Here is a 115343-nt window from a genome sequence, read left to right as displayed (position 1 = left end):
CAGCGCGGCCAGCGCGAGGGTCAGCGATGCAAGAAGCATTCTTTTTCTTTTCACTAGATTTTGACCTCCTGGTTGGTGATTTTGGGTTCGGCGCCGTCAGGCGACAGCGCCTCCCTTGTTATAAGCTTATAGAATTGATCCAAGAATCGACATGTGTCTATTTGTCTTGAACTGTTCTGTATTTTTGTTTAGGCGAATACTCGCTTTAAGCTTTATAGTCTTTGGGAGTTTTTCCGGTCATTTTCTTAAACAGCTGGCTGAAATGGGCGGCGTCCTTGAACCCCACCGCATAGGCCACTTCGTAGTGCTTAAGATTGGTCGTCGCAAGCTTCGTTTTCGCTATGTCGATACGATGCTCCCATAATAAATCCCTGAAATTACGGCCCGTTTCTTTCTTAATCAGCCTGCTTAAATACGAATAATTGACGAATAACTCATCCGCTAGCATTTGCAACGTGATGTCCTCCATATAGCGGCTTTCGATGAACTTAATTGCGGCATCAATGTAATTGGCAGACGTACTCTGTCTGGCAGAACCGACGAGAGCTGTGGTTCTCTTCAGAAATTGTTCCATATACGTCATCAAATCCGAAAGAATCGTAAAGGACAGAACGCTTTTGCGCACGGCGATCGTCTCCTCCGGGCTTGGTTGAATACCGAAGGAATGAAGGGTTTGGCCTGCCGTTTCCACCATTTCCATACAGGCTTCCTGAATGCGCGTCTTGCTTATTCCTTCCAGCATGAACGTTCTATTCATGGTTCTTAAATAATCGGAGATTAATGCTTCATCTCCTTTGCGTAACAGATCGGCCAGTTCGGAACGTTTTAATTCTGATTGCTCACGTTTCTGTTCCTGCATCGAGAGCATAGAGGAGTAAGCGACGATCGAATTCCGTCCGATCAGCATCCGGTAATCCAAGCAACTCTTGGCTTCTTCAAGTCCCCTCCGAAGCTCCGCCGCGGAGGACAAGAGCTCGCTGATGCCGATCGAAACGCTGAAACCGAGTGAACCATGGATCGCGTCCAGAATGTGGCGGGCAATCTCCATCGCTTCGTGCGCCAATTGTTCCTTCGGAACGGCCGGGGGGATGAACAAAACCAAATAAACGCCGCTTTGCGACAAGGCTGACCAGTAAGGATGCGGGTACAAAGTCATGACGTCAGCAATTATTTCACGTAAAGCAAGATTTGAAAACGGTTTTCCCGTATCGTCCAGAATACCCGAATTGTCGATTTCAACGAAGAGGAAAACCGCCGGTTGATTCATCGCTTCGGGGTGGCCAAGCGAATCGAGCTTTTCCCGCTCCGGCATCAAGGGAGTCAAAAGGGCTCGTATCCATTCCTCCTGTTGAACCCATTCCGGTCTTCGGCGATCCAGCCGATGGTCTCTTATCCACTTCACTCTATCTACGAGTTCGTTTTCGTGGAAAGGTTTCGTGATGAAATCTGCAGCGCCCAGCTTAACCGCCTGCTTGGCGTATTCGAATTCGCCGTGCGCAGTCAGAAAGATCACTTTCATATCGGGAAAGTCTTCGAGGATGCGTCTGGTCAGTTCGATGCCATCCATATACGGCATGCGAATGTCAGTTATTAACACATCCGGCGCGTCTACCTTCGTTCCGGATATCGTTTCATAGGCTTCCCATCCATCGGCTGCTTGTCCGACGATCTTGCAGCCGAGACTGTTCCAGGCTGTGAGAGAGACGATATAATCTCTGACGGCTTTTTCGTCATCGACGATAAATAGCTTCATGGTGATTCGATCCCCTTTTCTTCTGAAAAATCCGTTGACTCGTTCAATAAGATCGGCAAAAGTAGTCTTACGATCATCCCCTGTTGGCCTTGACGCTTTTCTATCCCATAGCGCTCTCCGAAATGCAGCTTAATACGGGATTCGATCCCCTTCAAGCCCGATCCCATTCCTTTGGATACACGGGGAGGCGGTTGTTCGAAACCGCCGTTGTCCTCGATCTCAATGACGAGGTTGAACTGGCTTTCGTAAGCTCTGATATCGATTCGACCTTTCCCGCGAATATGATCGATTCCATGAATGAACGCATTTTCGATGATGGGTTGAAGAATAAGCTTTGGAACTTCGACACGTTTCAAGTGTTCGGGCAGTTCGATACTGTATTCGAATCGATCTTCGAAACGATATTGATGGATTTGCATATAGATTTTGGCGAATTTCATCTCGACGTCCAGAGAAACGAAAGCTTCCCCCGGCGAAATCGAAAATCGAATAATACTGGATAAGCTTTTCACGACGTAAGGGATCCGTTCGATCTTATCCTTAGATTTGGCCAGAATGCTCACGTATTCAAGCGTGTTATGCAGAAAATGGGGATTGAAATAAGTCCGGATCGCCGCCAATTGGGCTTCCTTTTGCTCGAGTTCTGCTTTATATACCTTCTGGATCAATTCCTTCGTTTCAAGAATCATTCGGTTAAAGCTATGGCAGAGCTGCGCGATTTCGTCGTGGGACCCGAAATTTTCGATCAGCTGGTAATTTTCCTTTTGCGCTTTGCGCATGAGTTTGCTCAATGTAGCCAAAGGACTGGTGATTTTCCGCAGCACGTAATAGGTAATGACGATGACCGCCACCCAGGACGCAAGCGCGACCGCGATAGAGAAGACGGCCAGTCTTCGGATTCCCGCGCTCGCCTCGGATACAGGAATGCGGCTTACATACTTGAATCCCGTCCATTTGGATTTTCTTTCCGTCGTTATTGTGTCGCCTGTTGCCGGTGAGGGAAGGAGTTCCCCGATCGAAGGCAAAAGATCGGTGGACATCACGACGTTGCTTGCATTGGTTATGAAAAAGGAACCCCTTTCGTAGGAGTCGTATAAAGAAGTCACTTTGATCGGATCCAAGAGGATGACCAAATAGCCTAGAATCGTTCCGGCAGCCGGATCGACAAGCTGCAAATTGCAGACCAGCCTGCGATAATCGACGAAAAAAGCCCACTCCGGAACGCCCTGCTTCTCGAATGGCATGATGACGATCGCTTCGTAATATTGAATGTCGGGTCCGGAACCCGCGAAATAATGTTTGCCATGCGCGTCGAAGAGATGAATGGAATCGGCGATATCGCCAATGTTTTTGCCCATGTCCTCCAACCCGATCCACAGCATTTCTTCTATTCTTTCCTCCAATGCCGCTCGTTCGGATGGCACTAGCGGATACTTATCCGGCTCGGAAGCGTTGCGAAGGAGCGCGTTTACGAACTGATTGTCGCCGATGCCGGAAGCTTCCCTGGCGAACGCTTTAAAAACCCCGTCGATTTTATCCGATGTCTCGGCCATCGTTTGCTTAAAAGACTGATCGACGTTATTTTCAAGAATTCTTTTCGATGTCACATAGAAAGTAGCGCTTACAATAATTAGCGGTACCAGCGTTAGCAGAGAATAGATTAACATCATTTTGTAATGCAGTCTCGATCGAATGAACCGAACGATTTTCACGTGACGAACCTCTCCTTGTCATCGACCGTCATCGAATTTTTGTATCAACTTTATTCTCTCAGAAGGCCCCGGCATCAGTCAATGCGTTGATTTTTACTTTACCTGTTCTCTATTTGACAAACACGAAGAGCTCCTTTCCGGGAATTCCGGAAGGAGCTCAATCTTCATGTCGGGGTTCGTCCTTTTATTGCAGCAAGTAGAGCTTTGCAACCTGGTCGCCTGTCAGCGCCCGGTCATACAATCGCAATTCGTCAATGTAGGCTTGCGCGTATTCGATATTGGAGGCTGACTGATACCCAAGGCGAATGGGGCTCGCTACGGTTGACAGCCCTCCGCTCATTTCTCCGCTCATCCCCTCTTCCTCGCCGTCAATGTATACACGCGCATTTTTCCCGTCATAAGTCACGGTAACCTGGTGCCATTGACCGGGCTGCAAAGGCCAATCGAATGCCGCAACCGTACTATACCAGCCCGTTTCCGGCGTACTCATGACGAAATGCCCCGCCCCGCTTGGCAATATCGTCAATCGGAACGCATTTTCCGAATCTCCTCCTTCTTTGCCGATCAAGGAATAATTGAGCTGCGGCAGCCTCAGCAGGTTCACCCATAAGGAGAATGTAAATTGCTCCTTGCCATTCAATGCCGTGCTATCGATTTCCGCGTAACCGTCTACGCCATCCAGCGAAAGCTTATGGCCTGCAACACCTCCGGATACGATCTCCGCTCCGTTCTTCAATTGCGCCGGGGAGCCGGCTCCCGACGATTCCGGCGACGTATTTCCCGTATTTTCGTCGAATTTCCATGTCAATAACGGTGCGGGCATCTCCCCTTCCTCGCCAGGCTGAACGAAGCAGCGCGGTTCGGCCAGCAAGGAGTCCGCGATTGCTTGTTGAATCACCGGATCGAGGACAGCGTTCGGCTTGTTCTTATGGTTCTTCTTCCCTTTCTTTTGCTTTTCAAGCAACAGCACCCAATCCTCTTTGTTTGGCTTGGCGGGAATGCACCAGCTTGAGGAAACGGCTTGCATCTTCTCGGGAATCGAATAGTACAGCCCCGTACGCGGGTCGAACCAGTATGCATCGTATTTTGCGGAATGATCCAATTGTTTCAAGGTTCCGGTAGCCGTATCGTTGTTGTAGAAAAAGACGACATAGGTGTCGTTTCCGTCCGAGGACAACAGCGATCGGGTAGTGTCCTTAAAAGAAGCCCAAGCTCCGTCGTTAAATCGAGGGACGAGCTTCCACCAGTTCAGCGCAGTATAAAACCTTTTGAAGTCAGTCAATTGATCTCCCGTCTGCAAATTCGCGCCGTCAAACCACCAGTAGTATCGGTCAGGCATCTCGGAAGCGGTTCCGAAGTCGTCTTGCTCCCCCTCTTTAGAATAAATATCGTTCCACACGCCTGCAGCCCCGTATCCGTACCCGTACATCCCATATTGGAACGCTTTGTATGCCGCGCTGAGCGCCCCTCTGCTATCGGTCCAAAACTGATCATAACCGCTTTCGTACAACACTGCGGGTTTTGACTGGGAAGCATCCCAGAAGGATTTGGCTACCCTCATGCCGGAGAGATTGCCCTGCCATTGAACCGCCCAGCCGTCATGATACGGTTTGTTCGCCCAGCTGGAACTCTCCGGCAAGGTCGAATTCGTACCCTCCATGTGCGGCATGATCGGGTGCTTGTACGCGTCGTTATCGGCCAAGCTTTGCCCTACGGCATACCACTTGCCCATCGTTTCATCATTGTAGTTTCCGTACATATTTTTGTCGATCTCTTGCGCGATCGTCCAGATCACCGGATACGCGCCGAAGCGGGCCACCCAATATTTCGCGATTCGAGCCATGTAGTCTTCGGTATAAATCGGATACTGCGCCGGGTCCAGCGCCCATGTCACTTGTGCATTCGCGTGAACGAGACCGCTGTCGGCGATATATTTGAATTTGCGATCCAGGTTACGGAAGCCCTCCAGATCGTCTGCGGTAAAGCCGTCGCTTAAATTCGCCGTTTTTTCTTCGTCCGCTCCGGTGTGCGTTCCGCCGTGCGGTTGCCAGATCGGCTCCGATTGGTATACGGTGAACCCTTGGTCCTTTCGTTTGTCGACCATGTACTTGAACTGCGAAGCAACTCCGGGCGCATTGGACGCGGAGAACCGCTCATGCGGCATGATCCAATGCGTATCCCCTAAGTAAAAGAACGGCGTTCCGTCCGCATAACTCAAGTGCTTGCCGCTGTCGCTCACCTTCAGAAATCCGTGCTTGTAAATATCCAGGTCGCCTTTGTATTTTTGGCTCAAGACTTTGCCGACCTGATTGTGAAGTCCTGTATCGGATGGATCGGAAGCGGCTACCCGATAGCTCCACATCCCCGGTTTGGTCGGCGAGAACCGGATTTTCCACGTATTACCGCCATCCCAAAAGCCTGGCCGGGTGATGATCGTATGATCCGGACCAAAGAAGACGGCGGTTACTTCGACATCCTTAAACGGGTCTGCATAGCTTTTTTTACTTGTTAATTTGATTTCCGCGACATTCCACTGTTCAACCTTGATGATCGAAGACGGTTGGTTTGCGTAACTCTCCGGAGCGCTCGCTCCGATCCCTAATCCAAGCACAAGCAAGCAAACCATATATCTAGCTGCCAGTCTCCAATTTCGATTCATTCGTAAGTCCTCCTTTATAAATCAAACCTTTAGTAGATTGCAAATTCGTAGATGATGGGCTGCTCTGCACCGGAAGTAAAATAGAGCCGCGCCTTGTTTCCGGTGACCGCAGGGAAAGTAACGGTCCTTGGCGTGTTCGTATCGCCAATCGTCGTTCCCGTGTATGCCGTCGCCCATGTAGAACCGTTCCAATATTCAATTCGGTAGCCTGCCGTCCGGTTGCCGTATTCCGTTATCACTCCTTTGCTGAAAGTAACCGCTTTCCCAAAATCAACTGAAAGCCATTGCCCTGAGAATAAATGATTGCCAGCTTGCCAGTTGGTCGCGAGCGACCCGTCAAATTTTTCGAGCTATGCAAGGTAATGTCTACAGCTTTCCACAATTCAGTACTATAGGCTGCATGCGCTTTCGGAACTGAAATAGACAATTGGCCCGTAACAATTGAAATAAACATGACAATAGAAGCCATCAACAGTGTTATTCGTTTTTTCATTGCTTGTGTCCTCCCCGCGATTACCCTTGTAGATTTGCTCAAACTTGTTAAGAACTAATTCGAGCCTTCTCCACACTCGACCCTACCTCCTTACATATGTTCTGGCTTATGACCTCCCCTTCAACGGGAATATAAGCGCTTTCACAATGATGTTAATGGAACTTCCGCCGAAATTACATGTGTGTATTTTGCATTACCTATTCTGCATTTTTCTCTATGATGCGGAACTTAGCACAACGCGGCTGCCGATTCGTGCCGGCAGCCGCGTTAGTTTATTATCGTAACCCTTTCCTCCTGCTTGCAGCATCGTTATTGATATATAATTTCAATAAAAACGACGCCGCCCCTGAACGGATTTTCGTGAACGGCAGACTATATCAGCCTTCCTTGCTTCCGCCGTGAATCGCTTCAAGCGCCGCATGATCGGTCGACCAGATCGGCTTCACTTCCTTATCCGGCTCCAAATATGCTTTTGCCCTGTTGATGGCCGCAGGACCTTCCATAAAGCCTCCCGCGATCAGTCCCGGAAGCTTGCCCGGATATTCCACGACATCCCCGGCCGCGAAAATGCCCGGTATATTCGTCTGCATCCATGCATCGACGATAATGCGATTCTGTTCAATTTCCAGCCCCCAGTTCTTGATCCCGCCCAAATCGGGCTTCACGCCATGACTCACGATGATTTCATCAATATCAAGCGCGAAGCTCTCATCCGTGCCCAGATGTTCAATTGCGACTCGCTCGATGCGCTCGCCGTTCCCGTAAATTTCCTTTAAGCGGCATGAGGACATCAAGCGGATGGAGGCGTTTTTCATCTTGCTTACATTCCCTTCATGTGCGCGAAATTCCTCTCTGCGGTGTACAATACCGACGAATCGGGCTATTGGCGCGAGCGCCAGCGCCCAATCCACAGCCGAATCGCCCCCGCCGGATATTAGCACCTTTTTATCGCGGAAATGCGCAACGTTTTCTGCTCTATAATGCAGACAGCACCCTTCGTATTGTTCAGCGCCCGGCAGCTCCAGCTTTTGCGCCACCAACGTTCCGCCCCCGATCGCGATCACAACCGTGCGTGTATAATGCTTTTCTCCGGTATTGCTCGTCAGACAGAAGGTGCCGTCCACACGACGCTCCATCTGTACGATCAACTGGGACAGCACAATGACAGGGTCAAACGTGCGGGCTTGCGCCTCAAGCTCCTTCATTAAATCGCCAGCCGTAATTGCAGCGATCCCGCCAATGTCATACAAAAACTTCTCGCGATAATAGGGCAGCTTTCCTCCCAGAAACGGAGCAGTCTCAATCACTTTCGTTTTCATTTCCCGCATGCCTGCATAAAAAGCGGCAAACAGCCCTGTCGGCCCCCCGCCGATAATGGTCACATCAAATATCATTTCTTCTTTCACCGTTGACTCCTCCTCTTACCCTTGCATTATTTATGATAATGATTATCATTCTAATCGAAAGTAATCTCCACCTGCTGGCGGATTCTTTTCGGCTACGCACGTATTATTTATGCTGGCAAGCTTCCCGCCCTCCGCCAAATCGTCAAGAAAAAAACGCCATCTATCAACGGCGTTTACACTCTCGATTTCAAATATTGCATAGGCTTGCAGCCGTATTTTTTATAAAAGGCCGCCGAGAAATTGCTCGGATTGCTGTAGCCGACAGCCGCCGCAGCCTCACCCACATTCAACTGCTCGATTTGCATTAAAAACAAGCCCTTCTCCAGACGCCGCTCACGAACATATTCAAACACAGTCATGCCAAATAACGCCTTGAAGCCTTTTTTTAGCTTAAATTCATTCAATTCGGCCGCGCGCGCCAGTTCCTTCAGCGATAAAGGATTTTCGAGACGCTCCTCCACGATTTGCTTGGCAGCGTAAAGCCTTTCTTTATCTTGTTTTTTAATCGAAGCCGCTGCATCTGCATCCGTCTCGCCCTCATCCCTTTCAAGAACGTGCAGTAAAACCTCCATGATTTTACTTTCCAAATGCAATCTCCTTAACGGTCCGTTATAAGACGAGTATACGATCTCATTCACGGCTCGATTTAGGAGAACCGAGCTTTGCAAGGGGGTCATTTGTCCATTCTGTTTTTTCAGCCATTTTTCCACACCCGCGCTGTCTTCGTCATATTCAAAAAAACGCAGCAATTGTTCAGGCAGCATCCTAATTTCCAAACTTTTATACCTTTGCTTGGATCTCCTAAACAAATGAATCTCGCCATCCTCCATCGAGTAGATATTGCCGGATTGGACCGGAGTCGAAAAGCGGTTGCCTTGAAAATAACAGTCCGTATCGCCGCTGAAGCAATAGTTGATCTCCAGTATTCGATTCTCATAAATATATTGATGCAAATCTTCCTCTAACGTCATATCGGAAATAACAACTTCAATCCCTGGTCTGATTTTAGTGCGGGACATGCACCCATTGCCCAGATGTGGCGGAAAAACGATCCGCTGCTCATCCCTTTGCCCGGCTTCGTGCGCGATCAAATAATCGGAAAGCCCGTCAAAATATCCATGAATATGATCGGACCGAATGATCTGTTCCATTAAAAACACCCCATCAAGCAAGAACTTATTACCGTTATGGTAACACCGATGAGAATCATTATCAACTCGTATTATCGGGGAGGAATGGAAGAAAGCAAGCAGATAAATTGATTATAATCATTTGTTAAATTGACCGCTTGCGTAGCCGCTGCTACGATCAAGAAAAAAGACTGGAGTGATCGATGATGAAAAACAATCTGAGAGCTGCGAACGGGAATAATCATTTTTTGAAGGAACGACAAACTGGAGGTTTATTCCTTGTACCGATTAAAAAAGTTCCTGAATTACTACAAGCCCTATAAAAAAGCGCTGTTTGCGGATTTGTTTTTTGCCTCGATTGCTTCGCTGACGGTGCTTGCCTACCCTATGCTGGTCAATCAAATTACGGCACACGCCATAAGCGCTTCAGGAATTGACACAGCGCTGCTTATCAAGATGATCGGAATTTTTTTATTTTTGATGGCAGTGGAGTATGTGAGCAACTTTTATACCGATTATTTCGGGCATGTGATGGGAGCAAGGATCGAGTCCGACATGCGCGGCGAGCTTTTTCAACATTTGCAGAAGCTTCCGTTTCAATATTACGACAATACGACAACAGGACAATTGATGTCGCGTACGACAAACGATTTATTCGATATATCCGAGCTTGCCCATCATGGACCGGAGGATACGGTTATTTCCATGGTGCGAATCGTAGGGGCGTTCTGCATTTTGGTCAGTATGAACTGGATTCTCACACTTGCGATGTTTTTGCTTTTGCCTCTCATGTTTATATTTGCCTACTATTCCAGCATCAAAGTGAAAAACGCCCTGATCAAAAATAAAGAACGCATAGCGGACATCAATGCACAAATCGAAGACAGCCTCTCCGGGATCAGAGTCGTGCAATCGTTTGCGAACGAGGAAATCGAAATGACCAAATTCAGAAACAGCAGCAGCCGCTTTCTGGAAAGCAGAAAAAACGGCTATTACGCCGAGGCTCATTTTTCGGGCGGCTTAACCGCATTTATTTCCTTGATGAACATTTCGGTCGTCATCGCAGGCGCCCTGCTGATCAGCTACAATCTGCTGCTGTTAACAGAGCTGATAACCTTTTTGCTATATGTTAATACCTTGATCGACCCGGTAAAAAGATTAGTCAACTTTACCCAAAATCTGCAAAACGGAGTGGCCGGATTTGAGCGGTTTATGGACTTATTGGCGGTAAAGCCGGCGATTGCCGATGCAAAGGACGCAAAGATGCTGCACAACGTGAAAGGCAAGGTGGAATTTGTTGACGTAAGCTTCCAATATGACGGCGACTCGAACCATGTATTCAGCCATATTAATATGACGGTAACTCCCGGCGAATATGTTGCCCTTGTAGGCTCGTCCGGTGTCGGAAAAACGACGCTGTGCAGCTTGATCCCGCGGTTTTATGAAACGAGTGCGGGCTTGATCAAAATCGACGACACAGATATTAAGACCGTCAAGCTGAAGTCGCTGCGCGATCATATTGGCATTGTCCAGCAAGAGGTGTATTTGTTTGGCGGCACGATTAAAGACAATCTGTTATACGGGAAGCCAGAGGCGAGCGAAGAAGAAATGATCGCTGCAGCCAAACAGGCCAATGCGCATGATTTTATTATGGAACTTCCGGAGGGCTACAATTCTTATATCGGGCAGCGCGGAGTAAAGCTTTCGGGCGGCCAGAAACAGCGGCTCAGCATCGCGCGTGTATTTCTGAAAAATCCCGCCATCCTCATATTCGACGAAGCTACCTCCGCACTGGACAATGAAAGCGAGCGGCTCGTTCAGCAAAGCTTGGAAAAGCTAGCCCATAATCGCACGACCTTTGTTATCGCGCACAGACTGTCCACGATCAGAAATGCAGGGCGGATTATTGTGCTTTCAGAGCACGGAATTGCTGAAGAAGGCACGCATGAAGAGCTGATCGACCATGACGGGTTGTACGCCAGGCTATATACAATGCAGTTTGATCCCATTTGCGATCAGGAAAAGTGAATCTATCAAGAAGAAACGGCTGACGCCGTCCTTGAGGCGAAACAAGTTTCTTCCTTACAAATATAAGCTAGGTATTTTGAGAAAGGGGGCTCGAATGGATTGCCCCCTTTTCCTTAGTTAATCTGCAACTCTACCACACACACATTACTTTTTACCCGAATAACGTTCATATGCCGCTTGATAAATGTCCATATACTGCTCGACGCCCATGTCATGGACAGCGGCAACATATTTGTCCCAATCGTCAAAAGAGGCCGTACCGTTGATCAGTTTCGCTTCCGTTTCGGTAATAAACGTTTGAATGTCTGCCCCTTTTGTTTTCATGAACTCCGTTTCCTCTTCCGTGAAGTTGAAGCTGTACCACATGTCCTGGATCAAATGCTTGGCAGCCTTTTCACCCGCATTGAGCGACTCCGGCAAGCTTTCCGATCCTTTGAAATATTTTTCCTGCACATAGCCCGGATAGCTTCCCCCCGGCCATGTAAAATGTCTCGCAGCCGCCTGATCGAGCGTAAGCCCGTCCGGATTATTTTTAATATCGTCCACATATTCGAGCTGGCCGTCCAGCTTCTGCGTGTAGGTGACATCCTTCTGCCCCATAAAATAAAAGGTTGCGCCCTCGTCGCTGTAAAAATGATCAATCCACCTGATAGTCGCTTCCGGATGTTTGTTTTTGTCGGTGATGACGAACGCTCCCGGCCAAGCGATCGGATTTTTGACCGAGACGAATAGCTGATCGCCGTGCGGCCCTTTGAGCGCGCCCAAACCGACGTATCCCTTCTGGTTCATAACCGCTTGCGGATGGGGAACGAAGGCGGCTCCGAGCAGCCCTTTCTCCCCTTTGGCGTAAAGCGCCGTATCCTTTAGTGTAAATATTTCTTGGTCGATCAGCCCTTCTGTATACAGCTTATTCATGTACATGAGCACTTCTTTGTATTTCGGATCAGTATGATAAAAGCGGAGACTGTCCTTGCCCGGCTCCATATCGACAAACGGATGCGCCACCGCTCCGCGATTGCCGAATCCCCAGGCGCCGCCGATGAAGCGTTGAATCGTCTGTATACCGAACATGCCGCTCAGCGGAATTTCGTCTTGCTGCCCGTTGCCGTTCAAATCCGTCTCTTTGACCTTTTTCAAATAAGCGTACAGTTCGTCTGTCGTCTCCGGCTCCTTCAGGTTCAGCTTGTCAAGCCAGGTCTTGTTGATCCACAGCGGCGTGCCGATCAGCATCGGCAGAAACTCCGGACTGTAAAAGGAAGGGAAGGAATAAATGTTGCCGTCCGGCATGGTCAGCCCTTTTTTCAAATCCGGATACTTCTCCAGCAGCTTCTTCAAATTTGGCGCATGTTGGTCAATCAGATCATTCAGCTTCAGAAATATGCCTTGCTCGCCGTATTTCATCAAATCCGCTACCGGCACCCTGGCCGAATAGAAAGCATCAGGATAATCGCCGCTGGCCAGTGCCAGATTGCGCTTCTCCGTCAAGCTCTCAAACGGGACAAGCTGAAATTCCACATCAATCCCCGACTGTTTGGCGTATTCTTTCCATACTAACGTATCTTCAAACTTGTTGCCCGTCTGCGGCGATTTCCCCGTGAAAAATTTAAGCTTGACCGGTTCATTGACGATCGGCATGCCAGTCGGATTAAAATTGCGGGCCGTATCGCCGCTGGCGTTTGCCGCATTTCCGTTTTCCTTCGATCCCGCACAGCCGCTCAGCAGCCCCATTGCCAGCATCGCCGACAACGTCAGAGACGTCATTTTTTTCGCTTTCATCGCTTGCAAGCCTCCCATGAAAAGTAAAATGTATTGCAGCCGGATCTCCTGTATTCCAGCGCGTTATCCTTTGATGGCGCCAACCATCACGCCTTTGGCAAAATATTTTTGCAAGAACGGATATAGCAGCAGCACGGGCAGATTGGCAACAATGACGATGGCATATTTGATCGATTCTACATCAAGCACCGAACCGGACAACGAGCCTTCTGACACGTCAACCATGTCTTTCATTTCTCCCTGCACCAAAATTTCCCTTAAAATAAGCTGCAGCGGGTAAATCTCCCGGTCCGACAAATAAATTAATGCGTTGAAGTAGGCATTCCAGTGGCCCACGCTGTAGAACAGAACCATAACCGCCAAAATCGGCGCGGACAAAGGAAGCACGATGCGCCACAAAATGCGCAGGTTCGTGCACCCGTCGATCGATGCGGCCTCCTGCAGCTCGAACGGCAGCCCGTTTTGAAAAAACGTTCGCATCAAAACAATATTCCATACAGAGACGGCGCCCGGAAGTATCATGGCCCAGAACGTATTCAGCATGCCGAGCTCCTTGATCAGCAAATAGGTCGGAATAAGACCGCCGCTAAAAAACATAGTGAATACCATCATGCCCATGATCCAGTTCCGTCCGATAAAATCCCGGCGGGAGAGCGGGTACGCCGCTGCCACCGTCATAGCCAGATTGACGGCCGTTCCTGCCACAGTATATAAAATCGTGTTGCCATAGCCGCGCATAATCTCCTCGTTCTCGAACAGCTTCTCATAGCCTCTCCACGTAATGTCCCTCGGCCAGAACCAGATATCGCCGCTCAGCACCAGCTGCGGGCTGCTGATCGAGGCGATCAGCACGAAGTACAGCGGGTACAGCACCGCCAGCGTCACCAGTCCCAAAACGATGTAAACGATGGCGATAAAAAGTCTGTCCGGCACGCTTTGTTTCATGCATACCCCCCTCTACCACAAACTAGTTTCGCTTGCCTTCCGGGCAATCGTGTTCACAATCACCAGCACGACAAAATTGACTGCCGCGTTAAACAGGCCGATGGCTGCGGCGAAGTCGTATTCCGCTCCAAGAATGCCGCTGCGATAGACGTGTGTAGCGATAACATCGGAAGCCTGCATGTTGAGCGAATTTTGCATTAAGTAAATTTTTTCAAAACCGACCCCAAGCACCGCGCCCATATTCAAAATGAGCAAAATAATGATCGTCGGCCGAAGACCCGGCAAATTGATATGCCAGATCCGCTTCAGCCGGCTCGCGCCGTCAACCTGAGCCGCTTCGTGCAAATGAGGATCGATAGCTGACAAAGCTGCCAAATAAATAATCGAATTCCACCCCATCTGCTGCCATACGCCAGACAGCACATAGACGCTTTTGAACCATTCCGGTTGCGTCAGGAATGCGATCGGCTGCACACTGAACAAGGCCAGCACATGATTGACCAGACCGTATTGCGGCGACAAAAAGATGAACAGCAGCCCGACTAGAACGACTGTCGACAGAAAATGCGGAGCGTACAAAATCGTTTGCACCCATTGCTTGAACCGTTTATGGCCTGCCTCATGCAGCATAAGCGCCAGCAAAATCGGAATCGGAAATCCGGCTGCGATCTGGTACAAGCCGATGAGCAGCGTATTGCCGATCAGCCGCCAAAAGTAGAAGCTTTCGAAAAACCGCTCGAAATGGTCAAAGCCGGCCCAGGGACTCCCCCAAATTCCTTTCGTAACAAAAAACTGTTTGAACGCGATCTGCACACCGTACATCGGCCCATATTCAAACAGCAGAAAATAAATGATGACCGGGGAGATCAGCAGGTACAGCTCCCAATTTCGCTTGATCCCCTTCCACCGGCGGCCGCGCGTCTTCCCGCCTGATCCGGCCTGACGGGCCAGTGCCATTTGCTTCAACCATTCACCCCTCCTTTGCGTTATAATTCGATCTGATCATAGCCCGATCGGCGGAAAAATAATATTGACACTTTCTTTGGTAATAGACATTTTCTTTGGTTCCATGGAGCGAAAAACCTTCGAAGTCCGCATAGAACGGGCATTTTCGTCTTATTGGCCGCACACTTTAAGCTTTTGTAAATGAGTTGATTAATGCCCAGCTTCTTGCTAGCATCAAATTTAAAAGAAACAAGCTTTGGAGGGAATGTCCGTGGAGCGCACACAACCAAAGCGCAGATCGCTGCTGGTCCGAATTTTTGTCAGCTTCCTTGCGATTATAACGCTGTTATCCGCATTCAACTATGTGCTGTTCTCCTTCTTCCAGCAAAAAATCCAGGAAGAAATTATTCGTTCGAACCGAATGATTTTGGAGCAGGCAGCTGAACGCTATCATACCCATTTCGAACGGCTGAGAACGGTGCTTTTTCAAGCCTATAACGATAGCACCGTCAAACAGTTCAACAATCAGCTGCTCTCGGTGAAAAGCGAAAACGCCAATTATTATCTTGTCGTTGATATCGTGCGGAGATTGCGGGAATCGGCGGCCAATCCGCTGTTTTATTTGGACAATCTGATCGTGCTCTATCGCTCCAACCTGTTCATGGCCGACAAGGAAGGAAGCAGCAGCCAGACAGGGCTTGACGCGCTGCCGGCCTTTCACGCTCCTTATGATTCCTCATACTGGCAGCAGCAGTTTGAACGGACGGACAATTACCGCCTGCATTCAGCGCAATATTATCCGCAAGACCGCTTCGGGGCCGCGGATAAACCGCTGATTCCGCTTTCGTTCAAGCTGCCTGGCAGCAACTATATGCTGATCGCCATGTTGGATGCCGGTGCAATGAACGAAGCCATGCTTGGGGAAGTGCCGTTTCTGATTCAAACCGAGGAGGGCGGCATCCTGTACCGTTCCCCGGCTTCCTCTTCGATTCGGGGGCTCCCCGGCTTTGAAACAGGTGAGTCCTTCAAGCTGTACCAGGATCACTATTTTTTCGTCCATACGGACCCTGATAACCGGCTGCGCTACATTACAGCCGTTCCTTATGCCGAGATTACCGCGCAAATTTCCAAGCTGCGCACGACGCATATTGTCGTTCAGCTTTTGGCAATCGTCCTTGCGCTCGGCCTGTCGTACTGGTTCAGCAGGCGGCTGCAGAGTCCGGTGAAGCGGATCATCGCTTCATTGCAGCAGCGGGATGACAAACAATCAAGCGTAAAAACGGAGATTCATGAGTTCGCTGCCATTAGCGACTATATCGGCAAACTAAAAGAAGAACGTGCCAAAATTCATGACGAGCTGCGAAGCAGCAAATCGTTACTGACCAACTACAGCTATATTGCCAAGCTGAAGTCGCTTGATACCGACATTGCCGAATGGCGCGGCTTCATGCAGGAGGAAGGCCCCTTCTCCCTGGTGCTGTATCAACTGAACAACAGACGCCTGGAGCCATTGAACGAAGCAACGAAGCGTACAATCGGGGAATATATTGACCTCGTGCTATCCGAACACGAGCTGCGTGCCTATACGTTCCAAATCGAGAACGACCAGATCGTTTCTGTGGTGTTTCTGCAGCCTGATGGATCTAGCCGCATGCCGGAGGCGCTGCATCATTTGAAGCAGACGCTGGATTCGGATCGCCGCACCTGCCTCGTGACGATCGCGGTCAGTTCCGCCTATCTGCAATCGGCCGATTTGCACGAGGCTTACGAGCAGGTATCTGCCATACTGGAGCAGGCCCGGCCGCTGGATGAAACACAGATCATTACCGAGCCGGTACAAGCTCCGGCAGCGTTCGTCTTTCCATCCGATGAGGAACAGGAGCTGCATGCCCATCTGGAAGCGGGCAATGTCAAGCTGACCCTTCACGCGATTCAGCTCATGCTGGAGACGATGGCGAGAAAAGGTGCGACGCTGCCCCAGTGCCGGCGGTTTGCCGAAAGCTTCGCTTCACGGATCGTCAGAGCGATGGAGCATCGGCAGCGGGATGCTTCTGTCATTGCGCAAGCCCGGACCGCATTGCAATCGCTGAAAATATGCTGCACCGGCGAAGAATTCAAGCAGTTCTTTCATACCTTTGTTCCCGCGTTTTTGGAAAACGTCCAAACCGGCTATGAGCATAAAAAAGACGTTATTGCATATATCATGCAGACGATTGAGAACCGGTACTCCGACGATATTTCCCTGGATATCATCGCCGCGGAATTGAAGATGTCGAGCGCTTATTTGTCCGTATATATTAAAGAAAAAACCGGCGAAAATTTCATCTGGCATTTAAACCGGATCCGTATTCAAAATGCGAAAAAATTGCTGGCAAGCTCGGATTTGAATATTCAAAGCATTGGGGAGAAAATCGGATACCGCAATGTCACCTCGTTCAACCGGATGTTCAAAAAGCTGACCGGAGCAACGCCCGGCGAATACCGGCGCTGCCAGACTCCGGGATAATGCTGCGAGCTGCACTCGTGATCCTTGGCAGCGATCCTCACTTTAAGCGGAGCCCGCAGCGGCTCCCGCCCCTGCCTTTCTGCCCCTTCCGCCGCTCCTAATTGCAATCATTTCCTAAAATGAAAACGTTGACATATAGGTTCATGCTGTAGTATCTTGTTTTCAGGATAACGTTTGGATATGTTGGGCAAGCTGCCAAACGGACAGTTGGACAACCGCCCTTCAAGCATCCGGTTTGCTTCAAATGCGCCGGTGCTCTATCCGAATTTGAGTTTTTTAGAGGGAGGTGTCCTGGCATTGCCGACCTTGAAGGATGTCGCGCAGCATGTTGGCGTATCCGTTTCCACGGTATCGCGTGTAGTCAACAATGACACGAGCAGGCATATCAATGCAGAAACGAAGACGAAAGTATGGCAAGCGGTGCGCGAGCTCGGCTACCAGCCGAATGAAACCGCTCGCAAGCTGGTACGCAATGAAAAGGATGCACCCAGAAAAGCCACGAGACAGATCGGCTGTATCGTTGCCGGCGCCCATCTGCGGGACGATCATCCCTATTTCTCGCCTATACTTAACGGATTTAACAAAAAAATGATCGAAGCAGGCTATACGATCGCCTTTATTCACACCGCGGGCGAGCTGGCTGATGAAGCGGCGCTTCACCGGATCGGCCAGGAGCAGCGTGTAGACGGCGTCATGATTATCGGCTGGATCGATCAAGCGATCATTGACTATCTGAAGCAGTGTCAGATCGCCGTAATCGGCATCAGCACAACGGGAGACGGTATCGCCGTTATCGATTATGACCGGATATCCGCGGCCAAGGCTGCTGTCGATCATCTGCTTGAACAAGGGCATACGCGCATCGGGTTTATCGGCGGCTTCGGCCATACGCGCAAGCTTGACAGCGAAGAGCGCTATCAGGGCTACAAATTTGCCTTATATGAGGCTGGCATTCCGCTAAGCAGCCAATGGATCATCGATACCAATTGGGTTGTTGACGAAAGCTACAGCCAAATGACAGCGCTGTTAACCAGCTGCAAGGAAGACGAGCTCCCTACCGCCTTTTTTTCGGCCAGCGATATGCTGGCGATTCCCGCCATGCGCGCCGTTATCGAACAAGGCAAGCGTATACCTGAGGATATCGCCTTCATTGCGATGGACAATATTGAGCTTTCGCAATATACGTCTCCGCCTCTTTCGTCGGTGCATGTGCCCAAGCACGAAATTGGCGCCGTTGCCGCCAAAACGCTCTTTGATCAGCTTCAGGGCAATTATCCGTTAACGCCCAAAGTGCTGCTGCCCTATGAGCTGATGATCCGGCAATCATCCGTCTTTGCGAGAAATGAGCAGTATGCCCGTCCGGGCGAGCTGAGTGAGGCAATGGAACGAAGGAGCTAGCAAGCTCCTTGGCGTTCCTAGCGTGAAGAAACCTCTGACGCCGCCCTAGGCACAAAGTAAGTTTCTTCCCCTTTTCCTTTTCAGCAGGATAACGTTTTCCTGATTTGGCGCCAAATTCCACGCCGAATGGGTTGCTATATTTTTTATGGAGGTGGTCTTAATTTTTCATCTCAGGTAAGCTGGGCATAGTTGCTTTCATTACTGATTTCATAATGAAACTTAGGGGGAATTCAAGTGTCCAAAAAATTAGGTGTGATCACGGTACTCGCGATGTCGCTTGTTGTATCTGCTTGCGGTGGCGGCGGAGGCGCCAAAGAAAATACGGCAGGCAATTCTGCAGGAAACGCCTCTGACGGCAATTCTACCGACAAAGTAACCATTACTTATGGCGGCTGGGGATTGAATACGATGGAGCCCGTTGTGAAAGCGTTTAACGACGCTCATCCCAATATCGAAGTCAAGCTGGAGAACACGCCGTACAAGCAATACTGGACGAAGCTAGAAACTTCGGCAACCGGCGGTACGCTGCCCGATGTGTTCTGGATGAACGGCCCTCATATTGTTAAATATGCAGCAAACGGCATGCTGGCGGATTTAAGCGAAAACATTACAGCCGATCAGCTCGATATGAACAATTATCCGAAAGCGCTGGTCGACCTGTACAGCCTTGACGGCAAAAACTACGGCATTCCAAAAGATTATGACACGATTGGCCTCTATTACAACAAAAAGCTGTTTGATGAAAAAGGGATCAAATATCCGGATGCCTCTTGGGATTGGAATACGCTGACCGATGCAGCGAAACAGCTGACTGACAGCTCCAAGGGCATCTACGGCTTTGCAGCTGCACAGGCCGGTCAGGAATATTACTACAATACGATTCTGCAAGCCGGGGGAACGATAATTTCCGATGATAAAAAGACATCCGGCTACGACAAGCCTGAAGCCATCGAGGGCGTCAAGTTCCTTACGGACATGATCCATGTGCACAAAGTCTCGCCTACTTTGGCGCAATTGACGGAAACAAGTGCTGCCGACCTGTTCAAATCGGGCAAGCTGGCGATGTACTATGACGGATCATGGGCAGCGGTCGATATGATGCAAGTAGATGCAATTAAAGACAGTGTCGATGTCGCTCCGCTGCCGAAAGGCAAAAAGCAAGGCGTTGTCCTGCACGGCCTGGGCCACGTCATGTCGGCCAATTCCAAGCATCCGAAGGAAGCGTGGGAATTCATCAAATTCCTCGGCTCCAAGGAAGCTGCTGAAATCGCCGGCAAAGCGGGCGGTGCGATTCCTGCATTCAAAGGCGGGGAATCCAGCTGGCTGGCATTTTATCCGAACATGAACGTTAAAGTGTTTATCGATCAGCTGGAGTATGCCTCCCCCTACCCTGTATCCAAAGATACATCGGTCTGGACAACTTATGAAGACGAAATTTTGAAAAAAGTTTGGACAGGCGAAGCCAAGGCCGAGGATGCCATGAAGGAGCTTGGCAGCAAAATGAATGAGGCGCTTGCCGCCGAGCAATAGACAAAGGCCATCGGGACACGGCCCTCTCCCCTATGGGAGCTGGGCCGGTCTGCTTGGCGGTCTCATCATGAATCATGCGGGAGGGTGATCGCTCATGAGCACAGCAGCACACAAGAAAACAAAGATTGGCCGAATGCGGCGCACCGATATGATGTGGGGCTATATCATGATTGCACCGCTTATGCTGGGCCTGCTTGTTTTCTACGTATGGCCGGTTTTTCAAACCTTCTTCTTTTCCTTCACGGAATGGGGCGCATTTGGCAAATACAAGTGGTCCGGGATCGACAACTATGAGAAGCTGCTGACAGACCCTAACTTGCTCAAAGCTTTTCGTAATACGCTCATCTACATTATTTTCACAGTGCCTGTCGGTATATTCATTTCGATTCTGGTCGCCGTGCTGCTAAATCAGCGCATTCGCGGTCTGACGCTGTACCGGACGCTGTACTTTTTGCCTGTTGTCACGATGCCCGCAGCAGTAGCGATGGTCTGGAAATGGCTGTATAACGCCGACTACGGTCTGCTCAACTTTGGATTATCAAAAATTGGCATCCAAGGCCCGCAGTGGCTGACCGATCCCAAATTTGCACTATACTCTGTTATTATTGTGGCGATCTGGAGTTCAATTGGACATAATATGATCATTTTGCTTTCCGGTCTGCAGGGAATCTCTTCCTCTTATTATGAGGCGGCTTCTATTGACGGAGCTGGTACGATGTATCAATTTTTCCGCATCACATTGCCGCTTTTGACGCCGACGATCTTTTTCGTCTCAGTCATTTCCTTGATCGGCGCTTTTCAGGTATTCGACCTGATCTTTATGATGGTAGGCAATATTGTCATCGACTCCACGCAATCCATCGTGTATCTGTTCTACAAATACGCGTTTATGCAAAATATGAAGGGCTACGCCTCGGCGATCGCTGTCATCTTGTTCCTGATCATTATGGGCGTAACTTATGTACAAATGAAGCTGCAAAAAAGATGGGTTCACTATGAATAGGAGGCGTCCCGATGAAAGCAACTGTGCATAAAATTTCGCCGGCAAGAGCGGCGGCTATTCACATTACGTTGATTATTGGCGCCATCCTCATGGTGGTACCTTTTATATGGATGTTTCTGACCTCTGTCAAAACATTAGGCGAGTCAACGGCGGTGCCGCCGGTTATTTTTCCGGAAACATTCCAATGGTCCAACTACAGCAAAGTGTTTACCAACCTGCCTTTTTATACGTTTTACTGGAACACCATTGTGACAACGATTGTCAAGACGGCCGGCCAGCTCGTCATTTGCTCGCTTGCGGCTTACGCTTTTGCCCGGATCGAGTTTCCGGGACGCAATTTCTTCTTCATGATGGCGCTATCGGTACTGATGGTGCCCGGCCAAGTCTTTCTAATCCCGCAATACATGATCATGAAGGATTTGGGCTGGCTCAACTCGCTGCAAGCACTCATTGCTCCCGGATTGTTCAGTGCATTCGGCACCTTTTTGCTGCGGCAATTTTTTATGACGCTGCCCAAGGAACTGGAGGAGTCGGCCAAGCTGGACGGCTGCAGCACGTTTCGCACCTATTGGCAAATTATGCTGCCGCTGGCAAAGCCGGGGCTGGTCGCACTAGCGATTTTCACAATCCTCTGGTCCTGGAATGATCTGATGTGGCCGCTTATCGTCAATACATCGCCGGACAAAATGGTGCTGTCCGCAGGTCTTGCCTCACTGCAGGGCGAGCACGGCACCAATTATACGATTTTGATGGCAGGTTCGATTTTGGCCATTTGGCCGATGATCGTCATCTTCCTTATATTCCAACGATCCTTTATTGAAGGCATTGCCTTAACTGGATCCAAATAAACCTTCATCCAACAAGATTACAAACCAGCCGGGAGAGAGAGAATCATGGAAAAAATTACAGCCGTACTGCTTGGTGCCGGAGACCGCGGAGCCCGCGCCTACGCGCCCTATGCCGTTCATTATCCGCATGAGCTTGAATTTGTTGCCGTAGCAGAAGCAGACCCGGAGCGCCGGGAAGCGATCGTGCAAGCGCAAGGGTTGCAGCCGGAGCAGACATTTGCAAGCTGGGAGGATATCCTTTCCCAGCCGAAAATGGCCGATATCGCTATTATTTGCACCCAGGACCGGATGCATTATGCCCCTACGATGAAAGCGCTGGAGCTTGGTTACCATGTGCTGCTGGAAAAACCGATGTCGCCGGATCCCAAAGAATGCGTCGAGATGGAACTGGCAGCGAAAAAACATAACCGGATGCTCACCATCTGCCATGTGCTCCGCTACACCACCTACTGGTCCGCGGTCAAACGGGTCATTCAGGAAGGGCGCATCGGCAAAATTGTGTCCATCCAGCTGAATGAAAATGTCGGCAATATGCATATGTCGCACAGCTTCGTACGCGGCAATTGGAACAACTCCGACACATCGAGCCCGATGATTTTGGCGAAATCCTGCCACGATATGGATTTGCTCGCCTACTTGATGGATGAGCCCTGCGTCCGGCTCACCTCGTTCGGCTCCCTGATGCATTTCAATGAGCACAATGCCCCGGAAGGCGCTCCGGCCCGCTGCCTCGACGGCTGTCCGGCCGAAGCTGCCTGCCAATATTACGCCCCGAATTATTATCTGGGCGAAGGTCGCGGCTGGGCGCGCAAATTCACGCTTGACGACAGCCGCGAAGGCGTGCTGGAAGCGCTGCGCACCAACGATTACGGCCGCTGTGTCTACCGCAGCGACAACAACGTCGTTGACCATCAAGTGGTCAATATGGAATTCGCCAGCGGAGCGACGGCTATGTTCAGCATGTGCGGCTTTACGCGCGACAATACGCGGATCATCCAGATCATGGGAACGAAAGGCGAGATTCGCGGCAATATGGAGCATAATGAATTTTCGGTCTACGACCTGATTACGAAGGAAGAATCTACTATTCGCGTCAGCGCCCCAGCGGATGGCCACGGCGGCGGCGATCGCGAAATTGTCCGCAATTTCTTGCGGGATGTGCGGAATTACAATGGACAGGAAGGACTATCCTCCGCGTCTGCTTCGGTCCGCAGCCATCTGATGGCTTTTGCCGCCGAAGAGTCACGCTTGAATCACGGAGAGCCCATCAATCTTGATGACTACTATAATGCCATAGTTGCAGGCCGCGATTAAAAGTAAAGATTAGCGCATAAAAGCCGGGCATAATGATCATGATGATCGTTGTGCCCGGCTTTATCCACTTGACTCTTTATTATGAAAAAGTTATACTGTACACATTTCAATTACAGTTTTGCGATTTATTTTTCAGGAGGCACAAAACAACATGACAACCCAAACAGCTCTACAAGATTTTATGACCGTGGTCCGAAGCCGCCGTTCGGTCCGTTCGTATGAAAATGTAGCCATTTCACAGGAAGAATTGGCTGAAATATTAGAGACAGCCGCACTGGCTCCGTCTTCTTCCAATTTGCAGCCTTGGCGCTTCTTGATCGCGCATGATACAGAGAGCAAAAAGAGACTCGAAGCGGTCGTCTTCGATTTCAACAAGCAGCGCTTGTCCGAAGCCTCTGTCGGCATCGTCGTCCTTGGAGACATGAAAGGCTACGAAAATGCAGACAAAATCTACAGCCAAGCGGTTGAAAAAGGCTATATGTCAGAGGAAATGAAGAATCAGTTTGTAGGAAATCTCCTGGGCATGTACGGCTCGCTTCCGCAAGAGAAGCTGAAGGACATCGTGCTCGTCGATGGCGGGCTTGTCTCCATGCAGCTTATGCTCGCGGCGCGGGCGAAAGGTTACGACACGCTGCCAATGGGCGGCTACGATCCGGTCAAGCTGAAAGAACAGTTCAACATCCCGGAGCAGTACGTGCCGATCATGATCCTCGCTCTTGGCAAAGCAGCGCAGGAAGGACGTCCCTCCACGCGCCTGCCGCTTGAGGACATTACATTTTGGAATAAAATGAACTAAGCACGCCTGGCTGCATCACCACGGGGAGGCAGCGGACCTACGATCCTTTCCCCAAAACTAACTGGATTTTATGCAGGTAAATACCGAGAAAAGATGATTTTTTTCAATCTAACTGGAAATCATCCAGCTAGTTCGGGCCAAATCGAGTCTTTCAATCTCTATCTCCCATTCTAACTGTAGGTTTTCCATCTAGTCCGACTAATTAGCGAGCAAAACAAAAAACGAACTGTAGAAAATCCATTTAGTCGGCCAATATGAATAAATCCCCAGCCAAACGGGGCTATTCTACAAGTTTCTATAATCTTTGACAATCCATATTGTGGTAAATCAACAGACCTGCAACACGTACAACATTTCCGGAAAACACGGCTGAATCATGAGGCAAATGTTGTATTATGTGCAATAATGCGCCTCAGCCCCGCAGAAAATCATCCCTTCTGCTAGCGAGAGTAGGGATGCTTTTTACTACATCTTATTACCCGCGCAAAAACCAGCTCAACTCCCCGCTGTACGTCAAATCCAGCCGATGCATCGCACGGGTACAAGCGATATAAAGCAAACTTCGGTCGAGCTCCGTCCGATAGACAGCTGAGTTGACTGCGGGAACGATGACCTGGTCGAACTCCAGTCCTTTGGACATATGCGCGGTAGTGACGACAATCCCGTCCTTGAAGGCCGTGCTGTTAAAGTCCAGTAGCGTAATGTCCGGGAAGTCGTGTTGAAGCATGCTGCAGAGCTTTGCTGCTTGTGATTGCGACTTGCAGACGATGCCAAGCGTACGATGAGCAGACCCGCGGAATGCATGCAGCAGCTCCTTTATTTTTTCCAGCTCCAGTTCGGGATTCCCACACTGTATGATCTGCGGTGTCTGGCCGTGCCGCTCAATCGGAATGAGCTTGCTGTTCGGCTTTATTTGCTGGGCGAAGCGGACAATTTCAAGCGTGGAACGATAGCTTTTGAGCAGCTCCATTTTTTCAGCTTGCGGGAATACCTTGCTGATCATGTTTATTGTCGAGGAACCATATGGATTCACCGTCTGGCTGCCGTCACCCATTATCGTTTTTTTGCAAGGAAACAGCTTTGCCAGAACCGCATATTGAATGGGCGTATAATCCTGCATCTCATCAACAAGCAAATGCTTCACAATATCGTAGGAAGCTGTTCCTTCAACATATATTTTCAAGTAGATGAGTGGAAAAACATCGCTGTACTCCACCGTCTTCGCTTTGCCCTTGACAAACATGCCCGGCTCGCCGGCAAACGAATAAAACGCCTCATACAATGACAGAACTCCAGGGAAGCGGTACATGTTTTTAATCGCCGATTTCAGCTTTTTCAGCAACGCTGGCGGCAGCTTCTGCCCGTCATCATCGCGCGTCCCCTCCCATAGACTGGCCGCGATTTTATCCAGCCTTTGTGTGACCGGCAGCCTGCGGAGCGCATTATAACTGCTCTGGATCGCCGCTTGCGGGAAGAAGACTCCTTCAATCGTTACATCTGCAGCTGAAAAATAATGCTGATCCGCATATTCGATAAAGCTGTCCAATTGCCCGACAAAAGCGAGAGACGATTTAAAACGAATTCGGGCAATGAGCGCTTCGTCTTCCTGATCAATCAACGCCGCAACCTGCTCATCAAAGGTTTGAAAACGGCAAATGCGCGCAAGCTCTCCTGCCGCCAGTTCCGCCAGGCTGGCTTCTAATATTTTCTCTTCGCCAAGCTCGGGAAGAACGCCGGAAATATAATCAGAAAACACTTTGTTCGGCGATATAATGAGCACATTGCTTGAATTAATCGTTTCTTTAAAACGGTAGAGCAGGAAAGCGACACGGTGCAAAGCGATCGATGTTTTGCCCGACCCAGCCACCCCTTGGATAATAAGTTCTTGGGCAGCAACATTGCGGATAATGACATTTTGCTCCTGCTGAATCGTTGCTACGATATGCTTCATCTTCTCATCGGACGTGCTGCTCAATTCCTTTTGCAAAATATCGTCATTTATGTTGAGCCCGCTTTCGATCATATATTCCAGTGTGCCGTCCACAATCTTGTACTGCCGCTTTAACGAAATTTCACCTCTAACCTCCCCCATTGGCGCCGTATAACTGGCCGCTCCGATCCCAAAATCATAAAACATACTCGCTACAGGCGACCGCCAATCGAATATAATGTTCCCGGCACCGTCGGCTGCCACAAAGGAATGAACGCCGATATAATAGACATCCGGCTCCTTATCGCCGTGGACGAGGAAATCTATCCGGCCAAAGTATGGGGACTGCAGCAATTTGCGAACCTTCCGCTGATCGCTGACAGCCTTCTCTCCCACATCGATCGATAAGGAAACATCGATTCTGCCTGCCGCCCGTTCCGCAGGATCCAGCTGAGCAATATTTTCCCAAATGTACTTTTTCGCTTCAATTACCTCATGATAAGATGAGGCGATCCTCTCATCCAATGCGTTTAACGCACGCTGCAGCTCAGCCGTCACTTCTTGCGCATATCGCCGTTCTTCCGTCTCGCTATAGTTCAACACCATCAAATTCCCTCCTCCCAAAGTATCTTCAAGTATAGAAGAAAAACAAAAAAAGTATAGACTTATACTTTCCTTTGTAGTACTATATTTTTATCGTGGGTCCAAAAAATGGTATGCGATTGTTGATGAAAATAGTTGGGCTGTCCCTGAAGTTATTATTGTTAACCTGGGCAGCCTTTTTGTGTTACTGAAAAAACGATGGAGGCTAGATAGCGCAATGAACATTTTAGAATATAACCGCATTTCGTGGAATAACAAGGTTGATGCTGGTAACGAATGGACGCTGCCCGTCTCCTCTGAGCAGGTTGCCAAAGCGCGCGCAGGAGAATGGGAGCTTGTTTTGACTCCCACCAAGCCGGTTCCGAAAGATTGGTTTCCGCCGCTCGCTGGGCTGGAAGTATTATGTCTCGCTTCAGGAGGCGGGCAACAAGGGCCTATCCTGGCGGCAGCAGGCGCCAATGTTACGGTCTTCGACTACTCAGACAAGCAGTTGGCGCAGGACCGCATGGTCGCCGAGCGCGATGGATTAACGATTAAAACCGTGCAAGGTGATATGGCTGATCTGTCCTGCTTTGCCGATGAATCGTTTGATTTTATTTTTCATCCCGTGTCCAACTGCTTTGCTGCCGATATTAAGCCGGTATGGAAGGAAGCAGCGCGTGTGCTGAAGGAGAGAGGAGCGATCGTGGCCGGGTTCACAAACCCGCTTCTCTATATCTTCGATCTGGAAAAAGAAGAGCAAGGAATCCTTGAGGTCGCGCATAAAATCCCTTATGCCGATGTGACTGACCTGCCAAAAGAGCGGCTGGAGAAGCAATTGCAGGAGCAAATTTCTCTCGAATTTGGGCACTCGCTGGAGGACCAGATTAAAGGACAGCTGGATGCAGGGCTTGTCGTTACGGGGTTTTACGAGGATCATTTTGGCGGGCAATGTGCGCTTGATCCGTATATTAATGTGTTTATCGCCACCAAAGCCGTGAAAATCCGGCTCTAGCCTAAAATATTGAAGGGAGCCCGTTAGCGGACTCCCTTTACTTATGCAGGCTGGCCCCTTCCACCCTATCCTATTTCTGTTTCAATTTCAAACTTCTGGTTAAAACCCCTTCCAATCGATAGCTACCGCAGCTTTGCGCCATGACGATTCCGCCATGGGCAGTTACTATAGGGGATCAGCCCTGCCGTTCTGCCGGAACGACATCCAGCGGCTGTTCGTACAGATTCGTTTTCTTCCACTCTTTTTTGCTGACGATTGCCGCCCCCGCCGGCGCTTGACCATTCTCGTCAAACAGCAGCAGCGTATTATGCGCCTGGAACCAGCACTCGGGCAAATAATAGTCTTGCTGCGGCGGCACGTTCCAGTATCTTCCAACATTATGCCCATTGAAATAGATTTGACCTTTCCAGCTGCTGCTTATTCGCAAATAGACAGGACCGGGTATCGCCAATTCGCCGAAATCGGTGCGATACCATGCGGGAAATCCCTGGCCTGCGTGTCCGAGCGGCAATGCTGCTTGCGGTACACGCCATGGAGAAAACGACCAGCGGGCCTGGGCAGTTATGGCATCACCCAGCACAAAGGCCCGTAATGAATCCAGTGCGCTCTCCTTCACATCTCCCCAGAGCAGCAATTCAATCCGGTTATGATCTTGCAAAAGTTCGGCCGGAATGAGGACATCCCCGAAGCCCCTTCCCGGGTTTTCGTAAAATCCAACGAATGATCCGTTGCATTTAACCAGCACAGGGTGCTCTACGGTAAACAGCAACTGAACAGTCTTAGGCTCGGCTAAAGTAAACGTATATACTGCGGTCATAAGGTTCATCGCTGCCAATTCGGGAGTGCGGTGATTCTGATTCAAATGTCCCGGCAGGCTGGGAATCCAGCCTGGATCGAATTCCGTCTCACGCCACTCCGGTCCGGTCAGCGTTATCGGATCTGATGCAAACAAATGATCGATGATCCCTTTAGGCTCGCCGACTTTCCAACTGTGCGTCATTCTGCCTAAATTGTCCGCCAGCGCCACAATCATGTTTGTTCCTGCCTGAAGATGCACAGGTATCCCTTCCAGCGTCGCCCCTTCTCCATAGCCCCAGACGCCAATCTTCCGCCCATTTACATAGAGCAGCACGCGGTCCTCGCACTGCGGCAGACGAATGTTCAAATCGCGCTCATGCTCGGATTCCAGTTCCATCTTGTACCAGCCATAGCCATACAATGCGCCCAGCTCTGTTAATCCTGTCGGACCGACCAGCGGCGCCCATTCAGCGGCATCGCCGAGCGGCTCAGAACATTGATCGATGCATTTCCAATCGTCTAAGGTCAGCAGCAGCTCAGGCCTATGCGGCTGCTCCCCGGTTTCATGCCGCAGCAAACTGCCATCCGGCTGAATTTCACAGTAGCTTGTTGCGCCAGCGTCCAGATGAATATCGTTGCGGTCTGCTCCGATATAGGCAGGACCGATGATTAAAGTGCCATCCATTTCGAGCTGCCAGGTACGCTCGGCAAGCGCCGTAGACATAATAACTACGATTAAATCTTCGAAATAATGAATCTCCGGTTCACTTCCCGCAGGCACTGGTGCTCGGAGATCCGTACCATTAATGCGGACAACCGCCTCCCATTGTTCAGGCCCATGAAGGACCAGCATGTTCGGGAACCATCCGAACGGCATCAGATTCGTATAGTCGAGAAATGCGGCATCCGTCAGCTGCAAGCCAAAAGGAATGATCGCCGCCCCGTACGGATCCAATGAAACAGGCAGAACGGTACCGTCAGGCAGCGTAACCCCTGCACTTTTCTTCTCTGTATGGTCACCACGGGTCGCCGTAATCCAGCCTCCGTCCCCATTTCTGATCGGCAGGAAAGTAACGCCTCGCTGCTCTGTTATTTCCTCGGGATAAATCCGCTTATCGGCAAAAAAGTTCCCCATAGAGCTGGCAAGCGTCGTAACGAGCTTAGTGCCGTAATACTTGGGCGTCAGCTCACCGCCTTCGGCAAGCGGGGAATCCATATCGTAGCTCGTAATGATATGAAAAAACGGCTCATACTGCAGGCGCCCTCCCCAAAAAGCAAAATTTGTCCCGCCGTGCCACATATAATAAGTATTTTGCGATCCGCACCCGAGAATTTCGATCGATTTACGAACGACATCCTTCACCGGCTTGTTAACATGCCCCCTCCCCCAGCTATCCAATCCCCCGGACCAAAACTCCGTAACCAAGAGAGGAGCCTCCGGCTGATGCTGGCGCATATAAAGAAGATCTCCGACCGGATCGTCCCATGTGTTCACACATTCGATCGTGCCTGTCGATTCCCGGTCTACAAACCGGTTGCAGTTGATGATCGGAATTCGGAATCCCGCTTCGCGGAACGCCTGGTCAATATCGTGAAAATAGTCCAGCCTGCCGGGGATTTCCGGCATATGATGTTCGTTCTCATTCTGGATTAAAATGATATTGCCTCCGCGGGTCGCATCAAGTTCGGCCAAAGGAGGCAAGGCGCGGGCAAAATATCTTTTGTAATAATAGGAGTATGTCGGTTCATTCGTCCGGTAAAGAATGCCTTCCTTGACGGAAAGCCATGCCGGATAGCCGCCGAAATCCCATTCTGAGCAAATATAAGGTCCCGGACGCAAAATAATGAATAAGCCAAGCTCGCCCGCCAAGCGGATAAAGGCTCCAACATCGAGATCGCCGCTGAAATCAAATACGCCTTCTTCGGTTTCGTGCATGTTCCACGGCATATAGGTTGAAATACAGTTCAAGCCGGCTCTCTTTGCCTTCAGCAGCCGGTCTTTCCATAAAGCTGCCGGCGTACGAAAATAATGCATTTCCCCGCACGACAGCCAGATGCGCTTCCCGTCAACGAAATAGCTGGTACCGTCATAAGTCACGGTATGATTGTTCCCCATTGTTTGCTCCTTCCAGCCGCATGGTGACCACGTTCAGTCTTAGACCAAACGCGTTCGCATTTATAACGGCATGATCGTTCTCTGTCTATCAGTTAGTTTCAAAAGTTAGCGTAAAGCGATAATAGGCATCGTCTTCATACCACATCGGGAAATTGGTTCCCCAGACGTTGTTATGCAGCAAGAAATGAAATCCGTTATCCAGGTCTCCGAACCGGTTATCGAAAAGCAGAATTTTGCGCTCTCCCGGTGCAACCACTGCCGCATCCAGCGTCTGAACAGCGAATTTCCCATCCGCTCCATCGTAATAGATTCCGGAATGTACTGCGTGCAAATTCCGGTTTCCGTGTTTGACCACTTCCAATGGCGAGATCCGTTCCCCCAGTTTATCCATTCGCCACTGGTTTGAATTATCGACCTTGGGTGAAAAGGAGAACCAGGTTGCTTCCGGCAGACGATTGGCCTCTTTACCGGACCAATGCAGAGATACATCAATGCGGGAAACTTCCCCCTTCCCGAACCGGTAGAGGATCGTGACCTTTTTAGGGGCCCCGTAACAGTTGACCGGCATCTCCGGCATTTCAAGCATTGCGGTCACTTTGTCTTCTTCATTTGTACCAACGCACACCAAAGATGTCAGAACAGGCTTATAGCCCTGCCGTGCCGGCTGCGGCTTCACATTTTCTATTCCCGGCTTGCCGAAATCAGCATCCGCCCATGCGCAGTGCCTGTCGACATCCTGAACATATTTTTCGAACCAGTCATGATAATCGGCGACCCCTAACGTCTCGTACAGAAAAGCGCCCAGACGGTGGCTGGCGTCCGCCCATTCCTTGCCCTTCTCATCCGTAAGGCCGGCAATAGAACCGTCTTCGCCGAATACAACCTCGAACTTGCCAAGCTTGCAAGGCGTCCACGGGATTATGGCACGTGAGGCGGCCGGCAGTTCTGCTCCCTCCTCCTCTTCTTGTACATGCACACATCGGATCGCCTCTAATGCCGCTATAGCTTCACGCTTCTTGTCCGCACTGAGCGCCTCGAGCGCCTGGCCGACATATCCCCTTTGCTCCAGCCAGGATTGCTCGAACAGCGAATACGATTTCTCCCGCGCGCGGTTCGAATACAAATCCTTCGAAGTCAAGTCGAGCTCATCCATCGCAAAGGCGCCGATATAGCGATACTTGTCGGGAACGGCATCTGCGGAAATGCGATCTCTTTTTCTCGCCGCCGTGAAATCCGCTTTCGCGTAATGTTTAAAATCTGTCAGCCATTTCTTCTCATCCATTCCCCATGTATGCTCAGCGATAAGCATCAAGTTGTCGGAGAAATCCGTGAATTCGCGGCTGTCGGTATCAAATTGGTTCTCTTCCAGCCATTTAGCGCGCAAGCGCAGAAGCTCCCGATATTGGGACACCTTCTGCGGGTCCGTCGCCACGCCATGAATCCAGGAATCGCCGATCTCTTCGGTCACAATCGGCAAGGTATGTTGAATCTTGATAAGCTGCTCCGCAAAAGCGTCCATGGTAGAAGCGATAATTTGAGCATTGGGATAGATCGCGGATAGCCGTTCGAATTCGCTGCGAATTTCTTCCGCTGACGGCGGTCCGCAGTTATCTCCTGTATGGGCGAAAATCATAACTTCCTTAAGTCCCGAAATCTCCAGCGTCTTCCCGTAATTATCCGCATAGTTGACGATCACCTCTGATCCGTCCTTTCCCCTCCATACGAATACAGGAGGAACGGAAGGAACTCTGGAAGCCGGATTTACCCCGATATGCAGATAGCGGATTCCCTTGGCTGCCATCAGCGGAACAATCGCACGGGTATGTCCGGGAACGTCCGTCATCTTCGCGGCAATGGTCTTTCTGCCGTATTTGATGTCGAGCCTTTGAGCCAGCGATAAGCCGTATTCAAACAAGGAAGGATCCATCAGCTCGGTATGAGTCGTGAAAGGAAGGCCATGCCAGACGATGCGGCCTGCGCGGATCGCTTCCTCCATACGGATGCGCCCGGCATCCCCTGCACGTTTGAAATATTCATGAATAAGCCAAGATCCGGTTGTCCAGACAAACCTTGCCGCATCGCCTTCCCGCTCCAACTGCTCCGAGAGCGCAAGCGCGGAAGGGATATACTGCCGGACATATTGATCGGTGACATTAGCGGCCAGATCGGTGAAGCCGATGTCCAAATGTGTTTTGAAAATGACGTGTACCTTTTCGATTTCTGCCATCTTTTGTTCCCTCCACTGCTTAGCTATTAAAAATTCAAATGATCAAGCAATCGTTTCACAACTACGGCCGCTTCCGCCCGGGTCACATCGGCTCCAGGCTGGATCGTCGCCCCCGGACGACCGGTCATCAGTCCCATTTGTACGGACTGTGAAACGGCTGCTCTGGCCCAAGCGGAAATCGCATCTTTATCTTTATATGGGGCTAATATTTGCCCCGCATCCGTGTTGGCGCCAGTGTCATCATTTTCCGCACCCCGAAACGCCAGCGCATTGCGGAGCATAAGTGCCATCTGTTCCCGCGTAATCAATTCATCCGGTTTAAACAGCCCTTGATTTGTACCGGATACAAGTTTTGCCCGGACGGCCGCGTTGACCGCAGCCGTGTACCATGTGCCAGCCGGAACGTCCAAAAACTGTGATGTGTCATCACCCGCAGACAACCCGAGTCCGAGCGTGCGAACGAGCAATGAAGTAAATTCTGCGCGGGTAATCGGCAAATCGGGCGCAAATTTCCGTTCCGTTTGACCTTTAACCAGCAGCTTGGAGGCCAGCAGAGCAATATCACGCTGAGCCCAGTGTCCCTGAATATCTTCAAACTCCTTGGTTCGGGACGGATGAACAATTGCATAGAGACTGTCGTGAGTGACATATACAATGGCCTCGGTCACGCCATCGACCGTTTGGATGGTCGACGGCACGTATGACAACTCGCCCGTCGCCGGATCAATCGTCACCGCCGTTAATTGCCCCTTGTCTCCCTTAGCGGTAACGACTAACCTTTTAGGTACATAGACAGTGCCAAAGTCTTTAATTTCGCGCGGCTTCTTATCCTTTGCCTCGACTGTTACGGAAAAACTTAAGATTGGGCTTTTGACTTCATAACCCTGAGCCTCAACCTTAGCTTTTATTGAAGCCTCCAGATCGCCCTGAATCGGCTGAATGCGCATTCGAACCTGCATATCCGCTGCCGGAACTCCCAATGTTCTAGCTACGTTCGAGTAATCTATGGCCTTTAACGGCAAATCATAGCCTCCAATATCATTATGAATAGCCAGAACGATTGCGGGCATTTCTTGGGCAAAGCGGGCCAACGCTTCGAACGGCAGCTCCACTTGTGTCGCAGTATGGCCCTTCGGTAGTACGATAGACAACAGGTGAGCGCCATCACCCTTCTTCAGGAGTTTATTAAAGCCTTCCTGCAATAATTGAGGTCTCAATCTGACGACAGCAGCATTTTCGCCTTGCGTCTCTTGCAGGAAGTCCTCCGGTTGCGGGTAAATCAGTACACCTGCAGGGCCATCCTTTACACTGCCTTGCAAGTTTTCTTTCACATCGCCGATACCTGCACCATCGTCCACAACGTTTATCGGCGGAGTAACTGGCGGGGTAACCGGCGGCTCATTAAAACCGAACACGCCAATCTCCCGGATGCCGTGGCCGTAATGCGCATTGCCTCCCTCGACGGTCAACACATGGATACGAATATATCTTGCCATTACCGGTTCGAAAGAATAAGTCTTGAGCGTGTCTCCATTGTTGCGGTCTTCTTCGGCGACCGTGGTCCAGTTCGTTCCGTCCGTGCTGGCCTGAACAACATAGCCGGTCGCGGCGGCTGTACCATTGGCGGTCTCGCCCGCGCCACTTGTATCATAAACGGCAAGCTCCTTGATGGCATGATTCGGATTGCTCTGTTCCTTCACATCGATCTTCACATATCTGGCCGATACAGGGACAAAATCATAAGTCTTGGATGTACCGATGCCCTTCGTTTCGGATGCCGCGACCGTCCATTCTTCGCCGTCTGCAGAAACAAGCAAATCATACTTTCTGGCGTATGCATTTTGAACCGGCGTAAAAACAATCTGATTGATCGTCTTCGACTCGCCGAGATCGACCGTCATCCCCCACAGGTCCGTCATCGATTGGGCCCAGGTATTCAAATCTCCGTCTACCGCTTTCCAGCCGTCATTCTCCCAAGCGGATGGAGCGCTCATCGTCACTTGCGCCCCTAACGCAAGATTGGTTCCTTCGCCTTCCCGCGTCGCGGCAGTCGTAACCAGCTTAACCTCATGGACTTTCTTCTCTGCACCTAGATCAGCCGTCAAATCCCAGGGCGCATTGCTGTCTGATTGAGCAAAGCTGTCCCAGTCTCCATCAATAGCCTGATCGGCGCCGTGACCGTTCAAAGCATTGCCGCCCATTGTAGCGGAAACAATCGGATAAGCATAACTCAAGCCTTGCTGACTGCTTAACCGGACAACTTCATAGGGGTAAAGCTTTACAGTATACGTGCCGTCCCCATTATCAATAACCGGCTTGCTCCAGTCCTTTCTCCAGACGCCATCACCATCAAAGGAGCCGCTCTCTGCATAGGACGGCAGCGGGCCTGCAGCCGTAAAGCTGCCTGCTTTGGCACTCAGAAGAACCGTGTCGCCGCTGGCTGACATCGCAACGCCGATCCCCGCCTCTTTCGTCGCGTAGGTCCAGTTCACCCCGTTCAAGCTTTTGCTGCCGGTATAGCTGGTGTCCGTTCGTCCCATTGCATTAAAATATTGGATCTCATTGTCATTGCCGTTCTTCTTCGTCGCCAGAACCGGCATCACCCGGTTCAACATGCCAAACGTGCCTCGAACCTCGTCCGTTTCCGGCCTGGCATCTTTGCCGTCGAAATCCAGCAGAAAATTGTCCGTCCCTTCAACGGCCCTGTCCAGCCGGTACATCTCTGCGCCGACCCCGTTCGCGGCCAGTACGTCCATAATCTTTTGCCTGCTGTCGGCAGCGGCGCCCTCCTGCTCGGCGATATGCGGAACATTGCCCCCGATTGAAAAATCTGTGATCAGCCGGTTATACAGATCCCATTGCTGCTTCCCGTACGTGTCAATTCCGATGAAATCCACGTTTGGCGCAAGGGTTCTCATCTTCGCTACGTCCTCGTCAATCTGGTCATAGGCAGTGATGAAATTAACTCTGGTGTACATCGGTTTGGCCGAGCTCTTAACCCAGCCCGCAACCTTGTTCAAATAAATTGCCAGCCGGTCCTTGCTGAACTCCAGCGGGTCTGTATAGCCCTCCGCTTCGTAAATGGCTGTGGAGTCCGCACTATAATCGCGGTCGATTTCATTTATTTTCGGATTATGCTGCACAATCGACGGTTCATTTTCCACTTGAAAGCCGATCACAACATTTGAACGGTCATTGTCGGCCAAATACGCCATGAGCTGCGTTACCGCAGTTTGCTCGCGGGCCAATGTATCGGGATCTTCTCTGGAAAGCGCGGTCTTTATCCCGTCACCGTTCCCGTAATAATTGCCTTTTTCATCGGTGCCGAGTACAGTGCCGTCACTTTTCAGTACGCGGCTGTACGTATTTGTGTCCTCTACGATATATTTTGGAAGAGACTTCGACCATCCGGTACCGCAAACGTCAAGGCCGAACCATAACACCTCCATTTTCAATCCGGCTTTTTTCGCTTCACTGATTGCCCACTCCACGTTTGTCCAGTCGAAAACGCCCGGCGAAGGTTCGATATCTCCCCAGGAAATCGGAATCTGCACGACATTGGCATTCAACTCACGGGCGCTGCGGAACAGCTCTTTTGCAGAGATTTGCTCATTTGTAAGTCCTGCATGAATGCGCTGTGTATCTACGCGAATCTGAACGCCGTAGGTTTGAAACGGCTTCCCCTCCACGTACAGCACTTTTTTGCCATTCGGCAGCTCCCTGAGTTCAGATACCGGCGCCTTCGTATTGTCATTCGTATTAATGTTCGAAGTGGTTTTTCCTTCGGCATGCAGCGGAGCCGCAAAGCCTGTTGCGACACTGCACCATAACAGCGCGGAACTGAGAGCCAGCTTACTTTTGGACAACATTTCTTTTCCTCCCTCTATTCTTTAACTGAGCCTAAAACAATCCCATGAATAAAGAAACGCTGTAAAAACGGGTAAACAATCAAGATCGGCAGCATCGAAATGACGATCTTGGCGGCATTCAAAGTTTTAGTCGATATTTGCATGATTTGCTTGATTTGTTCCGGGTCCAGCGTACTAGTGGAATTAATTTGGACGACCAACTGCTGAATGTAGGTTTGAAGCGGGTAATGCTCAGGTTTGTTCATTAGGATAAGCCCATCAAAAAAACTGTTCCAATGGCCGACAATGCTGAACAGGGTGATGGTGGCCAGCGCTGGCAGCGATATCGGCAAATAGATTTTCAACAACGTGTATCCGTGTCCCGCCCCGTCGATAAAGGCTGCTTCATCCAGTTCCCGGGGAATGCCTCTGAAAAAATTCATCAGCAAAATGACATTAAATGCCGGAACAGCCCCCGGCAGGACAAGCGCCCAGATTGAATCCAGCAGGTGCAGCTTTTGAATGACGATGTACCACGGAATAAGTCCGGCATTAAATAGCATCGTGAACACGAGAAACCACATATAGATGCTGCGGCTGCGAAAAAAACCGCTATCCCTCGACAAGGGGTACGCCATTATAACCGACAATAAAAAATTGATCGCGCCCCCTAACAGCACCCTCTGAAACGTAACGCCGAACGCTTGAAAAAAATGCTGATCCGACAACAGCTTCCCGTAAGAGGAGAAGTTAAAGCCGACCGGAAGCAGCGTTACGGCGTTGGCAGCCGCAGCAGATTTGTCGCTGAACGATACGGCGATCGTATACCAGATCGGGGCCAGGCATAATAATGACACGATTCCCAAACATGCCAGCAAGCAGCCATATGCGAATCTCGCAGCGAACGATTGAGATTGAACCATATTTTTCTTCCCACTTTTCTAGAAAATTCTGTAGCCTGCGAACCGGTAAGCCAGCCGATAAGAAAGAATTATCAGCAGGAAGCTTACGACAGATTTCATAAGCCCAACCGCAGTCGCCAGGCCATACTGTTGTTCGACAAGCCCTGTCCGATAAACATAGGTATCGATAATATCGCTCGTTTCATAGACCAACGGATTGTACATATTGAATATCTGATCAAAACCGGCGTTGAGCATGTTGCCGATGCTGAGCGTCGCCAGCAGCACAATCGTCGGGGCGATAGCCGGAAGGGTAATGTGAAACAACTGCCGAATCCGCCCCGCCCCATCCAGTGCAGCGGCCTCGTAAAGCGCAGGGCTTGCGGCTGTAAGCGCAGCCAAATAGATAATGGTACTGAACCCGAATTCCTTCCAGACGTCCGTCAGAACCAGAATCCAGCGAAACCAGCGATTGCTTCCCATAAACATTATGGGATCAACTCCGAACATGCCCAGCAGATGGTTGATAATCCCGTTGTAAGAGAGCAGATCCACAACGATGCCGGACAAAATGACCCATGAAAGAAAGTGCGGCATGTAAACGATGGTTTGAACGGAACGTTTAAACACACGGCCTCTCACTTCGTTCAACAATAATGCGAAAGTAAGGGGGACAACCAGTCCGGTAATGATTTTCATCAAGGCGATAATAAGCGTATTGGCGAATACCTGCCTGCTGTCCGGAAGTTCAAACATAAATTTAAAATTGTCCATTCCGATCCAATCGGACTTGAATACGCCGAGCGCCGGATTGAAATCCTGAAAGGCGATAACTGAACCAACCATCGGCAGGATCGAGAAAAGCACCAGCAAAATGATGCCGGGCAGAAGCATCAGGTGAAGGAGACCTGTCCTTCTCATTTGATTCACCACACGATCTAAAAAAATAAGGGCGTAAGAATGTTCTGCTCCAACGCCCTCTTAAAAACTTTTTATTGCTTCGCAGCTTCGTTTACTTCCTGTGTAATCTGGTCTCCGCCGAGCGTTTTCCATTTCGTCACGAAATCATCGAACGCACTGACCGGGGATTCCCCGACAATGATTTTCAGGAAGGTTTGTTTCTCCATTTTTTGCAGAACGGACCATTTGGACTTCATTGTTTTTGTCGTTCCATAGAAGCCTGGAGTAATGACATTGGTTGAATCCTCCTGCAATGGAGCCGGTCCAAGCAGCTTCGCTGTCGCATCTGCCCATGCATCAATGTTTTTCTTCGGATCGGCTTCGTTCGCGAGAATGTTGTTGTATCCGACTACTTCCTCGACGGTGAGGGAGGCCGGGGATTTCGCTTCGAGCGCCGCTCTCAGATGCGTGTTGCTGCGCATGACGGCATCATCATAGTCGACTTGGATGCCGAACGGCCAGTTTGCCCAGTTGACGATTTTATCCTTGTATATATCCTTTGTATCCTGTTCAATCGGATCCGCATGTCGGATGGCGGCGGACTGCACGTTCAACACCTTCATAACCGCCTCTGGATTTTGGTAGCCTTTGCGTACCACCAGAAATTTGGATGCCGGCGCTGTCGCTACTACATTCAACTTGCCGGAATCGTCCAGCGGGGTGTTATACGCGACCCATTCAGCCTTGGGATCATTTTTCACCGAGTCGTTAAGCGGCCAGTATGGAATCCACCAAGGACCGAATACAAGGCCTGTTTTCCCTGCTGCGATCTGAGCATTGGCATCGTCCGCCTTGCGGACAGCGAACTGGCTGTCAATGACGCCTTGTTTGTACATTTCTTGAAGCTTGGCAAGTGCTGTTTTCGTCTCCGGGGCAATGGAACCGTATGAAACGCTGCCATCCCCGCCCTTAACCCAGACGCCCGGATAAGAGTGCATGGAACCGAAAATCGTATCGAATCCGTGAACCGTATTCGCTAGCGGAGCCATATTGGGATCTCCCATAATGCCGAACGTATCGGCTTTGTTATTGCCGTCAGGATCTTTCTCGATGAATGCCTTCGCCACAGCGATCAGATCGTCCAGCGATTTAGGCGGCTGCAGATCAAGCTTATCCAGCCAGTCCTTGCGGAGCCACAGCAAGTTGTGCTGATAGCCGATATCGGTGGACGGCAGTCCCATCAGCTTGCCTCCGTATGTAGACATGCCCAGCAATCTGCCGTTGTAGGAACCGAAAATATCCTTTACGAGAGGAGAGGCATATTGTTCATATACTTCTGTCAGATCGGCAATGGCATCAGCCTTAACCAGCTGATTCATCTGCTCAAGATTGACGATCATCGCATCGGGCAGATCATTGCTGGCAATCGTCACGCCAACTTTCTGGCTGTAAGCATCTCCGGGTTGCGACTCCCAGGCGTGGGTTACTTTCACATTCAGCTTCTTTTCCAGATATCTCGTGTATTCGTTATTCTCGAGTGTATCTCCCTCAGGCAAATTATTATTAGGTATCGTATCCTTGGCAATGGACAAGGCAACTTGCTGCTCATAGGCGCCGTACGGGTCTTTTGACGCCGCTGATGAATCCGGATCGTTCGTCGTCTGGCCTTGGTTTCCTCCGGCACCCGGGCTTCCGTTTTCGGGCGGATTCGCCGAGTTACTGCTGCACGCGCTTAGAACAAGCATTGTCACCAAAACAATACCGGCCGATTTTGTAATCTTTTTCAATGAGTCCCCTTCTTTCTGTACATAAATTAATCTTCTGTCTCATTATAACGAGATTTTCCGACAAACCGGGAGTCATTCCGATGAACTCAAGGGGCTACTTTCGTCCTGACCTAGAACGCTGGATCGGACCAAATGACACCTCTTGATGACAATACTCCTCCCCAATGTGGTGAGAAGAAACGGCTGACGCCGTCCTTGGCGCGAGGCAAGCTCTTCCCTTAGAAATATAAGCTGTATATAAGGCGAAATTTATACTTTCTTGTATTTCAAAAAATCCCCCTTCGGGGAGGGGGATTCCTTATATGTTGGCTTGCGCGTGCTGTTTGCGGTAATCGCTTGGCAGCATGCCCGTCGCTTTCTTGAAGCTTTTACTGAAATATTTCTCATCCTGAAACCCGGTCTGCAAAGAAATCTTCTGAATTGTTTGGTCTGTTTCTCTCAAATACATTTTTGCTTTCTGCAGCCGTTTGAGCCTGACGTAATCGCTGAATGTCGCGTTCATGACATTCTTGAAACAAAGACTGAAATAGCCGCGGCTCATGAAGGCAATTCCGGCGACATCATCCTGTGCCAGCTTGTCGTCCAGATGTTCTTCTATATACCTCAGCGCCTTAGTTACATTCCCTGCAACCTCAAGCGGATTCCGTTCAGCCAGCAGCCGTGACAAGCCTCCCTTCATGGCGCTCAGCCGGAGCTTCCACTGATGCCAAGTTGGACTTATGCCGCAGTCTGCGGGTTTCAGCACGTTATCGAGTGGACCGAACCAGGTTTCCGTCTCCTCCCAAACCCGTTCCAGAAATCGCTGCAGCAAAGGACGGGAGAGCCGCAAACCATGCAGCCTCACCAGTATATGCCGATAATGATCCTCATCAAATACCCAACTAAGCGTACTCCATTCGCCTATAAAAGAATACAGTCCGACCTCATCCCATAATGCCGGCGAGTTATCGACACTGTGCAGTGACAGCTCGTACACGGCAGACTCCGGCGTATAAGCATAGAATAGTTCATGATCTGCGTAGCTTTCCAATTTCGATGCTATCTCCCGAATACTCCGGTTTTCAAGATCACCGACTTTAACAAGCGTCCACGGCACTTCCTGAGCCTGATACAGGAAACGGCTGATCATTTCACTTTCTTCATGCTCAGAAACCAAACGGGGAACAAACCACAAACCGGGACGTATTTCGATTTTGTCCTGCTCCGCCACTGACTTCGAAAAGGATAAGGGGAACTCGCCCGGGAGCGATGAATCGGACAACCGTATGAACAAATAGCCTTTCCCCGATGGACCATTACCCGCCGATTCCGGCCTTGTGAACCCGCGTTCCAATTGGACGCGGTTCGCAATCCGCTCCAGCGCCTCTCTCATCTTGTCCTTGGCGAGCGCCGTTTTGACCAAATAATCGATGACGCCCAGTCGAAGCGCTTCCTGCACGTACTCGAAATCCTGATGGCAAGTGAGCACAACCATCTTCATGTAAGGATCCTGCAGCCGGATTTCCCTCATCAGCTCGAAGCCGCTCATTCCCGGCATCGTCAAATCAACGAACACAAGTTCAAAACGCTGCTGCTGAAGCATCTGCAGCGCCTCTTCCCCGCCGCAGGCTTCGCCGGCAACCCGCATACCGAAATCGGACCATGGCATAAGCGAAATCAAGCCTTGGCGGACAAACCATTCATCATCCACGATCAGTACGTTCATCATGCTCTTCATCCTCTCCCGGTTGACTGATTGGTATTCGTATGGTCACACAGGTCCCCGAATCGACTTCGCTGCGAATGGCCATTTGCAAATGATCCCCGTAGCGGCTTTTCAGCACTTGTTTTACGTAGTTCAATCCGATCCCCATTCCCGATTCGCCTCTTCCGGCCCTGCCATCCTCCCACAGCCGTTCCAGCACCTCGGGCTTCATCCCTTTGCCCTGATCCTTGACCGCAATGACCAGGTACTCCTCATTTTCCGGTTCAATATCCACTTCTATTATATCGTCGTCCCGCATCCCGTGATATAAAGCGTTTTCCACAATCGGCTGCAAAATAAACCGTGGGATTTGCACATTGCGCAATGACTCGTCGAGCCTGATTTTAACATCGAACTTGTAATTGTAGCGAATTCTCTGCAAGGTAACGTAATCTTGCAGCACTTCGGCTTCTTGTCCCAGTGTAACAGACGTGCCTTCCTTGCCAAGGTTATATTGCAGGACATTGGAGAACACCGTGATCAGACGGTCGATTTCTTCCTGCCCATTCATACGGGCGATCCACTGCACAGTGTTCAACGTATTGTAGAGAAAATGCGGATTGATTTGGTGCATCAGTTTCTCCACTTCCAGCCTGCCTCTCAGGCGTTCTTCCCGCTGAACGTCGAGAATTAGCTCCCGGACCTTCTGCCTCATCGTCTGGAAGCGAAGCAGCAAAAAATCGAACTCCTGGATTTTCGTCTGGGTTAGCGGACGATTCATAAACGGATCGGAAAGCTGCTGAACTTCATGATTGATCCGCACAATCGGCCGATAGATCATTTTGAAGATTGCATAACCGAACCATATACTCAAAAGCACTGACAAACTAACGATGAGAATAAACAGCCATAGCCAGTTTCTCATCTCCCGCTTCATTTCCCCGTTCGGAATAGCAACGGCCAGCTTCCAACCTTGCAAATTGTCTTCCATGAAATAAGAATAGCCTGATTTGCCGGAAGCCTCGGAGTAGTCCAAACCGGTAGGAAAAAGCTCTCCGTTGTCCGTATAGACCACTTTGCCTTGATCGTTGATCAGCATATGATAGGCCGTCATGCCGTACTGCTTCGGATTCAATATTTTCTGAAACAGCGTAAAATTTGTTTCCAGATAGACAAACACGGTGTCATATCCTGGCACGTCCACTTGGCGCTGCAAGGAGAACACGATATTTTTCCCATATTTATACGCAGTTTCATGCGGGCCGCTAATAATGAGATTTTTATAGTTCGTAAATACGGGAAGCTCTCTAAAGTGCAAATCCTTTTTCACTTCCATGTTCTCGAAAAAAATCTGATTCGTCACCGGAATTTCGTAAAACATGATGCCGACATTATGATTGGTAAAATTGACCAGCGTCAAGTTGTTAAAAATCTCCTCTTGCAGCTGGACTTTGCCTGAGATCGAAGGTTCCGTCAAATATTGATAGAACTTCTGCCCGATACTGCCTTCATACGTTAATTGCACGGAAGCGTAAGCCATGTTATCCAGCGCACCCTGCAATGCCAGTCCTTCCTGATTCAGCACATTGTGAATCCCGTTATCAATCTTCCTCTCGAATACATAAGTAAGGGTGAAGTAAGACACGAGCCCCAACGTCAAAATGGGAAGCATTGTACACAGGACTAATAAAATCGTTAATCTGTTCTTAATCGAATAGGAGATCCTCTCCATAAATCCAAGCAGCAGCTTCATCATCCACCTCCCCAGGAATTATAACTGTAGAAATTCAATATAAACAAATCACAACAAAAGAACGTCCATCTCCGGGTTTATTTTCCCGCTATACAATCGGCCTCCTCAGCGCGGATTCTATTATTATAGCAATTATAGCAAAAAAAGCCGCGCGGCAAATTTTAATGCCACACAGCTTGCTTTTGATCAGCGCTTATAAACGATCGGATTGAGTGGACTGGCAGCCTGATCTCCCGCCTTCAGCCCCGGGCACCAGCGGGCCAAATCATTTTTGCGGGCGTTGCTGTCCGGTTCCGCCAGCGTCACTCCATCAGCCATATAAATAATTGTCATCACTTCTCGCATATTCGCCGTAGGATTGCCAGCAGCACAATGCAGTGTCCAGCCGGCATGAAAGGTCGCATCTCCTGGTGCCAATGCGCCGTACTGCACCTGCTTCAATCCTTTGCTTTCAATGTAATCCTTGTAGGTACGGTGAGACTCATCGGATATAAATTGCTTGGAAATATATCCGCTGCGATGAGTGCCGGACGCAAATGTCATCGAGCCGACCTCCACGGGAACGGGGACAAGCGGCATCCACAGCGTAATCGTCTTGTCGCTGTCAATCGGCCAATAAATTTGATCCTGATGCCAAGGCGTATGGCCCCCGCCCGGTTCTTTGTAAAGCGCCTGGTCATGATAGATTCTTACCGCAGAAACTCCCATCAAATCAGCCGCTACCTTGGCAAAGCGCCGCGCCATAACAAATTTTTTTACCTCATCGCTCAGTTCCCATAGATTGCCGATCTGGATGAAGGCTTTGCCATACGTGTCCCGTTCCGCCAGCGGTTTGGTATGATTGTTATACAATCTGACTTGCTTGCCAATAACTTCGCGGTACACTGCGGCTTCATCCGCATTCGCCAATCCTCTTACAATGGTATGCCCGTCGCGCTGATATTGGACAATTTGCTCCTCCGGCAGCTCGATCGCCTCTTCTAAATCAGGCAAATGATTCATAGCATTCATTCCAAATACGCCTCCCCAGCACATTGTCATTGCATGTTTATTGTAAGTCATTTTGACAGTAAATTCGTTGTATGGCATGATGATCTTACTTGTAAAAAATGACTGACTACCTAAGGGGGCTGCTATGAATCTGCTTTCATTTATACAAAATCGTCCCATTGTTCCTTACATAAGAGAGAGCGACTTCGCTGTGCGGACAGCCTACTATTTTCCAACGCGGAAATTACTGGACTATTTGATTATCTATATCCAAAAAGGCCGCTTGCAAATCGTCGCTGACGGAGAAACCTATATATTGCAGGAAGGCCAGTTTTGCTTGCTTCAGCCGGGAACTGTACATGACCTGCGGGCCTTTGCCAATCAAGAGACGCCATTTGCGCATTTGGATTTTTTCTATCATCCGGAACGGGAGCAGAGTTTCCCGACAAAGCCGGGACAGACCGAGATCCAGGCATTCCAGCATTTGATGCAGCCGCGGCTTAATGATTTTGAAGATCTTGATATCCCCGTTCAGCTGGAACCAGAGAAGCCTTATCTTTATCGAAATCTGATGCTGGAGATGGTAGAAAGCTGGCTGGAGCCTGACCCGTTATCCAAAATAAAAGCCCAGGCAGCCGCTACGCAGCTGTTCCATGCGATCGTCCAGGATCATGCCAAACCGAAAAAACATGCTGCCGACCACGAGCACGATCTGGAATGGATCCCGTCCTACTGCTCCTTTCACTTGGCCGAGACGATCAGCATCGAGCAGTTGGCCAAGCGCGCCAACTTGTCGCCTTCGCGTTTTCGCGCCGTATTTCGCGAGCGCTTCGGAGCTCCGCCTCACCAGTACCTGTTGAATCTCAGACTGGATCATGCGAAAGATCTGCTGACTGGGACTACATATACCATCGCCCAGATCGCGGAGTATTGCGGCTTCCTCGATGCCAGCCACTTCACCAACCGCTTCCGCAGACGCGAAGGGATTACGCCGAGAGCTTATCGGGGAAAATAGCAGAGGAAAGCGAGTTTTGTACCGTATCTTGCAGTTTATGCAACAAACGATGCCCAAAAAGCGGACATGCTCCGGAATTGTTGTACGAAATGCAAAAATTCGCTCCTGCTGGGGGGCAAAGTGGGCACGCTTTTTGCAGAACGTACAACATTTCCGCAAAACTTAGAGAAATTCCCTGGAAATGTGCGTTTTGCGCAACATTTTATCTCCATACCGATCAAGTTACGAGCAAAAAGCCGCTGCTTCAGCGGCTTTCGTTCTCAGAATTTCTAAAATCCTGAGAATCTCTGGATTAGAGATTTTTTCTCGATAAAAACAACCTAACACACGTGATCGCTCATTTCGCTGTTATCTCATGAAGCCTCGCATTACAGCAAACGATGTTTTAAAAAAGAAAGGCGCTCAAAAAGATCAACGCCCAATCGCCGTATAATCATCGTAATATTCCTCGATATTATACAATTCTGCAACTTCAAAGCCCTCAATCTCATAGCTCTCTGGCAATAATTCCGCGTCATCGGTCAAGGCTATCTCCTCCCCCGATGCTTGATCTATGAGCCCAAAGGAATAGGTTCCTAATGCAGTAGCCGTCACCTTGCCAAGCTGTTTTTCCCCGTTCCAGACCGACAGCCCATAATTAAACTCCCCCTGAACAACAATTGTACTGAAAGACGGCAGCGTGATCGATCTATATTCCGGCGGTTCACTATCGAACACCTCCAGGAAATCTACGATCGCTTCCCTGCCTGTATCTGAGCATACTGCCATGAAGCTTTTCAGGAACTTTTCCTTGTTGCTGAGCTCTTCGATATGTTTGGCTGTCGCGTCCCAGATCATATCCATAAGCTGTTCATCGTGCCCAATCAATTCTCTCCACTTTTCCAAACTATCAGAACTCCTTTCGCACTGCTCTTCACCCTTTTACAGCTCCAATTGTAATGCCCCCGACAAAATACTTTTGCAAAAACGGATAAACAACGGCGATCGGGAAAGTTACAATTATGGTCGTCGCCGCTCGCAGTGTAATCGGCGATACCTCGCGAAATTTATTATACAGCATGTGTTGATCCTGAATCATCTGCAGCGCTTGCACTTCAAGCAGCAAACGCTGCAAATACACTTGCAGCGTATCCCAGCTGCCGCTGGAATTGTACAATAAGACGTCAAACCATGAATTCCAGTGGCCGACAGCGGAAAATACCGCCGTAGCCGTAAACACCGGCAATGACATCGGAAATATAATTTGCCCGTAGATGCGCAATTCACTGCAGCCGTCCAGACGGGCGGACTCTACGACGGAATCCGGCAAGTTTTGAATATACGAATACATAATAAACATAAACCTCCCAGGCATCTATCGTGAAAAAAAAGGGCATCCTCGCAGCGATGCACCTTTTTGGTGAAGTAGATTTAACTTTTTATACTATGAAAAATGATTCCTTCGCTCCCGCGCCCGCATGATCGTAATTAAACGAAACGCCGCCGGCCAGGCAACCAGCCAGTCATTCAAACTGCCGCGGCCCGTCTCCTTGTCTGCAGCAAAGTTCCAGCGCGATGCAAAAAAAGCTTCATTCTGCGAGCCTGCCGGACGCTTCATGCCGTGTATGACCGTCTCGCCGTCTGAAATGCCAAGCAGGCTGTTGTTCCAGGCGGCACGGGCCAGCTGCTCCCATTGCTTCGCTTGCGTATGCTCCGCCAGCCGCTGCCAGTCGAAGGCGATCAGCGCCCCCCAAGGGTCCAAATGATGATGCTGCGTAGACACCGATGTCGCTCCATAGGTACGGTATTGATAAGCTGCGAATTCTGCTTGTTCATCGGTTATGACGTCATATAAGTAGCACCAGCTTAGCAGGTAGTAGCCGGCCTTCTCCGCATCCCGCAAATAATGGACCTCCCCGGTCCGTTCATAAAGATCCAATGCGGTTTTGAATAGCGGCCAGCCTGTTTCTTTATCGATGCAGTCGGTATCGAGCGCTCCGGCTGTACACTGCATCCGGTCGAGGTCTCGCCGGGCATAGAAGGAATAAGCTTGCTTGGCGCAGGCGAAGTATTGCTCGTCTCCCGTTAATTCATAAGCCTCCAATAGCGGGATGAGCAGGAAGGCTCCCCCAGTGCCTTTGCTTGACCGCGGCAAACCGTCCAATCCCCAGCTATGGCCAAAGCCGCTTTCCGGGTCATAATGCGTCACGAAAAAATCACAGATGGCAAGCGCAGCGTGCTTCCACTCCAATTTTACTTGACCGGCGTCAGCGACCAGGCGATAGGACTCTATAAGCTGCCAGGCAGCCCAAGCCAGATTGCATACATCTGCCGTATCATGTGGCCGCTGATCCCACAGCCCGTCCAGGGTGATCCGCATCAGCCCATTCGGCTGCTGTCCGCTGTTTCGAAGCCACGTATCCAGTACATCCGTACCGATTGTGGTCATTGCGTTATCGCCAGTGCGGAAGCCATGCGCAATGAAGGCTCTCGCCAGTGCCGCATTTTGCCCGCACCAGCCAATTTCCGTGCGATCCTGCTCGCGAAGCTTCCACTGCATTCCCGCCTTGCCCTTCAAATCGTGCGATCCTTCCGGCAAAAGGCCAATATTGAAATAAGTGCCGTATTCATCCTGCTGCAGCAGCGACTCCCGTGCAAACGTTAAGCTGAGGCTCCACACCTCATCCTCTGTGTATACAGGCTTCGTCTCGCGCTGCAGCAAGGAGTAAGCGCGATCATAAGCGGCAAACCAGCCCGTATTTGCCGCTTTGACTGCCGCGGCGGAAACATAAAATGTCACGCTGAATGTTCCGCCTGGCGGTATCAAATGCGTATGGCGAAACCCCTCGCTGTACATATCGCGCCCGGTATAGCTGATCGGTCCTTCCTGCTCGGGCCAATGAAGCCGGTGGATTATCCCTTCAGCAATTGGTTCAAGGGAGCATGCCGAGCGAAGGCTGTCCTGTTCAGCATCGGTTACAAATAAACCGATCGCATAGCGCTCATTTTCAGTGAAGCTGGCGGCAGGAATCCCTGTCCGGTCATAAGCAAATGTCCAGGGCCTCCCATTATAGGTTAGCCCCTTTGGCTCATTGCCCTCTCCCCAGCTGTTGCCATTGTAATTTACGCACGGAATCAGATAAAACTCCGGTACATAATGAGCAGCCAGCTCCAGCCGGAAAGATACCTCTGCCGCTTGATCGCTCTTATTCGTCCAAGTGCGTACTCCCTCATACAAACCATAATCGATCTGTCTGACGTTATCCACCATGGTCCAATTTGCCGAACGATAATAGACAGAGCAGCGGCTATGGTCGGCTGCCCTTTCCAATGATTTGACCTCTAACGAAACAAGACCGGACGAATCCTCCAGTCCGACAATTCCAACAAGATGATCTTGATAGATGCCCGCGAGAGGCTTGCCATCCGCCATAATTGACCATCCCGCTGCTCCGGCATGCAGTGTAAACTGAGATGGCTCTACGCGCTCCCGTTCCTTTGAAATGCTCAAGTTTGTGCCCTCCTTGGCCGATATACCCCCGATTATAAGAAGACTTCTCGTGAAAAGCAACGTCTTGAAATTTTGGATTTGTTCCGCTTTTTTTAGAAATTCCGACGCTGGATCATGCGAAGGAGCTGCTGGCGACGACTCCATACACCATCGCCCAAATAGCGGAATATTGCGGCTTCCTTGATGCCAGCCACTTCACCAACCGTTTCCGCAGGCGCGAAGGGATTACGCCGAGAGCTTATCGGGGGAAATAGCCGGCGGCTGAGGCCTGCAGGAAAAATCTTAAGCATCGACATCAGCAGTTACTTGGCCAAGCGTGGGTTTGCGGATCGAAGCGGACCAACAGCCTCCACAGTTGTAAGCCTCTCCTCGCTATTTCGCAATTCTCTCATAATGTCTGTTCGCTTTGAAAGCCAGAACAAGATACAGAATAATAGTCAGGGGCAACAGCATCCAGATGAAGCCTCGCATTACAGCAAACGGTGTTTCAAAAAGAAAGGCGCCCAAAAAATCTGTCCCCGTTTTTCCCACAACCCCGGCGTATAATACAGTGCTTTCGGATCCGTAAAAACGGTTGCGTCTATTGTGCCACATCCGCACTCCTAGGTGGGGCCGGACAGATTTGAACCCTCACGCCCAGTGGGCCTACTAAAAATGAACACCATTTTAGCTTACACTCCAACCTATTTATAGCAACCCTTATTTATCTCTATTCGTATTCCGTTCTGCTTGGCTCGTTTAGGATAAATTAGGAAAGAACCCCGCAATAGCCGGGGTTCTTTGATTAAATCTATCCGTATATGGCCTCTCTGGCGTCAACGGCGAATGTTCATGCTGTAGCCGCCAAACGAACCGGAAGCGAAGTTGAACCGGAAGCCGGACGCGCCGCCTCCGATATTGCCCCATAAATTTACGGTGGCGCCGGACGCGACCGTGATGTGGGTTGTATCGTCGCGGAACAGCGCTCCGCCCATGAGCAGATTGCCGGCGGAGACGGCCGCCGTGTTGTGATGAAAGGCGGCACCTTGCAGCACGAGCGATCCACCGGTAACTTGCAGGGCTGAATTGTATGATTCCATCGTCAGCATGTTGTAGATTTGCGCGACACCCCCGCTAACCGAGATTGCCGTTCCGCCGAGGCCGCAGCCGCAGCCTTCCGCATTGATGATCTTGGCGCCGCCGGTTCCCGTGCCGGTCACTCTGATCGTGTTCAGCGAACCGTCGGCCGCATTGTTGATCGCGGTGACGTTCGCGTTTGATTCCACGGTCAGTCCGGTATTCGAACCATAGACGAAATTGTTCAGCAAATGCTCGTTCTGGGCTCCCGACGTGACGACGAAGTTTTTGGCATTCGCTCGGGAATAGGCGAAAGCCACGCTCCACATCGTCGTCCCTTCGTCGACGATGTTCGGCAGCCCAGCCGCTCTCGACCAATGGGTGGCATTGAACAAACTGTCCTCGACCCAGCCTTCCGTCGCATTGCCGACGCGAATGCCTTCCTTAAGCACGAACCCGTTCACCTGATTAACGTAATGGTTGTTCGTCGAGACCACCGAAGCGAAATCCAGTCCCTTGTACGCATTGACGAACGTCACATCGAAGACGTAGACGGAATCCCCGCTGCCTTTGATCGTCCACGGGTACGCTCTAATGCTGGCGGAGCTCGTGTTCGATTGCTCCGGATAATGGATGGACAGCCCGCGCACGCCCGCATTCGCCCCGTTCAACTGGATGAATGGCGTATCCATGTCCGGCGTGGCCGTCCCTTTGCCTTCGTAGGCGTACAGGATCGTTCCCGAAGCGGGACCGTATTTGGCCGCGCGGTGGGGCACATCGTCGCTGCCCCGCAATTGTACTCCGGCCGGGACGGTCAAATGGGTATTGATGCGGTAAATGCCTGCCGGCAAGTACACGGTGCCGCCGCCGGCCGCGCCCGCGTCATTGAGCGCTGCCTGGATCGCCGCGGTATCATCGACTAGCGGATTGACGATGCTCGGTACGCCAGCCGCGTTATAAGGCGCCGATTTCACGTTGAAGAAGCTGCTCGAAGACGGGCCTGGCACGGAAGGTCGCCACGGATAGTTAGTCACGTTATGCTTGGTGAAAAAGTATCCCGTCTCTTGCCGCTTGACGTCGCCGCTGCTAGAATTCTCGAGCAGGTAGGCCGATCCGCCGGGCGAGAACACGCTTGCCAGAATCGTTGCCGAAGATGTGCCCGCCTGGAGCTGTATCCCTTTCTTCGTGGCGGAGAGCGTCGGCATGAACGTTGAATCCTCGACGACGAGTGTGCCCTTGTTGGCGATCAGACCGTACGTGCCTGACCAAGAGTCGAACGTCACGTTCTGAAATTCAGCCATCGTGTTGCCGAGCAGTTGCACCGCATTAACAGCGCCGCCGCCGATTGTGGAATTGTTGAAGAGGATGCTGGCGCCGTTGCTATTCGTAATTTTCACCGCGACAGGATTCGTGCCCTGGTTCGCACTGATCGTCGCGTTCGAAATATTGACGCCGACCCGGCTGTCCAGCGCGTTGACCAGCATGCCGATATTGCTGTTCTGTACGTCGATGCCAAACATCATGCCGGTGAAATTGATGCGCCGGCCGGCGTTGATGACGATGCCCACGTTGTAGTCGTACAGTACAACGTCAGCCATTTGATGCCACTCGACCCCTCTTAGTTCCAAGCCGGTGCCGTTCGCTCTCGTCCACGTATCGATCTGGGCCCGGGTCGGCTTCGTGGACGATACGGAAGCATCCATATTCGCCCAATAGCTGTTGTTAAACTTGACCCGGTCCACTTTACCAACATCTGCCGTGTCCTCCAAGTATATTGCGTTCGCCAACGCCGTTCCTTTGACGTTGCGAATCAAATGCATCTCGTGCGTCGCCAAGTAACCGGCACTGATGCCCCGATAAGAGTTCAGCATCGTTACGTTCTGGATCGAAGCGCTCATGTAGCCGTTGCCGGACAGCGCCCCGCCGAGAATTTCGAACGTATAAGGATAAGCGGTTGGGGCCGACGCGCTTTGGGTCGGATAGTAGACCGTAAGCCCTTTGACGCCTGCGCTGCCTCCGATGCGGAACAAGCCGGGATCGCCGGCGCTGCCGCTGGCGACGTTGGCCATAATTACAGTGCCGTAGCTGCCCGACCCGACATCGGGATCACGCCAGTCGCCGCGCAGCGTCACATGCTCCCTTACGATGATGCTGGACGTCACCTTGTATTTGCCCGCGGGCAGCCACACGACGCCGCCGCCGGCATTGTACACAGCATCGATCGCGCTCTGGATCGCCGACGTGGCGTCCGCCGCGCCCGTCGCGTCCGCGCCGTAGTCTGCCGCCGCGTCGACACTGGCGATAATGACGTCATCGGAAGGATAAACGGCCGTCGTTATGACCCGCGGATTAATTCCTGAACCGCCCGTTGAAGAGCCGGAGATCACTAAATCGTCGAAATAGCTGACGTATTGGCCGGTTTCGCTGTCGTTGGAGCCGTCGTAGGCGACCAATATTTTCGTAATTGTCTTCCCGGCCAGCGGGGACAAGTCGACGTCGACCTGCACCCATTGGTTGAGCGACTCGTTGCGGTGCGCGGGATGCATCCGTACCCCATTCGTATCGCTCAGCATCGAGTCGCGCAGCGTCGTGTTGTCGGAGAACACCAGATCGAAGCCCATACGCTGGCTCGTCGTCGCATGGGCATAATGGTAGACCCAATACGAGAGATGCATACCGCTCGTGACCGGAATCGATAAGCCGCCATAAATGCGGTGATAGGCATAACTGCTGGCCGCCGAGCTGACGTCTTTACCCGCCACCTGCAAGTAGCCGTCGCCCGAATGGGCAGCTATGCCTTGCGTGCCGCTGCTTGCCTGGTTCGCCTGCGGATTGCCGGCGAAGTTGTATCCGACAACGTTGGAAACCGGAAATTCGGGCGTGTCCGTCTCACCGAAATTCGTCCCTGTATCCCACGTCGCCGAGAACACGGTTGCCGCTTCCGCTCGTTCAGGCGGTACGATCAAACCGAAACACGCCATCACCAAAAAAGCAGTACTCAACAAGAACGCCGCGCCTTTCTCCCTCATCTTCGTTTCCTCCCCGGTTTTCGTAAACGCTTCCTAATAACCTTCGTCCGGCGCTAAAGGGTGCCAGTGATATAACAGCTATCTTCGATGCTTCCGAACCGGTATTCAAGAGGAATGGCCCCCTGTCCTCTCCTCCTTCCGCCCGCCTATTTCGAAACTTCATCGCGCAGTTGCAGCGTCTTCTTGTTCCATGCCTCGACCAGCGGGATGACGCTGCTCGGGTCCTTCCCGTCCAGGATGGTCTCCGACACCCAAGGCTGCCACCACATATATTCCGAGAACGCCGGAATCGTCGGCCCCGGAGCGATGCTGCCCATGTCCTTCGTCAGCTTCACCGCGCTGGTGTTTTTACCCTGCCAGAGAGGCGATTGGTCGATATAGGCGATCAATTCGTCGCTGATGACGGAAGCGTTCGCTCCGTGGTCGATTTTCCATTTCTGCGCTTCCATCTCGAATTGGAAGCTGATCCATTTGTACGCCGCGTCCTTGTATTTCGATCCCGCGAGTAAGGCGATCGGCCCGTAGATATGGTAAGTCGACTGCTTTACCTTGCCCCTCGGAAAAGGCAGCACGTCCCATTGGAATTTGGCCTCATTGCTGAGCGGCTCGAGCACCCAGTCACCGCCGATATCGAACAGAGTCTTCCCATTAATGAATTTGTCCACGGAACCTCCCAGTTCGGCCGATTTCTTATAGCCCGGAAGCGAACCGTCCTTCGTCATCAGCTCCTGCATCCATTTGATGTCGGCCAGAACGGCTGGCGAATTCAAGATGCTCTGGGTCAAATCCTCGTTCATGTAAGCTAAATTCGGTGCACTGCCGTTGGCCACTGCCATCGCGGTCGTGAAATGGCCAGCGAAGAGCGAATTGTTCGTCAAGCCGTATTCTCCGGCCACCGGATCGGTCGCGGCTTTCGCCATGCGGCGGAAGTCGTCGTACGTCCAATCGTTGGGCGGCATTTCCAGCCCATACTTATCCAGAAGATCCTTGTTCACGAGCACCCACATCGGAACGTCGACGAACGGAATCGCATACCGTTTCCCCCCGATTTCCATCGATTCGAAAAAGCCTTCGGGCAGCTTCACGTTCTTCAAGCTTTCATCCCGATCCATGTACGGCTTCAAATCTTCCAGGAGTCCCCCTTTGAGAAACGGGGTGAAATCTACGAGCCAAGCCAAATCGGCGGGCGTACCCGCCGATTCGAGGGCGGCGATTCTTTCCACGATCGTGTTATCGATATCCGCACCGCTGACAAGATCCGCTTCCACCGTAATCCACGGATATTTGGCATGGAACTTATCGTAAAGCTCCTGGTACGTGTTGTTCCATGTAATCAACTTGAGCGTGACGGGATCGTGCTTTTCTTCGGAGGGAGCCTCCGACGCCCCCGGTGTGCTCATACCCTCCGTTCCCGGCGCTGGCGTACTTCCACTTTGCGCCTCCTCGTTGTTTTTGCCACTGCACGCGGGCAGGATGGCGGTAAACATCAGTACGATAACGAGTAATAAGGCCGATAGTAATCGTCCACTTCTTTTCATTCGTTTTACCCTCCCGAATTAGTAAAAATGGATAACTTACGCATGACAATAACTTGTTGTTGCCGTTCGTTCCTCGTTCGGATCTTCGCCCTCACCTCCTCTCGGAATCTCTCCGTTACTCGCCCCCCGTGAGAACATGCAGAGGCCGGGAGACGGATAAATGATCGGCCGATGTGTAGCGAGTCTCTTCCACCTTCACCGTTATTACTTATTCATTAAATTAATTAAATAGACCCGAGCGCCAAATAGATTGACGTGCCAGCCGCCAGTGACGCAGTTCCGACGCTTGAGGTGCCTCAACCATTTGAACTAACCTACCTTCTGATGTTGTAAGCGGCTGTGCCCCTTGCTCCATTTGCATATTCAGCGGTAAATGCGCCTCCTCCGCCAATGTTTCCCCACAAATTGGCGCTGGCGCCAGCCCCCACGATGGCCTGTGGGCCGCTGTCCCTGAAAAAAGTGCCGTTAATCGTCACGTTTCCTCCCGTGATCCTGGCCGTATCATGAGGGAATGAGGCACCCTGGATGATCGTACTGCCCCCCGTGCTATACAACACATGTTCATAATTGTCCTTCGCGTTCCAATTAAATACACGTATCGTTCCGCCGCTATTGGCAAGACCGGTCGCCCCGGCACCGCCTTGTCCGTCATTGCTTTTATTGAAGTTAATATCCGTAACGCCCTCAATGTAATTGCTGCTGAAGAAGTTGACGAGCGTGACGCCGGATGGGCCTGTGCCGGTGACATGAATTGCGTTTCCGCGATGATCAGCCGCGCTGTTAATAACAGTCGCGCTGGCGTCTTCTTCAAATGTGAACGCTGTCATGAAATCGAATACGAATGCGTTGAGCATGTACTCGTTGCGCGCTCCCTCAGTTACCACATACGCTTTCAGATTGGATCCGACGTAAGTGCCCGCCACAGGAAACATCGTTACGTTTTCATACAAAGTCCCTTCAAGTCCGTAAGCCCGGCCCCAGTACGTAATGTTGAATAGAACGTGCTCGACCTGGCCGTCCGTACTGTTGCCGACACGGATGCCTTCCTTCAGCATCGTTCCGCCAACATGACTAATCAAGTGACCGTCCGTGCGGTGCGTTGCAAAATCAATGCCCTTGTACGGATTAACCAGAACCATGTCGTATACGTATACCCCGCTGCCATTACCGCGAATCGTCCATGGATAAGACACAATGTTGGCGGCTTCATCCGTCGCCTGCTCAGGGTAGTGCACGGACAGCCCGCGAACCCCAGCATGATCACCATTCAGCGTAATAAACGCCTGATCCGTTTCTGACGTTTTTGTGCCGCGGCCCTCATAGGCATAGAGAATCGTGCCCGTGGACGATCCATAGACAGCGGCCCTATGCGGAACGCCCTCGCTCCCCCGCAGCTCCACCCCGGCCGGTACAACGAGGTGGCCTTCCACTCTGTAAATGCCCGCGGGCATATATACCGTACCGCCCCCAGCCTCACCAGCTGCATTAAGCGCGTTTTGAATGACTGACGTATCGTCAATTATCGGTTGTGCATTTGATGGTGTGCCGGCCGCCCCGTAATCTTGCACATTGAAGAAATTCTCGCTCACCGGCTTCGGACTATCCGCTTGAGCCGGATAAGACGCGACATCGATTTGTTCAAACTTGTACCCCGTATCCTGCCTTTGAACATCTCCCGCGCTGCTATTATCAAGCAAGAAGTTTGGCGTACCAGTAAAGCTATTGCCCAGCAGCACAGCCGAGGACACCTTCCCTTGCAAATCAATCCCTTTCTTCACGGCAGTCAACTGCGGCAGGAAGGCAGAGCCTTCGACGGCAAGCGTGCCCTGATTCGCTACAATCGCATATTCGCCGGACCACTCGTCGAACGTGCAATTCTGAAAATTCGCGACCGCTTGTCCAAGAAGCTGCACCGCATGCTCCGCACCGCCGCCAACGATTGTGTTGTTAAACTGAATCATCGTATTATTGCTGCTAACAATACGGACAGCAGCTGAATGGACGCCTTGATTCGCCCGAAACGATGAATTGGCGATGACCATGCCGAGATGCTCCGGAATATTGCCAATCAAAAGCGCAACATTGCTATTCTCTACATGGACATCGAATAAATGCCCGTTAAACGAACGCCTGGCCGAAGTAATATCAATCCCCGTTCGATAATCAGACAAATGGATGTTCGAGAAACTGTCCCATTCAAGACCTGACAGTTCCATCCCTATACCGTTTTCACGTGTCCATACCTGAATTTTCCTGATCTCCGGTTTGGTCGAAGAAACGGATTCGTCCACACTTGCCCAGTACGAAGCGTTAAACCGGACATTCTCGACGTGGCTCACATCCGCGGAATCGTACAGTGCCATCCCCTTGTACAGCACTGTGCCTTTGACGTTCCGGATTGTATGCATTTCATGTGCAGTCGCGAATATCCCACGGTAACTGTTCAGCATTGTAACATTTTGGACGGTGGCGCACATATAACCGTCTTCCCCAAGCATCCGTCCTACAATTTGAAACGTATACGAGTACGGGATTGGCTTGCCGGCGGATTGTTCGGGATAGTAAACGGTGAGACTGTCGGCGCCCGCGCTGCCCCAAATGCGGAATAGCCCCGGGTCCGTCTCTGTGCCATCCTTCCCCGCGTACGCCATAATAACCGCGCCGTAGCTGCCAGATCCTTTGTCGGGATCCCTCCTGTCTCCGCGTAGGGTCACGTGGTTGCGAATGTCGATCGTGCGGCTTACTTTATATGTGCCCTCGGGTATGTAGACGACACCCCCGCCAGCTTTATACACAGCGTCAATAGCGTCCTGAATGGCATCGGACGCGTCAAAAGCGCCGGTCGTATCTGCGTCGAACGGCGCATCCGTTACAACCGCGTTCGCCACAATACGATCAGCTGAGGGAAACACCGTCGATACGAGACGAGGCGCACCCAACTTCACCGAAAAATCGGTTCCTGTTATGATCAAATCATCGAAAAAACTCATATATGGACCTCCTTCACTAGGTGTTTCATTGTCATAGGCAACCAGAATCGCAGTAATGAGCTTCCCCTTCAACGGTGATAACTCGACTTCCACTTTCGTCCACTCATCCAACACGCCATCGCGCGACGTGGGGTGCATCCGGACACCTTTCGTATCGGTAACCCCTGAATCGCGAAGTGTCGTATTATCGGAGAATACAAGATCAATGGACATATGCCGGCTTGCCGTATAGGCATGATGAAGCGCCATATATGTCATCCTCGTATCGTCTGCTATCTTAATGCTTAAGCCCTCAAACACTCGATGATACGCATGACTATTCCCCTTGGGGTTGATATCTTGGCCGGATACCTGTAAATAGCCGTCGCCGGAATAAGCTGTGACCCCCTGCTCTCCGCTACCTGCTCTAAAAGCCTGCGGTTCCCCTTTTCCATCGTAACCAACAACATGGGACAAATGTTGTAAAGCCTTCACCATCCCCCACTCCGGGGCAGCCGTTGTGGCGGTGTTCGCGTCTGTGCCCGTTTCCGTGTCCCACGTCGCCTTAAAAAGCACATCAGGCGATGCCGGTGATGGCTGAAACCAATACCATGCCACTACCGCTACGACGAGCAAGAAGACCCCACACACCCCAAATGTCAACGCTTTCTTTGGGCTCTTCAAAAAATCACTCCCTCCTTTGCTACTGGGGGGACGCGGCCGCATCAAGACCAATCACTTTATCGCACAGCCTTTCGAGCAAACTGCGTTCGTGGCTGACGATTAGCATGCCGAGCTGCCGCTCGCGGACAATGTTCATGATGGCGTGCCAGATTTGCGCTTGCGTTATAGCATCGAGCATCGTGGTCATCTCGTCAGCGATCAAATAACGGGTTTGCGGCCCGAGCGCCCGGGCAACGCAAAACCGCTGCAGCTCTCCGCCGGATAATTCGCTCGGATACCGGTCCAGCCATGCGTCGGCAATGCCCATCATGGCGCGGAAGCTCGCATCCGTCGACCATCCCTCATTCAGGATGCGGCGCATGCGAAGCTGTGGATTGACAGCTTTCTCCGGATGCTGGAAGACGAGCTGAACCGGCGAATAGCCTTTTCGGGGCAGCGGTTTGCCTGCAACCCGTACAGCTCCTTCGCATGGCGCATAGTAACCGGCCAGCATGCGCCCGATCGTCGTTTTGCCGCAGCCGCTCGGCCCAGACAAGCCGATAATTTCTCCGGGATTGACAATAATGTCGAAATCGCGGACGATCCAAGAGCCGCCGTTGTAGCGGTAACCGAGCTTGCGTCCTTCAAGTGGCATGGATGCACCTTACCTTTCCGCCCCGCAGCTCGCGCATGTTCGGCAGCTGTTCGCCGCATGTCGCGGTAGCCGCGTCGCAGCGCGGGGCGAACGGACAGCCAGACGCACGCTCCCATGGTTGCGGCTGGCTTCCGGCTATCGGCTGGAAGTCATTTTGCGGCAGCGCGCGCCATAAGGCGCGGCTGTACGGATGCCTGAGATGCGCTCCGTCCTCGTCAAAATCTGCAGCAAAGGCAATTTCGACCATTGTGCCCGCATAGAAGACGGCTACCCGGTCAGCCGCCTGCAGCGCCGATTCCAAGTCATGGGATATGAGCAGCACGCCGGAACCCGAAGCGGCAAGCTCCCGCAGCTGCTGCATCGCCTCCTGCGCGATGGCGGGGTCGAGTCCAGGTGTAGGCTCGTCCGCAATGAGCAGCTGCGCGCCGCTCACCGTGGCCATCGAGACGAGCACGCGTCTGGCCATGCCGCCTGATAGCTGGTGCGGGTAACGACGCCCCGCTTCGGGGGCCAGCCGGTAGCGGGCAAACGCTTTGCGCTGCTCCTCCACCGGATCTCCGGTCCGCACGGAGGTGCGCACTTGGGAACCGGCCCGCATAAGCGGATCCAAATAGGTGACCGCCTGCGGAATCAACGCGATGTCCCTCCCGCGCAATGCTTCTTGCCGGCGCGGCGTCAACTCCTCCCCGTCGAAGCGGATCGTCCCGCGCAATCTGGCGTTTCCAGGAAGAATGCCAAGAATCGCATGGGCAAGCAGGCTTTTGCCGGAGCCGCTCGAGCCGATGACCGCCATGATCTCGCGGCGGTTGACATCAAGCTCTATCCCCTGCAAAACGTGCAGATTTGTTTGTTTAAAACATCCCTTATAAGATGTGAAAAAAATGGATAAGTCGTCCACTTCCAAAAGTGCCATTCGGTTGTCCTCCTTCCTTGAGCGCAATGACAGCTTCTACTCATGCGTTTTCCGCGGGTCGAGCAACAGGCGCAATTGCTCTCCCGCCACATCGAACGCGCGTACGACGAGCAGCAAGCAAATGCCGGGGAGGAATGCCAGCCACCATAGCCCTGTGGACAAGTAGCGCATTGATTCCGATAAAATGATGCCGATAGCGGGTTGATGGGGCGATAAGCCAAGTCCGATAAATGTAATCGCCGCTTCATGCAGGATCGCATGAGGGAATAGCAGCAGCAAGCCGACCAACAAGTGCGGGAACAAATGCGGCAGCATATGCCGGGAAGCCGTCCGCCAGCGCGATTTGCCGAGCCGCCGTGATATTTGCACATATTCGGCGGTTTTCAGCTGCATCACTTCGACCCGGATCACACGGGCCAGACTAGGCCAGTGCGTCAACGACACGCCGATAATGACGCCCTTCATGCCCCCGCCGAATACGAAGGCGATCAAAATCAAAGTGACGAGGTGAGGAACGCTCAAAAACAGATCAATCAGCCAACTGACGATCCGGTCGGCGGCCCGCCCCATTGTGGCGGCGATAAGGCCCATCAGGGCAGCGATCGCGACACTGGCGGCCGAAGCCATCATGCCTACGCCGATGCTTAAGGCCAACCCCTTGAGTGTTCGGGTAAACATATCTCTGCCAAGCCAATCGGTGCCGAACAAATGGCTGAAGGATGGGGACATATTACGCAGCTCCAGCCGTGTCGCCAAAGCTTCCGGATCAAGCAGCAAGTCTCCTAGCCATGCAGCGGAAACGAGCAGTATGGACGCGCAAACAGCCGCCAGGGCGCGCTGCCTTCGGTTCCAATGGAACCATAATCTATGCCGCGGGTCATTTTGCCTCATCGGTATCATAATAGCAGCCGCCCTTCCCTAAGCCGCGGATCGGCAAGGCGGTAAAAGACGTCGGCAATTAAATTTCCGGCAAATACAAATAGTGCGCTAAACAAAACAATGCCGAGCAACAGCGGCACATCGCCGCGAAGACCCGCTTCCACTGTTGCTTGCCCGAGTCCCGGGTAGGAAAATACTTGTTCGGCCAGCACCGATCCCCCGAACAGCTCGCTGAACGAGGCGAAGTGCAGCGAAACGGCAGGAAGCGCGATGTTGCGCAGGCCATGCCGGCGGAAGAGCAGAAAGCCCTGCTCACCTCGCGCTCTGGCAAATAGCACATAGTCGCTGGCAAGCACGTCGATCAGCTTTTGCCGCGTATGCAGCGCGATTGGAGCGATCCCGACGATGCTGAGCGTAAGTGCGGGCAACACCATATGCTCGATCCTATCCGCCCATGTGACTTGTTCGTCCAGCACGCCGGCCGGAACCCCCAGCCCGACGGGCAGCCAACCGAGCCATACGGCGAAGACCATGAGGAGCAGCAAGCCCATCCAGAACGTCGGCGTGGAGGCAAGCATATAGCAATACCACTTAATGAGGCGATCGGCCCATTTATCTTTGTTCATGGCTGCAACGATACCTGCCGTAAAGCCGAGCAGGCCGGCGACTGCCCAAGAGAACGCCAGGAGTGAGACCGAACTGGCGAACCGTTCGCGGATGACGTCGGCTACCGGCATACGGTGAATCATAGAAGTGCCTAGATTGCCATGGAGCAGCGCCTTGACCCATTGGACGAAACGTTCCAGCGGTGGAAGGTCGAGTCCCCAATATTCTGTGATCAGTTGGCGTTGCTCTGGCCCGACGCGCATCATATCAGCTCCGATATATGCTTGTATCGGGTCGATGGGGGAATTACTCACGAGAATGAACGAAATGATGCCGATCGCAATTAAAAGTGTAGCGAGCCGGAGCAGCTTCCAGCCCGTATATGTGAATATGCGTTGCAACATGCGGGAAGACTCCTTTTACATCTTTCACTTGTTCCATTTCCATTCCTCGATATTATCGGTTACCGGCCATCCGTGTCCGTGCGGGTGGATGAATTGCTTGCCGATATCGAGGTTGTCCTTAACGAGATACAGATGATCAAGATTGACCAGCCAGGCATAAGGAGCGTCGCCTTTGCCGCTGACGCCCGTTTGACCGTCCCATTGGGCTTTCTTCCAATATTCCATAGCATCTTCTTGATCGATTGCCTGAAGCGCCTTGTTCATCCAGCCGTCAACGGTCTGGTTGCTGTAATAACCGTTGTTGTAATGCCCGCCCCCTCTGTACTTGCTGCTGTACAAGTTATACATTTCCAGCGGGTCGTGGCTGCCCCAGCCCATCATGACGGCGTTGGCGTGCATCAATTTGCCGATGTCGTCCCAGCTTTTGCCTTCCACATCAATTTGGATGCCGACAGGCTTGATCATCGAGGCCACCGCCAGAGCAAGCGATTGACGCGTCCCATCTCCGGAAGGGTAAATAAGCGTAAACTGCGCCTTCAGGGAGCCTTTTTCCAGCACACCGTCATTGTCTTCGTCTTTCCAGCCCGCTTCGGCGAGCAGTTTTCTGGCCCCTTCCGGGTCGGCGTCGGCGAATGCCGCGTCAGGATTGTACCACGGCAGCCCGTCGTTGACCGTAAAAGCGGGAGTACCGAAGCCTTCCAGCACGCCTTGGACGAGCGCTTGGCGATCCAGCGCAATATTGATTGCTTTGCGGATTGCCGGGTCGGCAGTGACGTCGTTGCCGATTAGGTAGCCTTCCTTCGTTTGCTCACCTGACTTAACGTAAGGGAAGGAGATGCCGCGGTTGTCTACCGTATGCACATCTTCGAGCCGCATGCCGTCGACCTTCTGCTTGCTGAAAGCAGCGGGGATATAGGCTACATCGACCTTGTTCGCCTTGGCGGCGGCAAAGGCAGCATCCTCGCCGAGGAACAAGAGCGTCAGCTTCTTGAAATACGGCTTCCGCCCGTAATAGTCCGGATTCGCTTCCGCTATGACTTGCTGCCCCTTGTTCCACTGCAGAAGCTTGTACGGTCCGGAGCCGATCGGGCGTTCCGCATAATCTTTGCCATAGGCGTGCTTGGGGACGATACCCGTGGAGACAAGCAGCGAAATAAAAGTCGATTGCGGCTCTTTCAATGCGAATTTAACGGTATAGTCGTCGGGCGTCTCCACGGTTTTCATATTAGTCAAGTCAATGACCGAGCCTTTACCGGCAGCAGTTTCGAACGTAAATTTCACATCCGCAGCGGTTACCGGCTTGCCGTCGGTAAACCTGGCGTCCTGGCGCAGCTTGACGGTCCAGACAGTTCCGTCCGGGCTTACCTCATAGCTGTTTGCGGCCAGGTCATTGCGAATATTCATCTGCGCGTCGCGTTTGAGCAGCGTGCTTTGGAATAGTGGCGAGCCGTAGCGTCCCCAGCCAACAGTCGGATCGAACCCTTCCTCAGGCTCAGCGCCGACAGCCAGCACCAACTCATCCGGCATGCTTTTCTGCTCGTTCGGCTGTTGCGAGCAGCCGGCCAGGAAACAGCATAAGGCCAATAACAGCATTGACATTCGAAACCCGCGAGATAATTCCATTTCTCCCACTCCATTTTTATTTATTAATAAGAAACATTCCATGAAGACCAAGCGCGCCCTCTCGCTCTCCGACCCAATTAACTTATTGATTAAGTTAACTATTTGATTATAGCAAAGCCCGCTTCCATCTGTATATAGGAATGCAAAATAGCTCTGGGGACGCGGGGAGGGAAGCGAACAGGCTGATCCGTCGCAAAAAACTCTTGGCAGTCTCGCTTAAGTATCCCGACCGCCAAGAGGTGAAATGAATCGGCCCGCTCGCCAAATTGGCATGCATTTATGATGCAAGTTCCTTCATGCAATGGGCAATGGACATCTGAATCACGGGTTCAACTGATATAGGTCTCCTGCTGTCCAACTAGCTGAACCGGATGCGGAACGTTTTAATCTCATAAGGCTTGATGCGGGTTTGAAACCCTTCGGCCGTATGGGCGAGCGCAGATGCTTCCCGCTCCATCAAATTGACTTCCTCGGCCGAATGAATCGGAAGGTGCGAAGCAAACCGGACGGTTCCCCGTTTGCCGGCAAACTCGTAACAGCGGACGATCCAGTTCTCCGAGTCCTCGGCCTTTTTGATCGTGTCGATCGCCACATGATCGCTGTCCGATCCAAAAAAGCTGAGCGTCCCTGGAAACGCCGCGATCTCGTCATCACCGGTATCCGGGTTCCGTTCTGCAAGCCGGATAACTTCAACTGGAATGTTCAACCGGGAGGCCTGGGCGACCGTTCCTGCGGCAAACCAATCTCCTTCATGCGGCAGCAGCGAATAGGTAAACGAATGGTCGCCGATGTCGGCGTTCGCGTCAGGGCTTACAGCTGATTTAATCAACGTCAGCCGCATTACGTGCTCTCGTACGTCGTGCCCGTATTTACAATCGTTGAGCAGACTTACCCCGCAACCTCTTTCGGAAAGATCGATCCAGCGCTGCGCGCACGTTTCGAACCGGGCATAATCCCAACTATTGTTCCAATGCGTCGGACGCTGCACGTTGCCGAACTGGATTTCGTAAGTAGCCGCCGTCGCGCGAACCGCCACGGGAAACGCCACTTTGAGCAACTGCTGGTGCTCTTGCCAATTCACATGCGTCTGGAAGTCGATGCGGGGATTGTCAGCATACACGATCAAATCTTGTTCGATAATCGACCGCTCATAACGCCATTTGAAGCGGATGACCGCGCGCAGTTCCCCTTGCTCGACGACTTCTACGGATTGGAGTTCATTCACATGACGAACCTTTTCGTAGTAAAAAATATCAATATCCCAAGCGTCGTTGTTGAGCGGTTTGTCCTCATGGACATCGAACCGGTTAGCAAGCTCGCCGGGGGCGACAATATCCCGATCCGTCCGTTTGTCAAAGATGCGGGTCAGTTGCCCTTCCGCATTCCATTCGATTTCGTAGAAAGGCGTCGAAACGGAAGAGGGAGTAAAGGTAAAGGAGCTCGAGCCCCCGTTTCCGTCGCCCATTTTGGACGAAGCGAAGTCCCCTTCCCGTTCTTCCCGGCAATAAATCGTTGTGTAACCAAGCCCCGGAATGCCTCGTACGGAAACCAGCAGCACGTCATCGCCCTCAGCGGTTGCGGTACGTTGTGCGGCCAGACGGTTACCGTCCGCGTCCTCCCATACTCGGCCATCGAACCGGTCCTCCCACGGAATGGGAACCAGTTCGTCCCGTTTCCACATTAGCGTATTGAACACAGCCCAGCTCGGCGAATCCCCAGCCGGCACGAGCCGCGCCAGGTTGTTCAAACTTCCCGCGAGCGCGCCGGCGGCGATCCGCTCCGCTTCGGCGTATTCGACGCGGCAATCTTCGTACACTTCGGCAATCGACGAGCCTGGCAAAATGTCGTGGAACTGGTTGCGCAGGACGATCTTCCAGCTTTCATACAAGCTGTCCGACGGGTAATGGGCAAATCCGGCCAGTGCGCCGTAGAACGCTGATACAATTTCCACATTGCGTAACATATGCTCCATTTTCCGGTTCATCTTTTTGTTGTACGCCTGGGAGGTATACGTGCCGCGGTGCAGCTCCAGATACAATTCGCCGTCCCACCGGTGCACATAACGATCGGTGCTCTGTACGTTTTCTTCCAGCTTATTGAAAAATTCGTCCGCCCTGCCCGTCGTGACGTTGGGCAAGCCCGGCATCTGATCGAGGCGTCTGCGCATTTCCAGCATCGGCCGGGTCGGCCCGCCCCCGCCATCGCCATAGCCGAAGGCAAGCAGCAATTCATTGTTGATGGCCTTGTCGCGGTAATTATCCCATATGCCGCTAACCGTCTCCGCCATCACTTGCCCGTTGTATGTATAAAAACGATAAATGCCATTTTTATCATGGCCGGGATCGGTCGTCGTAATATAATGGGTCAAAATATCAGTGCCGTCGATTCCCCTCCAATAAAACGTATCGTGTGGAAAACGATTGTAAATGCTCCAGCTTATTTTCGTTGTCATGAAATAACGCAAGCCGGCTTTCTTCAATATTTGCGGCAGCGCCCAGCTGTATCCGAATACGTCCGGAAGCCACAAATATTCGCAATAAGAGCCGTATTTTTGCTCAAAGAAGCGCATACCGTACAAAAGCTGGCGGACAAGCGATTCGCCGGACGGCACATTGCAATCCGATTCCAGCCACATCGCCCCCTTCGCTTCCCAGCGCCCTTCGGCGATGCGTTCTTCGATTTGTCCCATCAGTTGCGGATAATCGCGCTCCAGGTCATCGTATAATTGCGGCTGCGTCGCCATGAACACATATTCGGGAAACTGCTCCATCAGCCGCAGCACGGTTGAAAACGATCTCGCCGCTTTCTCGCGCGTATGCTTCAGTGTCCACAGCCAGGCCACATCGATATGTGTATGGCCGATGCAGCGAACCGTAACGGCGCTCTGCTTCGGAATGGCCGCCAGCTCTTCTTTCAGCTTCACATTAGCTTCTCGAACGCTGGCGTAAAAAGCCTCGCTTCCCGGAACACGCCAGTCGATCAGCAGCCATGCGCGATCGAGCGCCTGAAGCAAGCTTTGGCTTTCCCAGCTATTCTCGCTAAGCACGTTCATGGCCTGGAAGGCGGCGAGCGACGTGAAATACAAATCGTCGGCATCCGGTTCGAGCAAAGCAAGGGCGGAACACCGGATTTCATGCTCCAGCTCGCTTCGGTCCGGCGTCATGCCGTTCAGCCCCGTCCATACTTTAAACATCAGCTCTACGGTCTGTCCGGCTGTCTCCTGCGGCAGAAACACCTCCGGATGATTGCCGCCCACGCCCTGATGCGGTTTCCCGTTCAGGAACAGCAGCGACTCAAAACCCGAAATATGACCGGGCCCGGTTCTGCCGAAATCGAACAATCCAAGCATCCTCTTGCCCGCCCATTCCGCAGGCACTGTCACTTCAGTCTTCAGCCAGGCGGTCAAATCCCAGCCGCGCCAGCGCCCTCCGAGCCCGATAGTGCTCCATTCGGCGTCTTCCGGCGGCACGGCGCCAATCTCCGCCTCCTTATCAACCCAAAATAAATAGTGCGGGATCGGCCGGCGGTCAACATACCGGAACCGTTCCAATTCGTGAATACGCGCCTCCAGCTTCCTGGCCGTCAACAACATATGATCCTGATGCAATCCAATTCCTCCCCAATTCAGCATAGGCTTTCAGTCTTGCTTCGTAATCAAGAAACGACTTTTTGAACAACTTCTTGATGTTACTAAAAGTCCAGTCGTACGCTGGCGACAGTATAGCCGGCAACCGGAACCGTGATCCGTTCGCCCTCGATACGGACGGACGGGGCGTCTTCCAGCGGCTGCTCGTGCATATCGACAAGCTGCGCCCGCAGCGGCTCTCGCGGCAGCCGCAGCACCGCAGCTGTATCAGTCCCCTCCGTCTCGTACAGCCGCACGATCCAGGCTCCTTCCCCGTCTTCGGCAAGCTTGAACGCCGAGAAGGCAACGCTCCCCGCTTCCAATCCTGCCAAGCTGTGCGTCGTCGGCAGCTCGCCGATTCGGGCAATGTCCGACAACACATGCAGCGGATGGTTATATACCCGGCCATATTCGATCAGATCCTGGTTGCCGGCCGACTCGACGAGCGCCACCGCGAATTGAAAGCGGTGCATGCCCAGCTCCGGATGCGGATCCGGATCGTAAGAGCTGCGGATCAGCGTCAGCGCAAGTGCATTGTCCGCGCCGCGGAAACCGTACTTGGAGCGTGACAGCAGCATCAGCGAGCGGGCTCCGGGCTGCTTGCGGCAGCCATAGGCCCAACTGTTGGCGGGCACATCCAATTCCAACGATTCGCGGACAACGGTACCGAACGGAACGTCATACCGGTAGCCGGCAACATCATAAGCCAGCGGCATGTAAAAGTTAAGCTGCGGCATCCCTTGTCCCGGCTTGCCGATCTCCTGCCAATCGCATTCGACCTCAAAATTCAACTGGCTGCTGCCCTCGTCAAGCGAAACGACAACCGACAGCTTCGATGCCGCAAACGCCATTTCATACTGGATCGCCTGACGCAAGCCTGAGCCGCTGTACACCTTTTTCAACTTGACCTGCTTGTGCGCGCTCTGTATGTCCATATAGCGGCCGACGATCCAACTGGACATGCCCTTGTTGTCATCCTCCCGGACCAACCGGAATAAGCCGGACGGACGGCGCTGATCCATCAACTCTTCACCGCTTTGCACATCGGTAAACGATACGATGGAACCGTCGACCGGACTGAACTTCACCCGAATGCAATCGTTTTGCAGCACAAATTCATCTACTTTTTCCATCCGCGGTTCTAGCGGTACTGGCAGCGGATCTTCCTGCACCTGCGTTTTCATCACATAGGTACGGTAACCGAACGCCGGAACCCGGACCTTGACCAGCACGCGCATATAATAATGCGACCAATAGTGGTGGAATCCGTGATCAATGACCTGATGCCCGGCCTTGTTCCCTTCATCGTCCTCGAAGCGTACATGGGCGATATTCCCGTTCCAGTCCCACAGTACGAATTCAACCACCTCTTCTCGAGTGCTTGCTGTCGTGTTGTAGACGTGGAAGATGCGCGTACCTCCCCGTCCCCGGCTTACTTGCGTCACTTTGAAATCTTTGACACCGTATCCGACGCCAGCCCCCTCGGAGATCGAATCGGCAATCGGTTCGTTATTCATATAGCGGGATGTATCGATTCGCGCCGATAGCGCCCGTAAAGCCTCATTACGCGCCGTATTGGCCGTCGCCATCGTCTTCTGGAACAACCCGAGCGCATGCTCCCGCGTTTCGGTCACGCCGGAGCCGGGAAGGATATCGTGGAATTGATTAAACAACACATTCCTCCACGCTTCCTCGAATCGGACTTGCGGATAATCGGTTCCGGCATCGAGTTTGGCGAACGCCCCCAGCGCCTCGGCGTCGTAAAGCGCGGCCTCAGCTATCCGGTTGGCCATCTTGATTCGGCTTTGAGAGGTGTAACAGCCGCTGAAGACGAAGTTCAGCTCGCCTTCCACGACCGGAAGCTCGCTGGCGATTTCTTCGACCATGGCGTAAAATTGCGCATATGTGCCGAATTCGATCGTCGGAAATACCGGCCACGACGCCATATCGAGAATGCGCTCAATATCGCGCCTCGTCGGACCGCCGCCATGATCGCCGATCCCGTACACTTTCAGCATCGTCGTCATATTATGCTTCGTGCAAAACTCGGGCACATGAAGCCCCATCGAAGACTCGACGTACGCGTTGTACCAGATCGGCTCGCGGTAGACGATAACCGACTTGCCCGACGGAGCGCGCCAGCGGTACAAATTGTGGCCTTCATAGCCCCGGCAGTGGTAGTAGTAGCGCACGCCCCCGTCCGCCAATATTTCCGGCACGTTGACACTGTGGCCGAACGTGTCCGGCTCGTAGTCGATGTTGAGCGTTTCCGGGTCAATATCCAGCAGCTTGGACAAATACCGGCGCGTATAGAGCAGATGGCGAGACAAGCTTTCGCCATTCGGCATATTTTTGTCCGCTTCCACCCAATGCGAAGCCGTCACCTCCCAGCGCCCTTCCTTTACCCGCGCTTTCAGCTCGCTCAGCATCCCCGGAGCATATTCCTCAACGATGCGATAGATGGAAGCCTGCGACTGTGAAAATGTGAACGCGGGATATTCTTTCATTAAATCCAGCACCGTCCGAAAAGTATCGAGGGTGATCTGAACCGTCTCGTCCCAGCCCCACTGCCAGTTCATATCGATGTGCGCGTGAGCCACGCACAGCATCTTGAACCGTTTGGCCTCTGCCGAAAGTCCGGCAATCATCGCTTCCGTTTGGACGGCAACGCTTTTCGTAATAACGCCCTCCTCGCCGGCCTGTTCGGTCAAATAATCGGCAGCCTCTTCCAGATGCTCATCGAACTTCCCGCCGCTCACTTTCGATAATCGATATCCGTATTCTAGCTGCGTGATAATCCGCTCCGGCCAGTAACCGGATGCTTGATGCTTATGCAAACGCTGTAATTTGGCCACTAATGAATTCATTGCTCCCTCTCCTTTTAACCAATGCTATTCGAACTCGGGGATGATTGGGCATGCCGGTTGCTCTGACCATACATTCTACGATTTGATTGCTCCCGAAGACAACCCTTGAATGTAATACTTCTGGAAGAACAGAAACGCAAGGACAACCGGCAAAACGGAAATCAGCGCACCTGCCATGAGCACGTTCCATTGCCGGAATACGCCGGTATCAAGCAGCAAAACAGCGAGCGGCAAGGTAAATAATTTCGAATCGTTCAGCATGACCATCGGCAGCACGAGCGAGTTCCAGGAACTAAGAAAGTTCGTAATCGTAATGGTCGCCATAGCCGGCAATGCAAGCGGTATGTAGATATGAAACAGCGTCCTGAGCACACCTGCGCCTTCCATTTTGACGGATTCATAAATTTCATGCGGGATCGAGCGAAAATAATTGCGAAACAAAAACACGGCCAAAGGCGCGCTCCCGTTTACCATCGGCAAAATCAAGCCAAGATGGGTATTCAGCAGATGAAGCTCGTTTTCTGTCAAATACAGAGGAATCATAATCGTAATCCCGGGGACGAACATCATCGCGAGAAATACGTAAAACCAAAAGGAGCTTCCCGGAAATTTCAGTTTGGCAAACGCAAATCCGGCCATTGTGTAAAAAAGATTGATGCCCACAATCGTCCAGAACGTTACATTGACGCTGTTCAGAAAGTAGCTGAAAAATCGCATGCGGTTCCAAACCTCGACATACGTCTCCCAGTGCCACGACTTGCTCGGAAAAAGCGAATAGTCGGCGAACACTTCGGCAGATTCCTTCAGTGAAGCTCCGATCATCCAAAGCAGCGGATAAACGCAGACAACCGAGCAGAGCAGCAGCATCGCGTAGCTTAATGTTTTATTCAGGGTGGCTGTTTTCATCCCTCCTTCCTCCTTCTAGTTTTTCTCTCTTAGCATTCTCATGCTGATCAGGGATAGGGCAAAAGTAAATACAAACATCGTCCAGCCCATGGCGTTGGCTCTTCCCAGATCGCCTTTCGCGTTAACGAACGCCTCTTTATAGATAAGAACACTTGCAACCTCGGTCGTTCCTGCCGGCCCTCCCTTAGTCATAATCCATATTTGGTCAAAAATCTGGATCGCGCCGTTCAAATTGATTATGACGGCGATAATCGTAATCGGCTTTAGCATCGGCCAAGTAATATGCAGCAGCTTTTGCCAGAAACTCGCCCCATCGATGTCGGCCGATTCGTACAAGTGAGTATCGACAGTTTGCAACCCGGCAAAATAAAGAATCATCGTACCGGGAATCATTCCCCATACAATAACGGCAATAATGGCCGGCAATGCAGTATTCAATTCACCGGTCCAGCCGTTGACCGCAATCCACTGACTGAGCCCAACCGCTTCAAGCATTCGATTCAATAATCCGGTGGGTTCATAAATTCCGGACCATACGTAATAGATCGCGACCGAAGAAGAAACCATCGGGATTAGAAGCAAGGTTCGAAACAGGCGAACGCCACGGGTAATATTTTGCAGCAACGCGGAAATAAACAACGATAACGGAATGACGAGCACAATGACCGATACGCAAATGGTGGCATTGTTTCGAAGCGCCCGCCAGAAGCTTTCGGAAATAAGCTGATCGTCCCCCAGCAAAAAATCTTTGAAATTGTCCAGCCCGGCAAATTTCGCATTGACAATTAACGAGCCTTGGCCTAAATGATAAAACGAAAGCCAGATAGAGAAAAGTACCGTAAACAGTCCAATGACCAAAAATAAAAGGAGTGCGGGAGCCAACAGGACATACGCCGCTGCGGCTTCTCTGCGTACCGCTCTGCTGTGAAAGGTACCTTTTTTCATTTCTGCTTCGCTTTCTCTGCTTCAGCCGCTTTATCGAGCTCTTTAGCCGCTTCCTCGGCCGTCGCAGCGCCCAAAATGATTTTTTGCTTCATTTCATGGAATTTGTTCCATTCGGGGCCGAATACTTTGTTGCTCGTATCGGCATTTTCCGAGTACCAATTGGTTTCCGAACTAACGGAATCGATCATCGCTCTCAGAGCAGGCTTCAACGCATCTCTGTCCTTCAAGTTGATGGCTGGAACGTCGAAGGCGCTGTTGGCATACAAGACCATTCCTTCTTCAGAGGTCAAAAATTTGACGAAATCAATCGCTTCCTTCTTATGCGGCCCGTTATCCGTGACGATCGCTTGCACCAACGGAAATGAAGGCACTTTAGCATCAGGCACCTTTGAGCCCTCGTAAGCCGGCACCCTGAAGCTGACAATGTCGTCCGGATTCATGCCCAATGCCGTCAAGCTGGAAAAGGTGAACGTACCGCCAATCGTATAAGCCGCTTTGCCTTGTGCGAACGCCTGATCCGACGGATCGATATCAAGGGAAGCGGAACCTTGCAAAATATTGCCTGACTTCGTCAGATTTTCGATGAATTTAGCAATTTGGATATGTTCCGGGTCCGACATTTTCGCTTCGCGGTTCATGAACTTCGTAAACGATTCCGGCCCGTTTTTCATATAATCCTGGAAGTTGGCCATCCAGTTCTCATAAACCGAAAACGTCTTGGCGCTGAACACAAATCCGGGAACGCCAGTTTTCTCCTTTACGGTGTTCATGTTCTCCAGCCATTCCTCCACCGTCGCCGGAGCGGCAGCCGGCACGCCGGCTTCTTTCAGCAGCTTGGCATTGCCGTATACCGTATAGAAAGAACCGACATCGATCGGAATTCCATAATATTGGCCGATTTTGCGGCTTTTTAGCCAATCGCTCGCCTTCTCGTCTTTCGCATAGGAGTCGATTTGACTTTGCGTGATGACAGTACCAGACAATGCGGAAGGGAAAAAACTGTCTTTCCAGGCATGGTCCTTATCGAGTTCCGCCGACCATTCCATCGCCGTGCCATCGAAAGCGCCATTGGTCGGACCGGACCAATATAAATAGATATCCGGAAGATTGCCGGCGGAAGCCGCCGCAGTCACCTTCTGGGTGTAAGAATCGTCTGGCGTCGTGATCTGCGTTTCCACCGTAATGCCGGTTTTTTTCTTATAGGCGTCGGCAACGGCTTTCAAACCCGGGTCAAAAGCAACCTTCCAATGCCATAGCGTCAGGGTAAGATCGCTTTTCGACGCCGTGCCCCCGTTACCGGAAGTTCCGGCCGCTTTGTCGCCTCCCCCGCATGCAGCTAAAGTCAGAGACATGATGATTACGGTGCAAATCGCCAAACGTTTCTCTAACCATTGAATCCTTTTCATGTAGACACCTCTTTTAATTTCTAATAAAATTAAGCAGCGATTCAAATGACAACGCTTTCTTTCACTGTTTCCCTAACTCCCCGTTCCCTCCCTTGTTAACTAAAAGAACGTTACGCAAACCAAATCGCTCATCATTGAATTAGACATTCATCGGAGCCTTATCATGATCTATATACGACTTATTGAAGTTGTATATAGATATAATTTAACCTATCTTTCCACACCTGTAAAGATATATTTTCTTAATGATTTAATTATCTTGAATAACGAGTGGATCACTCATTATTTCACTAAACAATGGCGTTATTTTAATTCGTTCATTTAAACCTCTATACAATTATAACGGAATATTGTACATTTGTTATAATCATTAAAATATAGGAGTGAATCCGGTATGATTAGATCTTCACAACGTATCCCGCTATATACCCAGATTCGTCAATATATATTAGATCAAATCGAGCAGAAAAAGTGGCTCCCCGGCGATAAAATTCCGTCCGAGAATGAATTGGCGGAGCGTTTTAACGTCAGCCGGATCACAGTAAAAAATGCGCTCTCCAAACTGAACGAGGACGGCCTCATTTTTCGCGTGCAGGGCAAGGGCTCCTTTATTTCACCCGATCCGCTCGGAGAGCCGCTCATCTATTCGCCTGAGCCGGCGAAGAACACTAAAAACAAAGGGTTGGTTGCCTATCTGATGCCGCGACTGCGAAACTCTTTCACTGCCCGGATGCTGGACGGGATCGAAAGCGAGCTGGCCAAGAACGGCTATCGGCTCATTTTTTGCAAAACGAACGACTCCCAGGAAATCGAAAAAGAGGCGCTGCAGGAAGTCATTCAGCTTGGCGTGAAAGGCATTATTATATTCCCCGTTGACGGCGAGACGTACAGTGAAGATATTTTGCGGCTGACGCTGGTCGATTTTCCGGTTGTCGTCGTGGACCGTTACTTGCGGGGAATCGAGACGAACTGCGTGCATGCGGATAATGTAGAAGGCGCCCGCGTGGCGACAGCGCATCTCATATCCTTGAACCATCGGAAGATCGGCTTCCTGTCCACCTCCTATCCCGGCACGACCAGTCTGGAGGATCGGCTGGCCGGGTACGAGAAAGCGCTGGCGGAGCACAACATTCCTGTAGAGCATCGGCTGCGCCTCACGCACTTTGCGCCGGAACCGATGAACGCCATACTGAACGAAGGCATCGCCGACGAAACCTCGAAGAAAGAAATTCAGACCTTCCTGAAAGAAAACCCGGACATCACCGGCGTTTTTGCCGTTAATTCGTCTGTGGGCCTCACCCTCATGGAAGCGGCACTGGAACTGGGAATCCGTGTGCCTGAACAATTGTCCGTCGTATTTTTCGACAATTACGAGTTTGCTCCTTGGTCCAGCATCCCCCCGACATGTATCAGCCAAGTTGAGTACGATATCGGAAAAGAGTCGGTAAGGCTGCTCATTTCCGTCATGGAAAATCCGAAGCAGGTGCGGCGGAAAATCGTGCTGCCAAACAAGCTAATCGTCAGAAAATCAACCGCTCCCTGTGCGGTAAACCATGCTCCGCTATAAGTGTCAAAAGAGGAGAAGGACATAGCCCCCTCCTCTTTTTATTGGCCTACTTTCCGCCGTTTCTCAGTTGCAGCGTCTTTTTGTTCCACGCTTCAACCAGCGGAATAATGCCATTCGGATCTTTTCCACCCAGAATTACTTCCGTCAGCCAAGGCTGCCACCACATATATTCCGAGAATGCCGGTATGGTAGCGCCCGGAGCAATGCTGCCCATATCCTTGGTCAGCTTTACGGCGCTGGTGTTTTTTCCCTGCCAAAGCGGCGATTGATCGATGTAAGCGCTCAGCTCGTCATTGATGACGGAGGCATTCGCCCCGTGGTCGATCTTCCATTTTTGCGCCTCCAGCTCGAATTGGAAGCTGATCCATAGATAGGCGGCTTCTTTATGTTTCGACCCAGCGAGCATTCCGATCGGACCGTAAATATGATACGTCGATTGCTTCACCTTTCCCTTCGGAAACGGCAGAACGTCCCACTGGAATTTAGCCTCTTTGTTCAGTGGCTCAAGCACCCAGTCGCCGCCGATATCAAACAGCGTTTTGCCGTTGACGAAATTGTTCACGGATCCTCCCAGCTCTTCCGCCTTCTTTGCGCTTGGCAGTGAACCGTCCTTCGTCACCAGTTCCTTCATCCATTTCACATCGGACAATACGGCCGGAGAGTTAAGTACACTCTGGGTCAAATCTTCGTTCATGTAGGTCAGATTAGGCGAGTTACCGTTCGCAACCGACATAGCCGTAGTAAAGTGACCGGCAAAAATCGGATTATACGTCAAGCCGTATTCTCCGGCCGCCGGGTCGGTCGCCGCTTTTGCCATACTGCGGAAATCATCGTAAGTCCAATCGTTCGCAGGCATTTCCAACCCGTATTTTTCAAGCAAATCTTTATTCACGAGCACCCACATCGGAACATCGACGAAAGGAATCGCAAACCGCTTGCCTCCGCTTTCCATCGATTCAAAAAATCCGTCCGGCAATTTTACGTTTCTCAAGCTTTCGTCTTTTTCCATGTACGGCTTCAAATCTTCCAGCAGCCCCCCTTTGGTGTACGGGCTAAGATCCATAAGCCATGTCAAATCAGCTGGCGTGCCGGCCGCCTCCAACGCGGCGATGCGTTCGACGATGCCGTTATCGTCGGCACCGCCGATCAAATCGACTTCAATCGTAATCCACGGATATTTGGCATGAAATTTATCATACAACTCCTGATAAGTGTTATTCCAAGTAATCAGCTTCAGCGTTACAGGCTCATGTTCTTCTGTACCGGACTTCATTGGTTCCGCCGGCTTGTTTTCATTCGTCGTCCCCGTATTTCCCGTTTCCGTTTTTGGATCGTTTTTCCCCGCCGTACCGCCATTATTGCCGCCGCATGCGGACATCATAAAAGAGAAAACAAGCACGATGCCAAGCAGCAAAGCCGTTTTCATTTGTCTTCCTCGCATGGATAATTCCCTCCCGAATTTTTTTCACCCCTGATCAACTGCTCCGTTGCGTGTTCAATTCGTCTTGCCTGCCCTTCTAGCGTTCAGACGAATGACCGGCCTCACCCCCTTTGCGACTAGCCTCTCTCTGTCTCTCTTACTCGACCAACCCCGTACGCTCGATGCCTTCGACAAACCAGCGCTGCATAAACATATACAGGACGAGAGGCGGAGCAATAATTAAGAATGCGGCCGCCATCTTAGGCGCTTCCGAGATCGGGTCAATGCTTCGCAGCGCGTCTCCGGCGCCTCCGGCCGGGACACCGGTCAGCACTTCCTGAAGCCGGTCGAGGCTGATCGATAGCGGCAAGTAGGAATCCTGCAAAAACATCGACGGCTCATAATACATGTTCCAGTACCAGATGAACGAGAACAAAAAGACGACGAGACAAGCCGACCGGGACAGCGGCAGCATGATGCGGAAGAACAGTCTGAACGTGGATGCCCCGTCCAGCTTAGCCGCTTCCTCCAGCGTAATCGGCTGTGTCTTGAAAAACTGGCGGAAAATGATAATAAAGAGCGCGCTGCGAACGCCCTGGCCGAATATCGCCGGGACGATAAACACGAATGGCGTGTTGAGCAGACCCAGCTTGCTGTAAATGACATAGAGCGGAATGATTATAATTTGCGGCGGTACAAGAAACGTCAGAATGACGAGAAATGTCACCACGCCTCTGCCCGGAAACTCCAGCTTCGCCAGCGCGTAGCCGGTCATAGAACAAACGACGACTTGAATGAGCGAGGAGCTGAGCGCAATCGTCAATGTGTTCATGAACGCTTTAGGGTAGTGCAGTCCGCGCCAGGCCGTCTCCAGATTGCTAAAATCAAGCTGCCGGGGAATCCATTTGACAGTCGGATCAAGCAAATCGCTCAGATCCTTAAACATCGTGCTGACAATATACAGCAGCGGCTGCAAGTATAAATAAGCGATGACGGAAAGAAGAAAATAAATGACCAGATTGGCAATCCAGCCGTCATTTGCATGCCGGCCAAGCGCTACCATCTTTACCCGTTGTATACGACGGCTCCATAGAAAATGGCTTATTTTTCCTGATGCGTTGCGGCAGATGTCCGCGATGTTCATATTTATCCCCCCTTTCGCTTGGAACTGCTGCTGAACAGCCTCATGACAATCGCAAGCAGCACGAATATAAATGCGAAATAAACCCATGCCAATGCGCTTGAATATCCATAGCCGGTATCAGGCTTGAACATATTGCTCTTTACGTGCGCAAGAACCGGATTCATCGGAAACGTGAACAAATCGACAATGGTGTACAACGTGTTCAAGCTGATGAACGGCACCATCGCCGGCAGCGTTATTTTCCAGAAGCTGTCCCATGGCGACGCGCCATCGATGCGCACCGCCTCGTACACCGATTTGGAAATCGTCTGGTAGCCGGCAATATAAATCAGAATTTGCACGCCCGAGTACCAGAGGATGATGACCGTCTTGCCCAGCACGGCCATTACCGGCTCGGCCAGTCCCGGTCCGACATACTTGGCAATAAGCGGCTCAAGATTGTATTGATCGATAAACGGAATTTTCCCCGCGTTTTGAGCGAACAGTTCGGTAAGCACCTGCCCTGTGGCGAAAATGACCGGCAGGAAGAAAACAGCGCGAAACAGGAACCGGCCGGGAAAATTTTGATTTAGCAGCAGCGATACGAGCAATGAAAAAATAACGATGACCGGAATCATGATCAGCATTTCCTGGAAATACTCGATCAGTTGGACCGGAAAAACATTGTCCTTCAAGAACGCGTCCCGATAGTTTCCCAGCCCGATAAAATCGTACGAGAATCCGCCCTGCGTCACGACCACCTTATTGAAGCTCATGAACAAAGACCAGCCGAGCGGGAATGCGATTAGCGAGCAGAAGCCGATTGCCCATGGCAGAATAAACAAATAACCTACGCCGTACCGCTTAAGCTTGTAGGAAAGAAATTGTTTGTACCCCTTCTGTGAGATCTTCATCGGGCTCCTCCATCCTGCACCGAAAACGTCTTCTGCGCATAATCGACAGTGACCTTTGTACCATCCTCGTAGATGGTGACGAACCTGTCGTCCGCTTGCTTCTCATGGCCGACGATCGTCTTGTCGTACAGTTTGGCCAGCTTATCGAAGTCGCGATACTCCTGCCGGATTCGTTCTTTCCAAATCTCGAACCGGCTGCTGAAAATATAATCCGATGGCGTGTTTTTGAGTACCCGAGAAGGTTCGTAGGTCAAATAAAACGATGGAATGGCGCCGTATTCAACCGCCTTTAGAAACTCCCTGTCGTAGTCGCTCCGCACATTGCCCGGTGTCCCGGAATACGACACGTAGCCGTGCAGGGCGATCGGGTAAAACGGCACCGTCTCGTCTACAATCAGGTTATAGTTTGATTCGAGCGGAAATTCGGTCATGTAGCTGACCGCGCCGAGCGTGTAATCGTTGCCCCGATAAACGCCCGCCTGCCCCAGCTCCTGCTGCGTATACGAGAGCACACTGCGGTATAGCCGCTCCGTGTCCGCTCTTTCCACAGGCGGCGACTCATAGTCGCGAAATGTCATCTCGCCAAGCCAATTGAAGTGGATGCCGTCCACCCCGATCGCCTTCAGTTTCGCAACGGTTTCATAGACGTACCCGGCCGTAACCGCCGGTTTAAGGACAAATTGTTCACCCCAATCGAAGAACACCGTGCCGTCTATGCCGCGCATCCCGGCCGACTTCGCGGAAACCGGGGATCTTTCCGAATCGATGTAGACGAAGTTATCTTCGAACAGGACCTGAAAGCCAAGCGCATGCATCTGATCGACGAACGCTTCCGCCGCCGCCTGCCCGCCCAGCTTGCTCTCGATCGGGAACCGCTGCGAAGCGTTGAAATCGCCGCCACTCTGCCAGCCAAAGTAAATAATGCGGATATTGTGCACCCCGCTGTCGTTTAGCTCGGTCACCATTTCGCTTGCCTGCGCGAAGGTCGTGGCCGTCACATACCGCTCTTTGTTGTACGCTTCCTCTGAATTGCCCCCGATAATACTGAGATTGAGCGGTATATGCCCGACCGGCGCCAGCTTCGCACCAAGCCTGCCCTCCTCCTGAAGCTCCTGCCGGTAAGCTCCCGCCATGCCGGCGTAATTCGCTTCGCTGCCGTTCAGGAACCGATACTCCACCGACCGGTCAAGCTTCATCCGGCTGCTCTCCACCGTCTTCACCGGATTTTGCAGCCGGCTGCTTCTGCGCAGATATTCCTCCCTGTATTTGAAGCTGACACCGACGTTATAATAGGTCGATTTCAACCCTGGGGGCATAGCCTTAATGTCAGCTTCCTCCTTACCATCCTGCACAATCGCCAGATAGGCATGCTCCCCGCGCTTCAGCCCAAATGTCGGGTAAGCGATCGCCTCTTGCTTCGTTTGGCGTTTCGAGCTGTTCAAATCACTGCGCACATTGGAGATTTCGCTGCCATATATCGCAGACACATAACCTTGGCTCAAGCTCGACCGGTCAGCGGTGAAATGGATCAACCCTCCCGGACCGTCCGGGACAAAAATATAACCGTCCTCGCCTGCGCGCGCTGCACCGAAATACGGAAGCACATCAAGTGAAAATAGCGCATAATTCCCGTTTTCCGCGATCCCTTCGTCCGGAACGCGGACAATGAGGCCAGTACCCGTCAGTTCGTACTGGATGACAAGGCGAATTTGCTTTTGGGTGAACGTATACGTCACTTGCAGACCGTTTTCGTAGCGAAGCAGCGATGTCTGAAGCTCCTTGCTCGCCGTATTGATCAACTCGCGTCTCGCCTTGTCGCTGCCGTCTGTAGAAAAATATTCCACGACGAGCGGAGACTTCAGGTTGGAAAGCAGCAGCCCTTTGACCGTCTCTTCCTTCAGCTCCGGCTCTGGCGGGTTGCTGCGCCATACATAGCCACTCTTTTTGTCGGTTACGATAATTTGCGTTGTCTTCGGATCAATGCGCAGCGCGAATCGGCCATTATCGATCGCTTCCACGAACCCTTCCGCGTCTGCCCCGCCCGGTTGCCAAGCCTCCCCGTCATAAACAGGTAATGCCCCGGCAGACTCCCCTTGCGCCATATTCATTTCTTCGAGCGTCGGCAGACTCTCGCCGCCCAATCTCCAAGACAGCGCCACAATAACCAGCAGTGCTGCAGCAAGCAGCAGAACCGTCCGTTTCCCTATCGGCAGCGATCGCTTACGCATAAAAAATCACCTCCCGGTACAACTGAGTAAAGAAGTCGTATAAGTTGTAACTTAGTCCCGATACGATAAAGGCAAAAAACCAGATGATGACGATCGTAAATACCGTAATGGACGAGTTGCGGATCGTCTCCACGAATTCAAAATTATGTATGACCTGGGTGCTGACGAAAAACAGGACAAGCATCCAGATCATCATCGCTTGATTGAATGCATCGACGAGCACGCGCTCGTCCAGGGTGACAAGATTGGACAGCAGCAGAATCGGCAGCGAAAAGAGGACGTAAGGCGCAAGTGCGTAAGCGCTCGCCTGCACAACTTCCCGGAGCCTTCCTTCTCCGCCTCTGACGCTGCATACTAAATAGTTGGCGATGATCCATGTAGCCCATGGGACGATGAAGAAAGCCATTTTTGCCGACAAATTGATTTGCGACGTATCAATCGGATTAAACAGGAATCCGGTAAAATAGAGGGACAGCAGCTTTAATCCGACGGCGAGCAGCAGAATCAATCCGATCGCCACCCAAGATACGGCTCGTTCCTTCAACTTGTAAAATCCGTGGTAGGGATGGATAAGCACATAACCCAAATCCTTCAGTTCTCCCCAATATCTGACGAGCAGCCGCGGCCATGCCAGCTTGCAAGCGAAGCGGTACGCCCTGCGGGAACCGTATTTGACAATGAGGAATAAGGCGGCCAGAACGACCAGAAGCTCGATCAGATGCTGCTGCAACCAGCTATAGCGGACTTCCCAGAAAGCCTGCGAATATCCCTCGGTGTCATAAGCCAGCTTGAATTGGCCGAGCGCCTGCTCGTATTGTTTTTCATGCAAATCGATTTTGCCCAGCCCCTGGAAAGTCATGTTGAACATATCGTTCTGCCCGCTAACCTTTCGCCAATACGGCTCACTCTCCTCATAAAGCCCTTTCGTATAAAGCGCTGCCGCAGTCATCACATTGGCTCCAAAGGGCGTACGCTTGAAAATCTGGACGTTTTTCAGCTTGCTGTCTGCCACCCATATATCGTAGCCGGAATTAACTGCGATGCTGGTCGGAAACCCGAATACCCCTTTCCGCTGCGAATCGGAATTGACGTCGCCAAACGAAAATATCGCATTGCCGTAGGGGTCATACAATGTGATGGAAGCGGAAACGGTATCGATATTATAAATAAATCCGTCCCGGTCGACCGCAAGATCGACGATGCCCTCGGCATTTTGAAAGCTTCGGTTGCGCAGCGAATCCAATCCCCCGGGGTTCAGCTTGCGGATGTTCCCGCTGCCTCTGCCTGCAGACGCCGTGAACAAAAATCCATAAGGATCAATCGTCATATTTGTAATCGGCCGCGGGCGATTAGCCACTTCTTTTTCCAACTGCTCCTTGTTCAAAATCAAGTGCTTAAGCCAGTTGGAATAAGACTGTTCCGCCTTATTGGCGCCAAACGCGCCCGTATATCGGCCTTCGCGATCCATCCGCAACAAGCCATGCTCGGAACCGCTGATGGCGATATACATGACTCCCCGCTTGTCGACGACGATTTTCGATGGGACGAAAAACGTATCGCTGGGCAAATATGCGGAATCTGGCTTCTTGTATTCCCGTATAAATTTGCCTTGGCCAGTGAACAAAACAATCCGTTCGTTGCCGGTGTCTGCGACGTAGACGGTTCCGTCTTTCGCAACGAACACACCCTCAGGAGCGTTCAGAGCACCCGGCCCGTCGTCGTCGCCGATCGTCAGCTTTAGCGAGCCGTCGGGTTGGACGACGACAACGCGGTTTGTTTTTCGGTCAACCACATAAGCAACATCGTCGCCCGCGATAAACAGGTCGGTCGGCTCTTCCAGCGACAGCGTCACGATCCCCTCCGGCACGTACACCGCTTGAATCCAACTCCAATGGTCCGAGCCGGCATCCCTATAGAACGTCTTGAAGGGCAGATTGGCCGACACGGTCGACGGCGCCAGCCCCAGAAGCAGGCCGATTGCCAGCAAGACGGTCTGCAATCGTTTCATCATGTTCATCTCTTCCTTTGCTTTCATGGGCTATTTCACACCCGAGTGAACCATCGTAGCCAGCACTTTCTTCTGGAACAGGAGGAATGTGATCAGGTTCGGCAAAAAGACGAGCAGACCGGCGGCTGCGGCCATATTCTGACCGGCAACGCTGTTCTGCAGCCCGCTCACAAGACTGCTCACATAAAAGGCTAGCGTCCGCATCGTCTCGTCCTGCATATACAGCGATGACGTTTCGATATCGCTCCATACGCCCTGGAACGTAAAGATCGAGATCGTCGCCACGGCCGGCGCGGATAATGGCAAAATGAGGCCCGTGAAGATGCGGCTCTCGGAAGCGCCGTCCAGTTTGATCGCTTCGATCAGCTCGTTCGGAATTTGCGTAATGAATCCGATCAGCAGAAAGACAGCGACCGGCGAAGCTAGATACGGTAAAATATGCCCAAAATAAGTGTTATTGACATGGAGCCCACTAATGATCAAGTAACGCGGAATTTGCACCGTCTCCGGGGCAAACATCAACGAAACGGTAATCAGCGAAATCGTCAGCGTCTTGAAAGGGAAGCTTTTTTTGGCGAGCACATAAGCTGCCATCGTACTGACGAGTATAACTAACGCAAGCGTAATGCCGGTAACAAGCACGCTATTGAACAGATAGCGCGTAAACGGAACGACATCGCTGCCCGTGTGCAGAAACAGCAGTTCGAAGCTGCGCGTCGTCGGGTGCTTGACAAAAAAGGTTGGCGGGAACAAATACAGCTCGCTCTGCGGCTTGAACGCATGATTGACGATGAACGCGATCGGCAGCAGCATAAATAACGCCAGTGCAGTCAGTCCCAGCACAAGTATGACATCGAACGTTTTGATTTTGCGTATCCTTCTCCATACAGCCATCATTCTCCCTCCTTCGGCGCGAACAGCCGGTAAGCGAATCGCATGACCAGATAGGAAATGATGAGCAGCACGACAGATACGGCCGAGGCGTATCCCATCTGAAAGCGGATAAAGGCATAGTCGTCGATATGGTTGATCATCAAATGTCCGGCATACTGCGGCGTAACGGCCGACCCGGTCAACTGAACGGAAATGCCGCCCGACTTGAGCGTCGTTACGATCGACATGACTGCGCTGAACAGCATTTGCGGTTTCATGGACGGAATGGTAATATAAAAGACTTCCTGCAGCCGATTTTTGATCCCGTCAATCCGACCCGCTTCGTACAACTCCGAATTTACGTTCTGGAAGCCGGCCAGCATGGCCAAAAAGCCGACGCTGAAGCTGATCCATAGCGAAACAAGAATCATTATGTTCAGCAGGTAGCCCGTATCCTGCAGCCAAGCCTGAGGCTGGTCGATCCAACCCATTTGCAGCAGGAAATGGTTCAAATAACCGACCCGGTCGCCGCTGAAGGCGGCGATCCAGACGACGGAAAGCGCTACGCCGCCGGCCATTGAAGGCGCATAAAAGGCAAGCGTGTAATAATCGCGCATACGCTTCGGAAGCTGGTGGATGAGCCAAGCGAACAAAAACGCCAGCATATAGCCTCCCGGGCCGACGATCAGCGCAAATTTGAACGTGTGCGGCAGCGCGTACCGCAGGAAAACAAGGTCTTGAGTAAGGAGCGCCAAATAATTCTGAAAGCCGGCGAATTTCGGAAACGTGAATCCGTCAAACGATGTAAAGCTTAAAAATGCGGCCATAAATATCGGAATAACGATGAAGAGCAGGAACATGACCATGAACGGCGCGAGAAACAAGTAGGTCGTTCTCGCTTCCCAAATGTCCTGTACAAATTGCCGCAGCCTCTTCACGAAAAGCGGCGCGCCCGCCGTTCGAGCAGTTTTGATGGGAAGTTGTGTTTGACCTGTCATTTTAGATTCCTCCCCCAGTCCATAGGCCGGTCCACTTCCGGCACCTGCAGGTTGTCGCTGCGCTTAATGCCAAAATCCTCCTGCCTGCGATTCATTTCGCGTTGCAAAGCAACCTCAGCCTGCTCAAGCGATTCTTTCGCCGGTTTCCCTTCAAGCACGGTCCGGTTCCAAGCGAAGTCCATTTCCCTGCCTAGCATGTAATACCCCGGCACGTACGGCATGTTTTTCACCCAGCGCGCCTGCTCCTTGATCGTCTTCAAATCCTCTGTCGGCCAGGAAAGCGAGGACATCGCCTTTAAATTGGCCGTATTCCACCGGTATTCCAGCCCGTAGAACGACTCCATGTCGCTCGCATAGCGGGCTTGCACATCGGCCGACGTCCACCATTTCAGAAACTCCCATGCTTTTTCCTGCTTGTCGCTCTTCTTCATGATCATCGCACCGGACACGCCCTGCGCCGCCCAGCGGGCGACTTGTTCGTCAGCCTGGCGCGTTCCGGGTATGGGAACCATTTTCCAATGTCCCGTTATTTCCGGCGCCGCCACCTGTAATTGGATATAGGTATTGAAATCGGCGATGCCGACCGGAATGTCGCCATTGCGAAAATGATTGAAGAACGCCGGCGCCTCAAGCGGCAAATCATACTTGGTATACAAATCCGTCCATTGCTGGAATGCCTTCAGCGCGTCAGCGCTGCCAAGGTTGGTAACCAGACCGTTGGCGGAATAAAACTCGGCGCCATTCTGATAAAAAAACGGCAGAAAATCTTTAGGCGGAATATACATCGTCATTCCGTGCTCCTGAAGGGTCGGCAGCATCTCATAAACGTCGTCCCATGTATCGGGCGCCTTCAGCCCCAATTGCTCGAAAATATCGGTTCGATAATAGAGCGCAAGGAAATTCTGTACTTCAGGCAATGCGTAGCTCCCCCCGTTAAAGGCGAAAGATCTCATTACACCGGGGTTGAATCGTCCGGCTACCTCGTTAAAATCCGGAAAAACCGACAAATCCGTTATGGCATCCCGCATTGCATAATCGACAGGCATTTCTGTACCCGTCCCCAGAACAACGTCCGGCCGATCCCCGGCGGCATTGCCCAGGATGAGCTGATTCGGATTCGGCATCAGATTTACGTTAACCCGAATGCCTGTTTGAGGCGTAAAATCGGAATCGATCATCTGGCGAAGCTCTTCGGCATAATCTCTTCCGCGCTGCACCCAAACTGTAATCGCTTCCTGCCTGTTCAGCTTCCTCGTGTCATAATCCAAATAAAACGTGCGGGCAAAATTCAAGAGCGCGTACGGCAGCCGGCTAAGCGCTGTCGGCGCCTTCAGTCCGGTCTGAGCATCCGGCGTTCGCACGACGATATAATCAAGCAGCAACGGCTGGTTGTTCAGCTCCGAAAACCATGTACCAATACGGCTTTGGATCGTGGCGAAATCGGCAACCCGGTTTGGAATATCATTCACATCGCGAGCCATTCTCGTCAACATGTCGACGGCTACGTCGATGGCGTCGGTCATGTCGGTTTTGCTTTGGTTGATGCCATCCACATATGCGGCGATCTGGCGCAGCCGTTCAACCAGCTTCTGCAGCTTTTGCCCGAGTTCGGGATCGTATTTGGACAAATCCCATGTCCGCAGCGAATCGGATCCCAGGGCAGTGGCAGCCGTCCCGCTTCCGTAATTGCCTGTCATCATCCGGATCGATTGATCCAGTTTGCCAAGTTCAGCCAGCACGTCTTGCAGCGCCAGCAGCGGCGGCTGCAGCGGCGAGGCATCGGCGATCATCCGGAGCGTGTGCTTGCCTTTGGTCAAATAAAATCGGTACGGCGCTCCCTGTTCATCCTTGAGCGAATCGATTTCGAAATTTTCGTTCGCTCTGATGGAGTAATGCAGCATTTCCCGGAATGGCACACGACCGTCGATCATAAATGTACGGAACGCCTTGAACTTTCCGCGATACCCTTGATAAAACTTCAGGTCAATGACATACCACCCGTCTGCGGGCACGTCCGCCGTCCACTCCACCCATTCTCCCGGATTTCGCCAGCGGTCGCCGCCAAGCGTGTTGTAGACGATCCGCCCTTCGGGATCGGGAGAAATATACGGCTCGGACACGGAAGCTGTTTGAATAGCCGTGCTCGATTTTTGCTTGTATTGTTCGGCTTCGATGATCTGATACCATGTTTTCGTCTCGCGGCCGGAACCATGATCGGAGTCAGGATCGGGATCGGCATGACTTTCGCGGTACTTCCCGTAGTCGGGGATGTCAAGCTGCGGTACCCAGCGCAGCTTGCGAATCGCCACAGGCTCCGCCAAGGCTATGATCCGGATCGTGTGACTTCCTTCCGTCAGCAAGAACGCAAAAGGCATTGATGACGATGCATAATTGGCTGCAGTCGCTGTTTTCCAGCCAGGGATCTCCGTCTGAACCGGACGCATCTCTTGACCGATCTCGTTGCGATCGTATGGAAACTTCGCATCTTTCCAATACCGTTCGAGTACAATCCTCTCAGCTTCGATGAACGGCGTATGTCCATCGATTTGCAGTCCGCGGATGATATTGGCATAGCTGCCCTTTAGCGGCAAATATTCAAACTCAAGCTGGTACGCCCCCGTTTTCGGCACATCCACCGTCCATTCCACCCAGCCTTCGGTATTGTTCCAAAACAATGCGCGTTGTCCATCCTCATCCTTTTTCACCACGATGTCCGCATCAGCTGAAACGGCGGAATAATCTGCTGCTGCCATTTCAACGGCCTGCAGCTTGTAAATTTCGCGGCCCATATCACCAGCCGTCAGCATGGCATAGGGAAGGAGCGACGTTGCCGGCTTGAAATCCAATAATCCGGACGTATCACTCACAGGTGCGAACGTTTGCCGATCCTCTCTGCCTAACATCCAAATTGCACCAAGAAGAAGGAGGGCAATAATGAAAGCCGGGATGAGCCTGTTCCGCAACTTCACTTTCATCGTCCCACATCTCCCGGAGCACGCAGCGACATCCCGGTGTGCTGATCAAAAAAATGCGCCTTCCTCATGTTAAGCCGAACCCTGACGCGGTCGCCGTTCCGAAACGTCGAATGCGCTTCCGTACGGGCGATGATGGAAAACTCGCCGATTTTCAAATAAACATATGTATCTGCCCCCATTAGCTCCATCATGTCGATGGCGCCGGAAACCGTCCGCTCGTCGTTTTCGTTCTCGATCCCCTCAGACGGTTCGAGAACGACGTGTTCGGATCTGATCCCCATTACAATTTGCCTGAGATTGGCGCCATTTGTATGGATATGCGGCTCATACACTGCCGGAATCGGCAGCATGAACCGCTTGTTAGTAAAATAATAAACGCCATCCCTCCGCTCGATACCGCCTTCTATCATATTCATCTGCGGCGAGCCGATAAACCCGGCGACAAACAGGTTGACAGGATCGTCATAAAGCTCGTACGGGGGCGCCACCTGTTGAATGATGCCATTTTTCATCACGACGATGCGCGTCCCCATCGTCATCGCCTCGACCTGATCATGGGTCACATAAACAGTCGTCGTTTTAATTGTGCCGTGTAGCTTTATGATCTCCGCCCGCATTTGTGCGCGCAGCTTCGCATCCAGATTCGACAGCGGTTCATCCATCAGAAACACCTGCGGTTCGCGGACAATTGCCCGGCCAAGCGCCACCCGCTGTTTTTGACCGCCGGACAATTGATTTGGCCTTTTGTCCAGCAAATGGGATATTTCCAGAACCCGAGCCGCCCGGTTAACGCGATGTTCGATGTCATGCTTGGCTGTCTTTCGCAGTTTCAGACCGAGAGCCATATTTTCATAAACCGATAAATTAGGATATAAGGCGTAATTTTGGAAAACCATCGCAATGTCCCGATTTTTGGGCGAGGTGTAGTTGACGAACTTGCCGTCAATATAGAGTTCTCCCTGCGTAATGTCCTCCAGGCCGGCGAGCATGCGCAGCGTCGTTGATTTCCCGCAGCCGGAGGGACCGACCAGCACAAGAAACTCCCCATCTTCAATCCGCAGATCGAAATCATTAACAGAAGGACTCGACTCCCCTTTATATTGCTTATACACATGCTTGAACACAATGCTACCCATGAGACCACCTCTTATTTTCACGATCATCTTCTGATATTGAATGCAGCCATCCCGCTCGAACCGCCCGCATAGTGAACGTTAAAACCGTTGCCGCCTATGTTGCCCCAGAAGTTCCCTTCGGCTCCTGACCCTACATTCGCCTGAGTTCCGCTATCCCTGAAATAAACGCCGTTTACGGTTGCGCTCCCCCCAGCAACTCTTGCTGTATTGTGAGCGAAGGACGCTCCTTGTATGAACGTGGTGCCGCCGGACTGATCAAGCGCGTAATTAAAATCGTCCTTCGTATTCCAGTTATACACGCTTATTATACCGCCGCTGTTGCTCAGTGCGTTCGATCCTCCGCTGCCATCGATGAAGCTGCTGCTGAGGAAGTTGACCATTTTGACTCCATTTGCACTTGTACCTTTCACCTGGATCGCATTTCCGCGATAATCGGAGGCACTGTTGAGAACTGTCGCATTGGCCGTCGACTCGAAAGTAAAGGCGTTTTTGGAATTGAATACGAACGTGTTGAGCATGTGCTCATTCTGCGCCCCACCGGTCACCGTGTAAGCGTTCAAATTGGCGCTGACGTAGCTTCCCGCCACCGGGAACATCATAGATCCTTCCTCCAGATTGCCCGGCAATCCGTAAGCCCTTCCCCAGTACGTAATATTAAACAGGCAGTTCTCGACCCATCCTTCCGTGCTGTTGCCTACACGGATTCCTTCTTTTAGCACGGTGCCGCCGATATGGTTAATGTAGTGATTGTCCGTGGCGTTTGTGGCGAAATCGATCCCCTTGTACGCATTGACGAAGCTGACGTCCATCGCGTAAATCCCGCTTCCTGCGCCACGAATCGTCCATGGATAAGCAGCGATATTCAACGCGTTGTCTGTCGCCTGTTCCGGGTAATGCACGGACAAGCCCCGCACTCCGGCATTTGCTCCGTTCAACAAAATGAATGGCGGAGCCGTATCGGGATCGGCTGTATTCTTGCCTTCATAAGCGTAAAGAATCGTGCCTGTAGCAGGGCCGTAAACCGCCACCCGGTGAGGCGAGTCATCGCTTCCCCGCAGCTCCACTCCGGCCGGCACGTTCAGATGCCCCGCAATCTTGTAGATCCCCGCCGGTATATAGACTGTGCCGCCACCTGCCGAGCCTGCCGCATCCAAGGCGGACTGAATGGCATTCGTATCGTCTATGGCCGGGTTCACATTGAACGAGTTGCCCGCCGCACCGTAATCCTTGACGTTATATAAACGGCTGCTTGCCGGTTTTGGCCTGTTCGGCTTGTATGGATATGAACCGACATTCGACTTGCCGAGGGTATAGCCGGTATCCTGCCTTTTGACGTCCCCGGCGCTGGCGTTGTCGAGCAGATTGCCCGGCGCGCCGGTAAAATCGTTTCCTAACAATACGGCCGAGGATACGTTGTCCTGCAGCTGCACCCCTTTCTTCGTTGAAGACAGCGAGGGAGTAAACGTCGATCCTTCAACGGCAAGCGTTCCTTTGCTCGCCACGAGCGCGTAAGTGCCGGTCCAATCGTCGAAGGTGCAATTCTGGAAGTTGGCTAAGGCATCGCCCGCGAGTTGAACCGCATTCGACGCTCCTCCGCCAATAACGCTGTTGTTGAATTGAATCGCCGTTGCATTATTGCTGTTAATCCGTACCGCAACCGGATTTGATCCCTGATTGGCTTTAAAGGAGGAGTTGGCGATAACCATTCCCAGCTGCTCGGGAATGTTGTCAATTCGCAGCCCGATATTGCTGTTCTCGACATGGACATCGAATAGATGCCCGTTAAACGATCTCCATGAAGGAATGACGTCAACGCCTACCTTGAAATCCGACAGGTGAATGCTGTTGAAGCTATCCCACTCCAGACCGGAAAGTTCCATCCCCGTAGCGTTAGCCCGCGTCCATGCCGCGATTTGCGCGCTTGAAGGCTTGACGGAGGAAACGGACGCATCCAGGTCCGCCCAATAATTAGGCTTAAACCACACCTTCTCGACCTCGCTTACATCGGCCGAATCGTAAAGGGCAAGCCCCTTCATGAGCGCCGTTCCTTTCACGTTGCGGATCGTATGCATTTCATGCGCTTTTGAGATAACGCCGAAATAACTGTTCAACAACGTCACATTTTGCACCGCCCCGCACATATAGCCGTCTTCCGCGACCGATCTGCCGAGTATTTCGAAGGTAGACGGGTAGGAAACAGGTGCGGCAGCCGATTGCTCCGGATAATAGACCGTAAGCCCGTTGACGCCCGCACTGCCCCAAATCCGGAACAAGCCGGGATCCGATTGTCCGCCGTTTTTGCCGGCATAGGCCATAATAAGCGTGCCATAGCTTCCCGAGCCGCTGTCCGGATCTCTCCAGTCGCCTCGCAAAGTGACATGGTTGCGCACCTGAATGCTGTAATTGATTTTATATTTGCCCGCTGGCATCCATACGACTCCGCCGCCGGCATTATACACATCGTCGATTGCCGCCTGAATGGCCGCAGACGAATCGACCTCCCCGGTGTTATCCGCATTGTAAGGCGCATTGGTCACTGTTACGCCGGCCACGACGACATCCTCTGTCGCGTTGACCGGGGTTACGACTGCCGGCACTACCGTACCTTCGCTGTACGCACTTATCGATATCGTACTGGAGGAGATGCCGGAGCTGTTCATATCGCCGGTTGCATTGTAATCCGACGCCTCTTTGAACACCTTGAATCGCTCAATTCCGTTTATATCAGAAATGACGATGTTGTCGTATAGCGCCCTGTAGCTAAGCGAGTCCGAATCGTTCTCCCCAGCCGCAAACCATTGCGAGGCCGTTTTTCCAACCATCGCAGCGGGAACCTCCAGCTTGCGATGAAACCATTTGGCGAAAGCATTCGCAGAAATGGTTTCCGCCGGGTGCCCTCTGAGCGCGTTCTGATCCCGCCACCCTGTGATATCGCGAAAAAAGGTATTGTCCGTATTGTAAATCTCGATTCCTCCGGAACCGTCAATCGCGTTATACAGCATCACATCGTATTCGACGTAATCACCCGGCACAAACGTGTACGAAGCATTAGAAAACTTTTTGTAGGCATATTTGCTAGGCGTGCCCGTCCCGTTCTTCACTTGAAAGTCCAGAACATCGCCCGCAGGAATTGCAGGCAACACGCTGCCAATATTGACCGTTGTAACAGAAGCCGAGGTTACGCCGGACACAAGTACATCGCCGGAAGCGTTGTAATCCGCTGCGTCGCGGAAGATGACAGACCTGACCGTCCCGTTCCCGTCGGTCACAACAATGTTGTCATACTGCGTCTTGTAACGGATCGAATGGTTGTTGTTTTCACCCACGATGTCCCAATGGGCCGACGTTTGACCGATCATGGAAGGCGGTACCTGAAGCTTGCGATGGAACCATTTGTTGTAGGCATAACCGGATAAATCCCTTTCGGGATGGCCGACAATGCCGTTCTGATCCCGCCACCCGCTCAAATCCCGGAAAGGGGTTCCTGACATCGTGTAAATTTCGATTCCTCCAGCGTCACCTATATTGCTGAACAACTTTACATCGTATTCGATATAGTCCCCCGCCTGAAAAGTATAAGGTTTATTCGAAATCTTGCTGTATACATATTTATTGGCCGTCGAGCCGTCATTGGCAACCGCCAATTCCAGAACCGTCCCGGAAGCGCCAATTTGCTGAAAGTTGTTCTTTCGCATGGTGCCGATTCCGTTCGTCGCTGCAATATTGTCGTATTGCACCTTGTACGGCAGTGAATTCGTATTGCTTGAGACTCTCTCTGACGCCTTCGCCGTAGCGGGCAGTGTCTCGATAACGATAAACATCGATACAATCAGAGCCAAGTTTAATATCCAAAAGACAGTTTTCCTGTTCCCCTTCACCCTCAATCCCCCCTAAGTATCATGATTGTCACGAAACGTTTAAACGGCGATAGATGAATGCATCCGCCAAATTCGCCAAAACCACCTCCCTTACAGTTGGAGACGCTTTCAAGGGGATTGTGAAAAAAAAATTTCGAGCCATCACTAATTGTTCAATAACATTGTCATCCGCATTTTCACTTAATGATTAAATTATATTACCAAAAATAAATTCCTCCCGCTTGATTCCTCATACAAAGAGAAATATCATATACCAATAGACGTGTTAATCAACTTGTATGTTTTCAATATATCTAATATTCATTGTTTTGTAAAGTTCTTTATCAATGAATTTTTCCTTATTTTCTTATTAATTAAATTCCAAGCTATTAAGGCAATTCTTTTCGGAATGTAAAGGTCTTTTTGCGCATTCTACTGTTCTTTAGTATAATAACCTTAATTAATAAACTAAAAGAGGTAATGATTTATGACCGACATAAAACCTATTTACCTGCAGAAGGTTAAACAACAAAATATGGCTCTCATTCTGCAAAAAATTTGGGAGCACGAAACGTTATCGCGAGTCGAACTGGTCGAATTGACAGGATTGACATCGGGAACGATCACCAATCTCACTCAGGAACTCATTCAGCTCAGGCTCATCCGCGAATCGGAAACGTCATCCGGTACCGTCGGCCGCAAACGGATCATGCTTAAGTATCTACAAGACCGCTATTTGATCGTCGGCCTCGATATCGGGCGCACTTCATACGAGGTCGTGTTGACCGATCTCACAGGACGGATTTTAAAATCGGTGGAAGGCAATATTGTGGGAATCCATGATCCCGAAAAAGTGCTTGATCTGATCACCCCTCATCTCGAAACGATGAAAGCCTACGCCGCCGGAAAAGGCAGCCCGATCATCGGGCTCGGAACAAGCATTCCCGGACCAATGGACAAAAAAATCGGAAATCTGCTAAAGCCTCCGAATTTTCCCGGTTGGGAAGGATATCCGATCCAATCCGCGCTGGAAGCGAGGTTTGGTTTGAAAACCTGCATCGAGGATGACGCGCGCGCATCCGCATTGGCGGAACGCTGGTACGGCTTGGGCCGCAAGGTGCAAGATCTGCTATTCGTCACGATGGGAATGGGGATCGGCGGCGGTGTCATAATGAAAGGAGAAATTGTCGTCGGATCGAACGGATTATACGGACAAGTCGGCCATATCACGCTCGTTCCGAACGGGGCGGTTTGCGCCTGCGGAAACGAAGGATGCTGGGAGACGGTAGGTTCAATCCCGGGAATTTTGCGAAGATGGGGCGGGGGCGAAACGATCGACGATTTTTTCCAAGCCGTGAATCAAGGAGACGTCAAAGCAGCGGAATGCCTGAAGGAAACACTTTATTATCTGGAATCCGCGCTCACGACTTTATTCAATACGTACGATCCGGAGGTCATCGTATTAGGGGGAAGACTCTATCCTTATTTGACAATGCATATGGACGAAATTCGCAGCCGGGTAAAAGCGAGAATTTACGCCTTCGCGCAGGATCGCGTGCATATCGAATCCGCTACTTTCGGTGCGTCCCAGAATGCCGTAGGCGCCGCGGCGCTTGTGTTCGGCGAACTACTCGCCAAGCCCCTGCAAATGCTACCCAACTATCTTCCTCAAGAAACGCCATAAACATGATCAAGCCTCCAGCGCCAAATGGCATTGGAGGCTTGAGGGCTTCCGATTAAGATGAGCAAAATGAACAAATCATGGCGACATCCTCCTTCCTCTTCAGATCGATCCCGGAAAATGCTTCTTCGCCGCTTCATATACGGCTTTTAATGGTACGTTATGCGCTTTTGCCGCCACTTCGCAATCTGCATACTCCGGAGCAAACTGTACCACCTTCCCATTGTGCAGGCCAACCTTCACCCGGATCGTCCCCCAGGCGGTCTGCACCTCCTCCCAGCGCCGCTCTAACCGTTTGCATTCCGTCCAAATATAGCGCATGCCCAGCGTTGTCGTTTCCTCAAAAACGATCTGCTCTATGGAAGCCAGCCGCTTCTCGTGCGTCAGCACGTTGAGGAGAAAGCCCGGCCGCCCTTTCTTCATGAGGATCGGAACCCAAAATACATCGTGCGCGCCAGCCATAAGCAATCTTTCACTCACATAGGGGCAAAACTCCGGATTCATATCGTCAATATTCGTTTGCAGAAGGACCATTTCGTTTTCCTTATGTTCCTGTTTATGGTCGTCGAAGAACTCCATCCTTCCCCTCCTGTCCGGCATACGCCGTGCGGATCTCCTGCGGCGATGCCGTGCCTGTTGTACCGATTTTGCGAATAACGACAGACGCCGCAAGATGGGCGAATGCCATCGCTTCCGGACCTGTTCCGCCCGCTCCGAGCGCACACATCATAGCAGCGGCAAAACCGTCTCCGGCGCCTACAATATCGATCGGCGGCTCGGCCGGTTGTGTCGGAACGAATATGCAGCGCTCCCCTTCCGCCCAGATCGCTCCTTCCGAGCCGAGCGTCATGCAGCACACCCCCTGCACGTCGCCAGACATTCGCCGAGCCATCCCGGCCCATTCCATTAGCGTCCAATCCTTCGGATTAGCTTCCGGATAGAACCACTGACTCGCTTCCACCTCGTTCGGTTTGACGATAACACCCTTGTACAATCCGATCTTTTCTCTGCTGTCCACAACGATAATTTTGCCGCGGGCGGCCCATTGCGCCAGTTTGTTGCGAATTTCTTCGCCGATGATGCCGAAAAGCTGCTGATCGGTGACCGCTATGATGTCGCACCGCTCCGCCATTGTATCAAGCCGCTCGGCAAGCGTTACAGCGACCCCATCGGGCAGTTTGCGGAAGTTTTGAAAATCGATGCGCGGATCCTCCTGCCTTACCCGCTGAAGGCCAAGCCGGATCGGCTTGCAATAGGCGGGCGTGATCCAGTCGTCATCCGTCAACAGATAAGACGTATCGATGCCGCGCTCAACAAGCTGCTGCCGCAGCAAACTTCCGCGCCAATCGTTGCCTATAACCGAGCAGACGGCTACCTCGCGGCAGCCGAGCGAAATCAGATTGGCCGCCACATTGCCTGCCGCTCCGGGCGAATACTGTTCCTCCACAACCGGAAGCGTATAATGCGGCGTCTCACGGGACAACACGCTGCATGTCAGATCGGCAACCCAGTATGCATCGAGACAAACGTCGCCGAGGACGCCTGCGCGCAGCGATCCAATCCGGTTCAGCAGTTCCTCGATCCGTTGCCCTGATATCCCTTCAAACCGCTCCGCGGCCGTCAGATTAATGGACGGCAGCTGTACGGATTCCTGTTTTTGATGAGCGAAATCCAGCTTTTGTCGTTCCATTCATTTACCCCCTCTGTTCTCCTTCACGATCCAGCAGCGCAAGCCGGAGCGCCGGTATCGTTTCCTGATGCAGCCCTTCGAAATGAAATCCATCTCCTCCAAGGCTGGTAGGGCGATGAATGATATTTTTGCGCGGGCGGTAGTAATAATCCCAATCCTCATAACCTACTTTGCGATGATAATCGCCAAGCTTTACGATGTCGAAATTGGCAGTTGTGATCCGGTGTACCGCATATCCAAGATTTCGCGCAATCGACAGCGCCTTAAGCAGCACTTCCGGCCCTGTTACGGTAGAGCCGAAATTGGCATATACGCCACCGTCCAAACGGGTAACGGTGCTGGTGTATAGACGAAAATCCCTTCCGCTGGCGCCTCCCTGAACGGCAAAATCGACATCCGGATGCTGCTGGATCGCGTCAGTTCCAAGCGTCACATGTACGGTGCACGGAATCCCTTTGCGGCTGCAGGCATCCAACAGACTGAAGCGGCGGTACGGATACAAGTCCGGGCAGGTCGTCATATGGCTAATCAAACTTTCCCCGTAACCAAGTCCTTTGGCGTATCCATCCCTCAGTGCTGCATGCAGCATATCGCCTGGCTCCCGCCACATGCCGAATCGTCCGCGCTCCAGCGAGTTGCCGTCGCTTTCTTCGGTTTGACCGAATGCGGCCAGCTCCAGATCCTGGAATGCACCTGCTCCGTTAAGCGCCAAATGGGTGATGTAGCCTTTGTCGATCAGCTCGACGATGTCCGGCGATATCCCGGAACCGATGACGTTGCCTCCCAGCGATACAAGGACCTCGCACCCGCGTTCGCGGGCTTCCTGAATCCTCAGCGCCAGCGTCCGGAAATTCGGATCGTCCGATCCCGGCCACCGGCTGTCCGGGACAGCATTCCTTCCTGCCAGACGCGAAACCGTCAGGTCAGCCTTGCGCTCGGCGATTGGGTAAAGCTTCCTCTGATCGCGGGACAATACCTCCTTGCGGGAATAGGGCGGAAACTCGACGTTTCTCGCGCTCTTGAGCTGCAGCACACGGTGAAACAGCCTGGGAATTGTTATCTGATGGAGTCCATGAAACAGATACCCTTTGCCGCCGATCTGCCCCAATCGGTCAATAAAATTGCGCCGCGGCCGGTAATAGAACTCCGACTCCGATTTGGAAGGAGCTTGCGTAGCGTAAACCGGAACGATATCGAAGTTAGCCGCTGTTACATTTTTCATCTCTAACCCTTCATTCCGGCATAGACTAAGCGCCTTCAGGAAAATTTCCGGACCGGAAATCGCCGAACCGAAATTGAGAAATACGCCGCCGTCAGCCATTTCCGCTACGGACTGGCACATCGTCTGGAAGTCTTTGCCGCTCGTACGGCCAAGCGCCTCAAAATCGACGATCGGATGCTGGTGAATGATGTCCGTACCGATGGAAATATGACATGTATACGGCACGCCAGAGCGCTGGCATTGTACAAAGACGCAGTCATCGTAATGAGGAAACCGCTGCGGGCGGTTGTTCAAATACTGGTACAGGCTTTCGCCATAGCCAAGATTTTGCGCGGCACCCTGCTGGATCGCTTCGTTCATATAACGTCCCGTTTCCTCCCACATGCCGAACGAGCCGTCTTCGATAGCGCGAGCTACATCCTCCGATGTCTCGCCGAGAAACGCCAGTTCAAAATCATGAATGCTGGTCGCGCCGTTACCGGAAACATGAGTTGCAATGCCGTTGCGCACCATCTCGATGACATAGCGGGACAAACCATTTTTAATGACATGAGCGCCCATGGACCAGATTACCGGCTTGCCGGCCGCCCTCGTCTCAACGATCAGTTCAGCCAGCTCCTCGAAGGCCTGCCGTTCGGCCGCCGCCTGCGGCCAGTCTGCAGGCTCATCCTCGTAAGGCCGAGCCATGTTGCGGATGGTTACCAGATTCGTTCGAGAATAAACCGAGTTGGTTTTAATCGAGTCGAATGACAATCTTTCGTGAATTCTCATACACCGCGATCCTCCTTAATAGCAATATGGAGCCAAGACGAAAGCTCGCCGCGCGGTTCCAGATGCAATGCCGCTCCTTTTGCCGCCGCTTCCGCCAGCGTCCATTTCGGAGGAACATTAAACGGCTCAAGCCCGATGTTGTACTCGCAACCGAAAAAAGGCGCATTCGGGTCGGCGGCGAAGTTTTGCCAATACCAGACGTACGGCCAGACATTCCGATCCCAGCGTACCTCCAGCGCAACCGGTTTACTGCCATTGCGTAGCCGGTACGCGCCCTCCGGCGTCTCCACGGCCAGCAGAGGCCGCGATGTTCCAGGCTGCGCCATCACCGATAAATCACGGGGCTCCCCGTCGCCCGGAGCGGCGGGCCATTCCCGCTTCTTCCCCGTAGCCGTATCAAGCACGATTGAACCGGGAGCAAATTCCACCTTGGTCCCGATATCGAGAAACGGCGAGCCAAAGGCCAAATGGTGCCCCCAATTGAACTCGATTGGAACAGGCGCTTCATTGCGCACTGTCTCTTCGATCCGCACCAACGCATCGTTGCGGCGTAAAATGAACGTTTTCTCGATGAAGAGCGGCAACGACCTCAGCCGGTTGGTCAAACGCACCCTAAGCTCCTCGTCATCCTCCCGAATCAGCTCGTAGTCCCAGGGAGTAATCGCCGTTTCCCCGCGATGCACGACCGCTCCGCGGTAAACATGCGTTTCACTCACTTCGGGCAGCATCTCCTGCCATCCTCCCAAATAGGACATCTGATAGTCGGGATAGAGCGAATGTGCAGGCAGAAGTCCCGTTCGCGTATGCCAAATGAAATCGGTATCGGACTTTTTGTCCAGCCATCGAACGGGTTCCCCGCCTTTGTCCAGCAGAAGCATCACCTGTAGCAATTCATTCTCAAGCAAAATGCTCCGGTATCCTTTATAAACCAAATCATCCGTTAAGCGGCATCCATAGTTGCGGCAGGTCCGGTATTGTCGAGCCATGGCGTTACAGACCCAATCGCGAGAGCCATTCGCCGGCATTCCGGAAGTCGCCCGCGATCCAGTCCGCTCCGGCATCTCTGAGCCGTCGTTCCTTGACCGGGTTGATGCCCTCTCTGCGTACTTCGTCGCTTGCCAGCCCAAGCGCCAGTCCCCCGGCTTCTTTGCCCAGGCGAATCTCCACCTTGCCGTCCCCAATGACGGCCAGCTCATGACCATGCAAACCTTTGGCCTGGATCAAATCCTGCAGCACTTTCTCTTTGGAGCATTCGGCTTTGCCAACCGGCGCGCCCACGATTTCCTGCATATAAGGTGCGATGCCAAGCACCTCGGCTTCATGCATCACGTCAGGATGATCGGTTCCGCTTGCCACGTACAATTCGACGCCGCGGCGATAAAGCTCGCCAATCAATTCAGCCGATCCTTTGATCAGAAACTGCTCAGCCTGCAATTCCCCGCTCTTTAACCGCTCTATCCTTTCTTTCACCCGCTCCAGCAAGCGCCGATTGTATTCCGCCTTATACGTCCACGGATCCAATACTTCGCCGTTCCATCCCCACTCGCGAACGGTATCGGCCAACCACATCATTTGGTAAATCGTCTGAATTCCGGTCGATTGATCTATATAATCGTCGATCTTTCGTTCCAGGGCAGTCTCCTCTTCGGTTTTCAGCTTCCGACTGCCGGCAATCGATTGTTTCATAAATGGCCTCATGACGTCTTCCCATCCTGCGCGAAGCGTCGATACCGTGCCATCGAAATCGAATAATACGGCTTTTACATTTGTCATGCTCTGTCCCTCACAATTTTCTTAATTATTAAGTTAAATTGGCATAAAAAACGGTTGCTCCCACATTTAATGGTCGGATTTTGCAAAAGTGAACATCTTATTTTCTTATTTATTAAGATATTTACTTATTTTTGTTGCTGACTTATACTTCAAGTAGATTATATAACGAGGGGGGCTAAGAGAACAACTGTTTTTTTAATAATTAATTTAATTTGCTACATTCATTCTATAAGGAGGATTTTGCATGAACGATCCGGCATTATTAACGCTTCCCGAGAAAAATCAATTGCTTGGAACGCTTCTCCGCTCAATGGGCAGTGTCCTGATTGCTTTTTCCGGGGGAGTCGACAGCACATTTCTATTAAAACGAGCCCAGCAGGAATTAGGGGATCGCGCGACGGCCGTGACTGCCGCTTCGGAGACATTTCCGAGCCGGGAATTCGAGGCAGCTGTGAAGCTTGCCGCTGACATGCAGGTGAACCACCTGCTGACAGAAGTTTCGGAGCTGGACAACCGCAGCTTTGTCGCCAATGCTCCCGACCGCTGCTATCATTGCAAAAAAGGGTTGTACACACATTTGAAGCGGCTGGCGGCAGCTCATAGTCTTCCCTATATATTAGATGGTACAAATCTGGACGATCTCGGCGATTACCGTCCGGGGCTAGCCGCCAAGTCAGAAGAAGGCGTACGCAGTCCGCTGGTGGAAGCCGGTATGACAAAGGAGGACATCCGCACATTGTCTAAAGCGCTCGGGCTGCCGACCTGGAACAAACCGTCCTTCGCCTGCCTCTCGTCACGGATTCCTTACGGAACGCCGATCGATCGAGCCAAAATCGACCAGCTCGACCAAGCGGAGCAATTTTTGCTCGATCTCGGCTTCTTCCAGGTGCGGGTCAGACATCACGGGGACATGGCGCGCCTTGAACTTCTTCCCGAGGAGATGCAGAAAGCGGTGGAGCAACACGAAACGATCAGCGCCAGATTGCAAAGCCTCGGCTTCCGTTACATTACACTTGATTTGCAAGGCTATCGAACGGGCAGCATGAACGAGGCGCTCTTGGGGAGGGAAATCGGATGACAGGTTCGCAGCGCGAAGGTGAGCTGGATACGGGCTTTGCCGTGCTAGATACGGCCAGAGAATCGCGTCTTGGATTTCCCGAAGTCATCTATGGAGAAGGGAAGACGGCGGAACAGCTCATACAAATCGCCAGACGGATGAGGGAGAAATCAGATAAGCTGCTGATGACGCGCATCGGCAGCGAAAAAGCCGCCCTTGTCACCGCCGCCGTCCCCGACTTACTGTACCATTCGGAAGCACAGGCAATAACCGGATTCGTCCCTCTGCCTCCCCCATCCCGAGAGGGGTATATAGCCGTCGTATGCGCAGGGACATCCGATCGGCGCGTGGCTGAGGAGGCCGCTGTCACCCTTGAAATTATGGGGAGCCGCGTCGAACGCATTACTGATGTCGGCGTGGCCGGCATCCACCGCCTATTATCCAGGCTGGATGCGCTGCGAAATGCCGATGTCGTGATTGCCATCGCCGGCATGGAGGGTGCATTGCCCAGCGTGCTCGGCGGGCTCATAGCCAGGCCGCTTATTGCCGTTCCGACAAGCGTCGGTTACGGCACCGGCCTAAACGGGCTGATCGCCATGGGCGCGATGTTGAACGGCTGTGCGCCCGGCGTGACCGTCGTCAACATCGATAACGGCTTTGGCGCTGCCTATGCTGCAGCCAACATTCACAAATCCATCCGAAGGGAGCAATAAGAAATGAAAATCGTTTATTTGGACTGCATCTCCGGCATCAGCGGCGATATGGCGCTTGCCGCGCTTGTCGATGCGGGTGCCGACAAAGCTTTTATCGAGCGGGAACTGGCAAAACTGCCGTTAACTCCTTATTCGATCGAATGGAAAACTGTAAATAAAAACGGCATATCGTCGTTGAAGGCCGACGTCATTCCCGATCCCGCCTTTCCTCCTGTCCATCATACCCATTACAGCGAAATTGTGCGAATGATTCAGGAAGCAGGGCTTCCAGAACGTACCGTTGAAAGAAGCCTGGCCATTTTCGAAAAAATCGGAATCGCCGAAGCAAAAATTCACGGTATTCCGCTGGATCGGGTTCACTTCCATGAAGTCGGCGCTGTGGACTCAATCGTCGATGCCGTCGGCGTGGCGCTCGCCCTTGAATCGCTTCAGGCCGATGTCATCTGCTCTTCGGCCGTTCCGCTCGGCTGCGGAACCGTCGTCTGCGCGCACGGCACTTATCCCGTGCCGGCTCCGGCCACTCTGGAAATGATGAAAGGCGTGCCAACCGCTTACGTACCAATCGCCAAGGAATTGACTACGCCGACAGGAGCCGGCATTATCAGTGCCCTAGTGGACAAATTTGAGACGGCCATCCCCTCGATGACGATAGCATCGGTCGGTTATGGAGCGGGAACTCGGGATTTGCGGGAACGCCCCAACGTGCTCCGTGTTGTATTCGGACAAATTGACGATAGCTTCTTGACATCCGGCATGTCTGAAGAACAGCACGAAAGTCACCATCACCACCATGGACACCATCACGAGCATCACCATCATGATCATCGTCACGGCCACGGACACGAGCATCACAAGCACGAGCATGATGAACATGCCCACAATTAGTCCAGTTCACCAAAACTAACTTCCCATAAATAGGTGTTAACTACTGGGGAAAAGCCCCTTTCTCCAGGCTATCGTCAAAAGGCTGAATCAGGGCTTGGGCTAGCCCCTTGTTTTCGGCCTTTTTGCTTCATATTTCTTCAGCGCCCTCCTATCACGCTCTACCATCGATTGGTTACAAATAAACCGATTGCATAGCTCCTTGGCCGATATACCCCCGATTATAAGAAGACTTCTCTCAAGAAGCAACGTCTTGAAATTTTGGATTTGTTCCGCTTTTTTTTTAGAAATTCCGTCCAAAATGAATAGGTCCTTCCGCCCATCCGGCAGGAATATAGTTACGGCCGTCGAAATAAGCAGTCATACTGTTGGAATGGGAATGGAGGCCAACTTATGATCCGATTATGCAATCATCATGACGTCGAGCGTATGTTCCACATCATTAACGACTCCGCTGCCGCTTACAAAAATGTTATTCCAGCAGAGCTTTACCATGTGCCGTATATGAGCTGGGAAGAATTTACCGATGAAATCGCCAATGGTGTAATTTTCTGGGGCTTTGATCAAAATGGCGCGCTGCAGGGGATTATGGGGATACAGGAAAAGGAAGATGTGCTCATCATCCGTCACGCCTATGTCTTGACAGCCCAGCGCGGAAAAGGCGTCGGCAAAGAGCTGCTGCGTCATCTTAAGGAACATGCCTCGAAGCCGATGCTGATCGGAACATGGGCAGGGGCAACCTGGGCGATCGCTTTCTATGAGAAAGAGGGCTTCACGCTCGTCTCCGACCAGGAGAAAGATGATTTGCTGCGAAAATATTGGAACCTGCCTGAGCAGCATATCGAAAATTTTGTCGTGCTGCGTGAGCGGTGACAACGGCGTCTAACCACGGGCAAAGCGGAGCAGAGCGGACCTGAGCGGGACCTGTAAGGACCGAGCGGACCGTGAGAGGCTGCCGATTTACCACAATATGGGTTGTGGTTTGTAGCTCTATTTTACTGGGAATTTATTTTTAATGGCCGACTAAATGGATTTTCTACAGTTCGTTTTTTGTTTTGTTCGTTAGATAGCCGGACTAGATGGAAAACCTACAGTTAGAATGGGAGTTAGAGATGGATAGACTCGATTTGGCCCAAACTAGCTGGATGATTTCCAGTTAGACTGCAAAAATCGTCTGTTCTGGGCGTATCTACCTACATAAAATCCAGTTAGTTTTGGGGTAAAGGAAGTCGAGATCAGCTTTTAAGGTTGAGCTCTATGTACTACTTTTTTTGGATAATCAACAGACGTGCACAACGTACAACATTTGCCTCTATAGCAGCAGAATGCGGGTTCGAATGTTGTATTTTCTGCAACATTTGTACCGCAAACCTTTCGAGCAAATAGCGGATCACAGGTTCGCTTGCCGCTCATGGTTGCCCGCTCAAAGCCGTGTCCGTGAATAGACAGGGCAATGAGAATGCAGCATCTGGCGGCTTGCAGGCCGCCGAATCTTCCCCCAAATCATTAAAAAAGGTCAGGTCCAGAACAATACATTCTGAACCTGACCTTTCATCTTCCGCACGGAAGCACGGATGCGAACAGCGGCTCTAGCTCCTAAACCGCGAAAGTTCCCATCTATCCTTCAATCAGCTCACTCTTTTCGCCGCTGTACAGCAGCTTCAACTTATGCAGCGCCCGTGTGCAGCCAACATAGAGCAGCTTGGCATCGTCTGGTCCGTATTGCCCGGCATCAGCATCGGCAATCAGTACCGCATCAAACTCCAGCCCCTTGGCCAAATAGACCGGCACGACCGTCAAGCCGCCGCTGTAGGCTTCCTGCTTGCTTTGCACTAGCGATGCATGGATGCCGGCAGCTGCCAGCTGTCCTGCAATCTGCTCGCACGATTTTGCCGTACGGCCAAGAATGGCAATCGTCCTGTACAGCCCTTGCGCCTGCCAATTTTGCACCGTCTCGGTTAGCTGCGAGATGCGGCCCTCCTCCGATGAGCAGGCGGTCACTTCCACTTCCTCGCCGCTGCGGAATACCGGTACTGCCGGCTTCACCCCAGCCCCCATGCCGCGCAAAATCCGGTTGGCAAACTCAATAATCTCCATCGTGGAACGATAGCTGCGATCCAGCTCGAAATAACCGCAATCCTCCTCGGCAAACAATGTCTGCAGCTCCGACCAGCTATGAATACCGGCATAGCCGTGAATCCCTTGCTGCAAATCGCCGAGTACCGTCATCGACGGCTGCCGCTGCCGCAAACGCAGTGCCTCCAGCTGAAATGGCGAATAATCCTGCGCTTCGTCGATTACGATATGATCATAAGCGGCCAGCTCCGATCCGTAGAGCCGCAGCTGAATATAGACAAGCGGCGCCAAATCCTCGGGTGCGGCCAGGCCTTGCTTGATCCGCTTTTTCGTCGCCGCGCGCTCCGCTGCCGGCAACAACTCTGCAACGGCCGGATCGTCCATCAGCGCAGCATACAGCTGCACCGCAGTAAAGGAAGGAATTTTTTTGCTGTAGGCTGACAGCCGCGAGCTTGCCTTCGACTTTTCTTTACGATCCGTAAATCCCCTGCTCTTCCATTCCGACTCAAACCAGCGCTTTAACCGGCTTACGAGACGATCGCGCCGCCGCATAACCGGCTCGCCGCTCTCATCGGTCAACAGCCACTCCTGCATCGTCTTCGGCTGCAGCTCCATACCGGCCATCGGTTCGAATGGCTGTACCGGCAGCAAGCGATCCTCCGTTTCACGCAGCTTATTCTCCACCAGTTGCTTGAACTGAAGGCTGCCCTTCAACCGTCCTGGCGCCCTGCTCATCTCATCCTTTGTTCTTGACTGCTCAAACCAATAGGCGAGTGTGTCGGTTGAATCGTCGAGACGAACGCTATTCTGCAGCTGTTCGATAGCCCACTCCGCAAAGGTTGTCTGTGCGATGTCGCCTACTCCCAGCTCAGGCAAGACGCCTGAAATATAGTCGAGAAACATGCGGTTCGGGGCAAAAATGACCATCCGCTCAGCCTTGATTCTTCCGGCATACTCATAGAGCAAGTAGGCCAAACGGTGGAGTGCAACCGTCGTCTTTCCGCTTCCCGCTACCCCTTGAATAAAAACGGCTTTATTTTTTTCCGTCCGAATAATGCGGTCCTGCTCCTGCTGAATCGTCGATACAATATCGCGCAGGCGGTTATCCTTGTTCTCGCCAAGCCGGTACAATAAAAATTCATCCGTAACCGCTTCTCCATCCTGGCCGCGGACATAGCTGTCCACAAGCCGCTCAAGCTTGCTGTCACGCACCATTAAATTTCGTTTCAAATGAACAAGTCCTTCGACCGGCCCGTCCGGCGACTCATAGACAACCGAATCTTCACCGCCGCTGAACGAATAAAACAGACTGGCTACCGGAGCGCGCCAATCAATGACCAGCAGTTCGTTCGTTCTTTCATCCGCAACCCCGGCTTTACCAATGTAAAGCGGCTTCGACTCGCTTTGCACCGTCTCCTGAAAATCGAGGCGGCCAAAGTACGGCTCGCGCTGCGATACCTCCAGCCTTTCCTGACGTTGTACGCGCTGCAGATCCAGCATTTGTTCTGTAAAATCATCCCCCGTGTACCGGGGACCAATCGCACGAAGCTGTGCAGCGATCCGTTCGAGCACCTGCTCGATCCGTTCGGCTTCGTGTTGAAAGGCACTTTGATCGGTCATGTCAGTTACCCTCCACTCCATAGTGATAGGATCAAACAATGTTGAGGCCAGCTAGTCAGATGCCTTTAGCCGCATTCCCATGCGGCTCAATATTGCCGATATCCTTTTGCTTAACGCTTTCGCGCCCGCGCCACTTATGTCACAGCTCCAGCAACGGTGTACTGACGCCAATCAGAACGAAACTATGCTGCAGTCGCACGCTTGCGAACAAACAATATATCATAATGCTGGTAAAACTGCAACGAAATACAGGCATATGCAAATAGCGGGCGTGGAATAATTTTCTATACGAAAAACGAACAGACGCCGCTCCTCACGGCTAAGAAGCCAGGAACGACGCCATAATCGTCTCGATATCAAATGGAGTAACTCCCCGTTGTAATGAAAATACCGTCTCAGCATCCTCAACCCGATCGACAAGCTGACCTCGTGCCAAAGCGTGCAAACGGAATAGTTCAAACAGGGTAGGCTTATTTAATGCTGTCATCGCTTTGCCCATTGCAACAATCCCACTCTGGTTTGCCTCTACATTGTTATAGACATTCGGATAACGCCTTAAAGCAAGATCGCACCAGATGACAGTCCGTTCAACCAAATCCAGAATGATCGGAATCGCAATTTGCGTATCAGCAGACAAATCAATCCGGTCAACAACAGTAGCAGGATCAAAGATCTCCCCCGACTTCGGATGCTGCCGCATCATCCAGCCGGCAAAGCATTCAGGCAAATTACAGTAAGCATGGCCTGTAAATGAATGAAGCGCAGCAACGATATAGCGTCCGCCATACGCCAAAACCGATGGAATGTCGATATCGATAAACTCGCAGGCACCCTTCGGTGCAGAAACAATGTCTCCGCTATGCGCGGCATTGTAGCACGCTGAACGTAAATTGGTATATGAGATATGCTCCATGTACTGCCAGTTATCATCATACAGGATTGCCGACAAATCAATGTCAACTCTGCCGGTTTCTTTTCCGTCTACTTTCCCTTCCTTCCACCACAGGAAAAAACGAATTGTATCCCCTGCTGGCATCGCCAGTCTGCTGCCGCGGACAAGGGTACGCAGCGATTTGCTCGCGGAACGTTGAGAAAAAGGCACCAAAAAGTTTTTTAATTGATCATCTAAATAAACATTACCAAGCGGCGGCAGCTTGGAGAAACGGTCCTGCAGCACTTGCTCGCACAGTTTTACTACAGCCGCGCATGCATCCGGTGCAACAGAAAGCCGCGTATCTTGAAGCGTGAACGCTTTGGCTGCAACCCCCTTCGGAAAAAACACCCGAAGATCTTCTGCATGCTGACGATGCTTGAAATGTGCCATCACCTGCAGCAGAACTGGTGTTGCTACCCGATCGGCTACCGATGCAAAAAAGGAAACGATCCAGGCACTTTCTTCACCTTCCAGACGGAGCACATGATCAAGCCGGCGGGCAAACTCGCCCGGACGCTGCATTAACAACTCTACCGCCTGATCGATATCCCAGTAAAGCAGCGCTTGCTCGATACGCTGGCCAAAGGTTGCATAGGGCCGGTCGTTACGCACAATATCGAAAGCTTCACAAGCTAGCGGGTAACGTTTTTTGTACTCAGCAGGATGCAGGATCTCACCAAGACGTACCCAGCAGTCGCGGTATCGCAGCATATCTTCAATCCGTGAAGGGCAGCCCTCCAGCAGGCCGAGCAGCAAACGGCGTTCAGGACGACTAAACTTGCGGAAGCGCGTATTTGTGGCAAGACTCATATCGCCTTCCGACCAAGCGACCGCTAGACGCAGCACATCTGTCGCAGTGTGGACATACCGTCCGATGTTGATGACACCTGCTTTATTACAACGAAGCAATGCTGCGATAATAAAGCCAAGCTGCTCCTTATGCGGGATAGCATCCGGCAGCAGTTCTTCAAGATGTTCCTCATTCTCAATCACCCATGCCAAATCCTTGCGATCCGTTTCCGAAATGGAGGTATTTGCTTGTATGAGCTGAAGCATCACTTGACGAAAATCCCGCTCATCGCCTAACTCGATAACTTTGAGCTTTACGATATCCTTAAGCGGTGTACGCTTTACTTTCTCATGATTCGGCAATTCCAATGTCCAATAGTGGAAAATCGCCTCCAAGTACAGCTCAGCCTCACTTGCCTCCATCACCTGCTGCGGAAAATTCGGATACATCGGTTTATACTTCACATGTGCGCCAACAAGCTGCCTAAGAGAGTGAACCATTGGTTTATACCATCTCATGAAGGAAACCTCTGACAATGTTCGCAAAGCAGCAAGCAATGCCGGCGAGAAAGTAAATCCTAATGCAGCTATATTTTTCATCGCAGTGGCTAGCATTGCAGCCGGCAGCTCTCTTTGTTCCTGCAAGACGATAACTTTGCCGTTCCTGCGCATATAAATTTCATTTCGTGTCATCTAAAATTTCCCCTTTCAATAGGGTGTCAGCTCCAGGAAAGCCGCCTCTCTATTTCATTTCCCAAGATGTTATAGAAGGAAGAAAGACGATAGCCTGGCAGCTGCTCACCGTTATCCCCCGGAAAGCTGCAACCTGGTACAATGGAAAGTTGTTAGAAGGAAGGTTGACAATAGCCGGAGGACCTCGAGCGCCGCTTGACCTTGCATTACTTAGAGTGCTTGCGGCCTCTTGGTTCCTATTGTCGCATCTATAACCGCATGCGAACAGGGCGCAAGTATGGCGACTTCACTTTTTGCTTGCGGAACAAAGAAAATGGCCCAATTGCTGTAAAATACAACAACTGGGCCATCAAACGGCTCATTGGCCAGCGGCCAGAGCTAAACTAGCTTGGTGCCAGCCCGTTTCGCCAGCTCATACAAATCTGCGCCTTTAAGCGCCCCCTCTACAAAGCCCGGCAGCAGCTGCGGCGTGCAGGCGAAGCATGGCGTTCCGTCACGGGAGAGCGCCTTGGCTATCCCTTCATCGTAGTAAGGCTCCCCGCCATCCGATAAAGCGAGCAAGCCCATCGTCTTCACACCGGATTCGCGCATCTCGCGCATACGCCGCACGAACGCGGCGCGGTTGCCGCCCTCGCACATATCCGAGATGAGAATAAAGATCGTTTTCGCAGGCTCTTCTATAAACTGCTCGCAATAAGCAACCGATTTGTTAATATCGGTGCCGCCTCCAAGCTGAATGCCAAATAACATATCTACCGGATCGTTGGCACACTGCTCCGTCAAGTCAACGACCTCGGTATCAAAGACAACAACCCGCGTACGCAAGGCCGGAATGCTGGCAAAAATCGAGCCGACGACCGACGCCCAAATGACAGAGTCGGACATCGAGCCGCTTTGGTCAATATCGAGAATGACCGTCCATTCCTGGCTTTTGCGCGCCCGATCGAAAAAGTAAAACTTTTCCGGAATGAGCTTGCGCCGCTCTTGATCGTAATGCTTCAAATTGCGCTGAATCGTCCGTTTCCAGTCCATCCCGCTGACCGATGGCAGCGGCGTATGCTGTCTGCGGTTCAGAGCGCCTGTCACCGCGCGGCGGATATCGCTTTCCAGCCGCTTCGCCAGCTCTTCTACAACCATTTGCACGAGCATGCGCGCCGTATCCTTCGTCTTTTCCGGAATTTTTCCTTTGAGCGACATCAAAGTTCCGACCATCTGAATATCCGGCTTCACCTTACCGAGCACTTCCGGCTCAAAGAGCAGCTGCTTTAGCCCCTTGCGTTCAATCGCATCATTCTGGATGACGGAGACGACATCTTCGGGAAAAAAGGTCCGGATATCGCCAAGCCATTTCGCCAACCGCGGCGCCGACCTGCCAAGCCCTGCCGAACGGGCTTCCGGCGTTCCCGATTCTACGTCTGTATCATCATACAAAGAGGCTAGCGCTTCATCCATCACTTGCTCTTCCTCGCTGAGACCGATCCCGCCGCCCTGGCAGTACGACTCCAGCTGCTGCTCAGCCGATTGGCCGAGGAGGAGCCGCCAACGTATCAATTGCTTTTGTCTTCGTTCATTGTTCATCGCTACAAATCTCCAAAATCAAAATCGTTCAAGTCGTCCAGCATCTGCTCCTCGGCCTCCTTCAACTCGCCGGTCAGCACTTCTGCTGCCGTCTCGGCGTCAACGCCCCAGATTTCGCCCAGCATTTCAGCGACCATCGTCTTCTCCCTGCTGTTAAAGCTGCTGAAGGCGCGGCGCAAAAAGACGAGCGCCCGGCGGAATTCCTCATCGTCAAGCTCTGCAATATACTCGTTCAGCTGCTCCCAAAGACTGAGCCGCGATAACAGGCCATACCGATTGCGCATCGACAGCCCCTCGAACCATCCAGCACCGAGATCGGCCGGCACGCCCGGCGACAGGCGCCGCGACACTTCCTCCGCACATTCGCTAACCGACAATTCGCCGCGTTCCAGCAAAATGGCGCAAGCATAGCCCGAGAGACGCGGATTACGGTCATCGCGGCTGGCGAGATGGTGCAGCTCCTTCACCCACAGCGCCTCATCGACGAGCTCATGATGCTCCTGGGCAATTTGATTCAGCTCATTGATCGCTGTCAGCAGCGCGCCCGAGGCTTCATCATTGCAGCCGCAGGCGTCGACGAGAAAAAGGCATGCCCGCAAAAACAGCTGCTCCAGCAAAGGCAAGAGCGGCGCTGTATCCAGCTTGCGAATATCGCCATATCCGATAATGATGGCCAGTTGATGCGCCGCGCCGGCAATTTGGCCGACATCCTGGCTGTCGATCGCCAGCTTCTGCAGCGTTTCGCGGGCAGCTTCCATTTGAGACAGCATCGCACACTCGCATGCCACCCGAATAAGAGCCGAGGCATCCGACACTGCTGTACAGCTCTCCAGCCGCTGCTGCAGCCGGAAGGCTGCGGCCAGCTCAATCGTCTCTCCGAGCAGCGTCGACTCTACCACTTCGATTTCAACTTCCGGCTTCCATTGTAAAACCCAATGTTCCGCCCAAGTCGCGCTATCCTGCCCGCTCGCCTGCTTTCTCGCAAATGTAATGCCGAGCAGCTGCATCCGGTGCAGCAGCACAGAACGGTGCAGGTCCAGATACGCTGCCTCTTCCGACTTGACACGGCGATTCTCCCGCAGATCGAGCGCCAGATCAGCGGCGACGGCCGACTTGTACTTGTCCAGCTTCAGCCTTTTGAATTGGCGATTAAGATCGTCCTGAATCGGCGTCTGGCTTACGCCCTCGGCCAATTCGCCGATTGCCGTCCCTACATCGGAGCTGGCTAGCGGCTCCGCGACAACGGACAGCTCGCCGTGTCCAAAAATGGATTGGGCCGCATCGTGCAGATCGCGCAGCGTTGGAGCGCTGCCCTCGTGAAGCGCGGCCAGCGACTGTGCCAGACGCACCGCTTCAATCACCTCGGCCGTCGAGCGGTGCGTGCCAGATTTGCGCAGCCTGCCGGCAACCTGCGACAGGTAGCGGTAAGCCAAGTCCTGCGGCTGCCCTTGCTCCATCGCCTCCCACATCATCTCGAAATAGAGCGGCGCCCGGTTGCCGGCACCGTAGCCGGACATCGACGATAAGCGATAATACGAATACGGCATTAAAGTAAGCTTCGTGTTCCTTTTCGGCAATGCGGCAAATTCAGCATCGGTCATCCCGGCAGGCAGCGTCGCCAATGCCGAAGCATGATACGCCCCGCAGACGACGACAATGCGCTCCGGGGCATGTCCTGCCGCAATTGCCGCTTCGATCTGCGATAGCATATACAGCTCGCGCAATGCATTGTAAGCATATTCTTTCCTGTCTGTTATCCATTCCTCTTCTTCCGTCCATTCGCGCATTTGGGCAGAGGAGGACAAAATAGCCTGACGATAAGCGTCGCGGCTCAAATTATGCTCATAATGCCGCTCCCAGTACATTTCATAATCATGCTCGCCCGCCAGCTCGGCGATCCGGTCATACAGCGAGCGGGAATGCAGGCGCTCCTCTTCCTGCGCTGCTGCCTCGCCGCTGTTGCCTTCATCGCCCTCATCGCGTTCGCCACCTTCATCGCTCCCGCGTTGCTCTCGTTCCAGCGCCAGCATGACAGAGGAGGGCAGATCGATAAAAGCGCAGTAAGCCCCCTGCTCTTCCGCCCATTTCATCGCCTGATATTCCGGCGAATAGACGGCGAGCGGCCACATCGCCGTCCGCATAGGCAGATCGGCAGTAAAGGCAAGCAGCGCGACAGGCGGTTTTGTTGCCTTGTTGACCAAGTGACGAATTTCCGGGGTGGCATCGGAGGGCCCTTCAATTAGTACAGCCGTCGGCTGAATATCGTGCAGGAATTGCTTGAGATGCTGCGCGCCGCCTGGTGACAGATGCCGTACCCCGAAAATATGTACCGCTCGCTCCGTCTTCCCGCTCACACTCACGAATTCATCTCCCTGCAAGCCTGATAGAGCCCGCGCCATTCGGCTCCGCGTTTCTTCATCACATTGTCCAAATATTCCTTCCATACGACCTGATCCTTGTCGTCGTCCTTGACGATCGCCCCTTGCAGTCCAGCAGCCAAATCTTCGTCGGACAGCTCGCCATTGCCAAAGCTCGCCGCCAGCGCCATACTGTTCGTCAGCAGCGAAATCGCCTCCGCTGTGGAGATCGTATTGCCTGGCGACTTCACTTTATTTTTCCGGTCGAGCGTCATGCCGCTGCGCAGCTCCCTAAAAATCGTCACTACTTTATGCAGAGCCTCATCGGCCGGCAAAGCGGCCTGCAAATCGTAGGACGCCGCAATTTCCGCCACCCGCTTCTTCACAATCTCCACCTCGGTCTGCAAATCGGACGGCGTCGGCAGCACGATCATATTGAAGCGTCGTTTAAGCGCGGCGGACATATCGTTCACGCCGCGGTCGCGCGTATTCGCGGTTGCAATAATCGCAAAGCCCTTTTGCGCGGAAACTTCCTTGCCGAGCTCGGCGACCGAAATCGTCTTCTCCGACAAAATCGAAATCAGCGCATCCTGCACCTCGGACGCGCAGCGGGAAATTTCCTCGAAGCGGGCAATTCCGCCCGCCTCCATCGCCCGCATAATCGGGCTGCGCACGAGCGCTTCCGGCGTAGGCCCATTGGCCAGCAGCATCGCATAGTTCCAGGAATAGCGCACCTGCTCCTCGCTCGTGCCGGCCGTTCCCTGCACCACCTTGCCGGAATCGCCATGAATCGCCGCTGCCAGGTTTTCCGACAGCCAAGATTTCGCCGTCCCCGGCTCGCCGATCAGCAGCAGCGCGCGATCGGTGACCAAAGTAGCAATCGCCATCTCCACCAGCCGGCGGTTGCCGATATATTTGGGCATAATGACGGTATCCCCTGCTTTACCCCCGCAAATGAAAGTGAGCACCGACTGGGGCGACATCCGCCAGCCAGTCGGAACTTTTCCTTTATCTGCCGCAATCAGCGCTTCCAGCTCGGCCGCATACAGCCGCTCGGCCGGCAGACGCATCAAATTTTGTTCAGCCTGCTCTTTTTTTCCCATTACTCATTTCCTCCCGCTCCCATTGTAGATACCAAATATTCCATTTGCTTTTTAGCATGATAGCGGAATTTCGGCAGGATAGCCTCCATCCGTTCCCGGTAAGATGCCGGCATTTGCATCATCATTTCCCAAATATGCCCTTCAATGCTGTACAGATCGTCGCGATTGCGCTTATCCTCCAGCGCCGACATAATCAGCTCGGACAGGTCTTCCGCTCCTATGCGTTGCAGGCCAAGCAGTAGATATCCGGCAAAACGGTTCCGCAGCTCGGGGTTTTTGGCCAGCTTGTAGCGCAAAAAGGTTTCCGCCTTGCTATGTCCAGGCACAGCCAGCAACGAGACGAGTTGCAGCTCATTGCGTTCGATGGCAAAATCCAGCCAGCGCATATCCCACTGGCTGTCCAACTGCTCTGCGTCAAGCCCGCGCAAGAAATAGACCATTTCCTGCTCGCCGGGTCCATCCCACGGCGCGTCGATATATTCGTAGCCTGTGTCCGCTACTTGATCCTTGATAAAATCCATCAGCTCGCGCACAAATTTTTTGCTGCGCTTTGCCTGTACCGTCCCCTCCGGGACCAGCGCAAACCGCTCATAGAATTGTGCAGGCGACAGCGTGCGGAAGGCGCCTCGAAGCCCGTATCCAATAAACTGGTCGTCCTGCCTTCCGATTTCTTCCAGAAGATCGACAGCTTCCGGCGTCCCGTAATCGGCCAAATATTCCGCCGCCCTGTGGGCCATAGACAAACATGGCGCCAGCAAAAACATCGGCTGCCGCAGCATGCCGACATAAATGTTATGCAGCTCTTCACTCTGTTTATTCGCAAGCCCCTGTGACAAATACCACAGCTGCTCCACGGCTTTTTCCTGCTTCTTCGCTTCCTGCTCAGTCGCAACGAGCGCCTCTGTCCTTGCTCGCAGCTCCGCGATAATCATGTTCATCAGCTGCAGCGAGTTGTTGTCTGCGGCAGCGATGGCCGCCAGCTCGGCGTCCTTGCCTGTCAACCCGGCAAAAATGCGGTTAACCGCCGCTTCCGTTTCTAATGCCGACAAAGCATTGAAAGCAGCTTCGCGCACCGCCTTTTTCTTATCCTTCGACCACTCGATCAGCTGCTCTTCATATTTTTCCAGCCCGTGCAGCAGGGAAATCGCCGCGACCCGCACCTCGTCCGCTCCCTCTTGAGCCGCGCTGTACAGCAATTCCTCGTTCCCATCACGGTCAATCCCAGCAATTACTTTCAATCTGCGGGCATCGAGCTTCCCGCCGGCCGGATTAAATCGCTCAAGCAGCAGCGGAATAATGTCCGATCCGAGCGAAGGCAGCACGGTAGCTTCCATGTAATCAGCAAGCTCGGCGTAAGGGTCGCCCAAAGCGGCGATCGCCAGCTCAATCATGCGCATATCATGGAACAGCCCCATCTCAAAAGCGTTGACGACGATCTCGTAACGCCCGCTCCCCGTTGTCGTCAGTGCCTCCTGAACCGCCGCCAGCTTCCGGTATGACGCCGAAGTCTGCAGTTTGGTCGGCTTGCTCGCAATCGGCTGCAGCTCTCCTGCAGGCGCCGTCGCTCCTTGCGTGTACAAAACCGATCCAAGCAATGAGCCCAAGTCCTGGAGCAGCTCGGTTGACGATTTACGCTCCCCGTTCTGCTGCTCCGGCTCGATCAAAGCCTGAATCATATCGCCGAGCCGCTTAAACACCGGCGCCCGCTCACCCAGCTTTTCAAATTGCGGCAGCATGCGTTTCAAGCGAAAATCGCCTGTCGCCAAATCGCTGCCGGCAATGTAGATCCGTCTTACTTCCTGGTGCAAATCTTGCAGCAATGCCGTACTCATTTGCATTGTCCTCCTTTGTCTGCCGGCCGATTAATAAAGCAGCCGCGTAATACGTGATTGACCAATAACAGAAAGCGGCTGTCCCAGCAATTGTCCGCTGTCCAGACAAT

75 protein-coding genes and 2 pseudogenes (2 of these 77 only partly in view) are annotated in these 115343 nt (G+C 52.1%); 17 read left to right on the top strand and 60 right to left on the bottom strand.

The features are described from left to right. The 8 genes and pseudogenes from ACFQ0N_RS06310 to ACFQ0N_RS06275 all read right to left on the bottom strand — a co-directional run. On the bottom strand, positions 1-54 hold the 5' end (the start) of the coding sequence (locus ACFQ0N_RS06310) for an ABC transporter substrate-binding protein (RefSeq protein ID WP_379323943.1). Its footprint begins 1314 nt before the window's first position; the window shows 54 of its 1368 coding nt (coding positions 1-54); its start codon is at positions 52-54; the stop codon falls past the left edge of the window. Positions 55-205: 151 nt separating this feature from the next. After that, complete coding sequence (locus ACFQ0N_RS06305) at positions 206-1753, bottom strand: response regulator (protein WP_379323941.1); 1548 nt, start codon at positions 1751-1753, stop codon at positions 206-208. Then, on the bottom strand, positions 1750-3465 hold the full coding sequence (locus ACFQ0N_RS06300; protein WP_379323939.1) for a sensor histidine kinase: 1716 nt from the start codon (positions 3463-3465) through the stop codon (positions 1750-1752). Before ACFQ0N_RS06300 ends, ACFQ0N_RS06305 begins: the two co-directional genes overlap by 4 nt. A gap of 184 nt (positions 3466-3649) precedes the next feature. Continuing rightward, positions 3650-6124: a LamG-like jellyroll fold domain-containing protein gene (locus ACFQ0N_RS06295; protein ID WP_379323937.1), complete on the bottom strand. Its 2475-nt coding sequence runs from the start codon at positions 6122-6124 to the stop codon at positions 3650-3652. A gap of 29 nt (positions 6125-6153) precedes the next feature. Further along, positions 6154-6405 (bottom strand): annotated as a pseudogene (locus ACFQ0N_RS06290) (galactose-binding domain-containing protein); the annotation flags it as partial. Continuing rightward, a complete protein-coding gene (locus ACFQ0N_RS06285) occupies positions 6360-6617 on the bottom strand; it encodes a hypothetical protein (protein WP_379323934.1) in 258 nt (85 codons plus the stop codon). The pseudogene ACFQ0N_RS06290 and the gene ACFQ0N_RS06285, both read right to left, overlap by 46 nt. A gap of 377 nt (positions 6618-6994) precedes the next feature. Beyond that, entirely contained in the window at positions 6995-8011 is a 1017-nt protein-coding gene (locus ACFQ0N_RS06280; protein ID WP_379324297.1) for an NAD(P)/FAD-dependent oxidoreductase, read from the bottom strand. A gap of 185 nt (positions 8012-8196) precedes the next feature. Next, a complete protein-coding gene (locus ACFQ0N_RS06275; RefSeq protein ID WP_379323932.1) occupies positions 8197-9174 on the bottom strand; it encodes a helix-turn-helix transcriptional regulator in 978 nt (325 codons plus the stop codon). 258 nt (positions 9175-9432) lie between these two features. Between ACFQ0N_RS06275 and ACFQ0N_RS06270 the strand changes: the two genes are divergently transcribed. Then, complete coding sequence (locus ACFQ0N_RS06270) at positions 9433-11181, top strand: ABC transporter ATP-binding protein (RefSeq protein ID WP_379323929.1); 1749 nt, start codon at positions 9433-9435, stop codon at positions 11179-11181. Positions 11182-11325: 144 nt separating this feature from the next. Here ACFQ0N_RS06270 and ACFQ0N_RS06265 read toward each other — a convergent pair whose 3' ends face one another. From ACFQ0N_RS06265 to ACFQ0N_RS06255, 3 genes are all read right to left on the bottom strand, one after another. Further along, positions 11326-12957, bottom strand: coding sequence for an extracellular solute-binding protein (locus ACFQ0N_RS06265; RefSeq protein WP_379323927.1), 1632 nt, complete (start codon positions 12955-12957; stop codon positions 11326-11328). Between the two features lie 63 nt (positions 12958-13020). Then, complete coding sequence (locus ACFQ0N_RS06260; RefSeq protein ID WP_379323925.1) at positions 13021-13902, bottom strand: carbohydrate ABC transporter permease; 882 nt, start codon at positions 13900-13902, stop codon at positions 13021-13023. A gap of 12 nt (positions 13903-13914) precedes the next feature. Beyond that, positions 13915-14859, bottom strand: coding sequence for an ABC transporter permease (locus tag ACFQ0N_RS06255; RefSeq protein WP_379324295.1), 945 nt, complete (start codon positions 14857-14859; stop codon positions 13915-13917). 259 nt (positions 14860-15118) lie between these two features. Between ACFQ0N_RS06255 and ACFQ0N_RS06250 the strand changes: the two genes are divergently transcribed. The 7 genes from ACFQ0N_RS06250 (at position 15119) to ACFQ0N_RS06220 (ending at position 24242) form a co-directional block, all read left to right on the top strand. After that, on the top strand, positions 15119-17353 hold the full coding sequence (locus ACFQ0N_RS06250) for a helix-turn-helix transcriptional regulator (protein ID WP_379323923.1): 2235 nt from the start codon (positions 15119-15121) through the stop codon (positions 17351-17353). Positions 17354-17533: 180 nt separating this feature from the next. Further along, a complete protein-coding gene (locus ACFQ0N_RS06245) occupies positions 17534-18751 on the top strand; it encodes a LacI family DNA-binding transcriptional regulator (RefSeq protein ID WP_379323921.1) in 1218 nt (405 codons plus the stop codon). 234 nt (positions 18752-18985) lie between these two features. After that, on the top strand, positions 18986-20281 hold the full coding sequence (locus ACFQ0N_RS06240) for an ABC transporter substrate-binding protein (RefSeq protein WP_379323919.1): 1296 nt from the start codon (positions 18986-18988) through the stop codon (positions 20279-20281). A gap of 94 nt (positions 20282-20375) precedes the next feature. Further along, on the top strand, positions 20376-21284 hold the full coding sequence (locus ACFQ0N_RS06235; protein ID WP_379323917.1) for a carbohydrate ABC transporter permease: 909 nt from the start codon (positions 20376-20378) through the stop codon (positions 21282-21284). Between the two features lie 11 nt (positions 21285-21295). Continuing rightward, positions 21296-22132: a carbohydrate ABC transporter permease gene (locus ACFQ0N_RS06230; protein ID WP_379323915.1), complete on the top strand. Its 837-nt coding sequence runs from the start codon at positions 21296-21298 to the stop codon at positions 22130-22132. 45 nt (positions 22133-22177) lie between these two features. Then, the gene (locus ACFQ0N_RS06225) at positions 22178-23446 is read left to right on the top strand and encodes a Gfo/Idh/MocA family protein (protein WP_379323913.1); all 1269 of its coding nucleotides are present in this window, start codon (positions 22178-22180) and stop codon (positions 23444-23446) included. A 151-nt stretch (positions 23447-23597) separates the two neighbouring features. Next, the gene (locus tag ACFQ0N_RS06220; protein ID WP_379323911.1) at positions 23598-24242 is read left to right on the top strand and encodes a nitroreductase family protein; all 645 of its coding nucleotides are present in this window, start codon (positions 23598-23600) and stop codon (positions 24240-24242) included. Between the two features lie 475 nt (positions 24243-24717). Here ACFQ0N_RS06220 and ACFQ0N_RS06215 read toward each other — a convergent pair whose 3' ends face one another. Continuing rightward, positions 24718-26778, bottom strand: a complete 2061-nt coding sequence (locus ACFQ0N_RS06215) for a HelD family protein (protein ID WP_379323909.1) — start codon at positions 26776-26778, stop codon at positions 24718-24720. Positions 26779-26992: 214 nt separating this feature from the next. On the opposite strand from ACFQ0N_RS06215, the gene ACFQ0N_RS06210 reads away from it, so the two are divergent. Next, entirely contained in the window at positions 26993-27769 is a 777-nt protein-coding gene (locus ACFQ0N_RS06210) for a class I SAM-dependent methyltransferase (protein ID WP_379323907.1), read from the top strand. Positions 27770-27944: 175 nt separating this feature from the next. Here ACFQ0N_RS06210 and ACFQ0N_RS06205 read toward each other — a convergent pair whose 3' ends face one another. The 9 genes from ACFQ0N_RS06205 to ACFQ0N_RS06165 all read right to left on the bottom strand — a co-directional run bounded on the left by ACFQ0N_RS06205 (position 27945) and on the right by ACFQ0N_RS06165 (position 44795). Continuing rightward, positions 27945-30683 (bottom strand): beta-galactosidase, encoded by a 2739-nt coding sequence (locus tag ACFQ0N_RS06205; RefSeq protein WP_379323905.1) that lies wholly within the window; start codon positions 30681-30683, stop codon positions 27945-27947. 88 nt (positions 30684-30771) lie between these two features. Then, on the bottom strand, positions 30772-32910 hold the full coding sequence (locus ACFQ0N_RS06200) for a DUF5054 domain-containing protein (RefSeq protein ID WP_379323903.1): 2139 nt from the start codon (positions 32908-32910) through the stop codon (positions 30772-30774). A gap of 26 nt (positions 32911-32936) precedes the next feature. Then, positions 32937-36779, bottom strand: a complete 3843-nt coding sequence (locus tag ACFQ0N_RS06195; RefSeq protein WP_379323901.1) for an S-layer homology domain-containing protein — start codon at positions 36777-36779, stop codon at positions 32937-32939. Positions 36780-36793: 14 nt separating this feature from the next. Beyond that, entirely contained in the window at positions 36794-37681 is an 888-nt protein-coding gene (locus tag ACFQ0N_RS06190; RefSeq protein WP_379323899.1) for a carbohydrate ABC transporter permease, read from the bottom strand. An 18-nt stretch (positions 37682-37699) separates the two neighbouring features. Beyond that, on the bottom strand, positions 37700-38581 hold the full coding sequence (locus tag ACFQ0N_RS06185) for an ABC transporter permease (RefSeq protein WP_379323897.1): 882 nt from the start codon (positions 38579-38581) through the stop codon (positions 37700-37702). A gap of 71 nt (positions 38582-38652) precedes the next feature. After that, complete coding sequence (locus ACFQ0N_RS06180; RefSeq protein ID WP_379323895.1) at positions 38653-40347, bottom strand: extracellular solute-binding protein; 1695 nt, start codon at positions 40345-40347, stop codon at positions 38653-38655. Between the two features lie 298 nt (positions 40348-40645). Then, the gene (locus tag ACFQ0N_RS06175) at positions 40646-42055 is read right to left on the bottom strand and encodes a response regulator transcription factor (protein WP_379323893.1); all 1410 of its coding nucleotides are present in this window, start codon (positions 42053-42055) and stop codon (positions 40646-40648) included. Beyond that, a complete protein-coding gene (locus ACFQ0N_RS06170; protein WP_379323891.1) occupies positions 42030-43784 on the bottom strand; it encodes a sensor histidine kinase in 1755 nt (584 codons plus the stop codon). Before ACFQ0N_RS06170 ends, ACFQ0N_RS06175 begins: the two co-directional genes overlap by 26 nt. A 186-nt stretch (positions 43785-43970) precedes the next feature. Next, positions 43971-44795, bottom strand: a complete 825-nt coding sequence (locus ACFQ0N_RS06165; protein ID WP_379323889.1) for a phytanoyl-CoA dioxygenase family protein — start codon at positions 44793-44795, stop codon at positions 43971-43973. 124 nt (positions 44796-44919) lie between these two features. On the opposite strand from ACFQ0N_RS06165, the gene ACFQ0N_RS06160 reads away from it, so the two are divergent. Further along, a complete protein-coding gene (locus tag ACFQ0N_RS06160) occupies positions 44920-45789 on the top strand; it encodes a helix-turn-helix domain-containing protein (RefSeq protein ID WP_379323887.1) in 870 nt (289 codons plus the stop codon). A gap of 411 nt (positions 45790-46200) precedes the next feature. Here ACFQ0N_RS06160 and ACFQ0N_RS06155 read toward each other — a convergent pair whose 3' ends face one another. The 3 genes from ACFQ0N_RS06155 to ACFQ0N_RS06145 all read right to left on the bottom strand — a co-directional run bounded on the left by ACFQ0N_RS06155 (position 46201) and on the right by ACFQ0N_RS06145 (position 49279). Continuing rightward, complete coding sequence (locus ACFQ0N_RS06155) at positions 46201-46674, bottom strand: hypothetical protein (protein ID WP_379323885.1); 474 nt, start codon at positions 46672-46674, stop codon at positions 46201-46203. Between the two features lie 28 nt (positions 46675-46702). Continuing rightward, entirely contained in the window at positions 46703-47128 is a 426-nt protein-coding gene (locus ACFQ0N_RS06150; RefSeq protein WP_379323883.1) for a carbohydrate ABC transporter permease, read from the bottom strand. An 84-nt stretch (positions 47129-47212) separates the two neighbouring features. Then, positions 47213-49279: a hypothetical protein gene (locus ACFQ0N_RS06145; protein WP_379323881.1), complete on the bottom strand. Its 2067-nt coding sequence runs from the start codon at positions 49277-49279 to the stop codon at positions 47213-47215. 98 nt (positions 49280-49377) lie between these two features. Between ACFQ0N_RS06145 and ACFQ0N_RS06140 the strand changes: the two genes are divergently transcribed. Then, complete coding sequence (locus tag ACFQ0N_RS06140; protein WP_379324293.1) at positions 49378-49533, top strand: helix-turn-helix transcriptional regulator; 156 nt, start codon at positions 49378-49380, stop codon at positions 49531-49533. 561 nt (positions 49534-50094) lie between these two features. Here the strand turns inward: ACFQ0N_RS06140 and ACFQ0N_RS06135 are convergent. From ACFQ0N_RS06135 to ACFQ0N_RS06075, 13 genes are all read right to left on the bottom strand, one after another. Next, positions 50095-53364 (bottom strand): glycosyl hydrolase family 28-related protein, encoded by a 3270-nt coding sequence (locus ACFQ0N_RS06135; protein WP_379323879.1) that lies wholly within the window; start codon positions 53362-53364, stop codon positions 50095-50097. A 146-nt stretch (positions 53365-53510) separates the two neighbouring features. Next, positions 53511-54902, bottom strand: a complete 1392-nt coding sequence (locus ACFQ0N_RS06130; protein WP_379323877.1) for an ABC transporter substrate-binding protein — start codon at positions 54900-54902, stop codon at positions 53511-53513. Positions 54903-55216: 314 nt separating this feature from the next. Then, on the bottom strand, positions 55217-58555 hold the full coding sequence (locus ACFQ0N_RS06125; protein WP_379323875.1) for a glycosyl hydrolase family 28-related protein: 3339 nt from the start codon (positions 58553-58555) through the stop codon (positions 55217-55219). Positions 58556-58574: 19 nt separating this feature from the next. Beyond that, on the bottom strand, positions 58575-59189 hold the full coding sequence (locus ACFQ0N_RS06120; RefSeq protein ID WP_379323873.1) for an ABC transporter ATP-binding protein: 615 nt from the start codon (positions 59187-59189) through the stop codon (positions 58575-58577). Continuing rightward, positions 59179-60102, bottom strand: coding sequence for an ABC transporter ATP-binding protein (locus tag ACFQ0N_RS06115; protein WP_379323871.1), 924 nt, complete (start codon positions 60100-60102; stop codon positions 59179-59181). Before ACFQ0N_RS06115 ends, ACFQ0N_RS06120 begins: the two co-directional genes overlap by 11 nt. A 36-nt stretch (positions 60103-60138) precedes the next feature. Beyond that, complete coding sequence (locus ACFQ0N_RS06110) at positions 60139-61002, bottom strand: ABC transporter permease (protein WP_379323869.1); 864 nt, start codon at positions 61000-61002, stop codon at positions 60139-60141. Continuing rightward, positions 60999-61991 carry an ABC transporter permease gene (locus tag ACFQ0N_RS06105; RefSeq protein WP_379323867.1) on the bottom strand — a complete coding sequence of 331 codons (993 nt, stop codon included), beginning with the start codon at positions 61989-61991 and terminating at the stop codon, positions 60999-61001. Before ACFQ0N_RS06105 ends, ACFQ0N_RS06110 begins: the two co-directional genes overlap by 4 nt. A gap of 24 nt (positions 61992-62015) precedes the next feature. After that, a complete protein-coding gene (locus ACFQ0N_RS06100) occupies positions 62016-63614 on the bottom strand; it encodes an ABC transporter substrate-binding protein (RefSeq protein WP_379323865.1) in 1599 nt (532 codons plus the stop codon). 358 nt (positions 63615-63972) lie between these two features. Then, positions 63973-67221: an alpha-mannosidase gene (locus tag ACFQ0N_RS06095; RefSeq protein WP_483874980.1), complete on the bottom strand. Its 3249-nt coding sequence runs from the start codon at positions 67219-67221 to the stop codon at positions 63973-63975. A gap of 83 nt (positions 67222-67304) precedes the next feature. Further along, positions 67305-70106: an alpha-mannosidase gene (locus tag ACFQ0N_RS06090; protein ID WP_379323863.1), complete on the bottom strand. Its 2802-nt coding sequence runs from the start codon at positions 70104-70106 to the stop codon at positions 67305-67307. A gap of 75 nt (positions 70107-70181) precedes the next feature. Further along, positions 70182-71012, bottom strand: a complete 831-nt coding sequence (locus ACFQ0N_RS06085; RefSeq protein WP_379323860.1) for a carbohydrate ABC transporter permease — start codon at positions 71010-71012, stop codon at positions 70182-70184. Positions 71013-71027: 15 nt separating this feature from the next. Then, positions 71028-71957 (bottom strand): carbohydrate ABC transporter permease, encoded by a 930-nt coding sequence (locus ACFQ0N_RS06080; RefSeq protein WP_379323858.1) that lies wholly within the window; start codon positions 71955-71957, stop codon positions 71028-71030. Next, the gene (locus tag ACFQ0N_RS06075; protein WP_379323856.1) at positions 71954-73363 is read right to left on the bottom strand and encodes an ABC transporter substrate-binding protein; all 1410 of its coding nucleotides are present in this window, start codon (positions 73361-73363) and stop codon (positions 71954-71956) included. The genes ACFQ0N_RS06080 and ACFQ0N_RS06075 overlap by 4 nt, the downstream gene beginning before the upstream one ends. A gap of 394 nt (positions 73364-73757) precedes the next feature. Between ACFQ0N_RS06075 and ACFQ0N_RS06070 the strand changes: the two genes are divergently transcribed. Then, entirely contained in the window at positions 73758-74930 is a 1173-nt protein-coding gene (locus ACFQ0N_RS06070) for a substrate-binding domain-containing protein (protein ID WP_379323854.1), read from the top strand. 46 nt (positions 74931-74976) lie between these two features. On the opposite strand, the gene ACFQ0N_RS06065 is transcribed toward ACFQ0N_RS06070, so the two are convergent. From ACFQ0N_RS06065 to ACFQ0N_RS06015, 11 genes and pseudogenes are all read right to left on the bottom strand, one after another. After that, a complete protein-coding gene (locus ACFQ0N_RS06065; protein WP_379323852.1) occupies positions 74977-76371 on the bottom strand; it encodes an extracellular solute-binding protein in 1395 nt (464 codons plus the stop codon). A gap of 76 nt (positions 76372-76447) precedes the next feature. Further along, a pseudogene (locus tag ACFQ0N_RS06060) lies at positions 76448-76507 on the bottom strand (KGG domain-containing protein); the annotation flags it as partial. Then, on the bottom strand, positions 76508-77494 hold the full coding sequence (locus tag ACFQ0N_RS06055; protein ID WP_379323850.1) for a carbohydrate ABC transporter permease: 987 nt from the start codon (positions 77492-77494) through the stop codon (positions 76508-76510). Positions 77495-77496: 2 nt separating this feature from the next. Further along, complete coding sequence (locus tag ACFQ0N_RS06050) at positions 77497-78387, bottom strand: carbohydrate ABC transporter permease (protein WP_379323848.1); 891 nt, start codon at positions 78385-78387, stop codon at positions 77497-77499. After that, complete coding sequence (locus ACFQ0N_RS06045) at positions 78384-80615, bottom strand: DUF5696 domain-containing protein (protein WP_379323846.1); 2232 nt, start codon at positions 80613-80615, stop codon at positions 78384-78386. The genes ACFQ0N_RS06050 and ACFQ0N_RS06045 overlap by 4 nt, the downstream gene beginning before the upstream one ends. Further along, positions 80608-82626, bottom strand: coding sequence for a YIP1 family protein (locus ACFQ0N_RS06040; RefSeq protein ID WP_379323844.1), 2019 nt, complete (start codon positions 82624-82626; stop codon positions 80608-80610). The genes ACFQ0N_RS06045 and ACFQ0N_RS06040 overlap by 8 nt, the downstream gene beginning before the upstream one ends. A 27-nt stretch (positions 82627-82653) precedes the next feature. Beyond that, positions 82654-83517, bottom strand: coding sequence for a carbohydrate ABC transporter permease (locus ACFQ0N_RS06035; RefSeq protein WP_379323842.1), 864 nt, complete (start codon positions 83515-83517; stop codon positions 82654-82656). Further along, positions 83517-84494: a carbohydrate ABC transporter permease gene (locus ACFQ0N_RS06030; protein WP_379323840.1), complete on the bottom strand. Its 978-nt coding sequence runs from the start codon at positions 84492-84494 to the stop codon at positions 83517-83519. The genes ACFQ0N_RS06035 and ACFQ0N_RS06030 overlap by 1 nt, the downstream gene beginning before the upstream one ends. Further along, positions 84491-87469 carry an extracellular solute-binding protein gene (locus ACFQ0N_RS06025; protein ID WP_379323838.1) on the bottom strand — a complete coding sequence of 993 codons (2979 nt, stop codon included), beginning with the start codon at positions 87467-87469 and terminating at the stop codon, positions 84491-84493. Before ACFQ0N_RS06025 ends, ACFQ0N_RS06030 begins: the two co-directional genes overlap by 4 nt. Next, positions 87466-88605: an ABC transporter ATP-binding protein gene (locus ACFQ0N_RS06020; RefSeq protein WP_379323835.1), complete on the bottom strand. Its 1140-nt coding sequence runs from the start codon at positions 88603-88605 to the stop codon at positions 87466-87468. Before ACFQ0N_RS06020 ends, ACFQ0N_RS06025 begins: the two co-directional genes overlap by 4 nt. Before the next feature lie 23 nt (positions 88606-88628). Further along, entirely contained in the window at positions 88629-92483 is a 3855-nt protein-coding gene (locus tag ACFQ0N_RS06015) for a glycosyl hydrolase family 28-related protein (protein ID WP_379323833.1), read from the bottom strand. A 466-nt stretch (positions 92484-92949) separates the two neighbouring features. Here ACFQ0N_RS06015 and ACFQ0N_RS06010 point away from each other — a divergent pair, with 466 nt between their 5' ends. Next, positions 92950-94146: an ROK family transcriptional regulator gene (locus ACFQ0N_RS06010; protein ID WP_379323831.1), complete on the top strand. Its 1197-nt coding sequence runs from the start codon at positions 92950-92952 to the stop codon at positions 94144-94146. A 99-nt stretch (positions 94147-94245) separates the two neighbouring features. On the opposite strand, the gene larC2 is transcribed toward ACFQ0N_RS06010, so the two are convergent. From larC2 to ACFQ0N_RS05985, 5 genes are read right to left on the bottom strand one after another with little or no spacing between them, the layout of a single operon-like run. Beyond that, positions 94246-94722: a nickel pincer cofactor biosynthesis protein LarC2 gene (gene larC2, locus ACFQ0N_RS06005; protein ID WP_379323829.1), complete on the bottom strand. Its 477-nt coding sequence runs from the start codon at positions 94720-94722 to the stop codon at positions 94246-94248. After that, positions 94700-95833, bottom strand: a complete 1134-nt coding sequence (locus ACFQ0N_RS06000) for a bifunctional heptose 7-phosphate kinase/heptose 1-phosphate adenyltransferase (RefSeq protein ID WP_379323827.1) — start codon at positions 95831-95833, stop codon at positions 94700-94702. Before ACFQ0N_RS06000 ends, larC2 begins: the two co-directional genes overlap by 23 nt. 4 nt (positions 95834-95837) lie before the next feature. After that, on the bottom strand, positions 95838-97826 hold the full coding sequence (locus ACFQ0N_RS05995) for a GSU2086 family protein (protein ID WP_379323825.1): 1989 nt from the start codon (positions 97824-97826) through the stop codon (positions 95838-95840). Continuing rightward, positions 97823-98812, bottom strand: a complete 990-nt coding sequence (locus ACFQ0N_RS05990) for a DUF4432 family protein (RefSeq protein WP_379323823.1) — start codon at positions 98810-98812, stop codon at positions 97823-97825. The genes ACFQ0N_RS05995 and ACFQ0N_RS05990 overlap by 4 nt, the downstream gene beginning before the upstream one ends. Before the next feature lie 4 nt (positions 98813-98816). Beyond that, a complete protein-coding gene (locus tag ACFQ0N_RS05985) occupies positions 98817-99599 on the bottom strand; it encodes an HAD family hydrolase (RefSeq protein WP_379323821.1) in 783 nt (260 codons plus the stop codon). A 244-nt stretch (positions 99600-99843) separates the two neighbouring features. Here ACFQ0N_RS05985 and larE point away from each other — a divergent pair, with 244 nt between their 5' ends. From larE to ACFQ0N_RS05965, 4 genes are all read left to right on the top strand, one after another. After that, on the top strand, positions 99844-100677 hold the full coding sequence (larE, locus tag ACFQ0N_RS05980) for an ATP-dependent sacrificial sulfur transferase LarE (protein ID WP_379323819.1): 834 nt from the start codon (positions 99844-99846) through the stop codon (positions 100675-100677). After that, complete coding sequence (gene larB, locus ACFQ0N_RS05975; RefSeq protein ID WP_379323817.1) at positions 100674-101369, top strand: nickel pincer cofactor biosynthesis protein LarB; 696 nt, start codon at positions 100674-100676, stop codon at positions 101367-101369. Before larE ends, larB begins: the two co-directional genes overlap by 4 nt. Before the next feature lie 3 nt (positions 101370-101372). After that, positions 101373-102254, top strand: a complete 882-nt coding sequence (larC, locus tag ACFQ0N_RS05970) for a nickel pincer cofactor biosynthesis protein LarC (RefSeq protein ID WP_379323815.1) — start codon at positions 101373-101375, stop codon at positions 102252-102254. Between the two features lie 390 nt (positions 102255-102644). Further along, entirely contained in the window at positions 102645-103124 is a 480-nt protein-coding gene (locus ACFQ0N_RS05965; RefSeq protein WP_379323813.1) for a GNAT family N-acetyltransferase, read from the top strand. A gap of 744 nt (positions 103125-103868) precedes the next feature. Here ACFQ0N_RS05965 and ACFQ0N_RS05960 read toward each other — a convergent pair. From ACFQ0N_RS05960 to ACFQ0N_RS05930, 7 genes are all read right to left on the bottom strand, one after another. After that, positions 103869-105947, bottom strand: coding sequence for a HelD family protein (locus ACFQ0N_RS05960; RefSeq protein ID WP_379323807.1), 2079 nt, complete (start codon positions 105945-105947; stop codon positions 103869-103871). A 319-nt stretch (positions 105948-106266) separates the two neighbouring features. Beyond that, entirely contained in the window at positions 106267-108363 is a 2097-nt protein-coding gene (locus tag ACFQ0N_RS05955; RefSeq protein WP_379323805.1) for a TerD family protein, read from the bottom strand. Between the two features lie 378 nt (positions 108364-108741). After that, positions 108742-109941 (bottom strand): VWA domain-containing protein, encoded by a 1200-nt coding sequence (locus ACFQ0N_RS05950; RefSeq protein ID WP_379323803.1) that lies wholly within the window; start codon positions 109939-109941, stop codon positions 108742-108744. A gap of 2 nt (positions 109942-109943) precedes the next feature. Continuing rightward, positions 109944-112295 carry a DUF5682 family protein gene (locus ACFQ0N_RS05945; RefSeq protein ID WP_379324289.1) on the bottom strand — a complete coding sequence of 784 codons (2352 nt, stop codon included), beginning with the start codon at positions 112293-112295 and terminating at the stop codon, positions 109944-109946. 2 nt (positions 112296-112297) lie between these two features. Beyond that, complete coding sequence (locus ACFQ0N_RS05940; RefSeq protein ID WP_379323801.1) at positions 112298-113401, bottom strand: ATP-binding protein; 1104 nt, start codon at positions 113399-113401, stop codon at positions 112298-112300. After that, positions 113401-115233 (bottom strand): HEAT repeat domain-containing protein, encoded by a 1833-nt coding sequence (locus ACFQ0N_RS05935; RefSeq protein ID WP_379323799.1) that lies wholly within the window; start codon positions 115231-115233, stop codon positions 113401-113403. Before ACFQ0N_RS05935 ends, ACFQ0N_RS05940 begins: the two co-directional genes overlap by 1 nt. A 30-nt stretch (positions 115234-115263) precedes the next feature. Beyond that, positions 115264-115343 carry the 3' end of an SWIM zinc finger family protein gene (locus tag ACFQ0N_RS05930; RefSeq protein WP_379323797.1) on the bottom strand. 1369 nt of this gene lie beyond the right edge of the window, so only the last 80 of its 1449 coding nucleotides appear in the window; its start codon lies off the right edge, out of view; it ends in the stop codon at positions 115264-115266.

The organism is Paenibacillus sp. GCM10027626, assembly GCF_042676285.1.
In the GTDB taxonomy this organism is placed as follows: Bacteria; Bacillota; Bacilli; order Paenibacillales; family Paenibacillaceae; genus Paenibacillus_Z.
This window is presented reverse-complemented; position numbering and strand designations above follow the sequence as displayed.

Coding starts and splice junctions, on each gene's coding strand:
- ACFQ0N_RS06305 (WP_379323941.1), bottom strand. CDS start 1,753: ATGAAGCTATTTATCGTCGATGACGAAAAAGCCGTCAGAGATTATATC.
- ACFQ0N_RS06295 (WP_379323937.1), bottom strand. CDS start 6,124: ATGAATCGAAATTGGAGACTGGCAGCTAGATATATGGTTTGCTTGCTT.
- ACFQ0N_RS06285 (WP_379323934.1), bottom strand. CDS start 6,617: ATGAAAAAACGAATAACACTGTTGATGGCTTCTATTGTCATGTTTATT.
- ACFQ0N_RS06280 (WP_379324297.1), bottom strand. CDS start 8,011: ATGATATTTGATGTGACCATTATCGGCGGGGGGCCGACAGGGCTGTTT.
- ACFQ0N_RS06275 (WP_379323932.1), bottom strand. CDS start 9,174: ATGGAACAGATCATTCGGTCCGATCATATTCATGGATATTTTGACGGG.
- ACFQ0N_RS06265 (WP_379323927.1), bottom strand. CDS start 12,957: ATGAAAGCGAAAAAAATGACGTCTCTGACGTTGTCGGCGATGCTGGCA.
- ACFQ0N_RS06260 (WP_379323925.1), bottom strand. CDS start 13,902: ATGAAACAAAGCGTGCCGGACAGACTTTTTATCGCCATCGTTTACATC.
- ACFQ0N_RS06255 (WP_379324295.1), bottom strand. CDS start 14,859: ATGGCACTGGCCCGTCAGGCCGGATCAGGCGGGAAGACGCGCGGCCGC.
- ACFQ0N_RS06245 (WP_379323921.1), top strand. CDS start 17,534: ATGTTGGGCAAGCTGCCAAACGGACAGTTGGACAACCGCCCTTCAAGC.
- ACFQ0N_RS06235 (WP_379323917.1), top strand. CDS start 20,376: ATGAGCACAGCAGCACACAAGAAAACAAAGATTGGCCGAATGCGGCGC.
- ACFQ0N_RS06230 (WP_379323915.1), top strand. CDS start 21,296: ATGAAAGCAACTGTGCATAAAATTTCGCCGGCAAGAGCGGCGGCTATT.
- ACFQ0N_RS06225 (WP_379323913.1), top strand. CDS start 22,178: ATGGAAAAAATTACAGCCGTACTGCTTGGTGCCGGAGACCGCGGAGCC.
- ACFQ0N_RS06220 (WP_379323911.1), top strand. CDS start 23,598: ATGACAACCCAAACAGCTCTACAAGATTTTATGACCGTGGTCCGAAGC.
- ACFQ0N_RS06215 (WP_379323909.1), bottom strand. CDS start 26,778: ATGGTGTTGAACTATAGCGAGACGGAAGAACGGCGATATGCGCAAGAA.
- ACFQ0N_RS06210 (WP_379323907.1), top strand. CDS start 26,993: ATGAACATTTTAGAATATAACCGCATTTCGTGGAATAACAAGGTTGAT.
- ACFQ0N_RS06205 (WP_379323905.1), bottom strand. CDS start 30,683: ATGGGGAACAATCATACCGTGACTTATGACGGTACCAGCTATTTCGTT.
- ACFQ0N_RS06200 (WP_379323903.1), bottom strand. CDS start 32,910: ATGGCAGAAATCGAAAAGGTACACGTCATTTTCAAAACACATTTGGAC.
- ACFQ0N_RS06195 (WP_379323901.1), bottom strand. CDS start 36,779: ATGTTGTCCAAAAGTAAGCTGGCTCTCAGTTCCGCGCTGTTATGGTGC.
- ACFQ0N_RS06190 (WP_379323899.1), bottom strand. CDS start 37,681: ATGGTTCAATCTCAATCGTTCGCTGCGAGATTCGCATATGGCTGCTTG.
- ACFQ0N_RS06185 (WP_379323897.1), bottom strand. CDS start 38,581: ATGAGAAGGACAGGTCTCCTTCACCTGATGCTTCTGCCCGGCATCATT.
- ACFQ0N_RS06175 (WP_379323893.1), bottom strand. CDS start 42,055: ATGATGAACGTACTGATCGTGGATGATGAATGGTTTGTCCGCCAAGGC.
- ACFQ0N_RS06170 (WP_379323891.1), bottom strand. CDS start 43,784: ATGAAGCTGCTGCTTGGATTTATGGAGAGGATCTCCTATTCGATTAAG.
- ACFQ0N_RS06165 (WP_379323889.1), bottom strand. CDS start 44,795: ATGAATGCTATGAATCATTTGCCTGATTTAGAAGAGGCGATCGAGCTG.
- ACFQ0N_RS06160 (WP_379323887.1), top strand. CDS start 44,920: ATGAATCTGCTTTCATTTATACAAAATCGTCCCATTGTTCCTTACATA.
- ACFQ0N_RS06150 (WP_379323883.1), bottom strand. CDS start 47,128: ATGTTTATTATGTATTCGTATATTCAAAACTTGCCGGATTCCGTCGTA.
- ACFQ0N_RS06135 (WP_379323879.1), bottom strand. CDS start 53,364: ATGAGGGAGAAAGGCGCGGCGTTCTTGTTGAGTACTGCTTTTTTGGTG.
- ACFQ0N_RS06130 (WP_379323877.1), bottom strand. CDS start 54,902: ATGAAAAGAAGTGGACGATTACTATCGGCCTTATTACTCGTTATCGTA.
- ACFQ0N_RS06120 (WP_379323873.1), bottom strand. CDS start 59,189: ATGCCACTTGAAGGACGCAAGCTCGGTTACCGCTACAACGGCGGCTCT.
- ACFQ0N_RS06115 (WP_379323871.1), bottom strand. CDS start 60,102: ATGGCACTTTTGGAAGTGGACGACTTATCCATTTTTTTCACATCTTAT.
- ACFQ0N_RS06110 (WP_379323869.1), bottom strand. CDS start 61,002: ATGATACCGATGAGGCAAAATGACCCGCGGCATAGATTATGGTTCCAT.
- ACFQ0N_RS06105 (WP_379323867.1), bottom strand. CDS start 61,991: ATGTTGCAACGCATATTCACATATACGGGCTGGAAGCTGCTCCGGCTC.
- ACFQ0N_RS06100 (WP_379323865.1), bottom strand. CDS start 63,614: ATGGAATTATCTCGCGGGTTTCGAATGTCAATGCTGTTATTGGCCTTA.
- ACFQ0N_RS06090 (WP_379323863.1), bottom strand. CDS start 70,106: ATGAATTCATTAGTGGCCAAATTACAGCGTTTGCATAAGCATCAAGCA.
- ACFQ0N_RS06085 (WP_379323860.1), bottom strand. CDS start 71,012: ATGAAAACAGCCACCCTGAATAAAACATTAAGCTACGCGATGCTGCTG.
- ACFQ0N_RS06080 (WP_379323858.1), bottom strand. CDS start 71,957: ATGAAAAAAGGTACCTTTCACAGCAGAGCGGTACGCAGAGAAGCCGCA.
- ACFQ0N_RS06075 (WP_379323856.1), bottom strand. CDS start 73,363: ATGAAAAGGATTCAATGGTTAGAGAAACGTTTGGCGATTTGCACCGTA.
- ACFQ0N_RS06070 (WP_379323854.1), top strand. CDS start 73,758: ATGATTAGATCTTCACAACGTATCCCGCTATATACCCAGATTCGTCAA.
- ACFQ0N_RS06065 (WP_379323852.1), bottom strand. CDS start 76,371: ATGCGAGGAAGACAAATGAAAACGGCTTTGCTGCTTGGCATCGTGCTT.
- ACFQ0N_RS06055 (WP_379323850.1), bottom strand. CDS start 77,494: ATGAACATCGCGGACATCTGCCGCAACGCATCAGGAAAAATAAGCCAT.
- ACFQ0N_RS06050 (WP_379323848.1), bottom strand. CDS start 78,387: ATGAAGATCTCACAGAAGGGGTACAAACAATTTCTTTCCTACAAGCTT.
- ACFQ0N_RS06045 (WP_379323846.1), bottom strand. CDS start 80,615: ATGCGTAAGCGATCGCTGCCGATAGGGAAACGGACGGTTCTGCTGCTT.
- ACFQ0N_RS06040 (WP_379323844.1), bottom strand. CDS start 82,626: ATGATGAAACGATTGCAGACCGTCTTGCTGGCAATCGGCCTGCTTCTG.
- ACFQ0N_RS06035 (WP_379323842.1), bottom strand. CDS start 83,517: ATGGCTGTATGGAGAAGGATACGCAAAATCAAAACGTTCGATGTCATA.
- ACFQ0N_RS06030 (WP_379323840.1), bottom strand. CDS start 84,494: ATGACAGGTCAAACACAACTTCCCATCAAAACTGCTCGAACGGCGGGC.
- ACFQ0N_RS06025 (WP_379323838.1), bottom strand. CDS start 87,469: ATGAAAGTGAAGTTGCGGAACAGGCTCATCCCGGCTTTCATTATTGCC.
- ACFQ0N_RS06020 (WP_379323835.1), bottom strand. CDS start 88,605: ATGGGTAGCATTGTGTTCAAGCATGTGTATAAGCAATATAAAGGGGAG.
- ACFQ0N_RS06010 (WP_379323831.1), top strand. CDS start 92,950: ATGACCGACATAAAACCTATTTACCTGCAGAAGGTTAAACAACAAAAT.
- larC2 (WP_379323829.1), bottom strand. CDS start 94,722: ATGGAGTTCTTCGACGACCATAAACAGGAACATAAGGAAAACGAAATG.
- ACFQ0N_RS06000 (WP_379323827.1), bottom strand. CDS start 95,833: ATGGAACGACAAAAGCTGGATTTCGCTCATCAAAAACAGGAATCCGTA.
- ACFQ0N_RS05995 (WP_379323825.1), bottom strand. CDS start 97,826: ATGAGAATTCACGAAAGATTGTCATTCGACTCGATTAAAACCAACTCG.
- ACFQ0N_RS05990 (WP_379323823.1), bottom strand. CDS start 98,812: ATGGCTCGACAATACCGGACCTGCCGCAACTATGGATGCCGCTTAACG.
- ACFQ0N_RS05985 (WP_379323821.1), bottom strand. CDS start 99,599: ATGACAAATGTAAAAGCCGTATTATTCGATTTCGATGGCACGGTATCG.
- larE (WP_379323819.1), top strand. CDS start 99,844: ATGAACGATCCGGCATTATTAACGCTTCCCGAGAAAAATCAATTGCTT.
- larB (WP_379323817.1), top strand. CDS start 100,674: ATGACAGGTTCGCAGCGCGAAGGTGAGCTGGATACGGGCTTTGCCGTG.
- larC (WP_379323815.1), top strand. CDS start 101,373: ATGAAAATCGTTTATTTGGACTGCATCTCCGGCATCAGCGGCGATATG.
- ACFQ0N_RS05965 (WP_379323813.1), top strand. CDS start 102,645: ATGATCCGATTATGCAATCATCATGACGTCGAGCGTATGTTCCACATC.
- ACFQ0N_RS05960 (WP_379323807.1), bottom strand. CDS start 105,947: ATGACCGATCAAAGTGCCTTTCAACACGAAGCCGAACGGATCGAGCAG.
- ACFQ0N_RS05955 (WP_379323805.1), bottom strand. CDS start 108,363: ATGACACGAAATGAAATTTATATGCGCAGGAACGGCAAAGTTATCGTC.
- ACFQ0N_RS05950 (WP_379323803.1), bottom strand. CDS start 109,941: ATGAACAATGAACGAAGACAAAAGCAATTGATACGTTGGCGGCTCCTC.
- ACFQ0N_RS05940 (WP_379323801.1), bottom strand. CDS start 113,401: ATGGGAAAAAAAGAGCAGGCTGAACAAAATTTGATGCGTCTGCCGGCC.
- ACFQ0N_RS05935 (WP_379323799.1), bottom strand. CDS start 115,233: ATGAGTACGGCATTGCTGCAAGATTTGCACCAGGAAGTAAGACGGATC.